Source organism: Virgibacillus sp. GM2-2 (genome assembly GCF_055329585.1).
Map to the genome: position 1 here is coordinate 1 of NZ_JBUZWC010000013.1, position 105,797 is coordinate 105,797.

The 105,797-nt window shown below is 37.5% G+C and carries 101 protein-coding genes, 2 tRNA genes, 1 rRNA gene and 3 riboswitches; of the genes, 21 read left to right on the plus strand and 83 right to left on the minus strand.

What is annotated here, in order from left to right:
- Positions 1-193 precede the first annotated feature (193 nt).
- The gene (locus ACY9Z2_RS14065; protein WP_463610287.1) at positions 194-1,288 is read right to left on the minus strand and encodes a threonine aldolase family protein; all 1,095 of its coding nucleotides are present in this window, start codon (positions 1,286-1,288) and stop codon (positions 194-196) included.
- A gap of 161 nt (positions 1,289-1,449) precedes the next feature.
- Here ACY9Z2_RS14065 and ACY9Z2_RS14070 point away from each other — a divergent pair, with 161 nt between their 5' ends.
- Positions 1,450-2,436 (plus strand): TIGR00341 family protein, encoded by a 987-nt coding sequence (locus ACY9Z2_RS14070; protein ID WP_463610288.1) that lies wholly within the window; start codon positions 1,450-1,452, stop codon positions 2,434-2,436.
- On the opposite strand, the gene ACY9Z2_RS14075 is transcribed toward ACY9Z2_RS14070, so the two are convergent.
- Entirely contained in the window at positions 2,433-3,017 is a 585-nt protein-coding gene (locus ACY9Z2_RS14075) for a vWA domain-containing protein (RefSeq protein ID WP_463610289.1), read from the minus strand. The genes ACY9Z2_RS14070 and ACY9Z2_RS14075 overlap by 4 nt on opposite strands.
- 97 nt (positions 3,018-3,114) lie before the next feature.
- Between ACY9Z2_RS14075 and ACY9Z2_RS14080 the strand changes: the two genes are divergently transcribed.
- On the plus strand, positions 3,115-3,606 hold the full coding sequence (locus ACY9Z2_RS14080; protein ID WP_463610290.1) for a hypothetical protein: 492 nt from the start codon (positions 3,115-3,117) through the stop codon (positions 3,604-3,606).
- A gap of 7 nt (positions 3,607-3,613) precedes the next feature.
- Here ACY9Z2_RS14080 and ACY9Z2_RS14085 read toward each other — a convergent pair whose 3' ends face one another.
- Both ACY9Z2_RS14085 and ACY9Z2_RS14090 read right to left on the minus strand, forming a co-directional pair.
- On the minus strand, positions 3,614-3,991 hold the full coding sequence (locus tag ACY9Z2_RS14085) for a hypothetical protein (protein WP_463610291.1): 378 nt from the start codon (positions 3,989-3,991) through the stop codon (positions 3,614-3,616).
- Entirely contained in the window at positions 3,970-4,524 is a 555-nt protein-coding gene (locus ACY9Z2_RS14090; protein ID WP_463610292.1) for a DUF6036 family nucleotidyltransferase, read from the minus strand. The genes ACY9Z2_RS14085 and ACY9Z2_RS14090 overlap by 22 nt, the downstream gene beginning before the upstream one ends.
- Positions 4,525-4,871: 347 nt before the next feature.
- Here ACY9Z2_RS14090 and ACY9Z2_RS14095 point away from each other — a divergent pair, with 347 nt between their 5' ends.
- A complete protein-coding gene (locus ACY9Z2_RS14095; protein WP_463610293.1) occupies positions 4,872-5,459 on the plus strand; it encodes a cell wall hydrolase in 588 nt (195 codons plus the stop codon).
- Between the two features lie 162 nt (positions 5,460-5,621).
- Here ACY9Z2_RS14095 and ACY9Z2_RS14100 read toward each other — a convergent pair whose 3' ends face one another.
- From ACY9Z2_RS14100 to ACY9Z2_RS14320, 45 genes are all read right to left on the minus strand, one after another.
- Positions 5,622-6,491, minus strand: coding sequence for a proline iminopeptidase-family hydrolase (locus ACY9Z2_RS14100; protein WP_463610294.1), 870 nt, complete (start codon positions 6,489-6,491; stop codon positions 5,622-5,624).
- 60 nt (positions 6,492-6,551) lie between these two features.
- Positions 6,552-7,118, minus strand: coding sequence for a histidine phosphatase family protein (locus ACY9Z2_RS14105; protein WP_463610295.1), 567 nt, complete (start codon positions 7,116-7,118; stop codon positions 6,552-6,554).
- 23 nt (positions 7,119-7,141) lie between these two features.
- Positions 7,142-7,648: a YehS family protein gene (locus ACY9Z2_RS14110; protein WP_463610296.1), complete on the minus strand. Its 507-nt coding sequence runs from the start codon at positions 7,646-7,648 to the stop codon at positions 7,142-7,144.
- A 34-nt stretch (positions 7,649-7,682) separates the two neighbouring features.
- Positions 7,683-8,636, minus strand: a complete 954-nt coding sequence (locus ACY9Z2_RS14115) for a tRNA dihydrouridine synthase (RefSeq protein WP_463610385.1) — start codon at positions 8,634-8,636, stop codon at positions 7,683-7,685.
- A 311-nt stretch (positions 8,637-8,947) separates the two neighbouring features.
- Complete coding sequence (locus tag ACY9Z2_RS14120; RefSeq protein ID WP_463610297.1) at positions 8,948-9,925, minus strand: ring-cleaving dioxygenase; 978 nt, start codon at positions 9,923-9,925, stop codon at positions 8,948-8,950.
- Between the two features lie 41 nt (positions 9,926-9,966).
- Complete coding sequence (locus tag ACY9Z2_RS14125) at positions 9,967-10,923, minus strand: ring-cleaving dioxygenase (RefSeq protein ID WP_463610298.1); 957 nt, start codon at positions 10,921-10,923, stop codon at positions 9,967-9,969.
- A gap of 74 nt (positions 10,924-10,997) precedes the next feature.
- Positions 10,998-11,432 (minus strand): MarR family winged helix-turn-helix transcriptional regulator, encoded by a 435-nt coding sequence (locus ACY9Z2_RS14130; protein ID WP_463610299.1) that lies wholly within the window; start codon positions 11,430-11,432, stop codon positions 10,998-11,000.
- A gap of 333 nt (positions 11,433-11,765) precedes the next feature.
- Positions 11,766-12,050, minus strand: coding sequence for a type II toxin-antitoxin system RelE/ParE family toxin (locus ACY9Z2_RS14135; protein WP_463610300.1), 285 nt, complete (start codon positions 12,048-12,050; stop codon positions 11,766-11,768).
- On the minus strand, positions 12,035-12,217 hold the full coding sequence (locus ACY9Z2_RS14140) for a hypothetical protein (RefSeq protein ID WP_463610301.1): 183 nt from the start codon (positions 12,215-12,217) through the stop codon (positions 12,035-12,037). Before ACY9Z2_RS14140 ends, ACY9Z2_RS14135 begins: the two co-directional genes overlap by 16 nt.
- A 267-nt stretch (positions 12,218-12,484) precedes the next feature.
- Entirely contained in the window at positions 12,485-13,060 is a 576-nt protein-coding gene (locus ACY9Z2_RS14145; RefSeq protein WP_463610302.1) for a hypothetical protein, read from the minus strand.
- Between the two features lie 445 nt (positions 13,061-13,505).
- The gene (rlmD, locus tag ACY9Z2_RS14150) at positions 13,506-14,882 is read right to left on the minus strand and encodes a 23S rRNA (uracil(1939)-C(5))-methyltransferase RlmD (RefSeq protein ID WP_463610303.1); all 1,377 of its coding nucleotides are present in this window, start codon (positions 14,880-14,882) and stop codon (positions 13,506-13,508) included.
- 94 nt (positions 14,883-14,976) lie between these two features.
- Positions 14,977-15,885 (minus strand): diacylglycerol kinase, encoded by a 909-nt coding sequence (locus ACY9Z2_RS14155; protein ID WP_463610304.1) that lies wholly within the window; start codon positions 15,883-15,885, stop codon positions 14,977-14,979.
- 241 nt (positions 15,886-16,126) lie between these two features.
- Entirely contained in the window at positions 16,127-17,557 is a 1,431-nt protein-coding gene (gatB, locus tag ACY9Z2_RS14160) for an Asp-tRNA(Asn)/Glu-tRNA(Gln) amidotransferase subunit GatB (protein WP_463610305.1), read from the minus strand.
- A complete protein-coding gene (gene gatA / locus ACY9Z2_RS14165) occupies positions 17,557-19,026 on the minus strand; it encodes an Asp-tRNA(Asn)/Glu-tRNA(Gln) amidotransferase subunit GatA (RefSeq protein WP_463610306.1) in 1,470 nt (489 codons plus the stop codon). Before gatA ends, gatB begins: the two co-directional genes overlap by 1 nt.
- Before the next feature lie 14 nt (positions 19,027-19,040).
- Positions 19,041-19,331, minus strand: coding sequence for an Asp-tRNA(Asn)/Glu-tRNA(Gln) amidotransferase subunit GatC (gene gatC / locus ACY9Z2_RS14170; RefSeq protein WP_463610307.1), 291 nt, complete (start codon positions 19,329-19,331; stop codon positions 19,041-19,043).
- 185 nt (positions 19,332-19,516) lie between these two features.
- A complete protein-coding gene (locus tag ACY9Z2_RS14175; protein ID WP_463610308.1) occupies positions 19,517-19,651 on the minus strand; it encodes a hypothetical protein in 135 nt (44 codons plus the stop codon).
- A 15-nt stretch (positions 19,652-19,666) separates the two neighbouring features.
- Complete coding sequence (locus tag ACY9Z2_RS14180) at positions 19,667-20,932, minus strand: helix-turn-helix domain-containing protein (RefSeq protein ID WP_463610309.1); 1,266 nt, start codon at positions 20,930-20,932, stop codon at positions 19,667-19,669.
- A gap of 385 nt (positions 20,933-21,317) precedes the next feature.
- A complete protein-coding gene (gene pruA / locus ACY9Z2_RS14185; protein WP_463610310.1) occupies positions 21,318-22,865 on the minus strand; it encodes an L-glutamate gamma-semialdehyde dehydrogenase in 1,548 nt (515 codons plus the stop codon).
- 826 nt (positions 22,866-23,691) lie between these two features.
- Positions 23,692-24,942, minus strand: a complete 1,251-nt coding sequence (locus tag ACY9Z2_RS14190) for a CamS family sex pheromone protein (RefSeq protein WP_463610311.1) — start codon at positions 24,940-24,942, stop codon at positions 23,692-23,694.
- Positions 24,943-24,954: 12 nt separating this feature from the next.
- On the minus strand, positions 24,955-26,958 hold the full coding sequence (ligA, locus tag ACY9Z2_RS14195) for an NAD-dependent DNA ligase LigA (protein ID WP_463610312.1): 2,004 nt from the start codon (positions 26,956-26,958) through the stop codon (positions 24,955-24,957).
- Between the two features lie 14 nt (positions 26,959-26,972).
- Complete coding sequence (gene pcrA / locus ACY9Z2_RS14200) at positions 26,973-29,180, minus strand: DNA helicase PcrA (RefSeq protein ID WP_463610386.1); 2,208 nt, start codon at positions 29,178-29,180, stop codon at positions 26,973-26,975.
- Between the two features lie 24 nt (positions 29,181-29,204).
- The gene (gene pcrB / locus ACY9Z2_RS14205; protein ID WP_463610313.1) at positions 29,205-29,906 is read right to left on the minus strand and encodes a heptaprenylglyceryl phosphate synthase; all 702 of its coding nucleotides are present in this window, start codon (positions 29,904-29,906) and stop codon (positions 29,205-29,207) included.
- Between the two features lie 448 nt (positions 29,907-30,354).
- The gene (locus ACY9Z2_RS14210; protein ID WP_463610314.1) at positions 30,355-31,005 is read right to left on the minus strand and encodes a hypothetical protein; all 651 of its coding nucleotides are present in this window, start codon (positions 31,003-31,005) and stop codon (positions 30,355-30,357) included.
- A complete protein-coding gene (locus ACY9Z2_RS14215) occupies positions 31,002-31,829 on the minus strand; it encodes an ImmA/IrrE family metallo-endopeptidase (RefSeq protein WP_463610315.1) in 828 nt (275 codons plus the stop codon). Before ACY9Z2_RS14215 ends, ACY9Z2_RS14210 begins: the two co-directional genes overlap by 4 nt.
- A gap of 4 nt (positions 31,830-31,833) precedes the next feature.
- On the minus strand, positions 31,834-32,190 hold the full coding sequence (locus ACY9Z2_RS14220; RefSeq protein ID WP_463610316.1) for a helix-turn-helix domain-containing protein: 357 nt from the start codon (positions 32,188-32,190) through the stop codon (positions 31,834-31,836).
- 387 nt (positions 32,191-32,577) lie between these two features.
- Positions 32,578-32,877: a YerC/YecD family TrpR-related protein gene (locus tag ACY9Z2_RS14225; protein ID WP_463610317.1), complete on the minus strand. Its 300-nt coding sequence runs from the start codon at positions 32,875-32,877 to the stop codon at positions 32,578-32,580.
- A gap of 15 nt (positions 32,878-32,892) precedes the next feature.
- The gene (locus ACY9Z2_RS14230) at positions 32,893-33,939 is read right to left on the minus strand and encodes a DUF3048 domain-containing protein (RefSeq protein WP_463610318.1); all 1,047 of its coding nucleotides are present in this window, start codon (positions 33,937-33,939) and stop codon (positions 32,893-32,895) included.
- Between the two features lie 435 nt (positions 33,940-34,374).
- Positions 34,375-36,117 (minus strand): adenine deaminase C-terminal domain-containing protein, encoded by a 1,743-nt coding sequence (locus ACY9Z2_RS14235; RefSeq protein ID WP_463610319.1) that lies wholly within the window; start codon positions 36,115-36,117, stop codon positions 34,375-34,377.
- Positions 36,118-36,274: 157 nt separating this feature from the next.
- The gene (purD, locus tag ACY9Z2_RS14240) at positions 36,275-37,519 is read right to left on the minus strand and encodes a phosphoribosylamine--glycine ligase (protein WP_463610320.1); all 1,245 of its coding nucleotides are present in this window, start codon (positions 37,517-37,519) and stop codon (positions 36,275-36,277) included.
- Between the two features lie 294 nt (positions 37,520-37,813).
- Positions 37,814-39,346 (minus strand): bifunctional phosphoribosylaminoimidazolecarboxamide formyltransferase/IMP cyclohydrolase, encoded by a 1,533-nt coding sequence (gene purH, locus ACY9Z2_RS14245; RefSeq protein ID WP_463610321.1) that lies wholly within the window; start codon positions 39,344-39,346, stop codon positions 37,814-37,816.
- 17 nt (positions 39,347-39,363) lie between these two features.
- The gene (gene purN / locus ACY9Z2_RS14250) at positions 39,364-39,936 is read right to left on the minus strand and encodes a phosphoribosylglycinamide formyltransferase (RefSeq protein ID WP_463610322.1); all 573 of its coding nucleotides are present in this window, start codon (positions 39,934-39,936) and stop codon (positions 39,364-39,366) included.
- The gene (gene purM, locus ACY9Z2_RS14255; RefSeq protein WP_463610323.1) at positions 39,929-40,951 is read right to left on the minus strand and encodes a phosphoribosylformylglycinamidine cyclo-ligase; all 1,023 of its coding nucleotides are present in this window, start codon (positions 40,949-40,951) and stop codon (positions 39,929-39,931) included. The genes purN and purM overlap by 8 nt, the downstream gene beginning before the upstream one ends.
- A 40-nt stretch (positions 40,952-40,991) precedes the next feature.
- Entirely contained in the window at positions 40,992-41,243 is a 252-nt protein-coding gene (locus ACY9Z2_RS14260; RefSeq protein WP_463610324.1) for a hypothetical protein, read from the minus strand.
- 14 nt (positions 41,244-41,257) lie between these two features.
- The gene (purF, locus tag ACY9Z2_RS14265; protein WP_463610325.1) at positions 41,258-42,667 is read right to left on the minus strand and encodes an amidophosphoribosyltransferase; all 1,410 of its coding nucleotides are present in this window, start codon (positions 42,665-42,667) and stop codon (positions 41,258-41,260) included.
- Positions 42,643-44,871, minus strand: coding sequence for a phosphoribosylformylglycinamidine synthase subunit PurL (gene purL / locus ACY9Z2_RS14270; RefSeq protein WP_463610326.1), 2,229 nt, complete (start codon positions 44,869-44,871; stop codon positions 42,643-42,645). The genes purF and purL overlap by 25 nt, the downstream gene beginning before the upstream one ends.
- Positions 44,855-45,538, minus strand: a complete 684-nt coding sequence (gene purQ / locus ACY9Z2_RS14275; protein ID WP_463610327.1) for a phosphoribosylformylglycinamidine synthase subunit PurQ — start codon at positions 45,536-45,538, stop codon at positions 44,855-44,857. Before purQ ends, purL begins: the two co-directional genes overlap by 17 nt.
- A complete protein-coding gene (gene purS / locus ACY9Z2_RS14280; protein WP_463610328.1) occupies positions 45,535-45,786 on the minus strand; it encodes a phosphoribosylformylglycinamidine synthase subunit PurS in 252 nt (83 codons plus the stop codon). The genes purQ and purS overlap by 4 nt, the downstream gene beginning before the upstream one ends.
- Complete coding sequence (gene purC / locus ACY9Z2_RS14285) at positions 45,783-46,496, minus strand: phosphoribosylaminoimidazolesuccinocarboxamide synthase (protein ID WP_463610329.1); 714 nt, start codon at positions 46,494-46,496, stop codon at positions 45,783-45,785. The genes purS and purC overlap by 4 nt, the downstream gene beginning before the upstream one ends.
- A gap of 10 nt (positions 46,497-46,506) precedes the next feature.
- The gene (purB, locus tag ACY9Z2_RS14290; protein WP_463610330.1) at positions 46,507-47,802 is read right to left on the minus strand and encodes an adenylosuccinate lyase; all 1,296 of its coding nucleotides are present in this window, start codon (positions 47,800-47,802) and stop codon (positions 46,507-46,509) included.
- Positions 47,799-48,929 carry a 5-(carboxyamino)imidazole ribonucleotide synthase gene (purK, locus tag ACY9Z2_RS14295; RefSeq protein ID WP_463610331.1) on the minus strand — a complete coding sequence of 377 codons (1,131 nt, stop codon included), beginning with the start codon at positions 48,927-48,929 and terminating at the stop codon, positions 47,799-47,801. The genes purB and purK overlap by 4 nt, the downstream gene beginning before the upstream one ends.
- Positions 48,916-49,407, minus strand: a complete 492-nt coding sequence (gene purE / locus ACY9Z2_RS14300) for a 5-(carboxyamino)imidazole ribonucleotide mutase (RefSeq protein WP_463610332.1) — start codon at positions 49,405-49,407, stop codon at positions 48,916-48,918. Before purE ends, purK begins: the two co-directional genes overlap by 14 nt.
- Before the next feature lie 526 nt (positions 49,408-49,933).
- Positions 49,934-50,033: riboswitch (purine riboswitch) on the minus strand.
- A 145-nt stretch (positions 50,034-50,178) separates the two neighbouring features.
- Entirely contained in the window at positions 50,179-51,054 is an 876-nt protein-coding gene (locus ACY9Z2_RS14305; protein WP_463610333.1) for an SDR family oxidoreductase, read from the minus strand.
- 82 nt (positions 51,055-51,136) lie between these two features.
- Positions 51,137-51,598, minus strand: a complete 462-nt coding sequence (locus ACY9Z2_RS14310) for a GNAT family N-acetyltransferase (RefSeq protein ID WP_463610334.1) — start codon at positions 51,596-51,598, stop codon at positions 51,137-51,139.
- Positions 51,599-51,801: 203 nt separating this feature from the next.
- On the minus strand, positions 51,802-52,377 hold the full coding sequence (locus tag ACY9Z2_RS14315; RefSeq protein WP_463610335.1) for a DUF2179 domain-containing protein: 576 nt from the start codon (positions 52,375-52,377) through the stop codon (positions 51,802-51,804).
- A gap of 73 nt (positions 52,378-52,450) precedes the next feature.
- Complete coding sequence (locus ACY9Z2_RS14320; protein WP_463610336.1) at positions 52,451-53,164, minus strand: MOSC domain-containing protein; 714 nt, start codon at positions 53,162-53,164, stop codon at positions 52,451-52,453.
- 93 nt (positions 53,165-53,257) lie between these two features.
- On the opposite strand from ACY9Z2_RS14320, the gene msrA reads away from it, so the two are divergent.
- Both msrA and ACY9Z2_RS14330 read left to right on the plus strand, forming a co-directional pair.
- On the plus strand, positions 53,258-53,791 hold the full coding sequence (gene msrA / locus ACY9Z2_RS14325) for a peptide-methionine (S)-S-oxide reductase MsrA (protein WP_463610337.1): 534 nt from the start codon (positions 53,258-53,260) through the stop codon (positions 53,789-53,791).
- A 99-nt stretch (positions 53,792-53,890) separates the two neighbouring features.
- Positions 53,891-55,060 (plus strand): MFS transporter, encoded by a 1,170-nt coding sequence (locus tag ACY9Z2_RS14330; RefSeq protein ID WP_463610338.1) that lies wholly within the window; start codon positions 53,891-53,893, stop codon positions 55,058-55,060.
- Positions 55,061-55,412: 352 nt separating this feature from the next.
- On the opposite strand, the gene ACY9Z2_RS14335 is transcribed toward ACY9Z2_RS14330, so the two are convergent.
- From ACY9Z2_RS14335 to ACY9Z2_RS14370, 8 genes are all read right to left on the minus strand, one after another.
- Positions 55,413-56,747: an NCS2 family permease gene (locus tag ACY9Z2_RS14335; protein ID WP_463610339.1), complete on the minus strand. Its 1,335-nt coding sequence runs from the start codon at positions 56,745-56,747 to the stop codon at positions 55,413-55,415.
- Positions 56,748-56,871: 124 nt separating this feature from the next.
- Positions 56,872-56,973, minus strand: a riboswitch (purine riboswitch).
- Positions 56,974-57,054: 81 nt separating this feature from the next.
- The gene (guaA, locus tag ACY9Z2_RS14340) at positions 57,055-58,590 is read right to left on the minus strand and encodes a glutamine-hydrolyzing GMP synthase (protein WP_463610340.1); all 1,536 of its coding nucleotides are present in this window, start codon (positions 58,588-58,590) and stop codon (positions 57,055-57,057) included.
- Positions 58,591-58,863: 273 nt separating this feature from the next.
- A riboswitch (purine riboswitch) is annotated at positions 58,864-58,965 on the minus strand.
- Between the two features lie 361 nt (positions 58,966-59,326).
- Positions 59,327-61,510 (minus strand): transglutaminase TgpA family protein, encoded by a 2,184-nt coding sequence (locus tag ACY9Z2_RS14345; RefSeq protein WP_463610341.1) that lies wholly within the window; start codon positions 61,508-61,510, stop codon positions 59,327-59,329.
- Positions 61,507-62,775 carry a DUF58 domain-containing protein gene (locus tag ACY9Z2_RS14350; RefSeq protein WP_463610342.1) on the minus strand — a complete coding sequence of 423 codons (1,269 nt, stop codon included), beginning with the start codon at positions 62,773-62,775 and terminating at the stop codon, positions 61,507-61,509. The genes ACY9Z2_RS14345 and ACY9Z2_RS14350 overlap by 4 nt, the downstream gene beginning before the upstream one ends.
- Positions 62,775-63,737: an AAA family ATPase gene (locus ACY9Z2_RS14355; RefSeq protein ID WP_463610343.1), complete on the minus strand. Its 963-nt coding sequence runs from the start codon at positions 63,735-63,737 to the stop codon at positions 62,775-62,777. Before ACY9Z2_RS14355 ends, ACY9Z2_RS14350 begins: the two co-directional genes overlap by 1 nt.
- Before the next feature lie 622 nt (positions 63,738-64,359).
- A complete protein-coding gene (locus ACY9Z2_RS14360) occupies positions 64,360-65,541 on the minus strand; it encodes a Ger(x)C family spore germination protein (RefSeq protein WP_463610344.1) in 1,182 nt (393 codons plus the stop codon).
- Positions 65,534-66,640, minus strand: a complete 1,107-nt coding sequence (locus tag ACY9Z2_RS14365) for a GerAB/ArcD/ProY family transporter (RefSeq protein WP_463610345.1) — start codon at positions 66,638-66,640, stop codon at positions 65,534-65,536. The genes ACY9Z2_RS14360 and ACY9Z2_RS14365 overlap by 8 nt, the downstream gene beginning before the upstream one ends.
- Before the next feature lie 5 nt (positions 66,641-66,645).
- Positions 66,646-68,166 (minus strand): spore germination protein, encoded by a 1,521-nt coding sequence (locus ACY9Z2_RS14370; protein ID WP_463610346.1) that lies wholly within the window; start codon positions 68,164-68,166, stop codon positions 66,646-66,648.
- Positions 68,167-68,316: 150 nt separating this feature from the next.
- On the opposite strand from ACY9Z2_RS14370, the gene ACY9Z2_RS14375 reads away from it, so the two are divergent.
- The 4 genes from ACY9Z2_RS14375 to ACY9Z2_RS14390 all read left to right on the plus strand — a co-directional run bounded on the left by ACY9Z2_RS14375 (position 68,317) and on the right by ACY9Z2_RS14390 (position 71,296).
- A complete protein-coding gene (locus ACY9Z2_RS14375) occupies positions 68,317-69,327 on the plus strand; it encodes a DUF3231 family protein (protein ID WP_463610347.1) in 1,011 nt (336 codons plus the stop codon).
- Positions 69,328-69,343: 16 nt separating this feature from the next.
- Positions 69,344-70,354: a DUF3231 family protein gene (locus ACY9Z2_RS14380; RefSeq protein WP_463610348.1), complete on the plus strand. Its 1,011-nt coding sequence runs from the start codon at positions 69,344-69,346 to the stop codon at positions 70,352-70,354.
- Positions 70,355-70,363: 9 nt separating this feature from the next.
- The gene (locus ACY9Z2_RS14385) at positions 70,364-70,861 is read left to right on the plus strand and encodes a hypothetical protein (RefSeq protein ID WP_463610349.1); all 498 of its coding nucleotides are present in this window, start codon (positions 70,364-70,366) and stop codon (positions 70,859-70,861) included.
- 168 nt (positions 70,862-71,029) lie between these two features.
- Positions 71,030-71,296, plus strand: a complete 267-nt coding sequence (locus tag ACY9Z2_RS14390; protein WP_463610350.1) for a YesK family protein — start codon at positions 71,030-71,032, stop codon at positions 71,294-71,296.
- A gap of 70 nt (positions 71,297-71,366) precedes the next feature.
- Here the strand turns inward: ACY9Z2_RS14390 and ACY9Z2_RS14395 are convergent, their stop codons facing one another.
- Positions 71,367-71,531, minus strand: coding sequence for a Spo0E family sporulation regulatory protein-aspartic acid phosphatase (locus ACY9Z2_RS14395; RefSeq protein WP_463610351.1), 165 nt, complete (start codon positions 71,529-71,531; stop codon positions 71,367-71,369).
- A gap of 319 nt (positions 71,532-71,850) precedes the next feature.
- On the opposite strand from ACY9Z2_RS14395, the gene ACY9Z2_RS14400 reads away from it, so the two are divergent.
- The 3 genes from ACY9Z2_RS14400 (at position 71,851) to ACY9Z2_RS14410 (ending at position 75,062) form a co-directional block, all read left to right on the plus strand.
- Entirely contained in the window at positions 71,851-72,156 is a 306-nt protein-coding gene (locus ACY9Z2_RS14400) for a hypothetical protein (protein WP_463610352.1), read from the plus strand.
- Positions 72,157-72,444: 288 nt separating this feature from the next.
- A complete protein-coding gene (locus ACY9Z2_RS14405) occupies positions 72,445-73,398 on the plus strand; it encodes a mechanosensitive ion channel family protein (protein WP_463610353.1) in 954 nt (317 codons plus the stop codon).
- 140 nt (positions 73,399-73,538) lie between these two features.
- Entirely contained in the window at positions 73,539-75,062 is a 1,524-nt protein-coding gene (locus ACY9Z2_RS14410) for a mechanosensitive ion channel (RefSeq protein ID WP_463610354.1), read from the plus strand.
- A gap of 199 nt (positions 75,063-75,261) precedes the next feature.
- On the opposite strand, the gene ACY9Z2_RS14415 is transcribed toward ACY9Z2_RS14410, so the two are convergent.
- The gene (locus ACY9Z2_RS14415) at positions 75,262-75,429 is read right to left on the minus strand and encodes an aspartyl-phosphate phosphatase Spo0E family protein (RefSeq protein ID WP_463610355.1); all 168 of its coding nucleotides are present in this window, start codon (positions 75,427-75,429) and stop codon (positions 75,262-75,264) included.
- Positions 75,430-75,619: 190 nt separating this feature from the next.
- Between ACY9Z2_RS14415 and ACY9Z2_RS14420 the strand changes: the two genes are divergently transcribed.
- Entirely contained in the window at positions 75,620-76,378 is a 759-nt protein-coding gene (locus ACY9Z2_RS14420; RefSeq protein ID WP_463610356.1) for a sporulation protein, read from the plus strand.
- 18 nt (positions 76,379-76,396) lie between these two features.
- On the plus strand, positions 76,397-76,828 hold the full coding sequence (locus ACY9Z2_RS14425; protein WP_463610357.1) for a hypothetical protein: 432 nt from the start codon (positions 76,397-76,399) through the stop codon (positions 76,826-76,828).
- A gap of 136 nt (positions 76,829-76,964) precedes the next feature.
- On the opposite strand, the gene ACY9Z2_RS14430 is transcribed toward ACY9Z2_RS14425, so the two are convergent.
- Both ACY9Z2_RS14430 and ACY9Z2_RS14435 read right to left on the minus strand, forming a co-directional pair.
- Complete coding sequence (locus ACY9Z2_RS14430; protein WP_463610358.1) at positions 76,965-77,207, minus strand: hypothetical protein; 243 nt, start codon at positions 77,205-77,207, stop codon at positions 76,965-76,967.
- A 128-nt stretch (positions 77,208-77,335) separates the two neighbouring features.
- A complete protein-coding gene (locus tag ACY9Z2_RS14435) occupies positions 77,336-78,196 on the minus strand; it encodes a glycerophosphodiester phosphodiesterase (RefSeq protein WP_463610359.1) in 861 nt (286 codons plus the stop codon).
- Positions 78,197-78,608: 412 nt separating this feature from the next.
- Here ACY9Z2_RS14435 and ACY9Z2_RS14440 point away from each other — a divergent pair, with 412 nt between their 5' ends.
- On the plus strand, positions 78,609-80,048 hold the full coding sequence (locus ACY9Z2_RS14440; RefSeq protein WP_463610360.1) for an SNIPE associated domain-containing protein: 1,440 nt from the start codon (positions 78,609-78,611) through the stop codon (positions 80,046-80,048).
- Positions 80,049-80,186: 138 nt separating this feature from the next.
- Here the strand turns inward: ACY9Z2_RS14440 and ACY9Z2_RS14445 are convergent, their stop codons facing one another.
- The 11 genes from ACY9Z2_RS14445 to groES all read right to left on the minus strand — a co-directional run bounded on the left by ACY9Z2_RS14445 (position 80,187) and on the right by groES (position 92,724).
- On the minus strand, positions 80,187-80,453 hold the full coding sequence (locus ACY9Z2_RS14445; protein WP_463610361.1) for an AbrB/MazE/SpoVT family DNA-binding domain-containing protein: 267 nt from the start codon (positions 80,451-80,453) through the stop codon (positions 80,187-80,189).
- A gap of 68 nt (positions 80,454-80,521) precedes the next feature.
- On the minus strand, positions 80,522-80,872 hold the full coding sequence (locus ACY9Z2_RS14450; RefSeq protein WP_463610362.1) for a hypothetical protein: 351 nt from the start codon (positions 80,870-80,872) through the stop codon (positions 80,522-80,524).
- A 171-nt stretch (positions 80,873-81,043) separates the two neighbouring features.
- Positions 81,044-81,754, minus strand: a complete 711-nt coding sequence (locus tag ACY9Z2_RS14455; protein WP_463610363.1) for a MerR family transcriptional regulator — start codon at positions 81,752-81,754, stop codon at positions 81,044-81,046.
- A 446-nt stretch (positions 81,755-82,200) separates the two neighbouring features.
- Positions 82,201-83,793 carry a type I restriction-modification system subunit M gene (locus ACY9Z2_RS14460; RefSeq protein WP_463610364.1) on the minus strand — a complete coding sequence of 531 codons (1,593 nt, stop codon included), beginning with the start codon at positions 83,791-83,793 and terminating at the stop codon, positions 82,201-82,203.
- Positions 83,794-83,825: 32 nt separating this feature from the next.
- Positions 83,826-84,974, minus strand: coding sequence for a restriction endonuclease subunit S (locus tag ACY9Z2_RS14465; RefSeq protein ID WP_463610365.1), 1,149 nt, complete (start codon positions 84,972-84,974; stop codon positions 83,826-83,828).
- The gene (rhuM, locus tag ACY9Z2_RS14470) at positions 84,971-85,972 is read right to left on the minus strand and encodes a RhuM family protein (RefSeq protein ID WP_463610366.1); all 1,002 of its coding nucleotides are present in this window, start codon (positions 85,970-85,972) and stop codon (positions 84,971-84,973) included. The genes ACY9Z2_RS14465 and rhuM overlap by 4 nt, the downstream gene beginning before the upstream one ends.
- A gap of 12 nt (positions 85,973-85,984) precedes the next feature.
- Positions 85,985-86,221 (minus strand): DUF2188 domain-containing protein, encoded by a 237-nt coding sequence (locus ACY9Z2_RS14475; protein ID WP_463610367.1) that lies wholly within the window; start codon positions 86,219-86,221, stop codon positions 85,985-85,987.
- A gap of 16 nt (positions 86,222-86,237) precedes the next feature.
- Positions 86,238-89,438, minus strand: coding sequence for a type I restriction endonuclease subunit R (locus tag ACY9Z2_RS14480; protein ID WP_463610368.1), 3,201 nt, complete (start codon positions 89,436-89,438; stop codon positions 86,238-86,240).
- The gene (locus ACY9Z2_RS14485) at positions 89,435-90,010 is read right to left on the minus strand and encodes a restriction endonuclease subunit S (RefSeq protein WP_463610369.1); all 576 of its coding nucleotides are present in this window, start codon (positions 90,008-90,010) and stop codon (positions 89,435-89,437) included. Before ACY9Z2_RS14485 ends, ACY9Z2_RS14480 begins: the two co-directional genes overlap by 4 nt.
- 755 nt (positions 90,011-90,765) lie before the next feature.
- Complete coding sequence (gene groL, locus ACY9Z2_RS14490; RefSeq protein ID WP_463610370.1) at positions 90,766-92,397, minus strand: chaperonin GroEL; 1,632 nt, start codon at positions 92,395-92,397, stop codon at positions 90,766-90,768.
- A 42-nt stretch (positions 92,398-92,439) separates the two neighbouring features.
- On the minus strand, positions 92,440-92,724 hold the full coding sequence (gene groES, locus ACY9Z2_RS14495; RefSeq protein WP_463610371.1) for a co-chaperone GroES: 285 nt from the start codon (positions 92,722-92,724) through the stop codon (positions 92,440-92,442).
- Positions 92,725-93,012: 288 nt separating this feature from the next.
- Between groES and ACY9Z2_RS14500 the strand changes: the two genes are divergently transcribed.
- The 4 genes from ACY9Z2_RS14500 (at position 93,013) to ACY9Z2_RS14515 (ending at position 95,508) form a co-directional block, all read left to right on the plus strand.
- Positions 93,013-93,726: a CPBP family intramembrane glutamic endopeptidase gene (locus ACY9Z2_RS14500; protein ID WP_463610372.1), complete on the plus strand. Its 714-nt coding sequence runs from the start codon at positions 93,013-93,015 to the stop codon at positions 93,724-93,726.
- Between the two features lie 7 nt (positions 93,727-93,733).
- Positions 93,734-93,931, plus strand: a complete 198-nt coding sequence (locus tag ACY9Z2_RS14505) for a YdiK family protein (RefSeq protein WP_463610373.1) — start codon at positions 93,734-93,736, stop codon at positions 93,929-93,931.
- A gap of 30 nt (positions 93,932-93,961) precedes the next feature.
- Positions 93,962-94,540, plus strand: coding sequence for a hypothetical protein (locus ACY9Z2_RS14510; protein ID WP_463610374.1), 579 nt, complete (start codon positions 93,962-93,964; stop codon positions 94,538-94,540).
- 128 nt (positions 94,541-94,668) lie between these two features.
- The gene (locus ACY9Z2_RS14515; protein ID WP_463610375.1) at positions 94,669-95,508 is read left to right on the plus strand and encodes a DUF2268 domain-containing putative Zn-dependent protease; all 840 of its coding nucleotides are present in this window, start codon (positions 94,669-94,671) and stop codon (positions 95,506-95,508) included.
- A 483-nt stretch (positions 95,509-95,991) separates the two neighbouring features.
- Here ACY9Z2_RS14515 and ACY9Z2_RS14520 read toward each other — a convergent pair whose 3' ends face one another.
- Positions 95,992-96,255, minus strand: coding sequence for a hypothetical protein (locus ACY9Z2_RS14520; RefSeq protein WP_463610376.1), 264 nt, complete (start codon positions 96,253-96,255; stop codon positions 95,992-95,994).
- Between the two features lie 209 nt (positions 96,256-96,464).
- On the opposite strand from ACY9Z2_RS14520, the gene ACY9Z2_RS14525 reads away from it, so the two are divergent.
- On the plus strand, positions 96,465-97,484 hold the full coding sequence (locus ACY9Z2_RS14525) for a DUF3231 family protein (RefSeq protein ID WP_463610377.1): 1,020 nt from the start codon (positions 96,465-96,467) through the stop codon (positions 97,482-97,484).
- A 46-nt stretch (positions 97,485-97,530) separates the two neighbouring features.
- Here the strand turns inward: ACY9Z2_RS14525 and ACY9Z2_RS14530 are convergent, their stop codons facing one another.
- Both ACY9Z2_RS14530 and moaC read right to left on the minus strand, forming a co-directional pair.
- Positions 97,531-98,169 carry a redox-sensing transcriptional repressor Rex gene (locus ACY9Z2_RS14530; RefSeq protein ID WP_463610378.1) on the minus strand — a complete coding sequence of 213 codons (639 nt, stop codon included), beginning with the start codon at positions 98,167-98,169 and terminating at the stop codon, positions 97,531-97,533.
- Positions 98,170-98,171: 2 nt separating this feature from the next.
- On the minus strand, positions 98,172-98,666 hold the full coding sequence (gene moaC / locus ACY9Z2_RS14535) for a cyclic pyranopterin monophosphate synthase MoaC (protein ID WP_463610379.1): 495 nt from the start codon (positions 98,664-98,666) through the stop codon (positions 98,172-98,174).
- Positions 98,667-98,796: 130 nt separating this feature from the next.
- On the opposite strand from moaC, the gene ACY9Z2_RS14540 reads away from it, so the two are divergent.
- The gene (locus ACY9Z2_RS14540) at positions 98,797-100,719 is read left to right on the plus strand and encodes an ABC-F family ATP-binding cassette domain-containing protein (protein WP_463610387.1); all 1,923 of its coding nucleotides are present in this window, start codon (positions 98,797-98,799) and stop codon (positions 100,717-100,719) included.
- Between the two features lie 280 nt (positions 100,720-100,999).
- Here ACY9Z2_RS14540 and tsaD read toward each other — a convergent pair whose 3' ends face one another.
- From tsaD to rrf, 8 genes are all read right to left on the minus strand, one after another.
- A complete protein-coding gene (gene tsaD / locus ACY9Z2_RS14545; protein WP_463610380.1) occupies positions 101,000-102,010 on the minus strand; it encodes a tRNA (adenosine(37)-N6)-threonylcarbamoyltransferase complex transferase subunit TsaD in 1,011 nt (336 codons plus the stop codon).
- Positions 102,007-102,456: a ribosomal protein S18-alanine N-acetyltransferase gene (gene rimI, locus ACY9Z2_RS14550; RefSeq protein ID WP_463610381.1), complete on the minus strand. Its 450-nt coding sequence runs from the start codon at positions 102,454-102,456 to the stop codon at positions 102,007-102,009. Before rimI ends, tsaD begins: the two co-directional genes overlap by 4 nt.
- Complete coding sequence (gene tsaB, locus ACY9Z2_RS14555; protein WP_463610382.1) at positions 102,449-103,156, minus strand: tRNA (adenosine(37)-N6)-threonylcarbamoyltransferase complex dimerization subunit type 1 TsaB; 708 nt, start codon at positions 103,154-103,156, stop codon at positions 102,449-102,451. The genes rimI and tsaB overlap by 8 nt, the downstream gene beginning before the upstream one ends.
- Positions 103,157-103,550: 394 nt before the next feature.
- Positions 103,551-104,006 (minus strand): tRNA (adenosine(37)-N6)-threonylcarbamoyltransferase complex ATPase subunit type 1 TsaE, encoded by a 456-nt coding sequence (gene tsaE / locus ACY9Z2_RS14560; protein ID WP_463610383.1) that lies wholly within the window; start codon positions 104,004-104,006, stop codon positions 103,551-103,553.
- Between the two features lie 9 nt (positions 104,007-104,015).
- A complete protein-coding gene (thiL, locus tag ACY9Z2_RS14565; protein WP_463610384.1) occupies positions 104,016-104,978 on the minus strand; it encodes a thiamine-phosphate kinase in 963 nt (320 codons plus the stop codon).
- A gap of 180 nt (positions 104,979-105,158) precedes the next feature.
- Positions 105,159-105,235 (minus strand) — tRNA-Asp (locus tag ACY9Z2_RS14570).
- A gap of 18 nt (positions 105,236-105,253) precedes the next feature.
- Positions 105,254-105,330 (minus strand) — tRNA-Met (locus ACY9Z2_RS14575).
- Positions 105,331-105,511: 181 nt separating this feature from the next.
- A 5S ribosomal RNA gene (rrf, locus tag ACY9Z2_RS14580) occupies positions 105,512-105,627 on the minus strand.
- Positions 105,628-105,797: the final 170 nt, after the last annotated feature.

Consider the following 105,797-nt stretch of genomic DNA (forward strand, 5'->3'; position numbering starts at 1 on the left):
TCGCCCGCGGAAAGCGCAGTATATTCAAAGATGCGATGGTAGATCCACATATTTTTTGTACTTCATTTAACTTTTTCAGTGCCCTTGTGCGAAAGCACGAGGAAGCTCACCAGCCACCCGCGGAAAGCGCAGTTTATTTCCGGAGTGGTTTTTTACACCATTTTATATTATTGTTCGTATTCTCTTTGATAAACTATTTTATACTTTTTAACTTTTCATTAAGAAGGTGGAATACTTTTTCCAATCTTTCTTTAGGTAAACTAGAGTAGTTATCCCCTACACTCACTTCAAAAAAACTTCCACCTTCAGTTTTATCCTGTATATTGCCAGTCAAACCAATCCCAGTCTCTTCATAAAGTGAAATCAATACGGATTCAAGCTTATCTTTCGGCACATCAACATAAACATGAAACATATTTGACACAGGAACTTTAGGTGTTGTTGATACAGCATGACATTGATTATAGAATTCAGCTAACTCTTTAGCATCAAGATAATACTGACTCATTTTACTTTTTCGTTGCTCGAAATAATGATCTGCACTAACTATATAGGGATAAAGGCTAATCAAATCCCCTCCATGTCGTCTTTTCCATATTTTAGACTCCTCTGTAAAGTCCTGATAACCTGCCAAAATTGCTCCAGCTACTCCTCCAATGCCTTTGTACACTGAAATATAGACACTATCAAAGAGTGCACATACTTCAGCAGCTGTCTTTTGGTAATAAGGAAGCACTTCTAGCAGACGCGCCCCATCCAAATGAATTTTAATATCATTTTCCCGACAATAAGAAGAAATAGCTTCAAGTGTTTGAAACGCTGGTAATTGTCCACCAATTTCTCGTTGTGGCAGTTCAAGCAATACACAAGCTACATTTTCTTTCATGTTCACAACATCTTCCAATTGAATAACACGCTCTTTATCCGCGAGTAAAATTGACTCAATATGATGCAATTCCTTTAAACCATCTTGTTCATGAATTTCAAGGTGACATAGCGGATGGTAAGCAACCTTTTTCACCTTTTTTTGATCACACCAGATTCTTAATGCAATTTGTTGTGCCATCGTTCCACTTGGAAAAAACACGGCAGATTTTTCACCTAAATAATTCGCCATTTTTGCTTGAAATTCTTCGATAATGTTACCACCACCATAAATATCACTTTCTTGTTGACCCTCAACATTCTCCAGTACATCTTTTAACACTTGAATATTTCTCGGACCATGCCCTGCCACTTGGTGATCAGTATGTTTATATGCGTTAAATAATGTGGATTTTTCATTCATTTTTTCTCCCCCATTTCCACTCAACTATAGGATAAGCTTAGCCTTTTTTCTTATTTTTCACAAATCTTTTTAGAACGCAAATATGTGTAAAGACTACATATATAAAAATTCGGCAAAAATAGGTATGGAATACATTACAAATTATATGAGGGATAATACTTATGGAACTACAATTGATTGAGGTATACGCACCCGAAAATTTTAATTATCAACATGACCTGTTAGAGGACTTCTCTTATACTTCGTATTGGGTGTCTAACGTAAACGATGAAGTACGTATTCGGATTTTGGTCGAGAAACAAGCTGCAGAAGAAATATTGAATTTCCTGGAGAAATTAGCGTCTGATGAGCATAGTCAATTCGATGCGTTACTATACACAGTTAAAGCGTATATTCCAAGCAAATATCATGAAAAAAATACACCTAAAGATGACAATGAGCAATTTGAAAGAGCAAGCAGGTTGGAACTGTATTCAGTTGTAGAAACTTCTAGTAAGATTGACAGTAGTTTTTCTTGGTTTACTGTGTTTGCTGCACTCGTTGCAGCTGTTGGTGTTATTCAAAATAATCCCGCTTTAGTTTTAGGAGCGAATATTATCGACCCATCCATTAGACCGATTACAGGCGTTTCCTTTTCTTCCGTCCTTGGTGAAAAGAAATTAATTCGGCAATCGATCATTACAGCTGTGTATGGTCTCTTCATTTCCATTACCATTGCGGCATTATTAGGCTATTTACTCCCCCTTCCTGTTAACAGCGAGGAATTTCAAGCGCAAACCGAAGTTCGTCTATTGGATATTGTCGTTGCTATTTCCGCTGGAGCAGCAGGGGCAATTTCTTTTGTAAAACGTTCACAAGGACAACTAGTAGGGGTAATGATCTCACTAGCTGTATTACCCCCAGCAATTGTTTTAGGTATGATGATTGGTGCTGCCCAATTGGAGTCTGCCATCCAACCGTTGTTATTACTTTTCATTAATATTAATTCGATTCTGTTGTCAGCTATCATTGTGTTTTGGTTTAGTGGCATCAAACCAGTTAATTGGAAAGACCTAAAAGAAGCTAGCACATCACGTGTTAATTCCCTACTGTTCACTGGTGCGATTTTTCTTATATTGATTGCTACTGTTATCTTTCTACAATTTTAGTTATGTCGTCTGGCAGATAATTCTTCATGGACCATAGAATACATTTTCTCAACACCAGCGCTTGACGCTTCGAAGCTATGGGCATTCTCTATACTAATCCCTACATTTCCAGCTTCAGCAATCGCATCCATATTCGCACCAATAAACATGAATTCCCAACCGTTTTCTTTTTCCTGACGTTGAATCATTTCTTTTATTTTTTGGTGCGAAAATTCGCGACTTGCATTTCCCAAACCATCAGTGGTGATCACAAATAATACCTTCCCTGCTTTTGTTTCATCACTAACATCGAAATGTCTTTTATTAACCTCTAAAATCGTTTTTCCTATTGCATCCAGCAATGCTGTCGTTCCTCTAACATAGTATTCTTTATCTGTTAATCTCACGCTACTTGCATCAACTCCACTCCAGAGCACTTCATAATGGTCATCAAAAAGCGCAGCTGTTAAAATCGTTTCTCCATCTAGTTTGCCTTGCTTTTCGATTAAAGCATTAAATCCACCTATCGTATCATTTTCTAGACCACTCATTGATCCACTTCGATCAAGTAAAAAGATAATTTCAGTGAGATTTTTATTCATTTTCAACATCCTCCTAAGTTTTACATCATGGTATAATAGTAGCTAACTTTATCTACCCTGTGGTCGCCTGAAAAGCGACAATTTAGGAGGCATCTTCATGCTTACAAAAAAACTGATCTTAGAGTTACAGGAATACATTGATATTCACATGGAGCAGTTTATTTCCTATAGCCAACCTCTCTTTGATGAAAGTGTTGTATACGATCATGCTATTGGAAATGAAATCGATAACTTTGTTAAACGTAAACGAAAGCCAGGTTTTCATGATGTACTATTCGATTTTATTGACCAAAATGGTGCTAGCGATTCTGATATATACAATAAAGCTGGAATTGATCGCCGACACTTTTCCAAAATTCGGTCCAATCCAAACTACCGTCCCAAGAAAAATACAATTCTTGCGCTTGCACTAGCACTTGAATTATCAAAAGAGGATATCGATACAATACTAACTTCAGCTGGATATTCATTTGCAAACAGTGAAACATCTGATTTGGTCCTTCAGTTCTGCTTAGAGAAAAAGATATATAATATTCATGATGTAAACGAAATGTTGGATTATTATAGCTTGAAGCCGTTAAATGGATAAACTATTCCTATATCGGCTTCAATGTTTCTTCTTCAAAAAATACATTACGTAACGCAAATTCCTTAGGAGCAGAAAAAATCCTTCTTATTCTAGCGATACTTTCATGCTCTACACCTGGAGTATATGGGAATTCTAGCCTTAGTTTATCGGAATAAATCCACCTATATAATTTTGCCTTTGACTGTCTGTTTCCGACATACTCAATAACAGCTGCAACCTTAGTGAGTCTTTCCAATTCTTCTTTACTTAAATTATCCACTTCATTCTCATCAAACCTTAACTCATCAAATTTCCTTTCATAGTCAGTTGAATAGAGGTCAATCAATAAATTGGTCAAAGCAAAGTTAAAATCATCCGATTTAATTATACCGAGAATTTTTTCCATGGCTTATTTAAATCCTTTCCAACATAATTTAAAAACATTTTTTGCCTATCTCCCAAATACTTTCTGCCTATAAATTTATCAAACACAGTCATAACATCCTCTAATGTGTCAATTTTCAGATGGCTAATTAATAATTCAGCATCATTAAAATCCCTGTACGGTTCTGGCCTGGCCGAAAGAATCTTCATTGCCAACATTTGTTCCGCACTCGGCGTGAGGATTTTTAGATTTTTATAATGATAAACTTCCTCCAATTTTTCATCTTTAACATACTTTAACGGTTCTTTTATATCTTGATTGATCCAGTCATTATTTAAACCATACGTTTCAGTAATATCAACTAATATATTTTCTATTTGCGAAGATGTATTGAATATAGCATCAATATCCTTTGTTGCTGGTCTGGCATCAAAACAGGCCATCATAACTGTCCCACCATAAATATTTAACGTCAGTTTCAATTTGTTTTCCCCAAGTTTTTCATCTAATATCTCCATTATTTCTAAAAAAAGCTCTTTCGTTATCTTTTCCAACCAGTTCACACCCTTTATGTTTTCATTGTGATTTTGACATCTCCATTCTATATATCCTAATTTTACCACAAATGAATCCACTGTAATCACAGTCTAGTGCTCATTTAATACCCAACTAACTGTTACAAACTTGAAATGTTCTGTTACATATCAACCTTTCTTTTCCACTACTCACAAAAAATGTATTTTTTCTCAGGTAGGCAAAAATTCCCACGCAACGACCTATTATAATAATGATAACGGTTGCGAAGTGTACTAGTTTAATAGGGATATTTTGGATAATGCGAAAGTATGTTACATTTAGTAGCCTTTTAATAGAGAACTAATCTACTAGGGGGTTACGAAAAATGAGCAAACTGAAAAAATTAATTCTCGCATCAAGTATATCTATTGGCGTATTGGCACTACCTGTAGCTGCTAGCGCTTCATCTTATACCGTAAAGGAAGGCGAGTCGTTCTGGTCGATTGCTAATAAGTTTGACATAAGTCTATCAAACCTACAAATCGCTAATCAACGTTCTGGAAGCCTTCTGTATGCAGGTGAAACAATTCGAATTCCAAATGATATTTCCTACGAGGATAAAAAACTAATGGCACAGCTTGTGCATGCTGAAGCGAAAGGTGAACCATATGCAGGAAAGGTTGGTGTCGCTACAGTTATTTTAAACCGTGTGGATCATGGAGAATTTCCAAACACAATTGAAGGTGTCATTTACGAACGTGAAGGTGGAAGCTACGCCTTTACACCAGTACAAAATGGAACCATCAACCAAGCCTATGATGCAGAAGCAATGCGAGCTGTGAATGAAGCAATCGCATTTAGAGGTCAAGGACAAGGGTCTTTATACTTCTATAATCCGCAAACTGCAACAAGTGACTGGATTCTAACACGTGATGTGACAGTTACTATTGGAGATCATCGATTTGCTAAGTAATGTTGTACACAACTATAAGTAGTTCAACTTAAGTTTTTATTCTTAAGTTGAACTACTTTTTATTATGCTATTTTAATCATATCCAAAGTTGTTAAATTGAAAGAGGAGTTGCACCAGAAATACTGCTGGTGACAACCCCTCGTCATTTTAAATGACAGTTTTTTAATCAACACTATTTAAAAAATCTTTCATTGTTCGCATAAATTCTTCTGTTTCTTCCATATAGGCCATATGCGCGCTTTTTTCGAAGACATGAAACTTGCTATTTGGTGTTAGTTCACTGAAGTAGTTAGTCGATTCTGGTGTCGCTTCATCATATCTACCGCACGTGTACAATGTTGGTACGTTTAACGTTTTAAGTTGTTCTGTACAATCAAAGTTTTTCAGATTACCTGTCACATGAAACTCAGAAGGTCCCCACATAATTTTGTAAATTTCACGGTTTTTATACTGTGCCCCTTGTTTAAAGAAATCTTCCATTCCATCTAATCTACAAATGAAGTATTTGCCAAATACTTTCGTTGCTTCTCTATATTCTTCGGAATCAGTGGTACCATTTTCTTCACATCTTTTCAACGTTTGTTGAACATCGACTGGTAATTTTTCACGGTTCCGTTCCTGATCCTTCGCCCACAATGGTGCACTTAAGCACGGACTCGAAAATATAATGCTCTTCACACCTTCAGGATGTGCTAAGTAGTATGCCGCAGCTAATGTTGTCCCCCATGAATGACCTAGAACGTGAAATTCCTTCAATTGAAGTCCTTCTTTTAGCTGGTGCAATTCTTCCACAAATCGATCGATATGCCACAACGATGTGTCGGAAGGTCGATCAGACTTACCGCATCCCAATTGATCATAAAAAATGACTGGACGATCTTCCGCTAGAGCTTTTAATCCTTGTAAAGAATAGCAAGACGATCCTGGTCCACCGTGTAAGATGATGACCGGTGTATTATTAATGTGAGCACCATGAATCTCATATGATACTTTCCCACCTGTTACTTCGATATAGCCTTGTTCCGTTGTCATGTATTTTCCTCCTACATGCAGTTATCTGTTTAATGTACAATTTCCGTTCAAATTCGTATATCATCGCATGAAAAAGGTGGTAGATTCCCAGTGTTTCGAACTCATTTTCCGGGTAGCTTCCCACCCAATTCTTTGAAGTTCTTTTGCAATTAACCTATTAAAAAATCCATGTCCCATTAACACAACATTACCGCGCTCATTTGCATAGTCGATTAATATTATGGATGCTTTCTTCGCCCTAACTTTAGCATCCTTTAACGACTCACAACCATTAGAATACCCACAAAACCAAAGCAACCTCAATATGACTGCCCAAACTGTTGGTTTTAATTTCAAACCGAATAAATCAATTTTAAGAACCGGTAGCTCTGTTTCGCAAAATAAAGCATCTGAAATAGTAGAAGGATTTGGATGTAAAAATTGAGCAGATACAATAGACCGCTTCAAATTACTGGTAATCACAACGTTTGCATTCGTCACTTTTTCAATAGTTTCAGAAGGATAAGCGTTTTCCTCAGAAACTCCGTTATTGTTATAGGTATCTACCCAACCTCTAAAATCTCTACATGTAATAGGCTTATCATCAATCCAAATTGATTTACCGTGCCTTACCAATGATATTTCCATAATAAGCTCCTAAATTGCACACATTATCCTCTATACTTAATAGCCAATCCTTTTAAAAAGTTCCTTGCGTATCGATCTCCACACTCTTTATAATTCTTGTGTCCTTCTTTTCGTAGTAGAGCACTTAATTCACCTTTGGTTATCGTGACGCCTGCTATTTGTAAGATATCTATTATATCTTCACTCGTTAATGTTAATGCTATTTTCACTTTTTTGAGCATAACATTATTAACACTTGAATTATTCTTTATCGATCGATCTAGTTTGATTGGCTGACCATCCTTTGATTTTTGTATTCCTCGTTTATAAATAATCAGTCCATTTAGAAACGACTCTAACATACTGTTTGTACACCGCATGTGCTCTTCAGATTCATCGACATCCATTAGATCCTGATCTGATTTTGTCAGTAACTTTATGACTTCTTCTATCGTTACTTCATCGCCACCATGTTTAACTATTTCTACTACTGTTTTATTTTTTAAATCCAGTGCATATCTCAATCTAATTAAAATATCGTTATTATCCATTTCTAGACCTCCAGTTAGGTTGAAAATTTAACCTTCACTCAAAGTTATCGAGCAACTCTCGCACTTCATCTGTTGTCTCTGTTTCCATCAGTTTATTTCTCAATTCACTTGCCCCTCGGAACCCTCTAACATATATCTTAAAAAAGCGACGAAGCGGCTTAAATGGTCGTGGTTCTAATTTTGAATATTTATCAAAGAGATCCAACTGCAACCGTAAAAGATCAAGGAGTTCCTCACTAGTATGATCTTTCGGCTCTTTTTCAAAGGCAAATGGATTTGTAAAAATACCGCGCCCAATCATAATCCCGTCAACACCGTATTGATCCACAAGTTTCATACCAGTTTGGCGGTCAGGGATATCACCGTTGATGGTCAAAAGTGTATCTGGTGCTACCTCGTCACGAAGTTTTTTAATTTCCGGGATTAGTTCCCAATGAGCATCTACTTGGCTCATTTCCTTTCTTGTACGTAAATGAATGGAAAGGTTAACAATGTCTTGCTTTAATAAGTGTGTTATCCAGTCTCGCCATTCGTCCACATACGTGTAACCAAGCCTTGTTTTCACGCTTACGGGCAATCCTCCTGCCTTTGCAGCTTGTATAAGTTCTGCTGAAACTTCAGGACGACGGATAAGGCCACTACCTTTTCCGTTCCCTGCCACATTCGCTACAGGACAGCCCATATTGATATCCAAACCTTTAAATCCAAGTTCCGCCATACCAATACTCATTTCTCGAAAGTACTCGGGCTTGTCCCCCCAAATATGGGCAACCATTGGTTGTTCATCTTCGGTAAAAGTCAAACGCCCACGCACACTCTGTTTCCCTTCTGGGTGACAATAACTCTCAGAGTTTGTAAACTCCGTAAAAAACACATCAGGTCTGGCAGCTTCCGTCACTACATGACGAAAAACAACATTCGTCACATCTTCCATTGGTGCCAGTATAAAAAACGGTCGTGGTAATTCACGCCAAAAATTATCTATCATAATCAAGCTCAAATCCTCTCATTATGGGATGCTATGTCAAACTCTTGTCCTTAGAAAACTAGGCTTATCACCAAGCTTTAATGACGAAGCCTTAGTTGCCCTTATACTGATATTCATAAAACTTACATTTTCCTATCAGTACAAAAATAAAAAGCAGAGATGTCCCTGCTTCTTTTATACTTATACCATGTTTAAGCACTTTTTAGCAAATTGATTGGGTTTTATGGATTGGACACAAAGGACCCCGATTCCGCAAATGATTATTTTCACGAAATCAGGGCTGAAATGGCAAATAACTATACATTTTCCTTTTATTCTTTAACGAATTCCTTCGTGCTTCTCACTGTATCAATGGAGCGAACTGATTGTTCTATTTCTGCACGTTTGGGTTCTAAGAATGGAGGTAACGATAATTTCTCTCCAAGCGTTTCATACGGTTCATCTCCCATAAAACCAGGACCATCCGTAGCAAACTCAAATAAGATTTGTGGTGCAACTCTTGCGTATAAAGACTCAAAAAAGTGACGATTTACATACCCAGATGTGGAAAATCCAAAATTACTCATTCGCTCGGTCCATTCATCTAATACGGAGCGATCCTCTACTCGGAACGCCGTATGGTGTACCGTACCATAACCTTGTCGTGCTTCAGGAAGGATCGCATTATATTCTACAATTACTGAGGCACCATTACCGCCTTCCCCTACTTCAAATAACTGGAATGATCCTTCTTTAGCAGTCTCTTTAAATAATAAGACTTTTTCCAGCATTTCTTTAAAATAATCGACGTTCGCAATACGAATAAAGACAGGGCCTAAACCAGTAATTGCATATTCCAGTGGAATTGGACCTTTTTGCCAAGGTGTACCTGATTCTACCCCTTTATTGAATTCATCTGAAATCAATTGATACTGTTGGTCATCAAAATCAACGAAAGAGAGCGTTTTCTTCCCAAATTGTTCGTTAATTCCAGTATGTTTTACCTCTAACCGGTCAAAACGTTTTACCCAATAGTCCAAAGCTGCATCACTTGGCACCCTGAATGACGTCTTTGAAATCTCATTCGTGCCGTGTACCCCTTTCGGAATGCCTGGAAAGTCAAAGAATGTCATATCTGTTCCGGCGCTGCCTTTATCATCTGCAAAAAATAAATGGTAGGTTTGTATATCATCTTGATTAACCGTCTTTTTAACTAAACGCATTCCTAAAACATACGTAAAAAATTCATAGTTCTTTTCTGCACTACTTGTAATAGCCGTTACATGGTGTATTCCTTTTATTTGGTTCATGTTAATTCCTCCAATAATATTTTTAATTTATTTAATGGCTGTTATCCTTTTTGGCCACTCTCTTCAATAGGAGATAATTTTGCTTCAATCTCCGCTCGTCTTTCCTCCAAAAATGGGGGTAAATCAAGTTCTTCACCTAAATGTTCCACTTCTCCATCAATTGTAAATCCTGGTCCATCTGTTGCAATTTCAAAGAGAATCCCGTTTGATTCACGGAAATACAAACTCTTAAAATAAAAGCGGTCAACAATCCCTGAGGAATGGAAACCTCTTTCTTTTACTTGTTCTTCCCAGTAGGCAAGCTCTGAATCATTTTTTACACGAATCGCCAAATGATGAATACTACCCCGACCTGGTTTTTCGGAAGGACCGTCCAATAATTTCACTATGATTTCGCCAAATACCTCTCCTTTGATTGATTGAAAAATCGCTTCGGTATCTGTACGGCTTATCTCTGTGTAGCCAAACATGTCTGTAAGCGTGTTTGCTAATTTATCGAGTCTACGTACTGTCATTTCCACTGGACCCATACCTTGAATTTGATGTTCAGCAGGTATCGTGGATTTTTCCCATGTTTCCCAGTGCTTCATTTTTTCTCCGTTTGAAACAATTAACACCATACGCAGTCCTTCAGAGTCTTCAAACTTTAAGGCAGGATGATTGGCATACGTTGTGATGTCACCGTGTTGCACACCATATTCCTCAAATCGTACTTTCCAGTATTTTAGACTGTCCTCTGAAGGGACCAGTAATCCGATTCTAGTAATTGCATTGGTACCACGATAGGTGTTTCCTACTAGCGGAATTTCAAAAAATGATAATTCAGTTCCCGGGCTTCCTGTTTTATCTCCGTAAAATAAGTGATACATTGACGGATCATCTTGATTAACCGTCATTTTCACACGACGTAAACCAAGCACATGCTTGTAAAAGTAATTATTTTGATTTGCGTTTTTTGTAATCATGGAAATGTGGTGATGTCCAGGAATTTTATACATATAAAAAGCCTCCCTTTTTTCGGTTTACTAGTCAAGTGATAGTCAAAAAAATTAGTAGCATAGCATCATACCACTTATTTTAATTTACTTTCGGTATTTTTTTGCAATTTAGTCATGAGCTCATATAATGTTTCCTGCTCTTCCTCTGTCAAACAATCATCGACAAGGGACGTCTGGAAAGAAAGTTGGTGTTCAAAAACCTCTTGCATTTTATCTTCCCCTTTTGGAGTAAGGGTAATCCATTTGGTTTTCCAGTCCTGCTTACGCTGTAAATATCCTTCTTGCTCAAGTCGAGAAAGCATGCGTGAAATCCCGCCCTCAGACACCGTTACTTTTACAGCCAGCTCACTTTGTGTGATTGGCTGATAAGTTGATACCTGATTTAATACATCAAACTGTGCAACCGTAATACCAAACTGTTTTAAGAATTCATTCGATAATAAATTACTTTGATGTGTAAAACGAGTAATACGTACCCAGATTAGTGAACCAAGTGTATTTTTTCTCATTAAACTCATTTCCTTTCGTCACTATCACTTTACATGTTAACTGATAAAAAATCAAGAGAAATATCTCGAAGTGAGGATATTTTTTATAACTCTCTTATTAACTGTTCTTCAGTTGATTTTCGATCAGATCAGTAAATAAATGAGCGTAAAAAACTTGTGTGACAATCAAGAATATAAAATAAAACCCGTATCATAACAAAATTTTATGATACAGGTTTTAAAACTTTTAAAGCTATTTAAAAATAAAGTGAAACTTCATTCAAGGGGTTACTCCCCGTCAAACTTCGATAAACTTCTAAGCTCTTCACAACTACTGCTCTTTAATTATCTTGCCTACGTTATATCCCTTGCACCATGGATTATGGTAATAACAATAACACTCGTTTCTGTAACCTTATATATTAATCTGTAACTATGGATAAATATTTCTCTAACATCTTGATCCCTTATTTCAGGAACAACTCGCCCTCGATATGGAAGTTCAATTAACGATTGTGCCTTATCCATCGTGTTCTCATAAAAAGATTTTGCATAATACGGTGAGTCATCTGCTATATATTCAACAATACGATGTAAATCCTTATAAGCTGATATTGACCAAATTATTTTTCGAACCATTTATCCATACTTTCTCTTACCTCGGAATGGGACATAATATTACCTTCACTAATATCCTGTAATCCTTTATTAAACTTTGAGTGAACGTAAAGTGAATACTGGATATCCTCCATCGAACAATTATCAGGTAATTTGTCAATCAACTTTTTTACTTCATCTTTCAACATTGCTCTCACCTCAATTTTATTATAATCATAAGCATATTGTTATGGCAATTAAATAATTTATTGCTACACACTCCAAGTGAATTGAGAAGATAGAATTGATGTCTTTAGGCATATTTGCACCTTACGTTAGTGGATGTGAACATGTGTATGATTTTACTCTTGAGGGAACATATCAATTTAAGATTTACCCGTTCATTAACTTTTGTAACACCAATTTCGTTATTTATTATATTATTCCACAAGATATGTTCTTAATAATAATCAATATTATCTTCTTTTCATATCTTCTTCATAGACATCTAATATTCCCTCATACTCTTTAGGATTATCATTTTCACAATCTAGCTGAATTACCCGATCAACAAAACCTTCAAAAGCATCTGGGTTATACCAAGGTTCCTTAATGGTCAGAAATATCACCTTTTTAGTTCTTTGCCGTTCTGTTATTTCTCTAAGCATTTGAATCTCTTCTTCATTTTTTGTGACACTTTGAATTGGCCAAATAATTATAAAGTCAAACTCACGATGATCATACTTTCCTACATAATTATTAGTGGTTAGATTATCGAAGTAAATTGTTAAATTAGATAATCGCATAGCTTCTCCATATTTTTTAGGAACTTTAACTTTATGTAGTTCTGCCCATCTAAAGAAGTTTTTCATTCCATCACTAGCTGTATGAATTAGAAAAATCAATCCTTTTAAATTTCCTTGTTTATTAAGTGCTTTTAGTAGTACTTGATGTTTTTCGGTATCTGCAATCCCCCGTAATAATAGTGATTTTTCATTATCATTATTAATGAAATTTACTATTTGATTATAAGCGTTTTTTACATCGCTCATTTGAAACCACCCCTTCAGCATCATTGTATTACCGTGGAAATTTTCAGTCAAATAAAGTTAGACAAGCTGCTAGAATTATTTTTTCCTTCCTTTCATCCTTAACTTCATTTTATATCGCGGAAATATTCCGTCAATTCGGAAACAAATAAGCTCATGATTTCCTACCGAACCAACAATTTGAAGGAACTTTGGTACAAAAATGAACGTTTTTTGGACTATTTTCCATTAATTTTTCATTGTTTTTGTAGAGTTGAAATAAATATTTCCGAAAAACTATAGGGAAAAAATAAAGAAAGAAGCGGATTACATATTGGGGTGTTTTTGGAATCGTATTGGATTAGGCATAACAAAAATCCCGGGTTCATATTGGAATAAACCCGAGATTCTACCGAAGCGGTTCCAGAAATCGGAAATGTTTATTTTCACTGATAAATGTTTATATTAGTTAGACAAATTTATTTTCAAGTATTGCTACATTCTCCACATGCCCAGTTTGAGGGAACATATCCACCGGCTGCACTTCTTTTGTCTCATATTCGCCATCTTCCAACACACGTAAGTCGCGTGCCAATGTCGATGGATTACATGAAACGTATACAATCCGTTTCGGTTTCATAGCAATCATTGCCTTCAATAATTCTTCGTCACAACCTTTGCGCGGAGGATCGACAACAATTACGTCAGGCTGTAATCCTTGAGATGTCCACCATGGCATCACTTTTTCCGCTTCTCCTACAAAAAATTCCGCGTTAGTAATCCCGTTTAACTTGGCGTTTTTCTTCGCATCACTGATGGCTTCAGGAACAATTTCAACACCGTACACCTTCTTTGCTTTTTGTGCCAAAAACAACGATATCGTTCCAATACCGCAATATGCATCAATGACAATATCCTCACTATCAATATTTGCATACTCTAATGCTTTATCATAAAGAACTTTCGTCTGTGTTGGATTTACTTGATAAAACGATTTAGCCGATATGGCAAAGGTAATATCACCAATTTTATCATGAATATATGCATCGCCCCATAGTACTGTTGTCTTTTTACCTAGAATGACATTTGTCAGCTTCGGATTTACATTATGAACAATTGATTTCAAGTTCGGATATGCTTTCGTCAACCCTTGAATCAATTCATCTTTGTGCGGCAATTTATCCGTTCGAGTTACTAGTACCACCATAATGTCTTTTGTTACTTCACCTGTCCGAACCATAATGTGACGCAATACTCCTGTGTGCTTTTCTTCATTATAGGCTTTGATACCGAGAAGATTTGCGGTGTCTCGTACTGTTTTCACAACATCATTAATGACCTCATTATGTGTCGAACACGTTTCGGTATTTTCAATGATTCGGTGGCTGCGCTTTTGATAAAAACCTGTAATTAACTCACCGTTCTTCTCACCTACAGGAATCTGCACCTTGTTTCGATAATGCAGTGGATCATCCATTCCGATGATTGGATGTACGGGAACATGCTCCAAGTGGGCGATTTTCTTCATTGCACTCTTCACTTGGTTCATTTTCATCTCTAGCTGCAGACGATAGCTCATGTGCTGGAGCCCGCAGCCATTACAATGGACGTCACACACTGGTTCAATTCGCTCAGGGCTTGTTTTCATAAACTCAAGGACTTTTCCGAACCCAAAGTTTTTGTTAACCTTTATTACTTTTACGACCGCTTCCTCGTTAGGTAAAGCGTTTGGTACAAATAATGGATACCCATTAACCTTCCCCACACCACTACCTTCGTGTGTTAGATCTTCAAATGTTAGGTTAATTGTATCGTTCTTTTTTACTGGTGCTTGTTGTTTTGCCATGAATACCTTCCTTTACGTACTTCTACAGTTGTCTTTTATTTTACCACAAAAACATTTTGTATTTTTGTGATAAAAATAGAAAAGACTGCTATTACTAGCAGCCATGTTTCTCCAAAAATTTATCGGATACAAAGAATTCAATGTGTTTCGTTAGGTTGGTAAATTCTCCTGGTAACAAACCACCGAACTCTCCATCAATATTTAATTGCATTTTTTCCTCAGGGATGACTTTGACGTGCTTTGCCTGCGTGTAAATGACATGCTTGTCTTCCAAATGTGCACCACGCAGTGCTAGGCTAGCAATTCGAATAAATTCAGCCAAATTTGCTTTTCGTAAGATGATTAAGTCAAAATATCCATCATCAAATCGTGCTGAAGGTGCGAGCTTTTCAAAGCCACCAACAGAGTTTGTATTGGAAACGAGGAATAACATAATATCTTCTTCTAGAACCTGTCCATCATACTCAATCCTTACCTTGGTTGGCTTAAGTGATGGTAGCATTTCGATGCCTTTCATATAGTACGCTAGTTGACCAAGCATGGTTTTCAATCGACTTGGAACCTCATATGTTAGTTCGGTTAATTTTCCACCACCAGCGATATTCATGAAATAGCGATCGTTTACTCGGCCGATATCTAAAAACATCGATTGCTCTTGTAAAATAACATCAACTGCTTTATTGATATCGCGTGGAATACAAAGTGCACGTGCGAAATCATTTGTTGTTCCTACTGGGATGATGCCAAGTTTCGGACGGTACTCTTGTTCAGCTAATCCATTAATCACTTCATTTATCGTTCCATCTCCACCGCAAGCAACTACTAGGTCATAACGACGCTCAACTGCAGTTTGTGCAGCTTTAACAGCATCACCTTCACACGTTGTTGCATGGGCTGATGTTTCGTATCCTGCTATTTCAAACCGTTCTAAAACGGTTGGTAATTCTCGTTTAAATGCCTCACGGCCAGACGTAGGATTGTAAATAATTCGGGCCCGTTTCATAAGGTCCCCTCCCTCTATTGCATGTAAAGATTTTGTAAATTTATTATCACATACAAACACTATCATAGTCCTTTTGAAGTAATTTGAAAAGGTTTAACTAAAATTTTTTTCACTGATAGGAAAATTTTCGTTTTAAGGAAATCGGTATAATGGCAACTATGGCTTTTGCAATGAAAGCTTGGCGATTTATATGTTATTTTACATAGAAATGACCACCCAATTGTAGGGTAGCCATTTCCTTCTATCGCTTATTCATTTCCTCTAACAATAGCTTATTCACCATTGGAGGGTTTGCTTGACCTTTTGTTTGCTTCATGACTTGCCCTACTAAGAAGCCTAACGCGCGATCTTTACCATTTTTAAAATCAATGATCGATTGTTCATTGTCATCTAAAATTTTCGTAATAATCTCGCGTAATTGACCTTCATCAGAGATCTGAACAAGTCCTTTATCTTTAACGATTTGCTCTGGATCTCCACCCTTTTCAACTAACTCAGCAAAAACTTTTTTTGCAATTTTAGATGATATCGTTCCATCTTCAATTAACGTAATCATTTTTCCAAGCCCTTCTGGAGTTAACGCTAAATCATGAAGTTCTTTTTGATGTTTATTCATGTATTCAAACACTGCACCCATAAGCCAGTTTGATGCTTGTTTTGTATCGGCACCATGCGTAATAGTTTCCTCTAGAAAGTCAGCCATTTCCTTTGAGTTTGTAATAATTGCGGCATCATATTCCGGTAGTTCTAATTCCATCATAAAACGTTCTTTCCGAGCATCTGGTAGTTCAGGAATCTGCTGACGAATTCGATCCATCCATTCGCCATCAATAGATAAATGTACTAGGTCAGGTTCAGGGAAATAACGGTAATCATCTGAGCCTTCTTTAACCCGCATCAGAATAGTTTCTTTTGTTTTTTCATCGTAACGACGAGTTTCTTGTAAAATCTCTCCACCTGAAAGAAGTTCTTTTTCTTGGCGTTTTTCCTCAAACTCTAATCCTTTTTGAACGAATGTGAAAGAATTTAAGTTTTTCAATTCCGTTTTTACACCGAATTCTTCTCGCCCAATTGGTCGGATGGATAGGTTTGCATCACAACGAAGCGAACCTTCTTCCATTTTACAATCGGAAACACCCGTATATTGAATAATGTTTTTCAATTTTTCCAGGTAAGCATATGCTTCCTCAGGAGAACGCATATCCGGTTCAGATACAATCTCAATTAGTGGAGTACCTTGACGGTTAAAGTCCACTAACGAGTAGCCATCATCACCATGTGTAAGCTTTCCAGCATCTTCTTCCATATGCAAGCGCGTGATTCCAATACGCTTTTTCTTTCCATTCACTTCAATCTCAATCCAGCCGTTTTCACCGATTGGTTTATCAAACTGCGAAATCTGATATGCCTTCGGGTTGTCCGGATAAAAATAGTTTTTACGGTCAAACTTTGTATCCGTTGCAATTTCACAGTTCAGTGCCATTGCAGCTTTCATTGCAAAGTTTACTGCTTCTTCGTTCACAACTGGTAGTACTCCAGGGTACCCTAAATCGATCGGATTCACATTCGTATTTGGTTCAGCGCCAAAGTGGTTGGGGCTTGGGCTAAACATTTTTGATTGTGTTTTTAATTCAACGTGTACTTCAAGTCCAATAACTGTTTCGAAATTCATTACTTTGCACCTCCAAGCTGAGGTCGTTTTGTATGGTGATCCGTTGCTTGCTCATATGCATGCGCAGCACGGAAAATTGTTTCTTCGTCAAAATGTTTTCCAATTACCTGTAAGCCAATCGGCAATCCATTCTCTGAAAATCCACAAGGAATGGAAATGCCAGGGATACCAGCTAAATTGACTGGGATTGTTAAAATATCGTTTGTGTACATTGTCAATGGATCATCTGTTTTTTCTCCAACTTTAAAAGCTGGCGTTGGGGTTGTTGGCCCAATAACGACATCATAACTTTCAAATACTGCTGCAAAATCATTGTTAATAAGCTTACGTACCTTTTGAGCTTTCTTGTAGTACGCATCATAATAACCAGATGATAATGCATACGTTCCAAGCATGATACGGCGTTTTACTTCATCACCGAATCCTTCACTACGAGACATTTTAAACATATCTAACATATTAGTTGCATTTTGTGAACGTACTCCATATCGAACCCCATCAAAGCGAGCAAGGTTAGCAGACGCTTCTGAAGACGCTAGTAAGTAATACGTCGCAACAGCATATTTTGTATGTGGTAAGGAAACTTCTTCCCATTCTGCACCAAGGGATTCATAGACCTTTAATGCTTCTAGAACAGAGTCCTTTACTTCTTTAGAAACACCTTCACCTAGATACTCTTTTGGTACTGCAATTTTTAGACCTTTTACATCACCTGATAGAGCATCAGTAAATTTCGGAACTTCTGTATTTCTACTAGTAGAATCCATTTCATCATGTCCTGCAATTACTTCCAATACACGCGCACTATCCTCGACGGTGCGTGTTAGTGGACCAATTTGATCAAGTGATGATGCAAATGCAACAAGTCCGAATCTAGATACACGGCCATATGTAGGCTTTAACCCAACAACGCCACAAAATGCTGCTGGTTGACGAATCGAACCACCGGTATCCGAACCTAGTGAAAATAATACTTCGCCAGCAGCTACTGCAGCAGCAGAACCACCACTTGAGCCACCGGGAACGTAATCTAAGTTCCACGGATTACGCGTTGCCGCATAGCTTGAATTTTCATTGGATGACCCCATTGCGAATTCATCCATATTTAATTTTCCAATATTAACTGCCTTAGCATCGTTCAATTTTTGAACAACAGTCGCATCATAAAGTGGATCGTCAAAGTTGTCCAAGAATTGACTAGCACATGTAGTACGAAGGTTTTTCGTTACAATATTGTCCTTAATTCCAACTGGCATCCCAAATAATAATGCAGCCGCATCTGGATTTTCTGCATCCAACTGCTTCGCTTTTTCAAGTGCTCGCTCTTTATCCAGCGTCAAAAAAGCTTGTACATCTTGATCAACATCTTCTATCCGCTTGTATGATTCATTTACAAGATCTGTAACGGTAATCTCTTTGTTATGTAATTTCTGTTCCAAATCTTTTATCGTGTGATCAAATAATGACATGTTTTATAACCCCCTTAATCCATAACAGATGGCACACGAAATTGCCCGTCTTTTTTATCTGGAGCATTCTTTAGTGCTTCTTCCTGTGTAATCCATTGTCTTGGCTCATCTTTTCTAAGTACATTCTTAGAATCCAGTACGTGTGTAGTTGGTTCTATATTGTCTGTATCCAATTCATTTAGCTGTTCAGCATAATCAATAATTTTACTCAACTGTTTCGTGAATTTATCCGCCTCATCATCCGTAATCGCAAGTCGAGCCAAATGCGCAACATGCTTCACATTTTCCTTCGTAATATCCGCCAATTAAAGCACCTCCATAAAAACTCTTACAATACTATTGATAATAGCAGAGTTAGCAGTGTATAAGCAACTAATGGGGAATTACCCCACCAAAAACAAAAAAAGGCCTGAATAGCTTTCCACACTATTCAGGCAAGTCATCATATAGTAATAGGGTAAAAAAAATTGATTAGTAACTCAATTTTTACTTAAAAATATGAGTTACTAATTGAGTAAACACTTGGTTCTCTATCATGTGCTAGATCCGTTGATTTATCAGAGGTAATGAAGAATCCAGCTACTAATAGAGCTCCTAAAGCTGCACTCGCAATTAGCTTTTTCATAGTTATCGCCTCCTTTTAAATAATCGTTATTTGCTCATATGCGTAATTAGCGAGCTTGTAAAACTTTATTGATTCTTTGTATTTATACAACCTCTCATAATGACTACCAAGCATGTTGGAATATATGATAAGGTTTGCATAATCCTTGTGTTGTTTTAGATAAGGGATGTATTCATCTATGACAGTCTTCTCAAATTCTTCATGTTCTTCCTTTATCGCATGATCGAAAGTTTTGATCACATAGTAAAACTGTCTACAGTCCTCGAAATTCTTAAACTTTTTAATTAATTCATATCCCTGCTTAACCATCTCTTTTGCCTTTTCAAAATTATAAATAGTATAATTTTCTCTCACCAAGGATGATACAGCAGCTAGTCTTTCAATTAAAAAAACTTCTTCAGAATTTATTATTTCCGTAAAAAATTTAATTGCTTCTTTAGACTCTCCTTTAGAAGAATATAATGCACCTAGGTTTTGATTAGTTAATTGAATAAGTTGTTTATTTTTAGTGAGTTTTCCAAGGTGTAATGCTAGGTTGAAATTTTTGATTGCCTTTTCATAAACTCTTATTCTTCTATGAGAGATTCCAAGAAGGATATGGCATTGGGCACATCTATAGAAATTATATTTTATCCTGAAGATTTCAATAGCTTTATTAGCATATTCAATACATTCTAAAGTATTTCTTAACTTACTATGTGTTACAGCAATGGTATATTGTAAATCTGCTACATATTCCTCATCTAGATTTAGTTGATTTAGTTTTTCTTCCGCCAGTTTATACATTCTCATTGCTTGATTGAATTCACCTTTGGAAGTACTATAGTTACCTTTAAATTTATACCAGTAAAATTGATGTAAACTGTCAAAGGTGTTAGAGATCTCATTGAGTCTATTAATTTGTTCAAGAGCCTTATCCATATCTTTTGTCACTAAATAATATCTAACCCTATGAATCTCAAAAAGTATTAAATTGTCAGAATGAATATGGCTAAGTAAATTCTCCAATTCTTGATACTTTTCTTCTATTACTTTTTTATCGTTCGTCTCAAACAACAAATCATACCATTCTTGGCATTTCTCCTTGATCGTAACCTCTTTATCATCGTCTCGCTGAACTCCAAGACGTGTACACAATAAGCTGATTACTTCTGGGCTTGGCTCCGTTTTCTGATTCTCAATCTTAGACAAGTATGACATGGAAACGATACCCTCTGCTAATTCCTCTTGTGTCATTCCTTGCTTGATACGTTGTAATTTAATAAAGGGTCCTGTCTCCATCTATATACCCACCTTCTTGATATATCGGGATGAATTACCTTGTGAAATTGGTATATTTATATGATACCATAATTTCAGATAATTCATATTGGGAAAGTTGAGGGGGTAAAACCCTGTTTAAACCACCAAAAACTTTCCTACTTTCCTAAATGTACGAAAAAAAACCTCTTTTTGCAATAAAATATGCAAAAAAAGGTCATTTTTCGTACTAGGTCTTTCCTACTGCCAAGATTCGACAAAGTATTTACTCTCACTTATTTTTGTCTAGCTACAGCTCCTAGCGTCTAGCAAATAGTTAGTCATGATGAACGTAGGGAAAGTACACCCTACTTTTCATATGCCTATCTATTTGTACGAAGCTTTGCAGTCGCTTTCGCCTTTCAATTTAAAACATTTCTGAAGTAGTTTTACCTTGCATGTGATGGATTAGATAGTCTGGTCCACCAGCTTTTGAGTCTGTACCTGACATGTTGAATCCACCAAATGGTTGATATCCAACGATTGCTGCTGTACAGCCACGGTTGAAGTATAGGTTACCAACATGGAAGTCTTGACGAGCTTTTTCTTGATGATCGCGGTTATTTGTAATAACTGCTCCAGTTAGACCGTACTCTGTATTGTTTGCAATTTCGATTGCATGATTGAAATCTTTCGCTTTTGTCAATGCAACAACAGGTCCGAAGATTTCTTCTTGCATGATACGAGCTTCTGGATCAACGTCAGCAAATACAGTAGGGTTTACGAACCAACCTTTGCTGTCATCTCCGTCTCCACCAACAAGTAGTTTACCTTCATCTTTTCCAATCTTGATGTAGTCCATAATTTTATCGTAAGCACCTTGATCGATAACTGGTCCCATGAAATGAGAATTATCAGATGGATCTCCAGCACTTAATTCTTTTGTTAATTCTGCTACACGGTCTTTCACTTGATCATAAACATCTTCATGAATCACTGCGCGTGAACATGCTGAACATTTTTGACCAGAGAACCCGAATGCAGATTGTACAATTGATTGAGCAGCTAATTCAAGATCTGATTCATTGTCCACAACAATCGTATCTTTACCACCCATTTCGATAATTGTACGTTTTAGCCATTTTTGACCTTCATGTACTTTTGCCGCGCGTTCAAAGATTCGAGTACCAACATCTCTTGAACCAGTGAAGCTTACAAAACGTGTACGAGGATGATCAACTAAGTAGTCTCCAACTTCTTTACCTGATCCAGGTACGTAGTTGATTACGCCAGCTGGAAGTCCAGCTTCTTCAAGTACTTCCATCAATTTATATGCAATTACTGGAGTTGAACTTGCAGGTTTTAGTAGGACAGTGTTACCTGTAACCATTGCTGCAACTGTTGTACCCGCCATAATTGCGAATAAGAAGTTCCAAGGTGAAATAACGACACCAACACCTAATGGAATATAGTTATATTGGTTATATTCAATCGGACGACTTTCAATTTTTACGCCATCCTTGAATTTAAGCATTTGACGGCCATAATACTCTAGGAAGTCGATTGCTTCTGCAGTATCTGCATCCGCTTCTTTCCATGGTTTTCCGCCTTCTTTTACAAGATGTGCTGTAAATTCAAATTTACGACGTCGCACAATTGCCGCTGCACGGAATAGAATATCAGCACGCATTTTAGGGTCTGACTTTCTCCACGTTTCAAACTTACTATCCGCAACTTTCATTGCTTGTTCAGCTAGCTCTTTATTAGCTTTTGAAACGTACCCAATTACTTCATCTTTGTTAGCAGGGTTAACAGAAACGATTTTATCTTCTGTTGTAATGCGTTCCCCACCTATAATAAGTGGATATTCTCCACCAAGATCAGCTTCTACCTTTTTAATTGCTTCTAGCATAAGCTTTTTATTTTCTTCTACTGTGAAGTCTGTAAAAGGCTCGTGTTTGTACGGTACTACCATGAAAAAAAACCTCCTTGATAATTAAGCAATTTACTCCATGATTGCGTTTTCATAGCACAAAAGCGTAAGTGCCCGTTTATTGGCGTATGACCTGCACCCACACAATGTGGGTAGTTCAATGTTGCCTCGCAAAGTGGCGGTTTTAATCGAACTTCCTCCATATGAGATAAAGGAAACATGCCCCTGCAAAAGGGGTATGCCGACGTTGGGCGGCAAGCCCGTATTTAGTCGGCAGTCCTTTGATAAGAGAATCGATGTTGACTTATCGTAAGGAGGTGCCGGAAGGGCAATAGCCAATGGGCACTGAAGCTGGACGTGGCTATTCACGGTACTTCAGTATACAACGCTATTATAAATACTATTCTAACAACTAGCATGATGGAGTATCTCCACCCATCATTTTAACCTAATAAGTTCAACAGTTCAATGAATCTACCCAAATTTAGAAAAGTGGGATTATCTTCTAGTAAATCAAGTTCTCACTCACTTCCATTAAGAAGTAATTCTTCTAAATCATAGAGACAGATACATCCCTGAAATGGACACAGGATACCTTATTTTCACTTTTCATACCTGTTTTATGGGTTAATCGGACACAGGATACCTTATTAGGCAAAAACACATTGAAATCTCCATTTTCCCCTTATATAACGAATCCTGAGTCCGCTAACTTGCACATTTGACCTATTTTGGTATGAATAACGGCTCTGGTGTCCGCTAAATCTCCATTCTTTTATTACTAGCTTTGCGACGTGTTAAATAAGTGAACATAATAAAAAGTCTAAGGCTTTCACCAGCGAAACCTGATGAAAAACCTTAGAATATTCTAATGAAAAATATGAACAGTTGGATCCTCAACTCCAGCGCTTCGGTAGATTAAACTTTCCATTTTCGCGCTTGAGGATACTTTAATTTCAAGGTCAAAGTAATTCGGGAACATTTCTTTTACCAATCCATAGGCATACTGTGTAAAACCTATTACTTCTCCTTTACCGTAAAACTCAATCGGTACTTCTAATGTTAACTTTTTCAGTTCACCGTCAATGTAAAATCCTTCTCCGATTACACCAACATAATTCGGGAAAAATTGTGCCACTTCATTAGTGAAATTGGAAACCAACTGTGAGTCATCGTAATATTTTTCTTCCGCTTGGTCTGATGGAAATAAAATATACTCTTCCTCAATCTTCTCCCAATCACCAATTGACATGTCTCCGCCTTTTACATATGTGTTAGCAACAAAGTTTCCTGGGATAGGTGAACCTTGAGATTCCTCTCTGTACAAAGCAAACATAATTGGTATATTTTGGAGCCCTTCCATTTTGCGTATGCGTTCTAAAATTGTTTGGGCCATTTGTTTTCCTTGCTTCAACATTTCTTCTTTACTAATTTGCTCATATAAATATGGGCCGTCTTTTATAGCTTGAAACCGGTATTCTGACTTCAAGGCGAGAGCTATCGAAATACCTGCCAATTGCACAGTGTTATCCTTTTTCTTTATCAAAAAGTTTTGTTCTAAAATATGGGAAAGATACTTCGGATTTTCACGGTAAGCTTTTTCTGGTGCTCCCCCTTCACTGGCAGCACCTGGTAAAGCAGGATTCAATGCCACACTAGATTCTTCTTTAATGTTCTTCCTTATTTCCGCACGTCTTTCTTCACTTACCTCATCATCAATACTATTAACTTTTTCTTCTACCGCTTGATCCAGTTGTTTTTCTGTCAAATCACGCACAAGCCAACTCAATATGACATCCTCTGACAACTGTTGACCTGCCTGAAAATAAAGCTTACTTGGATCAAAGTATTCTTTCGAATGCCTCCGTAACCCCTCTTCCATTTCATCAATATCTAATCGGTTACCAACCTGATTAACGATTAGCCCGCGTGCTGCACTAGGTTTATATGGAAGAACCATTTTATAATTTTCTTCTGAAAGCTGGTAGCTAGGAACGATCGATTTTTCTTGATTGGCTGTCTCGTCTTCCTTTTTCACCACTTCTTCTTCATTTATATTTGGTGAACAGCTTGTCATGAATAGAAGTGCACCTGTTAACCAAATAGCTATTTTTTTCACTTTCCCCACTCCTTACTCACCTAAGGCTTCTCTAAGCTGTTGTTCGTTCCAAATGGTAATGCCAAGTTTTTCAGCTTTTTCTAGCTTGGAACCGGCATCCTCTCCTGCAATGACAAAATCTGTCTTCTTACTTACACTTCCTGTGACCGCTCCACCTAATTGCTCGATGGCTGCTTTTGCTTCTGGACGTGTAAATGATTCCATTTTTCCAGTTAATACAACCGTTTTCCCAGAAAAAATTGTATCTTGTTCAATATTTTGTTTTTTTGGACCTTTATATGTCATGTTAACATGTAGATCACTTAATTCGTTAATTAAATCTATTACTTCTTCTTCTGAAAAATATTGTGCGATCGAATCGGCCATTTTGTCCCCGATTTCGTCAATCTCAATTAAGTCTTCATACATTGCATTCATTAGTTTTTCCATCGTATCAAAATGAGCTGCTAACGTTTTAGCGGCTTTTGAACCAACAAAACGGATACCTAGTCCGAAAAGTAGCTTTTCCAGAGAATTTTCCTTTGACGTTTCAATGGCCTTCAACAGATTATCTACTGATTTTTCTCCCATTCGTTCCAGCTGTAACAAGTCGTCCCGTTGCAGGCGATATAGATCAGCAATCGTGTGAATGAGTTTTTCTTGGAAAAGTTGAATAATCACTTTTTCGCCTAGCCCATCAATATTCATTGCATTCCGAGAAACGAAATGAATTAGTCCTTCCTTCAGTTGGGCAGGACAGTTAGGATTGATACAACGTAATGCTACCTCTTCCTCTAATCGGACAAGCTCACTATCACAGGCTGGACAATTCTCAGGCATATGAAAGTCCTTTTCTGATCCAGTCCGCTTCTCTTCCACAACCCGTACAACCTCGGGAATGATATCTCCGGCTTTTTTAATTACAACGGTATCACCTAATTTTATATCCTTGGCACGAATTAAATCTTCATTATGTAATGAAGCTCGTTTGACGGTTGTACCCGCTACTTTAACAGGTTCCAGAATAGCTGTTGGCGTAATAACTCCTGTTCTACCAACGCTTAGTTCAATATCATGAAGCGTTGTAATGACTTCTTCAGCTGGAAATTTGTATGCAATCGCCCACCGTGGACTTTTTGCGGTAAATCCTAATTCTTCCTGCTGATCTAAACTATCCACTTTAATGACGATTCCATCAATTTCGTAGCTTAGATTTGGACGATTTTCTTCCCAATACGTTACAAATTCGATTACTTCTTCGATTGTGTTGCATTTTTTCCACTCAGGATTTGTTTTAAATCCTAATTCTTTCATATAGTTTAGTCGTTCACTATGCGAGGACAGGGATCCTGCTTCCCATTCTCCCACTCCATATAAAAATATATCAAGATTACGCTTTGCAGCAATTTTCGGATCTAATTGTCGGAGCGACCCAGCTGCTGCATTGCGTGGATTAGCGAATGGCTCTTCTTCTTTTTCTTCACGTTTCTGGTTTAGTGCCAAAAATGATTTATGTGGCATAAACGCTTCCCCACGTACTTCGATTGTACTTGTTTCTTTTATCGTTAATGGGATGCTTTTAATGGTTCGCAGATTACTCGTAATATCTTCACCAGTTGTACCATCACCACGAGTTGCCCCACGTACAAACTTACCATTTTCATAGGTCAGGGATACAGCAAGTCCATCAATTTTCAATTCACATACGAAAGTTAATTCCTCATCAGTGCCGCCAGCAGCTCGCCGAGCAAAATCACGTAAATCTCCTTCGTTAAATGCGTTCCCTAGACTTAACATGGGAACGTTATGCTGAACTTTTTGGAATGCGTCAAGTGGCTCACCGCCCACGCGTTGTGTAGGCGACTCCGGTGTTATGAATTCCGGAAAATCTTCCTCTAAGTTTCTGAGCTCTTGCATCTTCTGGTCATATTCAGAGTCTGGCACACTTGGTTTATCTAACACATGGTATTCGTAATTATACTGGTTAAGTAATTCACTTAACGCGGCGATTTTTTCTTGTGCTTGCTGTTTGTCCATTGCTGTGGCACCTCCTATTGTTTCGTAATTGGAGCAAATTTTGCTAATACACGTTTGATTCCTGTTGGTGCAGGAAAAGCAATATCAAGCTCCATCCCATCACCTTCACCTTGAACCTTAACAACTGTCCCGACACCCCACTTTTTATGTGATGCCTTGTCGCCAGATTTCCATGTCTCATTCTCTGCACCTGTTGTCGTTTGCATGCGTTGTGCTTTTCGTTTAATTGGTGTTGGTTCATCCTGAACATTGCGTCGGCCACCGAACATTGCAGCACGCGCCTCTTCCATTCCATCAATCAGTTCACTTGGAATCTCACTAATAAAACGACTAATTGGATTCATATTCGTTCTACCAAATAGTGTGCGCATTTTTGCATGGGTCAAATATAATTCTTTTTCAGCTCGTGTAATACCTACATAGGCTAGTCTGCGCTCTTCTTCCATTTCGTCGTTATCAAACATGGAGCGACTATGTGGAAATACGTTTTCTTCCATTCCAATTAAGAAAACGACTGGAAACTCCAATCCTTTCGCAGCATGAAGCGTCATCAAGGTAATCTTTTCATCTGATACCTCTTCATCATCTTCGACCCGATCAATATCAGCGATCAATGCTAGGTCGGTTAAGAAGGTAACCAGTGTTTTATCTTCTTCGCTTGTTTCCTCAAAGTCCTGTGTAACAGTCATGAATTCCTCTAAGTTTTCCAACCGACTCTGAGATTCAATCGTATTTTCACGCTGGAGCGATTCTTCATAGCCTGTCCGCTTTAATACAGCTTCAACCATATCCGTAGCTGTTAAAAATTCCTGTTGCTGTGATAGTGATCCAATTAATGAACCGAATTCAGCTAGTGCCTGGGCAGCTTTTTTTGATACTCCAGTAAAATCAATTTCCTTCACAGTTTCATAAAAAGAAATTCCATGTTCAGCTGCATAAGCGCGAATTCGGTCAACAGATGTTTTTCCAATACCACGCTTTGGCACATTCACGACACGTTCAAAACTTAAGTCGTCATCTGGATTCGTAATTAGACGCAAATAGGCAACCATATCCTTGATTTCTTTTCGCTCATAGAATTTCGTTCCCCCAACCATCTGATATGGAATAGTTGATTTCATTAACGTATCCTCTATGGCACGGGATTGGGCATTGGTACGATATAAAATTGCGATATCCTTTGGTGAGTATCCTTGCTCTTGTGATAGTTGTTGAATCTTATTCGTAACGAAAAACGCTTCTTCGTGCTCCGTTCCGCCTTGGTAATAATAGATATTGTTTCCGTCTTCATTATCCGTCCATAAATTCTTCGGTTTGCGACCAGGGTTGTTCTGAATCACTTTGTTTGCTGCTTCTAAAATAGCCTTTGTCGAGCGATAGTTTTGCTCCAAGAAAACAGTTTTTGCAGCGGGATAATCGTTTTCAAACGATAAAATATTTGTAATATCTGCTCCACGCCAACGATAAATGGATTGGTCAGAATCCCCTACTACACAAAGGTTTTGAAAACGTGATGCAAGCTGTTTTACTAAATAATATTGTGCATGGTTCGTATCCTGATACTCATCAACATGAATATACTGGAATCGTCGTTGATAATATTCTAAAACCTCTGGTACACGTTTAAACAGGTGAATGGTCTGCATAATCAGGTCATCAAAATCGAGGGATTGATTTTTTTGTAGTGTTTTTTGATACGACACATAGATATCGGCGATTTGACGATCATAAAAATTACCGACATTTTTACTAAATTCCTCTGGTGTCACCAGCTCATTTTTAGCATTACTAATTGCTCCGAGCATTGCCCGTGGCTCGAATTTTTTTGGGTCAATGTTAAGATTTTTTTGGATTTGTTTAATCACTGATAGCTGATCACCACTATCTAAAATAGTGAAATTTCGATTATAACCAATCCGATCAATATCTCGTCGTAAAATCCGGACACACATGGAGTGGAACGTTGACACCCAAATTTGTTCGCTTTCCGGTCCTACTAATTTACGCACGCGCGCCTTCATTTCGCGAGCCGCTTTATTCGTAAACGTTATCGCTAAAATACTTCTTGGGGAAACCTCTTTTTCTCCAAGCAAGTAAGCAATACGATGTGTTAACACACGTGTCTTCCCACTTCCAGCACCCGCCATTATTAATAGTGGTCCTTCTGTATGTTTCACAGCCTGTTGCTGCTCGTTATTTAATCCTTTTAGTAAGTCGCCCATCGTTTGACTCACAACGACACCACCTTAATTATCTTTTTCTATATCTTTCACGGCTTTAACCGTTTTCAGTGCTTTTTTTAGATTCGTATAAATGCTGTTTCCAACAATTATTACATCAGCATATTGTTTCATTTCAGCTGCTTGAAAGCTGTTTTCAATTCCACCACCGTAAAAAAGGGTTGTGTTATCAAGCTGCTCCTTCACCTGTTTAACCAGAGTTGGATCACCGTATGTACCACTATATTCCATATAGAATATCGGCAAGTGGAAAACGTGTTCAGCCATGTACGCATATGCCGTAACATCTTCATCACTTGGAAGTTGGCTGTTTGTATGAGTAAAGGCTTTTGCATTTTCATTCAAAATACAATACCCTTCCACAAAAATATCATCCCAATCCATGATATCTTTATATTCCTTAATCGCTTGATGTTGGATATCCATCATCCATTTTTTATCCTGGCTATTCATCACCATTGGGATAAAGTAGTGATCGAATCCTGGTGTTATAGCTTCTAAATTAGAAACTTCTAAAATGCATGGCACGGAGTGTCGGCGTATTCTTGATAACAAATCTAATACCCCATCTAATGTTACATTGTCTGTTCCACCAACCATAACTGCATCCGTACCAGATTCACAAACCTTATCTAGGTCTTCATCCGAAATTTCCTTTGCTGGATCAAGCTTAAATATATGATTAAAATTATTCAATGCGTTTTGCAAAATAAAAATCCTCCATCATTATATTCCATTATTTCATTATAGCAAAAATCTGTAGTTGAAATTAGGTGGTGGGGTGATATTTTGATGAAAAAGTTTAGTTATATTATAAAGGTTGTATGAAAGAGGATTTTTAGGGATGCCTTTTGTAATAGATTTATTTATCCAACAATTGTGAGTACACTACTGACGAAAGATCGAAAACCAGCTTCTAATTTTTGCTTATTAACTGAATGAATTTCGTAATTGCAATATATTACACCTGCTCCACTATCGAATATACGTTCTTTTTTATAGTTTGACAAGTATTTCTTCATTTGTCTTCGATTATACTTTTTATCATTAAATCATTTAATATTCGATTTTGAATGGGACGTCTGATTAGGAATGTTAAAAAGGTTATTAAAAATTTTGGGATACAAATCTGCATTTAGACTTGTATCCCTAGAAGTTATTTAAGGTATTCAATTAATCTATCCTTTAACGTGTTTAACTTTTTATCTAATTTTTCTTTAGTATCATTACTATGACATACCTTAAAAAACTTTATAACATCACTAGGTTTTGCTACACTATCTTGTACGCAAAAAACACAAAAGTCTTCTATGGTATCTTGTTCTATGGGGATTTCTTTATTAAGATCTGCTGAATAAACTTGAATGTTTTCATCCGAAATTACTTCACGTATCTCAAAATCATTACTACTAATTATGTTCGCTGATATTAACTGAGCCAAAGCTAAGGAATGAATTTCACCTATATTACTGCTTGTTTTCGGCACCATTCCTTTTTCTTGTTTTTTTGCCTTTAAATTTTCAAATCCTTCCTTTACCTCATTTACATATTTCCGATACAGTAGTTTATGCTCATCTGGCAAACAACTTTCTTCGTTGTGGTCAAATAAACTCCAATCTCTTCTTTTAATCTCATCAAGGATTAAATTCCTCTCAGACTCAACCTTAAATTCATTCACTACCTCAATATGGATATTAATATTTTCATATACGTTGTCTACCCAATCAAAGACATCACATTTTCTAAAGTCTATCGCCTGCATTAGTAAATTTGTATCGACAATTACTTTCCCCCTGCGTACTGTCATTTTACTGAACCCTTTGTTCTATATAGTTCATCGAGAAAATCATCGTCATCATCATTTTCTATCTCTTGTAGAACCTTTTTAGATTTAGCTGAACGTTTTTCAGCATAATCAACTGATTTTTCAGGGGAAACATTTGCTAATCTTTTGGAAGCTTCTAGATAATCCAAATATCCTTTTTGAACTTCTTCTGAAATTCGTTCCTCATAATCCGTGAATCGATTAATAAACAACGGCTTATCCAACGGGCTTTCTACAACGTTTAGTTCATCACGCATTGTTATCCAGTCAATTTCTGAGAAATCCGCTAGTTTTTTATTATTTGTTAAATTTAACTCAACTAATCTTTTTGCAACAGCTACATAAGGGGCTGATGATATATCTGCTATACGTATAACAACTCTTTTTTCTGCAGTTTCTTTGTTAGTATCCTCTTGTAATGATCGAACTAAAGAACGAACCAATGATTCTGGCAACATCAAAGCTGCGGCAAACCTCTCAGCCGCCCTTTCATGGTCTATATCATCCTTTACCATTGCATTTATGTCTAATACGTGCCACAGCTCATGAGAAGCTGTAAAGTACCTTAGCCTTAATGATTTACACGAATTTAACAATACATATTTTTCACTACCACGCTTAATTGTAATTGTAGCTCCAAAAAATTCAGGATCCTCTATTTCTTTATAAACCACTGAAGCGAATTCTTCAATTTTTGTTTCAATACTGGACCCGATGAATATTTCCGCACCAAAATGTTCACTTATTACTTGAAGAGCAAAAGCTTCACCTACCCGATCAGCCTTGGTCGTCTGTTGGTATCCCATCACATTAAACCTTTAATCCCGTTTTACTAATCTCATTTGCATACTTAATTTCGTCATCTTTTAAACAGGAAAAAATAACGTTTTGCAAAGCACTTTCTCCTGCTCTGGTGGTTATATTCCCTCTTAGTTGAACAGTATATACCTTAGCTTCTTCCTTCTCATGTATCAGTTCATCCACAGATACACCAAGTATTTCCGCCACCTGAATAATACGTTCAGACGTAAAAATTCTATTGCCGTTAATCATATGTTGAACTAGAGATTTACTAACTCCTAATTCGTCTGCTAACCACTGATATGATTTTTTATGCAACTTTAACCAGTTACTTACATAGCCTGCAACTACTGAACTAATATTCATGTTATTCACCTCTGATTTATAATTTATCCAAATCAATATGTTTTATTATTTTCTTCACTTCTTACTTATTAGTATACAACATTTTTGTTATTTTGTGTATACGTATACACATTATGTATAAATTTTTTTGCACTTTAAGAAAATCCCTTATAAGATTGCAAAGTTATCAACTTACATCTGACTCATTTTTTTATTCCTCATAATTCTTTGTAATTGTTGGAAATCACGGTTATTATATCTTTCCGAATAATAAATTTGAAAGGTACTTCTGACTAAGTTAACTGTAGGGATTAATGAAGTATCTAAATGAATTTAATAATTGTTCTTATAAGTGAAATAGAATATTGCCACAGACCCAAGTTCGCAACTCAGGCCATGACACCAGTCTTATTTATCTTCCTCAGCCAGTCGATCCAATACCATTTTGTAACCATCACTTCCGTAATTGATACATCGTCTAACTCTAGAAATAGTGGCGGTTGATGCTTTTGTTTCTTTTTCAATGGAACTATACGTAAGCCCTTCCGACAGCATTTTTGCAACCTGTAACCGTTGGGCTATCGAATGTATTTCACTCATTGTAGCTATATCATCGAAAAATTGATAGCATTCTTCACGATTTTTTAAGGATAGTATGCCATCAAATAATTGGTCCAGCTGCTTTCCTCGTAGTTTATCAATTTGCACGTTTTCCCCTCCCGTTTATTCTGTGACCTTTACTGGTGTATTTAACGGAACGATATTGATCCACGTTTTGCCTGGAACTAGTCCCACAGGTTCGCCATCCTTTACAGGAATGATTCGACCATCTTGATTTTTCCATTCTACTTGTTGAATCTTTCCTTTTTGAATCAAAAATCCGTCGCCTCCAGATGTTAGGTCGATTGCACGGCGGCCAGCGTCATCAATTACTTTGTGATCAGTTTTAACAATGAAAATATTATCTAGCAGTATTGGTTCCTCAGAATTCAATTCTACCGTTTGTTCTTGGTCGCTCGTGCGTGTATATTTCTCTGAATCGGCATTATATTGATAGCCAACAATCTCCATCGGTTGATCGGAATAAACAATTCGCACATGTGATGCAGGGTCTCCGCTAATTTCATCTAACTCAGCTTCTGTTAAAAATGGTAACGGTTGTTTATTCGATTCTACCGAATACCCTTTTGATTTTGCCACTTCATAGATTGCTCCAACCTGAACGTAGGAATTATGCGGTGCTTTGCGAAAGCTTTCTCGCTTAAAAAGATGTCCATCATTATCGTGCAATGAGCCATTCAAGTGGTCAATACCCCGCTCCTTGATCATGTCATTTACAAAGTTTGCTGCACCGTGGTAAACATACAGGGCATCATAACCATTCGCTAATTCAAAGAAATATTCTCGAGCACTTCGAACTGGCCCTACAACATCAGGAAGTTCACTTTGAAAGATTGCTAAAAAGCGCGTAATTTGACCCTCTGCCAGGATCTCAAACACAATATCAGCCTTCGATAGTCCAGTTTGAGGGCGAGCCTTCGTATGGTTGTTTACCATGATGCCAATTGGTCGGTTCGTCACTTGATTTTCTGCAGCCGTTCCAGTTAACGGATAAACGTATTCGGTTGAAGTATTTGAATCTGGTGTATTTGCTTTTTGTTCCACTGCATTTTGTTTTTCGCCGTTATTTGAAGCTTCACTTTCTTCTTTTGTACACCCAACAAGCAGTACCAATAATACTACTAGTAAATAAAAGAATAGTTTATTCATAATCCCCCACGCCCTTTTTATTTATGCCCTTTTCTTAAGTTTTGTTGCTTTTTTTGGAACTACCGTTCCGGAAATACACTTCGCTTTCCGCGGGCTTGCGCTGAGCCTCCTCGTTCGCAAAGAACGCTCACTGTGGGGTCTCATCACTTCGCTTTCCCGCAGGAGTCTTCGTGTATTTCCTGCACTTGTGTACCGCCTCATTTTTATTGTATCTTTATTTAATTCAATGACTATCATTCGATAGTTGGTTGGAGCAGAGGGCAGTCGACTCCTGCAGGAAAAGCATTCCTTATCTGCGAGGCGGCTGAAGCGTTGCCTGCGGAAAGCGACTGCCCACAGCGGAAACCAACTTGCTGGTGCGAATTTTTATTTATTACTACAGAGTTTTGTTTTAAAACAACAATTTTTTAGAAAACTACCTTTATTTATTATACGCTACCGCATAATTGCTGGAAAGAGCACTTCTTTTTTCTTAACATCAATTATCCCTCGCTGTGTAATCCGAATAAACGGTAAGTGAATGGATGATAAAAACAAGATCGCATAGACAGGGTCACCATACGTATATCCAAATTCTTTCAGGAGACCTTTCAGTTCTTTTTCTTTTTCTATTAGGTCTTCCATTTTTCCGTCGTACATAATTCCAGATAGCGGTAATGGAAGTTCGAAAATAACCTTCTCATCATGAACTACAACAATTCCACCACCAAGCTCTTTAAGCCTTTTCGAAGCAAGAAGAATGTCTTGTTTACTTTTACCAATATATACAACATCACCTGTAGTGGAATACGAGCTGCAAATTGCTCCGAGTTTTTTCGTAAATCCACGAATTGTCGTATTTACTCGCCATTTTCCATTCCGATCCATCAGTAATAGGAAAGCATCATCATTATGTTCTGGTAGCTTACTCAATGTGACATCTGTTTCTATCGCATATGGCTTCATGATGACATCGTTAACCATATCTAACCCAATTGGAATGGAAAACTGTAAATCACTTTCGGTAAGTTCCCAATCAAATGCTAATGGGCCAACCCCATGTTTTTCCCAATCCATTTGAAAATCAAGTGATTGTTCAGCCTTATCTAGTTTCAACCATTTTCCACTAGCTAATACGCTGACTGGATGCGGATTATCTTTATTATCTAGTATATTGATATGTGCAATTTTTCCTGGAGCAATACCACCGAGCTCATCATCCAGCCCGAAATGTTTTGCAACATTATACGTTGCCATCCGGTATGCGTCCTCAAGTGGAACGCCTTTTTCAATGGCAATTTCAATACATACATTCATTAAACCTCTTTCATAAAAGGCAGGTGTAGAACCATCTGTATTCATTGTTACATTATCATAGGTTTTAATACCTTCAGCCAGCAGGCCTTCTAGAATTTCAGGTAAATCCGGTCTTATGGAGGAATAACGCAACCCAACATTGTATCCTAATCGTAGGCGTCGCATTGCCTCTTCGGCTGTCATCGCTTCATGATCAGCTGTCACACCAAGTAGCTTCATACGTGTAAGCGTTAGTTCAGAGGCACCTGGCAAATGACCTTCAATTGGCTTACCTAAGCGCTTTGCCTCTTGCATCCAGTAAAGAATTCTCTCGTCACCTCTTAATAGACGTGGCCAAGCTGTTAACTCTCCACCTTGCACAACAGATTGATTATCTAACCAAGAAAGTATCGATTCGCTATTGAAGATCGCTTCCTCATCCTGTAATGCCGTCTGTGAATCTAATCTGGACCACCAATAAATAGAGATTGGTAGCTTGGTAAACTCATTGATGATAGAAAACGCTTTCTTTTTAGATAATAAAAATAACCACATTAAATTGTCATTTACAAGTGTGGTTGTACCGAACTTAGCAGCATGTGTTGCTAGAGATTCCGGGTTGTATAACTGAAATGGATGTGCATGTGGTTCCATGTAACCTGGCACCAAGTATTGACCTTCACAATCTATCATTTCAACGTTTGTTGTATTTTCAGGTAATAGCTCACCTACGTAGACGATTCGATCTTTTAGCACCCATATATTTGCCTTTAGCCATTGTTTTGTATATACATTTAAGTAGATTCCATTCGTAAAAACCTTTGTTGGCGCAACCTTTCCATCGATGACAGCTACATGCTCACGTAGCTCACGATTCCGCCAAAGGTATCCGTTCTCGCCCATAAAAACAACTCTCCAATAATATATTTTCTATAATTTTATCACGATTTTACACTTTTGCACACTAAAGATATAAAGTAAAACTACTTTTTCTAGTCTTATTTTATTGAATAAAGTAAACCAAGCACTTTTTCCACATTATTGGAAAAAGTGCTTGCGTTTAGATATCCGTGCGGTAGAAAAAACCATTTGTGTTCTCAAACGATTGTTCTAATGTCTGGTAAACTTCTTTTGCTGCTAGTTCTTTTCTAGATTCTACTGCCCCTACTAATAGCACGCGTCCCCCGTCTGAAACTAACTGGTTACCTACTATCTTGGTTCCAGCATGAACAATGTACGCACTTTTTGAAGCTGTTACATCTGGTAATGGAACTTCTTTACTGTAAGAGCCTGGATATCCATTTGATGCTACAACTACGCCTACAGCGGATAAATCCTCATGCCACTTCAATTTTGGATCCTTTCCGTCTAGCACATCTTGGAAGACTTGCAACAAATCGTTCTCAAGTAATGGAAGTACAACCTGGGTTTCCGGATCACCGAATCGGGTGTTAAATTCAATTACTTTTGGACCATCCTCTGTTTGCATAAGTCCAGCATATAAAATTCCGGTAAAAGGTCTACCCTCATTCATCATACCGTTAGCAGCCTTTTGTAAGATTTCGTTTTTGGCATAATTGGCAATATCCGAAGAAATATCAGCAACCGGCGCAAATGCACCCATACCACCAGTATTTGGTCCTTCATCATTATTAAACGCGCGCTTATGATCACGAGCGGGAATCATTGGATAAACGTTTTTTTCATGAACAAATGCCATTAAAGAAAACTCTTTACCTATTAAACATTCTTCAATAACAATTGTATTACCTGCCTCGGCAAACGCCTTATTAATAAGCATGTCATCGACAGCTTCGAGCGCAACCTCAACTGTTTCAGCTACGACAACGCCTTTACCAGCAGCTAGTCCATCTGCTTTGATAACAATTGGCGCACCTTGTTCTTGGATGTATTCTTTAGCAGCTTTTGCATCGGTGAAAGAGGCATATTTTGCTGTAGGAATGTCATATTTTTGCATGAACTCTTTGGCGAAACGTTTACTACCTTCTAATAGTGCTGCTTCCTTGGTAGGAGCAAATACGCGAAGCCCTTCTGCTTGAAAGCGGTCTGCTATGCCATCTAAAAGTGGATTCTCTGGGCCTACTACGGTTAAGTCGATCTGATTTTCTTTTGCAAAACTTATTAATTGATCGATCTCTGTTTCGTTTATCCCTATACATGAGGCATGTTCCGCAATACCGCCGTTACCAGGTGCAGCGTAAAGTTGATTAATACGGTCATTTTCTGCTAGCTTCATAATGATACTATGCTCACGTCCACCTTTTCCGATAACAAGTACGTTCATTTGCTCACTCCTTTGAATCTTTTCATTTTCACTTGATGGAATTAACGGCTGGCTTGTATTTTAGTGAAATCGGCTTGTATTTTTTTAATTCCGCTTGTATTTCGCAAATCTCGCCAGTATTTTCTCGAACTCGGCTTGTATTTTCGGAATCAGGACAGTATTTCCCTCAAATTCGTGTGAAAATCACGCAGTAGGTAGATAATCCCGCGCGATAATCAGTACATTCGCGCAATAACTAGGTTAACGCGCGTTTCATCAGTATTGTGGCGCGATTTCCTGCTCCACATATATAAATTAATGTTTAAAGTGTCGCATTCCTGTGTAAACCATAGCAATGCCGTGTTGATCACATACATCAATCGAATCTTGATCACGCTTCGATCCACCAGGTTGAATAATCGCAGTAACTCCAGCCTTCACTGCTGCTTCCACTGTATCTGGCATAGGGAAAAATGCATCTGATGCCAACACTGCCCCATCAGCTTTTCCTTCAGCCTGTTCGATAGCGATCGTTGCAGCGCCAATGCGATTCATTTGTCCAGCTCCGATTCCAACAGTTTGGTTATCTTTTGCCAACACAATGGCGTTTGATTTCACATGCTTAACCGCTCGCCAAGCGAACAACAAATCAGCCACTTCTCTTTCCGTTGGTTTACGATCGGTCGGATACGTCCAATCACGTTGTTCGGTTGCACCATTGTCCTGTTCCTGCACAAGCATACCGCCATTGACACTTGTTATTTTTTTCGAAGGTGTGTCACTCGATTTCATGGACACTTCCAATAGACGTATATTTTTCTTTTTTGTCAAAACATCTAAAGCTTCCTGTGTAAATGCTGGTGCTAAAACAATTTCTAGGAAAATTTCACTTAAAAGCTTTGCTGTTTCGACATCAACCGGACGATTACAAGCAACAATCCCTCCAAAGATCGATATGGAATCAGCTTCATATGCTTTTTCAAACGCATTTTTAATGGACTCACTAACTCCTATACCACAAGGATTCATATGCTTTACTGCAACCGCTGTAGGTTCTGTATACTCAGCGATAATTTCCAACGCTGCGTTCGCATCTTGAATATTGTTGTAGGATAGTTCCTTACCGTGTAATTGATTGGCATTTGCTAAACTAAATGAAGAAGCTTTATGACTCTTGTAAAATGCTGCTTGTTGATGAGGATTTTCTCCGTAACGTAATGATTGAACTTTTTCATACGTAACGGAATATGTATCAGGAAACTCGTCACCGATTTGTTCATTAAAATAGCCTGCAATTAATGCATCATAATTCGCTGTATGACGAAAAACTTTCGCAGCAAGCTCACGACGCTTATTTTCGTCCAACTGATCATTTTCTAGAGCAATTAACACATCATCGTAATCTGCAGGATCAACAACTACTGTAACATTTGAGAAATTTTTTGCAGCTGCACGTAGCATGGTCGGACCACCAATGTCGATGTTTTCGATTTTATCTCGATCAGTAGTGTTTTCGTTAGCTAATGTTTCTTTAAAGGGATATAAGTTTACAACAACCAAATCGATTGGGGTAATGCTGTGATTATCCAATTGATCTTGGTGTTTGTCATTAATTCGATCAGCTAGTAATCCACCATGAATATATGGATGGAGGGTTTTCACACGACCATCTAGAATTTCTGGAAATCCAGTAACATCCTCGACAGCACTCGCTTCAATTCCAGCTTCCCGTATTGTTTTCAACGTTCCACCAGTTGAGATTATTTCGTAGTCAAGCTCTGCTAATTTTTTCGCAAAGTCTTGAATATTTTCTTTGTTAGAAACACTAATTAGAGCACGCTTCGCCATGAAAAAACTCCTCACTTTTATCGATTTAGTACATGCTTAATAACTTTTGGATATAAACGGTGTTCAATTTCTTGAATTCGTTGCTTTAATGTCTCTTCCGTATCGTTTGGTAGCACTTCTAAAGCTTCCTGGTCAATGATCGGTCCAGTATCAACGCCTTCATCGATATAATGTATCGTTACCCCTGTAGTGTGAACCTTCGCTCGAAAAGCTTGACCAATTGCGTCTAACCCCGGAAAAGCTGGAAGTAATGAAGGGTGAATGTTAATAATCGACCCCTCATATGCCTTTAGCAGTGTTGGACCAATTATTCGCATGTAGCCAGCTAAAAAGATCCACTCAATACCCGAATCACGCAATGCAGAGACAATTTCTTGTTCATATGCTTCCTTTGATGAGAAAGCTTTCGGATTGATGACACATGTTTGTACATGATAATGTGCGGCTTTTTCAATCACTTTTGCCCCAGGTTTGTCGCAGACGAGTAAAACAATCTCACAGCCCAGTTCATTTTGTTTGTTCGCTTCCATGATTGCTTGAAAGTTGCTGCCGGCTCCTGATGCGAAGACAGCTGCTTTTACCTTAGTCATTTATAAAACGAACTCCTTCTTGATCTGTTACAGTACCAATAACAACTGCAGCTTCACCATTATCTTGTAAAATATCGATCGCTAGATCAACTTTTTCTTTTTCGATAACTACTGCCATGCCAATCCCCATATTAAACACACCGAACATGTCCTGATCTGAAATATTTCCATGCTTTTGCAGGAATGTGAAAATCGCAGGTGCATTCCAGCTTGATCTGTTAATCTCTACACCTAATCCCTCTGGTAGCATGCGTGGAATGTTTTCATAAAAACCTCCACCAGTTATGTGTGAAACACCTTTTATTTCTATTGATTGAGTTAGTTTTTGGATTGGCTTTGCATATATTTTGGTTGGCTCAAGTAATGTATCACCGAGTGAGTGTGATAGACTTTCGTACTTATCGTTTAGATCAAGTTCTGCCACAATTTTACGTACGAGCGAGTAGCCATTAGAATGAATACCACTTGAAGGCAGTCCAATCACAACATCACCAGCTTTAATATGTTCACCAGTAATCAGCTTGGATTTTTCGACAATCCCTACTGCAAAGCCAGCCACATCGTACTCGTTATCCTGATACATACCAGGCATTTCAGCTGTCTCGCCACCAATCAAAGCGGCACCAGCATCAACACAGCCATTTGCAACTCCAGCAACAATTTGCTCAATCATTTCAGGGTTATTTTTCCCACATGCAATATAATCAAGGAAAAATAATGGCTGTGCACCTTGTGCAACGATGTCATTCACACACATTGCCACTAAGTCTTTTCCAATCGTGTCATGCTTATTAAGCTGGAACGCTAGCTTTAATTTCGTACCAACACCGTCAGTTCCTGAAACAAGTACCGGTTCCTTGTAGCTAAATCCAGTTAAATCAAATAAACCAGCGAACCCGCCAACACCGCCAAGCACTTCTTTTCTATTTGTTTTGGCAATATGCTTTTTCATTAAGTCGACCGCTTGATAGCCTTTTTCTACGTCGACCCCCGCTTCTCTATATGCATCTGACATGTTGGACCCACCCTTTTATTTGATAAAATTTTTGTTTGGCTCATAAAATTTTAATTTGGATCGTATTTACTACGATTCGGATCGTAATTCTGAAATCTGGATCATAAACCCAATTTTGCAACCCAAGCCGCCAACGCATCAAAATCGGTTGAACGTTACCGCCGGCCAGTATTTTCGTGAATTCGGCTTGTATTTTATTAAAATCCGCTTTTATTTTACATATCTCGCCAGTAATTTGCGGATCTGGCTTGTATGCGCACCAACCTGGCCAGTATTTCCATCTATTTGCCAATTTCGAGCCACAAATTACAGCTTTGTATACAAAATTTCCTCTTGTCCCTTTTCTTTCACTGGATATTTCCCAGTAAAACACGCGGTACAAATGCCCTGACCAGGCAATTCTTCTCGGACAATCGCGCGCTTAAGTCCTTCTTCCGATAAATACGCTATACTATCTGCACCGATAATTTCTGCGATTTCATCCAAGGTATTATTTGCCGCGATTAATTCGTCACGCGTGGACATATCAATCCCGTAATAGCATGGATGCTGAAGTGAAGGTGAAGCAATTCGTACATGTACTTCGGCAGCACCCGCTTCCTTCAACATACGCACGATACGGCGACTAGTCGTTCCCCGGACAATGGAATCGTCAATCATGACTACCCGTTTTCCTTCGACAATTCCACGGACAGGTGATAGCTTCATTTTTACACCTTGTTCGCGCAACTCTTGAGAAGGCTGGATAAACGTGCGTCCTACGTATCTATTTTTAATAATTCCCATTTCATATGGAAGACCAGTTTCCTCTGCATATCCAATCGCAGCCGAAATACTAGAATCTGGTACTCCAGTAACGACGTCCGCATCGACAGCTGCTTCGCGCGCTAGCTCGACTCCCATTTTTTTACGGGACGCATGCACATTAACGCGATTTATATCACTGTCTGGTCTTGAAAGATAAACATATTCCATCGCACACATCGTGCGTGGCTCTTCTTCATGAAATTTTCTAGAGCGAATACCATCGTTATTAATGATAACAAGTTCGCCGGGCTCCACTTCACGCTCAAACGTTGCACCGACCAAGTCAAACGCACATGTTTCTGATGCTGCAACATAGCTTTCTCCCAATCTACCAATTGATAGTGGACGTAATCCGCGGGGATCTGCTGCTAGATACATCGTGTCTTCTTCTAGAATGACATATGCGTACGCACCTACTAAACTTTGAAAAGCATCAATCATGGCGTCTTCAAAATTTTCTTTCTTGCTACGCTTGATTAAATGTGCCAAAACTTCCGTATCAGAAGAAGTTTGCAAAATACTACCTTCCTGCTCAAGTTCTCCTCGCAGTCTGTGTGCGTTCATGATGTTTCCGTTATGAGCAAGCGCAAGACTTCCCTTTTGCGAACGGAATAACAATGGCTGCACATTCGCAATACCACCATCACCTTGGGTTGCATAACGGACATGACCGATTGCTGCATGTCCTTGAAGCTCAGCAAAATCGGCATTTTTAAACACATCGTTGACAAGTCCTAATTCTTTATGCAATTTAAGCTTATTTCCATCACTCGTTACCACACCTGCACCATCTTGACCGCGGTGCTGTAATGCGTGCAATCCGTAATACGTGATTTCTGCTGCTTTTTCATGACCCCATATTCCAAAAACGCCACACTCTTCGTTTATGCCTTTGATTTCAGCAAGCATGGAATAGCTCCTTTCCATAGTGAATGAAGTGATTCTACTTGTTCATCCATAACCTGTTCACCATTTGACTTTACAACCAACCGGCCATTGTCAGTTACTACACCAATTTGCTTTGCATCTTTTACAAAATCTTCAAATCTAGCTTTGTTCTCTGGATTCACGGAAACGATAAATCTAGATTGTGTCTCGCTAAACAGTGCAATGGTAGCATCACCTTCAATCGAAACATCAGCGCCAAACGCTTGATCAGAAAACACGCTTTCAGCAAGTCCTACACCAAGTCCACCCTCTGCTACGTCATGAGCAGATACAACTAATCCTGCACGGATCGCTGCTAACAATTGATTTTGGCGTGCTTTTTCCACTTTCAAATCAATGCTTGGTGCTTTACCTGAGTACTTCCCATCGACCACATTTTGCAATTCGCTTCCACCAAACTCTGCTCTTGTTTCACCGATCACATAAATCAAGTCACCTTCGTTTTGGAAATAGCTTGGTGTCAGGTGATCAAGTGACTCAACTAGACCAACCATGCCAACAATCGGTGTTGGAAAAATTGCTTTACCTTTTGATTGGTTATATAGTGAAACGTTTCCACTAATAACTGGTGTTTCGAGCAATTCACATGCACTGCTCATGCCTTCTACACTCTTTTCCATTTGCCAAAAAACTTCCGGATTTGTTGGGTTACCAAAATTCAAACCATCCGTTAAACCAAGTGGACGCGCCCCTGAACAAATGATGTTACGTGCAGCTTCTGCTACCGCAATCTTTCCTCCAGTTTCTGGATCTAAATAAATGTAACGGGAATTACAATCGGTTGTAATCGCTAACGCCTTGTTTGTGCCTTTCACACGGACAACTGCTGCATCTGAACCAGGCGCTACAACCGTATTGGTTTGCACCATGGAATCGTATTGATCATAGACATATTCTTTGCTAGCAATTGTTGGTTGTTGCAGTAGTCGTTTTAACATATCCGCATGATCTGTCACGGTTGGAACAACATCAGCCTGCTTTTGAAAATCTTGAAAATAAACCGCTTCTTTCGATGGCATGTTGTAAACAGGCGCTTCCTCAGCCAACGCATCAACTGGAATATCTGCTACCATTTGCCCATGCTGCTTCAAGCGGAATGTTTTCTCCTCGATTACTTCCCCAACTGCAACAGCCTTCAGTCCATATTTTTCAAAAATATCAATGATTTCTTGTTCCTGTCCTTTTTTAGCAACCAACAACATACGCTCTTGTGATTCCGAAAGCATTAACTCATATGCGTTCATGTTTTGTTCACGTTGCGGTACAAGATCTAGGTTCATTTCCATACCTGTTCCAGCTTTACTTGCCATTTCACTTGCGGACGATGTAAGTCCTGCGGCACCCATATCCTGGATACCAACAAGTGCGTCACATTGAATGACTTCTAAACACGCTTCAATTAATAGTTTTTCCATAAACGGATCACCAACTTGAACAGCTGGACGGTCTTTATTTGAATCCTCAGCCAAATCATCTGAGGCAAATGTTGCACCATGAATTCCGTCACGGCCAGTTGCTGCACCAGCATAAATGACGGTGTTTCCTACACCTGCAGCGATACCTTTTTGAATATCCTTATGATCGATTAATCCGACACACATTGCGTTGACTAGTGGGTTGCCTTCATAGCTATCATCGAATTGAACCTCGCCACCAACCGTTGGAACACCTACGCAGTTTCCGTATCCAGCAATTCCGTGAACAACCTCTTTAAAAAGATACTTCACACGCTCTGAAGTTAAATTTCCAAAACGAAGCGAGTTCATCATCGCGATCGGACGAGCACCCATGGAGAACACATCACGAATGATTCCGCCAACGCCAGTTGCTGCACCTTGGTATGGTTCAACAGCTGAAGGATGGTTATGACTTTCAATCTTGAATACTACCGCCTGCTCATCGCCGATATCGATGATTCCAGCACCTTCCCCTGGTCCTTGTAGCACATGCGGAGCTTTTGTCGGAAACTTACGTAATAACGGCTTCGATGTTTTGTAGCTACAATGCTCTGACCACATTACTGAAAAAATTCCCGTTTCCGTGAAATTTGGACGGCGATTAAGTATCTTCTTGATCATGCCATATTCGTCATCACTTAATCCCATGTCTTGATACATTTTGTCTGTTTCAATTTGCTCTGGGTTGATTTCATGCGTTAACAACATGTGTTTCCCTCCAATTTTTCACGATCGATTGAAAAAGCTTTACTCCGTCATCACTTCCAAGAAGCGATTCCACTGCGCGCTCTGGATGTGGCATCATACCAAGAACGCTTCCTTCTTTATTCATAATTCCTGCAATATCTGCCACAGAGCCATTCGGATTATTTTCGTATGTGAAAACAATTTGATTGTTAGCCTGTAATTCTTTTAATGTATCTTCATCGCAAAAATAATTTCCTTCGCCATGTGCAATCGGGTAACGAACAACAGCGTCATTCTCATATTGATTGGTAAACATTGTATTATTGTTCATCACACGTAAAGGTTCCTGATGACACATAAATGCTAGATTTTTGTTTCGTAGAATCGCACCTGGTAGAAGTCCTGCTTCCAATAAAATTTGGAATCCGTTACAAACACCTAAAACTGGCTTTCCTTTTGCTGCATGTTCTTTGATTTGTTGCATAATAGAAGACGTTGCAGCGACTGATCCTGAGCGTAAGTAATCGCCATACGAGAATCCACCAGGCAATAGAATTGCATCATAGTTTTCTAGATTACTATTTTCATACCAAACGAGATCTGTATCTTCCCCGACAACTTCTTTTACTGCGTGATACATATCACGATCACAGTTCGAACCTGGAAAAACGATTACGGCAAACTTCACGATTGAACAGCCTCCTCCACATCAAAACGAAAATCTTCAATTACTGGATTAGCAAGTAGTTGATCACACATTGCCTTGATTCGTGCATCCAGATCTTCTTTATCATCAACCTGTAATTCAATAAATTTACCAACACGAGCCTCTTGTACTTCTTCATAGCCTAATGAATGTAGGGAATTTTGAATCGCTTTCCCTTGAGGATCAAGTACACCTTGTTTTAATGTGATATAAACGGTTACCTTTTTCATGATCTTGCCTCCAGTCGATGTAATATTTCTTTATAAACGTGAAGTAAATCGCCTAAATCCTGACGAAAAACATCTTTATCCATTTTTTCCTGCGTTTCACGATCCCAGAGTCTACAGGTATCTGGTGAAATTTCATCCGATAGTACAATTCTGCCATCCTTCAAGCGCCCAAACTCAAGTTTGAAATCTACGAGTGTTAAGTTAATTTCGTTGAATAGCTTTTGCAAAACGGTATTAATCGTTAAAGCCATTTCTTTAATTTCGTCCAGCTCCAAACGAGTTGCATCGGATAGAATTAATGCATGTTCATCATTAATAAGTGGATCGCCTAAGGCATCATCCTTATAAAAAAGTTCAACAAGTGGTGGGGTGATAGGCGTTTTTTCCTTAATCCCCAAACGCTTCGTAATACTCCCCGCAGCGATATTTCGTACAACCACTTCCAGTGGGATAATCGTAGTCTCGTTAACTAGTTGTTCGGTATCATTTAACTTCTCGATAAAATGGGACTCCATGTTTTGTTCGGAAAGGTAATGAAAAATATACGAGGAAATTTCGTTGTTTAATCGGCCTTTCCCCTCAAAGCTATCTTTTTTTACTCCGTTAAATGCTGTTGCATCGTTTTTGTACGATAGAACGAGCTGATCTTGCTTATCTTTTACACGAAAAACCTTTTTTGCTTTTCCTTCATACATCAATTCAGCCTTCATTAACTTCACCTCACGAAAGTCCAATTCGTTCAAAAATTTGATCTACATTTTTCAAATGGTACGTATAGTCAAAGCAATCATCTATCTCTTCCTTCGATAGCATGCTTGTAAATCGTTCGTCATTTTCGATTAGTTCTCTAAAGTGTGTTTCCGTTTCCCACGCCTTCATAGCAGTTGGCTGAACAATATCGTACGCTTCCTCGCGCGCCATGCCTTTTGTAATCAATGAAAGCAATACACGTTGTGAGAAAATAACGCCATGTGTACGGTCGATATTACGTTTCATGTTTTCTGGGAATACCGTTAAGTTTTTCACGATGTTTGAAAAACGGTTTAACATATAATTCAATGCGATTGTTGCATCTGGTAAAATAACGCGTTCAGCTGATGAATGTGAAATATCGCGCTCATGCCATAACGCTACGTTTTCGTAAGACGTCATCATGTAACCACGAAGGACACGTGCCATTCCTGTCATATTTTCTGAACCAATTGGGTTGCGTTTATGCGGCATTGCTGACGATCCCTTTTGACCTTTTGCAAAAAATTCTTCAACCTCGCGTGTTTCAGTCTTTTGTAAACCACGAATTTCTGTTGCAAACTTTTCAATTGATGTACCAATTAGCGCTAGTGTAGACACATAGTCTGCATGACGGTCACGCTGCAATGTTTGTGTAGAAACAGGAGCAGGTGAAAGACCAAGTTTTTCACATACATATTTCTCAACGAACGGATCAATGTTTGCATACGTTCCAACCGCACCGGATAATTTCCCAAATTCAATACCTTTTGCTGCACTCTCAAAGCGCTCAAGGTTACGTTTCATTTCCTCGTACCACAATGCAAGCTTCAATCCAAAAGTAGTTGGCTCTGCATGAACACCGTGCGTACGTCCCATCATAACCGTATGTTTATGTTCGATTGCCTTGTCTTTTAATATTTCCACAAACCTTGTTAGGTCAGTGCGAATAATTTCATTCGCCTGTTTGATTAAATAAGAAAGTGCTGTATCCACAACATCTGTTGACGTTAATCCGTAATGCACCCATTTCCGTTCATCACCTAACGTTTCAGAAACTGCACGGGTGAAGGCTATCACATCGTGTCGTGTTTCTTGTTCAATTTCGTAAATACGATTAATATCGAAAGAAGCATTCTCGCGTAGTTTCTTCACGTCTTCCGCAGGGATAATACCTAGCTCGCTCCATGCCTCACATGCTAATATCTCAACTTCAAGCCATGCTTTAAACTTATTTTCCTCCGTCCAAATACTACCCATTTCTTCTCTTGTGTAACGTTCAATCATGATTGTTCCCCCTCATAGGATTTCACTTGTTGTTTTACGTCTTCGATTGTTTCTGCGATAAATGTTATATGTCCCATTTTACGTTTTTCTTTTACTGCATCTTTTCCATATAGGTGAATAAATCCATCAGTTGACGTTGCCATATGTTGAAGCGCCTGCTCCATATTCTCGCCTAAAATATTGACCATAACCGTCGGTTGGAGCAATTCCACCTTTGTTAATGGAAGCCCACATATAGCCCGGATGTGCTGTCCAAATTGCGAAATGTTACACGCTTCAATCGTATAATGACCCGAGTTGTGCGGCCGTGGTGCCATTTCATTTAAGTAAATCTCCTCACCATGTACAAACATCTCAATCGCAAATGTTCCAACGATATTCATTTTTTCTGCCAGTTTAATTGTGGCATCGATTGCTTTCTGATTAACAACATTGCTAATTGTTGCCGGCACAGTCGTTTGATAGAGAATATGATGCTTATGATCATTTTCACCGATTGGGAAAAATTCTATTTCACCGTTTTGTGCTCGTGTGAATACAACCGAAATTTCCTTGTCAAAAGCTACCCACTCTTCGATAATGCAATGTTTATTTTTCTCGGCAAACGCGATTGCTTCCTCTGCATCGGCTTCATTTGATAGTTTAATCTGACCCTTGCCATCGTATCCGCCTCGACACGTTTTAATTACCGCCGGATAAGTTACTTTTTCCAGGGCATCCCTGCATTCTTCACCATTCTTCACGATGAAAAATTCCGGAACTGGAAGATCAGCCTCACGCATCATCGTTTTTTCTTTTTCACGGTTTTGTGTTACCTCTAACGCTAGTGCGCCTTGTGGTAATTTGCCTTTTTTTTCAATGTACGTCGCCGCTTCCAAATCAACATTTTCAAATTCGTACGTGATGACGTCACTTTGTTGCGTCAATTTTTCAATCGCGGCCATGTCGTCATATGCTGCAGTAATATGGAAATCCGCAACCTGAGCAGTTGGACAATTTGGTGTTGGATCAAGAACAGCAACCTGATAGCCCATATATTTTGCCGCAATAGCCATCATTCTTCCTAACTGTCCTCCGCCGATAATTCCGATTGTTTTTGGTGGTAAGATGATGTTATTTTTTTGCAAGATCAACCCTCATTTCTTCAACACTAGCTAGCATATTTTCACGATACGTTGTTAAGCGATCTGCTATCTTATGGTCAAAAGCTCCAATCATTTGTGCGGAAAGCAGACCAGCATTTTTTGCACCTGATTTTCCGATCGCAACCGTAGCAGTAGGAACACCGCCAGGCATTTGAACGATTGACAATAAAGAATCTAAGCCATTTAAAGCCTTGCTTTGAACAGGAACACCAATCACAGGAAGTGTTGTCTGTGAAGCTACCATTCCCGGTAAGTGCGCTGCACCTCCAGCTCCAGCAATAATTACTTTCAATCCACGTTCACGCGCACTTTTTGCATAATTGAACATTTCATCTGGTGTACGGTGCGCCGAAATAACATCCTTTTCGTAAGGGATTTCTAATTCATCTAGTACATCACACGTATGTTTCATCGTTTCCCAGTCAGAAATACTCCCCATAATAACTCCAACCAATGTCATAAAATCCCTCTTTCTATTAATTGAATTATAGTTTTTTACCTTGATATTTGAAATAAAGTGCGAACGTGTGAAAATTTAGGCTTATAATAACAGCAACGTTGATTTCCGCTGCAGGCAAGGCTAATGAAGTAACATTTTCGACCTTACTGGAAAGATTGCATGCATGATGTCAGCTAGCGGACACACGATTCCTTATTTGTGAAAAATAAGGGTAAATGCGGTTGTTATCGGACTCAGGATTCCTTATTTGGGTAAAAACAGTTGAAAATCATGTTTTTTAGCTGAATAAGGAATCGTGTGTCCGTTAATCCTCAAAATAAAGGTAAAAAAGGTAAATAAGGCATCCTCAGTCCGATACCAAGCAGTCACTAGCCCCCCCTGCTTAGTTCGCAGTTTACGGATTTTGTTTTATATCCACCATTTCTTTGATGCATAACAAAATTAAAAAAGTCTATGCATCTCCCTCGAAATGAGAGAAGATGAATAGACTTATCTTTAGCACATTAAACGGACCATTGCACAGGCGCAACGATTCATCCTCCCTCATAGTCCAGCATTTACGGTGCTGGGTAGAAACTTCTGAGCCATATTCTCAGCGATATATGAGGAACCGTATTCATTTGTTAGCTTAAGGATATCAAAGTTGAGGTGGTTATGTCAACAAAATAACGAATGTTTTATACTATATTATATTTAATGTTCGGTTTTTACTTAACTACTAACTAAATTCCTCCTGAATCAAATCATATTCACTACCGTTATTTTGGCACCCTAAGAACTTACCATCGCCCCACCATTCACATGTATTACCTGCCCTGTAACATAGGATGAGTCATGAGATGCAAGATAAACATATGCTGGTGCTAATTCAAATGGTTGCCCTGGTCGTTTCATTGGTACGTCTAAACCAAATTCAGTACCAATAAACTCTGCGGAAAAACTCGATGGAATAAGTGGTGTCCAAATCGGACCCGGTGCAACAGCGTTTACACGGATTCCTTGATCAACAATATTTTGTGATAATGACCTTGTAAAACCAACAATTGCACCTTTTGTGGCCGTATAGTCAATTAACTTTTTATTCCCTTCATAGGCAACAATCGATGCCGTGTTGACAATCGCACTACCTGATTTCAAATATGGTAGGGCAGCTTTTGTCATATAGAAAAAAGCATAAATATTCGTAACAAAAGTCGCATCCCACTGCTCATCGGTAATATCTAATAAACTATCTTGAGGGAACTGCACACCATGATTATTCACTAATATATCTAATTTCCCAAAATGTTGGATGGTTTGTTCAACAACATACCAACAGTGCTGTTGATCACGCAAATCACCGACAATCAGCATACATTTCCTACCTAACTCCTCGATTCTCTGCTTTGTACGAAAAGCATCGACGTCTTCATATGGGTAGTAATAGGGGATAACAACATCTGCACCCTCCTTGGCAAAAGCAATCGCGGTTGCAGCACCTATCCCGCTATCTCCACCTGTGATAATAGCAACCTTGTCTTGTAGTTTTCCTGAACCATGATAATTTGGATTTTCAATTATTGGATCCGGTACCATCGGCGGTTCAATACCAGGCTGTTGATCTTGGTGTTGAGGCGGAAATGGCGCATCATAATAATCGTAAAACATACAATTCTCCTCCTAAGAAATAAGTATTCTTAGGTAATGTATTCGTACTAGGCAAAAGGCGTTCAGCTAGAAAAATAGCTGATTATAGTTGTTTATAAACAAGTTCACGATATTTTACAAAGTTTTGCTTTTTATAAAATTCTTCAGCAGCCTGATTATCCATCCAATAATCTAATTCGATTGTATCAATTCCTTTTTCACTTGCTAATTCGTAAATATATTCCATTAAACTTGTGCCATAGCCTTTATTTCGGCTCGACTCTGTGACGCTAATCTGGTGTATATAAATTGTTTTACGCGCTTTTTTAAAAGCATCGGGTGGTAAATCGATTATTTCAATCCATGCGTAACCAACGGCTTCATTATTGTCTTGTAAAAGGAGAAAGATGAAATTATCAATCTCTACAAGTGTCTGAAAAGTAGCTTTTATATTTTCGTAATTATATTCCTGAAAATACATTGGATATAGGGAATAATGCAAATCATGAACGGACTTGTTTAGTTTTGCAATTAGCTCAAAATCCTTTGTTCGGGATATTTCCATAGTAACCTCCAACTTAGTTTTATATTAGTATATCCGTGAACTCATTGAAGTGTTATTTATATTGGTGTAGTGCTCTATACTATAATTTTATTGTTAGTTGATTATGCACTTATAATGATATCCTTAAAACCTATAATACAGTGTTAAAAATCAAAAATGACTTCCCAATCGGGAAGTCATTTTGTAATAGTGGAATACATTCTCTATTCCTTTGGTATAAAGTTATCTGGATTATTTTTCTTGCCTAATCTTCCTTTACGTACCTGTTTCACCCAGAATCCGCCAACGATTTGCTTCGGTTCATAAGATATTGTAAACGCTTTTGGATCAATGGTTTTAATTGTTTCATAAAGCTTCAATTCATATTTTCTAGGTGTTAAAATTTGCATGGCTAACCGGTCTCCATCCATTCCATAAGCAAACCAGCTTGTTACGCCGTAACCTTTTTCACGTAGTTTGCGCGTAAATTCAATGTTTGGGTCAGACGAAATGACGTTAACCGTGATGTAGCCTAACGCCAACTTTTCTTCAATTTTAGAGCCAACGATAATACCTAATCCGAAACCAAGTGCGTACGCAATAATGTTTTGTATTTCATCTAGATTATCAAGCACGAGCCCTAACCCAATTACATACACGACGACTTCAAACATACTAATAAAAGCTGAGATGTATTGCCGACCTTTAAGTGTTAAAATCATGCGTAGCGTATAAAGTGATACGTATACTACATTAATTAATAGAATGATGGCTACCATGATATATGCGTTTTCAAGCAAAATGAACCCTCCTGTTACAATTTACCACTATTAACTATCTTATGAATGCAAGCTAACTAACATGCAAGCTATTCTAATCTTGCTTATTTGGCCCAAATACACGCTTTCCTACAGATGATTTGTGTCCGCGCAGTCGCTTATGTAATGTGCGTTTCCAGTTTGGCGCTAATAAACTACACGAGGCAAGTTCATCTGCTTGACGTAAATCGTCTTTGTATACATGCATCACTTCATTACATGCAGCTATTGTCCACTGTGGATACGTTCGTTCGACGAGTTTTAGTTCGCTACCACTATAAACATTTCCTTCTTTTAACACACGAAAATACCAGCCAGTACGACCGCTCTTTTGAATTTGCAAAGCGAGGTCCATTACTCGAAACCTCCTCGCTGGCTTCCAGCAAGGCTGTCGTGGTTGAGCAACTTGAATAAGTGCATCGCCAACCTCAAATGTATCACCAATACAAATGGAAAATTCATCGGAATCAAGCAGTGAAAAGTTCTCACCCATTGCACCAATCCCCATTCCGTCTACATCTAGCTTTCTATTCCAATATGCATAATGACTCGATGGATAAGCAAAGACAGCTTTTTCAGGACCACCATGATTTTTCGTGTCAGCTACCTCATCGTTTTCAAGACCTGTTTTACTTAGCCAACAATTCCCGTCCACTTCTTTTTTAAACATACCACTTTCCCATGGTTTATCCATTCGATCACTAGCTTCAGCATTCCCCAACTGCTTGACTTTTCCCGTTAATATTTTATCTAAATATGGAGCTTTCATCGTGTCACCTCCCCATTTTTTATGATATAGTTGATAAACTTAGATTAAATTATAATTGTCTTTAATTAATTATACAAATAGGGGATGTTTTTTATGGAAAAAGCAACATTTGCCGGCGGCTGCTTTTGGTGTATGGTGAAGCCTTTTGATCAATGGGATGGTGTCCATCGTGTAGTTTCTGGATATACTGGTGGCCATGTTGATCATCCAACCTATGAAGCTGTTAAAGCTGGAAAAACAGGACATTATGAAGCTGTCGAAATTACATTTGACCCTTCTATTATTGCTTATGAAACAATTTTGACCATTTATTGGCAACAAATTGATCCGACAGACGATGGCGGACAATTTCAGGATCGCGGCGACTCCTACCGTACAGCCATTTTTTATCATAATGATAAACAAAGAGAACTAGCCCAAGCTTCCAAGAATGCATTAGAACAAAGTGGGAAGTTTAAAAAACCAATTGTAACCGAAATATTGTCAGCAACAACGTTTTATCCTGCTGAAGTCTACCATCAGGATTTTTATAGAACAAATGAAAAGGAATATAAAGAAGATCGTGCCATGTCTGGACGAGACGAATTTATAGACAAGGTTTGGAAAAACGACAAGCCTTCCCTGTAATCCCATGGGAAGGTTTACATATGTTTCCGGGGATTTAATCTACACCTTACTCAGCGAAACAGTGAATTCAGTATCTCTATAGGTTAGGAGGCTACCACTTTGACAAACAGCGAATCTTTATTGCCGCTCAAAATGCTACTGTTTAGTTTCCATGCATCTAATACAATCATCATTAGCTTTCTGCCATTATACTTACAATTTAAAGGATTAGACGGAACCGAAATTGGTTGGGTTTTAGCTGTCGGCCCCTTTGCATCAATATTTGCTCAGCCGTTTTGGGGTTATATGAGTGACAAATATAAGACCGTCAAATGGATTCTACTAATCTGCATTATAGGATTATTGCTTAGTAGTGTACTATTTTTTCAAATGAATGGACTGGTAGCAATTATATTAGCAGGGGCGGTCTTCTACTTTTTCACTTCACCGATTGGTGCTTTAGGGGATAGTCTTGCACAACGTCGTTCAGATGATTTAAACGTATCCTTTGGAAGCATTCGAACGTGGGGGTCTATTGGTTTTGCGACTTCTTCATTAATTGTAGGAGAGGTTCTTTCTTCGGTTGGTATTCAATACATGATCCTGCCCTATTTATTTTTCGGCATAGCTGCTTTATTAGTCGTTTTTCGATTAACAGATGTAAAAGTAGAATCCGATCCCGTCCAATTAAAGGATGTACGCCAAATAATCACGAACAAGCCTTTTGTTTTATTTCTTTTCATGATCATGTTTGTTGCAGTATCGCACCGCGCAAACGATACATATATCGGATTATACATAGACCAGCTTGGGGGCAGTGAAGGGCTTATAGGATTAGCCTGGTTTGTCGGCGTAGCGAGTGAAGCAATTGTGTTTGCCTTTGCCGGTAAGTGGTTTCGCAAGTTTCATACACTACTATTTATTATATTTGCTGGAGCAGTCTTTACTGCCAGATGGTTTATTTACTCCATAATAGATGATCCAATCTACATTATTTCACTTCAGTTTTTACATGGAATAACATTTGGGGTATTTTACCTTGCTGCATTCAATTATATTACTAGATTAATTCCAAAGCTTCTTCAATCAACAGGACATCTCGTATTTTTCGCCGTATTTTTTGGTGTATCAGGAATCATTGGTTCACTTCTAGGAGGCGCGCTGATTGATTCATTCGGGGGAGGCACATTGTATGCTGTGTTGGGCTATTTCGCATTAACCGGAACTGTTCTCCTAACTCTTTATCATATACTGCCATATGGAAAAAGAATCAAGATAAGAAAAACCTAACTGTGACTGGTTCTTTTGAAGGATCAAGCTGCGACGCTGTTCATACGGAATTGTCATCTCGAAGCTGAAACGGCTTTTTAGCGGACACAGGATTCCTTATTTTTACTTATCGGCTATGTTTTACGGGTTAGACGGACAGAGGATACCCTATTTAGGTAAAAACACATTAAAATTACTACTTTTTGACTGAATAACGCATCCTGAGTCCGCTAACAGTCACATTTACCCCAATTATGCATGAATAAGGAATCTGGTGTCCGCATTTAGTTATCACTAGCCACCTAGACAATCTCATACATTCTAATCTTGGACAAAATAAAAAAGCTGGCAACGACCAGCTTTTTTATTTGTTTTAACTTAGAAAGATAAAGTACAAAACAAATATGACAAACAATAAATACATAATCGGATTTACTTCTTTAATACGCCCCTTCATAAGCATAGTGATTGGATAAAAAATAAATCCAAGTGCAATACCTGTTGCAATACTGTACGTAAGCGGCATCGCAACAATCGTCAAGAACGCTGGAACAGCAATTTCGAATTGATCCCAGTCAATATTTTTCAGTGACGTTGCCATTAGTACACCAACAATTATTAGAGCTGGAGCTGTAACTTCTGCAGTGATTACACCCAACAATGGAGAGAAAAACAATGCAAGTATAAAAAAGCAACCAGTTACTACAGCCGTAAAGCCAGAACGCCCACCAGCGCCGACTCCTGCAGACGATTCAATATACGAAGTAGTGGTAGACGTTCCAACAATCGCACCAGCAACTGTAGCAGTTGAATCAGCGAATAGTGCCCGTCCAGCACGTGGTAGTTTATTATCTTTCATCAATCCTGCTTGAGTAGCCACAGCTACTAATGTTCCAGCAGTATCAAAAAAGTCAACAAATAAAAACGTAAGAATAACCACTAACATATCCATTGTAAAAATTTCTCCAAAGTGGCTAAACGCTTCCCCAAAAGTTGGTGCCAGGCTTGGAACCTCACCAATTACACCACTTATACCAGAAGGTGGTGCAATCAATCCAGTTATCATACCAACAATAGATGTTAGAAGCATTCCGTAAAAAATACCGGCTTTAACATTCAATGCTAATAACATAACAGAAACAACTATCCCAAAGATCGCAAGCATTACTTTAGGTGACGTTAAATCGCCTAAAGCAACCAAAGTTGCATCACTTCCAACAATGATACCGGCGTTCTGAAATCCAATAAAAGCTATGAAAAACCCGATTCCAACACCAACAGCTAATTTTAAATTTGCGGGAATCGAATTAATTATTTTTTCCCGAAGTCCAGTTAAGGTCAATACAACAAAAATAAGTCCTGATACTAAAACACCTGATAAAGCCGTTTGCCATGGAATACCATATCCAAGCACTACCGTATAGGCAAAAAATGCACTTAAACCTATTCCTGGAGCAAGCGCAATTGGGTACTTAGCAATAATTCCCATAAATAAAGAACCAATTGCTCCGGCTATTGCAGTAGCTGTGAACACAGCACCTTGATCAATCCTTGTTACACCTTCCGGTAAATCCTCTACACCAACCAAAGCAAGGGTATTTGGATTTACAAATAAAATATATGCCATCGCTAAAAATGTTGTTAAGCCTGCAACAAACTCTGTACGATAATTTGTACCAAGTTCATCAAAACGAAAATACTTTTTCATTGCTTTTTCCTCCTCCGATATACAAAAAGCACACTTGGCATGTGACCAAGAGTGCTACCGTACGGACTACAGAAAAAGCAATCAGAATAAAATAGGATGCAAAAAAATATAAAATGCATGATACATTGATTTACTTTATCTGCGTAGTCAAACTGTTTACGGTAGTTTGGTAGAAACTCTTGGGCCATATCCCCATAATTATACGCATGCTATTTAATTTAGTTAGATTGTACTACTTCAGAAGATTTACGTCAACTAAAAAACGAACATTAAATAATAAACATTACTTAATGTTCGTTTTTGTATATTATTCCCACTCAATCGTAGCTGGTGGTTTACTTGTTACATCATAAACTACACGATTAATATGCTCTACTTCATTGACAATTCGGTTCGATATTTTTTCCATTACATCCCATGGGATACGAGCCCAATCCGATGTCATACCGTCAATAGAAGTCACCGCGCGAATACCGATTGTATAATCATACGTACGTGCATCACCCATTACCCCTACACTACGGATATCCGGTAATACTGTAAAGTACTGCCAAATTTCACGGTCAAGTCCTTCTTCTGCAATTACCTCACGCAATACTGCGTCTGATTCACGAACGATAGCCAATTTTTCTTCAGTAACTTCACCTAGTACTCGAATAGCTAGTCCAGGACCAGGGAATGGTTGACGCCAGACAATTGTTTCAGGAAGTCCCAGTTGCAATCCTAATTCACGAACCTCATCTTTAAATAATGTATTTAACGGCTCGATTAGTTCAAATTGCATGTTTTCAGGCAATCCGCCCACATTATGATGTGATTTAATCGTTTGTGCAGTTTCTGTACCACTTTCAATAATGTCTGTATACAACGTTCCTTGAGCAAGAAAGTCCATATTGGTTAATTTAGTCGCCTCATCATCAAATACATAAACGAACTCATTTCCAATAATTTTTCGCTTCTGTTCCGGGTCATCCACACCTTTTAGCTTCGATAAAAAGCGTTCTTGTGCATCAATTTTAATAACATTCATGTGGAAGTCGCCACCGAACGTTTGCATCACTTCATCTGCTTCATTTTTACGCAGCAATCCATGATCTACAAAAATACAGGTCAATTGATCGCCAATTGCTTTATGAATCAATGCAGCAACAACAGAGGAATCAACTCCACCGCTTAATGCACAAAGTACATTTTTTGTACCAACCTTTTCTCTAATCTTATCTACTTCCATGTCAATAAAATTCTCGATTGTCCAATTTCCTTCACATTGACATACGTCAAAAACAAATTGTTTTAACAAATGGTTTCCATATTCAGAATGACGAACCTCAGGGTGAAATTGAACACCATACAGTTTATCGTCTGGTTTACTCATCGCTGCAATCGGGGTAGACGGGCTAGTAGCGTCTGTTTGAAAACCTTCTGGAACTTCTAGTACTTTGTCTCCATGACTCATCCAAACTGTTTGATTTTTCGGGCTGTTTTTAAATAATACCGGATCGTCACTTAAATCAATTAGAGCTTTTCCGTACTCCCGATTTTTTGCTTTCGTAACATTCCCACCAAAATGTAGAGTCATTAATTGCATACCATAGCAAATACCAAGAATTGGAATGTCTAAGTCAAATATCTCTTTATCACAACGGAAGCTATTTTCATCATAAACACTGTGCGGACCACCAGAAAGAATGATACCTTTTGGATTCATTCGTTTGATTGCTTTAGCAGTTAATTTATGTGAATGCAGCTCACTATACACACCAAATTCACGTATTCTTCTTGTAATCAACTGGTTGTATTGACTACCGAAATCAAGTACCAAAATCATTTCATTTGTTTCCATAATATCGCTCCTTACTATTAGAAAAACCCGAATTATCGCCAAGCTTTAATGGTGAAAGCTTTCGTTATCTTTACTAATAAAACTTATACTTTCCTAATCGTTATTAGAAATACTCGGTATTCGCCTCGTTTTAATAGCGAATGCCGAAGTTTTTCTTATAAGGTCTACCATAACTTATACTTTCTGACGTTATTAAAAAAACCTAGATTTCTCCTCACGCAATTAGATAACATTGCATAAAGGCAGAAATCTAGGTCCTTAATTGTCTTAACCAGAAACAGATTTCGCCTTCATAGTCAGCGCATTTACGGTGCACCGGTAGAAACTTTCGAACCATATTATCGAGGATATACGAACGGCTATTATTTATGCGACATCAGTCGCCTTCGCTTTTCTTGTCTAGCTACATGGGCTAGCGACTCGAGACGTAAGCAATAGACACTTGAGCACAAACCCGTTGCTCTACGGTCTCTTGCTTACGCTTGTCGTCGCTTGCAAGCCCATTTCGCTTTTCTTGTCTAGCTACGGCTCCTAGAAGCTGCCGTCATAAGCAATGAACACTACAACGCTATGCCCAACAGGATGTTGGGTAGTTCGACGTTGCCACAGGACGTGGCGACCTTAGTCGAACTTCATTAATTGCGTTTACGGTTCTTTGCTTATGCGTCCGCTTCTGATCAGTCGCTTTCGCTTTTCTATTAATATTATCCTATTCTACTAACAGGAATATCGTTGGTCAAGACCTTATTCGTTTGATTAAATTTTTCCACAATTGAATTAGTTTATCAATCTCCATACTATCACTAGAATTCGTATAGATAATTTGTTCATAGGAGTTGGTCAACTGGCGCATTGTTTTCGTTTCAAATCGCAAATCAATTCGTTTAGCATATTCACGTAAGGTTTGATCTGTTTCTTTTGGCAAACCTTTATGCGCTAACTGTTTTAATAAGAAATGATAGGCATCTTGGTATGCAATTTCATTTTTATTAGATTTTAATCGCATTCCAATTAAATGAAATTGAATACGAAAGCGCATTCGGTAAACAACCCAAGCTAGTATTCCTATAACTAGCGCACCTAATCCAACGTACCACCAATTCCATTCAAAACTTTCACCGTTTCCACTTGCATTATCCTCAGCTTTGGCCTGTTGATTTTCAGGTTTTGGCTTTTCTGGTTGATCTTGCATTACTGGAGTTGATTCATTTTCTTCCGTTTCAAGCTCTACATCGATTTGGAAATCCGCTAAGTTAGAGAATCCTTGCGTCGGTTCAAATGGCACCCAACCTTTACCTGGAAAATACACCTCAACCCATGAGTGTGCATTTGCATTCGTAACTTCGTACACATCTTGTCCCTCAACAAGACTATCCTCAATCACTTCGCCACTTGTAAATCCTTTCACCCATCGTGCTGGTATATCTAACGTGCGTAGCATAACAACCATCGAGGTAGAAAAGTTATCACAGTAACCAGTCTTCGTCTCGAATAAAAATTGACCTACGTAATCTTGGTTTTCATCCGGTACAGCAACATTCGTCGTACTATAGGAAAAACCATTTTGACTGAAATACGATTCAACTGCTTTAGCCTTATCATAGCGATTACCAGCTTCCGCAGTTACTTCCCTTGCTAGATCACCCACTCGCTCTGGTAATGTATTCGGTAATTGCGTATATTGTTCGTTTAAATCTACTGGATCCATTGTGCTAGCGTTTCGTAATGAATTTATTTCAAACGAAGGGTTTTGATACTCCATTCGATAAGATTCGGGTGAAACTTCGTTGTTATTAAATCGTGTGACAATTTCTTCTGAGTTTTCGTCTAATAACAATTCAAATGGATTCCTTGTATCGATTTGATCTAATCCATATGGATAAATAATTTTAGGTATCTCCACTTGACCAGTAAACTCTATCATTGCGGTCATTTCTTCGGTTTCTACACTGTCATCGAAGGTTTCAAGCGTTATATTATCTGGCGTTTGTGGGATATAATTCGGCTCACTTGAATTTTCCCAGCCTTTACCGGTATATACATCCTTCGTTTCAATTCGCCAGTAATGTTCATCTTGTGTCGTTGCACGAAAAACAGGTGTTTGATCTTGAATAAATGAACCACCAAGTCTGGAATCATCTTCACCATAACCAACCTTACGTATAACTCCTCCGCCATTCATTCCGCCTGCTCCCTCAGCCGCACTCTTAATGAATGGAACTGGATCTGGCCATTGCGGTTCTAGTTTTGGCGCCGCGTATCCAACTAGTGATGAAAATAGTACAACACCTATTAATGGGAACATCCAAACAGTAGCCTTTTTCATCCACATAATACGAATGGATTCCCGATCCATTTCTCGTAAGAAACTTGCCACCCCTAAAGCTATAAAAGAGATAATAAATATCCGTACAATAGCAGCATCTGCATCAAATACTGTGAATGTATCCAATACTGCAATGTATATAAATGTCAGAACAACAAATAGAAATATCCGGTTCATTGCAACAAACCAGTAGTATATTAAGTAACTCATTAGCCAAATCAACAGTAAAAACAAGAGTGTTCGAAACATTGGGGTTAAATTGTACCAATCCTGTGTTATTAACGCTGAAATGTTCATTGAAAATTCTGCATAGACATGGCTATACCAAGGTCTAGAAAAAAGAAACTCTTGAAAATATAAACCATTTACAACAAATAGCAACCCAGCACATTTAATGACAAAGGACAGCCACCATTTTATTTGTGTTAACGTAATGAAAAAACAAAAAGCGGCATAGAGAATAAATATAGTTAAATTACTAGTATCTGTAATTTGTTTTACTGGATATAACCATTCTAAGAACAAAATGAACCCAGCTACATACATGATCGTAGTATAAACAAATGGTTTTTTCAGATCTGAAACTACACTCATACTACACTCACCTCGATCCTATTCTGAACCAACTGCTTCTCGGTTATAACATTAATTACAATCCCTTGATATTGTAGCTGTTGGATGAGCTGATTTTGCTTTTTCGTAATCAAATTACTAGATTCTATAAAACAGACGATTATACGTTTTGTCCGCTGTTTCATTTTTTGAATGGTATCTTTAAATGCTTCATCGAGATTGGTTGTAACAATGATGACAATTGCCCCTGAAGTTAATCGCTTTGATTCCTCTTTCAGGATGACAGGAAAAGCATGTTCTCCGTCAGGTTGTATCTGCGTTAAATGCTGTCTGATAAATTCCTTTTTAGATGGATCATGATGTAATGGAATAAAGACATTCTTTTTTCCAATAGAAAGAAATCCAACCTGAGAGGACTGCTTACGAATTGATTCCATTAACGATAGGGTCATTTCTATTGCCGCTTCGAATGCTAACACATTTTGATTTTCATGCTGGCAACCATCTAAGATTACCATCGTATCCGTACTTTTTTCCTGCTCAAATTCCTTTGTCATAACATTGTTTTTCCTCGCTGTTTGCTTCCAATCTATCCATGAAAACTTATCACCAGGCATGTACTCACGAATTCCCGAAGCAACATTTGTATTTTTCAACGTATGATTCTGTGCGGCTATCGAACCTTGTTCATAACTATTAATTCGTTCGGTGACATGGATATCCCGTACATTTGGATAAGCTGTTAGCTTGTCAAACACCTTAAAAACATGTTCTTTTTTTACAAATCCAAAAAGGTCCCCCGTGCGAAAACGAATCGCAAATAATTGATGCTCACCTCGAGGAATTTCAGCAATTTGGTAGGATAACGTCAGGTTTTTCTTAAATCCTGCAAAAACAACCTTTTTAATCTTTCGCGTGACACTAAGTTCTGAAGGGTCCATCATATGTTTGTATTTATCTGCATGATTGTCTACCTTATGAAGTGAATCTGGAAATATCTCTTCGCAAATGCAATAATACAAGGGAAATGGAAATGAGCGCTTAATTACGATATCAACCATTAGATTATCGCCTGCTCTAACTACATGGTGGGAAAGTTTTCGGCTAATAGATAATTTTTTAATTGGATAAAATAGAATGCCAATTAGGTAGATAAATATCGGCAGGAATCCGTAGAATAAAAACCAGCTTACAAATCCTCCTTGAAACATCGCATAGGAAAATAACAGTAAAAATATGAACACGATAAACGCTAGTTTCCCAATGAATTGTACCGTACTCTTCATTAATTGAAGTCCTTTCGAATCGGAATATACGTGTTTTGAACAACAGATGTAACGACGTTTTCGCTAGTCAGCCCTTCATATTTCGCTTCTGAAGTCAAAATTATTCGGTGGGAAAGCACATATGGTGCAAGATATTTCACATCATCAGGAAGAACATAATCACGACCATAAATATAAGCGAGTGCTTTAGCGGCACGCATAAGAGCAATCGATCCACGTGGACTAACTCCTAGATAAATAGATGTGTGATCCCGTGTAGCTGTCACTAGATTGATAATATACTTTTGTACATTTTTATCGATGTACACTTCCTTTACCGCCTCTTGTACTTCTATTAACTCTGCTTTGTTCATCACGGAAGAAATACTTTCAATCGGATGATCCATTGAAGTACGTTCTAGCATTTCAAGTTCGTTATCATAGGACGGATAGCCCATTTTTAGCTTCAATAAAAAACGGTCAAGTTGTGCCTCTGGTAATGGGTACGTCCCTTCATATTCAATTGGATTCTGTGTCGCCATTACAAAAAATGGTTGTGGCAATTTGATCGTTTCTCCATCAACCGTTATATTTTTCTCTTCCATCCCCTCTAATAAAGCAGATTGCGTTTTCGGTGATGTACGATTGATCTCATCGGCTAATACAACGTTTCCAAGAATTGGACCAGCACGAAACTCAAATTCTAGTTCTTTTGGATTATAAATGGAAATTCCCGTAACGTCAGAAGGCAGTAGATCTGGGGTGAATTGAATTCTTCTAAAATCACAATCTAGTGACTTTGCTAATGTACGAACAAGCATCGTTTTTCCTACTCCAGGAACATCTTCAAGCAATACATGCCCTTGAGCAAGAAGTGCAACTAAACTAAGTCTTGCTACATCCTCTTTGCCAATCATCACTTTATTAATATTTGATAAGACATTTTCGATATTTTTATTATAAATTGTCGTATCCTGTTTCATTATTGTCGCCCCTCCATAAGGTATAAATTTCTCTTAGAAAAACCAGACATACGCCTTCAATACTGCGTGTGCCGAAGTTCTCTTGTACTATAATCCTTAAAAATTTTATACTTTCCTCCAATGAAAAAGTACTTACATTAACTATACTAAAAAAGACTCAGTAAGTAAAAGCAGAAAAATAGGAAATTTTGCATAAAATGAAATTTTATTCAGTGAAGGTTTGTTTCATTCCTCCGACTGAATGTTAGTTGAATGAATCGGACATTTACAGACAGTTAAACCACAAAGGTACCATTAATAAATTCTATTTACCTCAATCATGAGGTTGTGCGTACTGCCCGTTAATGTGGGATAAAAAAATTAAATCTATCAGCATTATTTACAAATGAAATAGAAAATAAACAAATCCTCGTGCCACATTTAGCACGAGGTTATTTTTTCTGATTCCTTTTTTTCCGTTTATGTTGCGCGGTATCATCTTCTTTTTTCCAAGAGGGGTCGCCGTATTTGTGTAGCCTTTGATTAATCTTATATACAATATACGGTACCAAGAAAGCTGCTATTGTACAAATTATTACTAAGTTCTCAGGCATCCTTCCCAACAGGTTTTCCCACATATAAGTCACTCACTTCCGTAATTCTTCGTTTTGTCAGCGGCTCCTGTTGAACGAATAACAGACTTTGCTTCTACTTTAATTTTGCTATTTGCAAATATATTTTCGCCTTTTTCCCAGTCCTTTTTTATTTTTTGCCAAAGATCATAATTCCGCTGTTTTATCATCGCCCCGAAGCCGAAAATGTCAACATTCAATTCCTTTTGCGCTTTTTCGATTGTGTTATATGCTAACTCTTCTATTTTTTTATTAATTTGCTTTTCAATTTCAGCAAACCTTTTAGGTGTTAATAATGTTTTACTGCCAAACATCTCACCAATAATTCCTTCAGCCTGAATAGTAACGGAAATGGAAATATTATTTTTATCTTTTGCATCAATCTTAACAATAGGATTCGAATGTTGAAACTCGTATAACATTAGATTTCCATCAACTTTAAATTGAATGGTCCCACCTTTCTTTTTATTCTTAATTAAATTTAACCCTTTCGTTTCTTTCCCATTTAAAACTCCTACCATTTTGTCACTGTATCCTTGAAATACAGCCACTCCGTTAGTCTTCACCCGGTTATCAACCCTATATACTTTAGGTAGAACGTAGCTGCTCTGGTCTAGAAGAAAACCATGGATATCACCAGTTTTGATTGGGTCGATCACCTCTAATGAGCTTGGTGCATTTTCCAAAACCGAATTTATATATATTGCTGGAAGACTTTCTTCCTCGGGTTCTACTTCAATTATTTGTTTTGCTTCATCCTCAGCAATCACCACTTTAATGGATCTACGCATTTGTTGTTCTCGGATAAACACATCCATCATACTTGCAAACAATTGAGGCTCTTTTGCAATTTCCTCGGAAAAAATAATGACTTTTAAATGCTCATAATATGGTACTCTACTTGTTTTAGTTGCTATTTTCCTGGAGATCATAAATAAACTCTGACCACTACTTGAAATATTCGTATACGCTTTTTGTTTACCTCCACCTGTTCCTGGAGTCCCTAATCCAGTAGGTACAACAAATTGCTTTGTCATGCCAATGGTATAATTACCATTTTCATCCTCTTCCGCAAGATCAGCAGAAAGGCCGATCACAAATCCCCTTTCCTCTATCGGGATTTGATCCCAACAGCCTGCAAGGAATAGGATAAGCATGCTAGAAAAAAGTAAAGCTATTTTCTTCCTAACCATTTTGTTTCACCCCACGCATTTTGGCGATTATTAGTAGCAGAATTGTAATAAAGACACCAAATGTCAGTGCAGTATTAGCGATAAACGATCCAAAAGCTGAAACTTCTAGTATATTTTGTGGGAACATACTTACTAAATAGATAATTGGAGCTAGGATAAAAACAATTATTCGTTTTGACGCCTTTTTGAAAATGGAATGGATATTAATTACTACTATATCTAATGCCATCGTCGTTGTGTTAAAAATAGCCATGATCCAAATCACAAAAAATACCGATTCAAATCGCTCAAAAAAACCACCAGGTATTTCTACACTTTTAGCTAGCTCGATGGTTGGATAGAGTAAATTGGATGTTACAGCACGCCCGAATACACCGATGCATAATAAAAATAAAAGCAAATATAGTACTATCGGAATACACATTCCTATTACTGCTTTTTTTGGTACCTTTTTCGGTTTGTCCACTAAACTTGTATAAAAAAGAACAATGGAAAAACCTACATATGAAACTACTCCCGTATGAATTCCCTTAATGTAGCTATTCGGATCAGATTGAAACATTGGTAGTAAATTTGTTGATTCAAACCAACCTAAGTTGAAGATAAATACAACAAGAGCTATAAATATAATAATTGGTAAGAACATCATGTTTAAACGAAATAAGCCTACTCTCGATCCTGATACCGCATATACAACGACAAATAAAAATGATAGTGCTATTACCTCTACAGGTGTACGATCAAACAAATATTGCTTGGATACATCCGAAATCCGTCTAACCTCAAAGGCTGTTACCCCCAACCAAATAACACTGAAGATAATGGAAAGAGCTATTGCGATTGGTCTTGAAACAATTCTGCTGGCGTACATTAAAAATGTTTCATTCGGAAATTTAATTGCAAGCTTTACAAACAGCCAGGTAAAAACAACAGCAATAGCACCACCCGCTAATATAGAAATCCACCCATCGCTTGCAACGGTAGAAGCAGCCAAATCTCTAGGTAGTGATAGAATACCTACACCAATTACCATAGAAGGGAGTGCAATCATCAATTCACCATCGCTTATTTTTTCATCCCCATATTCAAAGTTTTTCATTACACTTATCCCCCTTTATCGGCAGATTTGCTATCATTTGGCTTTAGATATTCTGGTCGCTTTGTTAACCAAGGTATCGGAGCTCTAAATACGAGATCAAACCAATCCCGGAAAAATGTTGGGGCGAATGGTGTGGAGTAAGGTATTCCCATGCTTTTCAAGTTAACAATATGCACGTTAATCATGATATAAACAAGGATAATTCCATAAAGGCCCAAAAGTGCAGCAGCAAACATAAAGATAAAACGTACCAAACGAAACGAAATGGCAACACTATAGGCAGGTAGTGAAAACGAAGCAATTGCAGTTAACGCTACCACTATAACCATTACTGGACTAACAACCCCTGCCTGTACTGCAGCTTCTCCAATAACTAAACCACCGACAATCCCAATTGTTTGCCCAATTGTTCTTGGTAACCTAGCACCTGCTTCCCGTAACATTTCCATCGTTACTGCCATTAAAATTGCTTCGACAAATGGTGGAAATGGCACTCCATCCCTTGTAGCTGCAATGGAAAAAGCCAACTTGGAAGGTATCATCCCTTGGTGATAAGAAATTAATGCTATATATAATGCAGGCACAAACATTGCAATGAACGCGGCCAAGTAACGTAATGCTCGAACTAATGTGCCAATTGTCCAACGTTCATAATAATCTTCGGGAGAATGAAAGGCATTTCCAATAGTTGATGGTGCAATTAACACAAACGGTGTTCCATCTAAAATAATGATTACCTTACCCTGGAGGACAGCCGCTGATGCTTTATCGGGTCTTTCCGTGTTAAATAATTGTGGAAAAGGGGATAAATAACTGTCCTCAATCCACTGTTCGATGTAACCAGATTCTGGAGCGTCATCCATATCAATTGATTCTAATCTGCGGTTAATTTCTTTAAGAATATCCGGATGAACCACTCCATCCAGATAGGAAACTACTAACATTTTCTTTGACCGCCGGCCTATATAATGGGTTTTAAATCGTAAATTTGGATCATGAATATTACGTCGAATTAACATCATGTTTGTGCGGATATTTTCTGTAAACCCTGTACGTGGACCTCGAATTAAAGATTCAGAAACGGGTTCTTCAATCGAACGGGTCTCCCAGCCTTTTGTATCCATAATTAACACTTGGTCAATTCCATCTAAATAAAAAACCGAGCTACCATTTAACAATGCGTTTGTAACTTTATCCAACGTATTCTCTTTTTCAATATCACTTGCTGAAATAATTTCGTTATATATCTCATCAAATAATTCTTTCTCACTATCAGGCAAGCCTTTACGTTCGTTTACAACCTGTACATTGTTCAGAATGTTTGTATGTACAACAACTTTATCCGCTAATCCATCAATATAGACCACAGCACACTTATGTCTACTACCCCGGACGGTAAACTCTCGGACCACTAGATCATTTGGCTTATCTAACATCTTTTTAAGATTATCAAGGTTCTTATCGAGTTCTTTTACTAATTCAAGAGAAAAATTCTCATCTTTTTGTTGTTTACTTTTCCGTCTCATCAAATCACCACCTTAACCGAGCACATATCACACCTATTCTTTTGCCCATTCTATTGCTTTTTTATTCGAGGCACAGTTTTGTATATTAATGGGGCTTTTCGCCAAACTAAGGAAAAATAGTACGCGTTTTGCCCAAGGAGGAAATGATTAATGGAAATGGAACAACATATCGAATTGACATCTGCAGAAATATCCCAATTATGGGGTGCATATATGAATGCTAGTCTAACTTCGAAGGTTTTACAGTATTTTATTGCAAAAGTAGAGGATGAGGAAATTCGCCCTGTGATAAAAGATGCGTTAGCCCTGATGGACGAGCAACAACAGGAAATCAAAATAGTATTTGAAAAAGAAAACAAACCAATACCGATTGGGTACACACATCAGGACGTAAACACCGATGCACCTCGATTATTTTCTGATAATTACATGCTTCAGTACGTCTACCAGCTTAGTTCATTAGGTATGTTTACGTTTTCTGGTTCAGTCCCTGTTTCCACTCGTGAAGATGTATATGTATTTTTCTCAAATGGACTACGCGACTTTAATACATTACATCAAAAAGCTATGCTGCTTTCGTTAACAAAGGGGATCTACATGCGGCCACCTACCATCCCAACACCGACAGAGGTAGATTTTGTACAGAAACAAAGTTTTCTAACCGGATGGTTTGGTGAGCGCAGACCATTGATGGCTATCGAAATCACAAATTTATTTTCAAATTTACAACGGAATTCATTAGGTATTGCTACACTTACTGGTTTCAGTCAAGTTGCACAGTCAAAAGAGGTTCGTGACTACATTGTGCGGGGGGTCGAAATTGCAAAAAAACATGTTAATGTTTTTGGCAAAATACTAAAAGACAGTAATGTTCCTGCTCCAGCTGGATCGGATTCAATGGTGACTGACAGTAATAAAATCGCACCATTTTCCGACCGACTCATGCTCGCACATGTTACAGGTATGATTACAATTGGGATTGGATTTTATGGAGTTAGTATCTCAACGAATACGAGAAGAGATATTTCTGCCCAGTATACACGACTTAGTGGAGAAATCATGTTGTATTCAGAGGATGGTGCAAACTTAATGATTGATAAGGAGTGGCTGGAAGAACCTCCTCGTATGGTAAATCGTGATGAATTAACCAAATCAAAATAATGAAAGGATTCTATGTATGGAAAACAATGATTATAAACATGTTGAACTAACCGCATCCGAAATATCTAGTTTATGGGGATCCTATCAGGCTGACACCATGATGATTTGTGGAATAAATTATTTTCTTGCAAATATTAATGATGAACAAATTAAAGCATTACTTGAAAATACATTGGAATTAATTAAAGGGCGAAATAACGAACTGGTTCAAATTTTCAAGAAGGAAGACTATCCGGTTCCGCAAGGCTTTACAAAAGAGGACGTAAATCTGGATGTCCCTCGCCTATTTAGCGATAAACTATACCTTGAATTCCTTGTAACGATGTCAAGTTACTCTTTGGCTGCTTTTGGTCTATCGTTATCCCTTTCAGAACGATCAGACATGATCGATTATTACACGAATGCATTAAATGATATAGAAACTTTACACAAGAAATCGAAGGAGCTTGCAAAGGAAAAAGGGATCTATATACGTGCTCCTCACATCCCAAAAATGAAGCAAGTGAGCTTTGTTCACGACAAAAGCTTTTTGGCTGGCTGGTTTCATGAACGAAGACCCCTACTTGGTATTGAAATTTCACACCTTGTTTTTAACGCAAAACGAAACGCATTAGGGCAAGCAATTATTACAGGATTTAGTCAAGTAGCACAATCAAAAGATGTAAGAAAGTATTTTGAACGAGGGCGTGACATTTCAGGTAAACATCTAACCATTTTTACAACTATTTTAAATGATAACTACCTCTCAAATGGATCTCTACTGTCGACGTCTGAAGTAACAAATTCGAAGGAAGCTCCTTTTTCTGACAGGTTGATGATGTTTCTAATAACAACATTAATTGCTTCCAGCATGGGAGAGTATGGTTTATCGATGGCTGCCAGCCCAAGACACGATTTAGGTACAAAATATACCCGTTTAATAGCAGAAATAGCTAAGTTTTCTAATGAAGGTGCGAAGATCATGATTAAAAACGGTTGGTTAGAACAGCCGCCAATAGCTGCGGATAGGAAGGAATTGGCCAAATAAGGCCTTCACATGAAAAATGTAAAAGGGATTCATCATGATAAATTAGAAAAACTGCTATGGAGTGTCGCATTACCTGGGTTTGGCCAACTTTTAAATAAGAAATATGTGAAAGGTATTGTATTAATTATCTTGGAATTTGCCATAAATGTTATGGCAAACTTTAACATGGCCATTATCTTAAGTTTCCATGGAAAAATTCAAGAAGCAATTGATCAAACGAATTTTCTATGGCTTATGTTTTATCCCTGTCTGTACTTTTTTGCAATATGGGATGCATATAAAGATGCAGAGGGTGAAAATAAACCATTAGCGTTCTTGCCATTTGTCTTCTCTGCCTACTTTGTAACAGTTGGACTAATTCTTTCTCCAACATTTACGGTCATGGGGCAATTAATTGGTCCTATTTGGTTGCCTATTTTATTCGTACCAATTGGAGTAGGCGTTGGCTGGATTATAAAAGGAATACTACTTAAGATACGCACTAATTATTCGGAAAATAATTCATAATATATTGCGATTTGGTTGTATATGCTTTGCTGAATGAATATCATTTTGCAAAGCATTATTTTTTGCCCAAAAGTGTGTTTTTGTAATTTGATGTTTTTCTTCGTACAATTAAGGTAACTATTATGTAATAGGATTGTAATATTTTAATGAGTAGTTGGAGTGATAATAATGGATTTACTTATTTTTATTGGTGGATGTTTGGCAGTGATTGCAATTGTATTGGTTTTTCTCTTAAATATTTCTTTTCCAAATAAGAAATATGTAAAATATATCCCTTCCATCCTTTTTATTTTAGCAGGTATCATTTTAGTACCCCTGAGCTTACTATCAGGATTTTGGACGGGGTTTGGAGTCGGTATCGTTGGCCTGCTGGCTTTTATTGCTGGTGTAGTAATTTTATTGATTGCTGTAATTATAGATACTGCAACAACATAAGAATAGATAATAATACAGCAGACTAACTTTTTTTGGATGTCTGCTGTATTATTTCAACTCTATTAACTATTCATTTCTTGATTGAGCCTTTTTGCGTTTGATAAGCGTTTATCTTTTCATCTAAAACTTTACTTAAATACACTATTTGAGGATGCGTCATCTTCTTGTATATAGTGTAAAGGTTGTATAACTCTTGCCTGAGACTCTCAACTTCTAATCTTAGTTGTTCTTTCAACGAATTTTCTCCCCCTTAATAACTTGCCTTCATACCTGCTGAGCGAAGACCTCTTTGGAGTGAAGCCAATTGGGTACATTCTCATTTGAGAACAAGTACATACAAAATTCATTCATCTTTTTCTTTTACAATTAGGATAATCCCTTTTTTGAATTACCTTTAAAAATATTAGTATATTACTAAGCTAACGAAATAAATGAACAAGTGGATCACCTTTTTAACAAAATAATCATAATTTTTGTCTGGAATGTTTATTATACCTAAGATTAAAAACTGCATATTTAGAAGAGTTTGGACATATGTATAAACGACTAACTTTATGGAGGGGATTACTATCGCACGCGAAGACAACAAGAAAAGTGAAAATATTCTAAAGAACACTTCCAGTCAGGCTAATGATCTTGTACACAAAACAACGGATACTGCTAATAAAATTGTTAAAGGGGTTTCAGGAGAGGGCGGTTTAATTGGAAAAGCTGCAGATACTTCATCAAATGTGATTAAAAATACTTCTAACTTTGGTAATGATGTGATTGGAAAAACAGCCGATACTTCATCAAAAGCTGTGAGAGGTGCAACCAATAAAGTGTTTGGAAGAAAAAATAAAGATAAGAAAGATGACTAAACTTGAGAAGGCCCGAACGTGGGTCTTTTTCTTTAACCCTAGCTTGACCATTTTATTATTAAACAAAATATCGTTATAATGAGAAAAACAAATATACAATATAAGGTGATTTTAAAAATGATACTTACCGTACCAACAAATAACATCTTTAAAAATTTGAGTGAATCGTTCCAACAGATTGCATGGGCGGATATATACATGTTCTGTTTTTATGTCTTGCTTATATTTTTGGTTAGATGGGCTATTCTTTCTCTGACAAAGAATTTTAATAATAGTTCTCGAAGCTCAATGGTTAATTTACATGCACTTTTCCGTATCTTCTTAAACTGGGCAACAACATATGGGATCTTAGTTTTCATGTTGTATTATTTCTCTGATTCCGGTTGGTTAGTTAGTGAATTTGTTTCAATTGGTAAAGTAAAAATCACGGTGTTCTTAATCATTGTTGCGATATTAATTATTTCACTCGCGAACCGCATCTCCAAGGTAATGACACGGTACTTATTACCTAATGTTTATAAGCGTTATCAATTAGATCGTGGAGTACAATTTACCTTTGACCGAATTTTCCACTATACGATTATGGTAATGGCAATCATGATTAGTTTAACGACAGTTGGAGTTAACCTCAGTGCCTTAACCGTGTTTGCAGGAATTGTTGGTGTAGGGATTGGTTTTGGCTTACAGAATATTGCTTCAAACTTTATTTCTGGAATCATCTTATTATTTGAGCGCCCAATTAAAGTTGGTGATCGCGTTATTGTAGATGATGTAATAGGCGATGTAGAGAAAATAAATATGCGCGCAACTATTATTAAGACGATTGATAATGAACATATCATCGTACCTAACTCACATTTCCTAGAGGAAAAAGTTGTGAACCGTTCCTTTAGTGATCCGAGGCTTCGCTTAGTCCTTCCTATCGGTGTTGCGTATGGTACGGATGTAGAAAAAGTAAGAGAACTTTTAATTCAGGTGGCAGAGGATGAAGAAAAGGTATCTGAAACAGTTATCCTTAATCCTGAGCCATTTGTGAATTTCGTCGGTTTTGGTAACTCCTCATTGGACTTTGAACTTTTTGTTTGGATAACCAATCCTAACGAAGTAATCCGAATTAAGAGTAACATCAATTTTAGAATCAATAAGATACTTGAAGATCATGATATAGAAATTCCTTTTCCACAACAAGACTTGCATATTCGAAGTATTGATCAAGACCCCATTGAAAAGCTGAAGAATTAACGTAAACGAATAAACATCCCATTCTTAAAACGACATATCTCCTAACATAATTTGCATTATTCGACAAAAAACGGTAACATTAAAGTACAGAATGTTACAAAATAGTGACATTCTAAAATAATTTTAAGGAGATGATTGTTATGGATTATAACGGATTATGGAGTGACTGGGATATTTACCTGGCTAAATTACCGGACCTTATACTAGCACTAATTGTATTATTTATTGGTTGGTTGATTGCCAAGGGAATTGGTAACGCAACTGAGAAAATAGTACGGAAAACGAGAATCGATCAACGCTTCATTCCGGAAGACAACCAGAAAAAACATAATGCAGCAAGAATTATTGGTAGGATAGTGTACTACATATTACTAGTCTTTGTACTTATACTATTCTTTAACATTCTAAACCTAAGCATTATTGCAGCACCTCTAGTAAGCATGTTATCAGGAATTACCGCTGCTATTCCGAGCATATTGAAAGCAGCATTAATTCTCCTCCTAGGATGGGTAATCGCCTCTTTTCTCAAAATGTTTATCCAAAAACTTGGTAATACATCTAAGATTGATAAAACACTTCAGAAGTTAAATGTAACAACCGGTACTGAAGATTCAAACAAACTTATTGAAAATGCATCTAAAATTGCTTTTTATTTGGTACTACTTATCTTTTTGCCAGGAGTACTTTCTGCACTGGAAATTACAGGAGTATCTGAACCATTTGCGGGTATGATAGATAGCCTTCTAGCATTTATACCTAAGCTATTTGCAGCAGCATTAATCCTTTTAGTTGGATGGGTAATCGCACGAATTGTTCGGGATGTTATTACAAATTTTCTTCAATCCATAGGAACCGAAAAATTAACACAGAAGTTAGGATTATCTAAGCTATTCGAAGGCACTAGTTTTTCACGGGTAATCGGAACAATTGCGTTCGTATTAATCCTAATTCCAACCGTTATTACAGCATTGGACAGACTGGACCTTAGAGGTATCTCTGAACCTGCAATTTCAATGTTGAATGATATTTTAACCATGTTACCAAATATCGCGGTTGCGATAACACTAATTTTGGTTGGTCTATGGGTTGGAAAATGGGTTGGAGGTATTGTTACTAACCTACTTTCAGGTTTAAGCTTTGATTCCATTCTTAAGAAAATGGGTATCGGTAATTTTGATCCAAGTCAATCAAAACTAAGCCTATCACAAGTAGTTGGATATATTGTTCAAGTAGTAATTGTACTATTATTTGTAGTTGAAGCACTAGAACTTGTCGAGTTAAATTTCCTTGTCACTTTAGCTACTGGAGTTATTGCTTACCTACCAAGTCTTTTTGCAGCAATTCTCATTCTTGGAGTTGGCCTATACCTTGGAAACCTTGTGAAAAATTTATTGAACAATATCCTTACTGGAAACGGATCTAAATTACTTGGTTCGTTTGCAAAATATACAATCATCGCCTTGTCATTCTTTATGGCACTAGATCAATTAGGTGTAGCTGCATCCATCGTGAACGCAGCGTTCATCCTAATTCTGGGTGGGTTCACATTAGCATTTGGTCTTGCTTTTGGACTAGGTGGAAAAGAATTTGCATCTAAATATCTACAAAAGTTTGATAAAAAAATAGAAGATGTGAATGTAAATAATAATACGGATAAACAGTAAATTCTGTAATTAAGGGAGGCCGTCACTAAAAGATAAGACTTTTAGTGACGGCTATTTATTGCTCTTTTTCCCTTTAACTTTATTGGTTACTTAAATTGACTACTTTCAGCTTTGTATCTCGTTTATCTAAAGTCATTTTTGCAATGGAATGAGATTTCCTTCATTTAGTTATCAGGTAGGTAGTATTAAGATGTTTACTCTACTGCATTTTTCTTTGTGAAAACCCACTCTGATATGCACTTATTTTATTATCCAGTCGTTCGCTCAATTCAACCACTTTAGGGTGTGTCATTGTTTGATGCATTTCGTATAGCTTATAAAGTTCTTGTCTTAGATTTTCGATCTCAAGTTGTAATTGTTTGTTCAATCTTTTTCCTCCTTTAATATACTTAAGTCTAGCAAAATTACCCAAATAGGAACATTTGTTCTATTGTAGCATAGTAATCCAAATGTTGCTATTTTTAAAAGTTACCATCAACTAGTTGAAACCTTTTCAAATAGCTTCCGTATAATCTATTATTAAAAGAAAATTCATTCAAATATTTAGGAGGAATAACATGTTAAAAAAATGGCTAGCAAGTGTAGGAATCGGAAACGCGAAGGTAGACACACAATTGGAAAATACAGATCTTGTACCTGGTGAAGAAGTTCGTGGAAAGGTTGTTATCCAAGGTGGCAATGCAGATCAAGAAATAACACGCATTAATTTATTCGTGATGACAGAAGCTTTACGCGAGGTAAATGATAGTAAAGTATACGAAAAAGTACAGATGGGATCCTTTACAGTAGGTAACTCTTTTACGATTAAAGAAGGAGAAAGAAAGGAACTTGATTTTCAATTTGTCTTACCTATACATACTCCACCATCATTAGGTAAAACAAAAGTATGGATTCAAACCGGTTTAGATGTACCAAATGCTATTGATCCAAATGACCGCGATTATATAACGGTGAAGCCACATAAAAATATGCTTACTGTTTTGAACGCACTAACGGACGAACTTGGTTTCCGATTGCGCAAGGTAGAAATGGAGTATTCCAAGCGATATAGCTATGTTCAGGAATTTGAATTTTTACCTGGAAATGAATTTCGAGCTGACTTAGATGAACTAGAGGCTATGTTTTTCTTAAATCAAAACCATGTGGAGTTGATCCTTCAAGTGGATCGCCGTGCTAAAGGGCTAGGTGGGTTGTTTGCGGAAGCTTTAGATATGGATGAGAATTTCGTTCGCGTAACACTTACAAATGATGAAATTGGAGCAGGAACCGCTTCAGTGGCTAGTAAACTAAGAAATACGATTCGTCAGTTCAGCTAAACTTGAGGTGTTGCCGTGATGTGGAATTTATTGATCATCCCACTTTATGCCGTAATTCTAGTAGGAGGCGCTGTAGCCATAGCAAAAATAGTAGAATTCATGGAAGTAAAATACCTTCACAGTGTTAAAGGAATGAATCGCTTTGTACTATTTTTTTCATGTACGTTTACTGTTCTGATTGGGTTAACGTTAATTGTTCAATATAAAACAAGCTGGATGTACTGGGAAGCACATTTTACACTCGGCCTCCTGGCGGTGGTGTTTGTATTCATGATGCAATATAATCGGCACATTGGAGAACGAGCCGCAAACGTTGATAATCGTTATTTTGGTAGCGGATCCAATATTTATAAGCATGATATATTTCATTTAACCCTTGACCCTGTGTTTTTAGCAACTTCTGTGTTTGCTGTTGTTGGTGTGGTTGTTTCGTTGGTTATTTATTTGTAGAATCCGAAAATGATGACTGAGTGTTATTTCCAACATAAAATTCATTATCGTGAACCGAACTAATAAAGCTCGTTGATTATGGGCTTTGTTAGTTCGTATAACGGGAGCGTGCTTTGATAATATTCTTTCGCTGCGGTTACTTTTTCTTTGGCGTTCGTTCATTACCTCGTTTAAAATTTCCAGTAATCTTAGCCATAATAAGCTGTTCTTCTTTTTCATCTACAGCTTGATTGATTTTGCTCAAAAACTTTTCCGCTTCCTTACCTTTCAAAATTTTAACCTGTTTGCCCTGCCAATCAATGAATACTGTATTATTTTTCGAAACCCGATAACTGAAGGGTTTTTCATCCAACCGATTACGTTTATCTATAGAATCCATTTAATTCACGCCCTTTCTTAATTGATTTAATATTAATGTAAATCAAGTTGAGTTAAAAGAATTTTTTTCCACCAAAAAAGAACTTTCTTACGTATACACTGTAAGAAAGTTCTTTACCCAATTTTTAATTACTTTTTCATTTCTGCTGGATGTTGATCCACATATTCAGGAAAATCGGTAATAATGCCATCAACCTTTAATTCAAATAGCCGGTTCGCCTGTTCCTGTGTACGCACCGTATACGGATACATCTCCATTTCATAATTATGAACAAGATTCACTAATTCAGGGGTTACGATGTTCATATTTGGGTTAAAGAAATCTGCATATGTTCCAAATTCTGCAAGCTTTTCATCAGTAACATCTTCCCATGACATCCCTGCAAGAACACCATGTGGAATGTTCGGCAATAGCGTTTTAGAGTATTGCATTGACTCATGATCGAACGATTGGATAATTATTTTTCCGTTGTTTGGTTTATGCATGTTTCGTTCTTTTAAAGCTGCAGCTACTTTTTCTTCAATTCCTGGATATAACCCGGGAGACTTTAGCTCAATTAGGATTCCAACCTTGCCACGAAACGTGTCAATCACTTCTTCAAAGGTCGGTATCTTTTCACCAGCATATTCTTCACTGAACCAACTTCCAGCATCTAATTTTCGAAGCTCTTCAAGTGTTAAATCACCAACAGCACCAGTTCCATTCGTTGTACGATCAACGGTTGTATCGTGAATAATGACAAGCTTACCATCCTTGCTCATTTGCACATCAATTTCAATATAATCTGCTTTCACTTCAACTGCTTTTCGAAATGCAGCCATTGTATTTTCAGGAGCATGACCCGATGCACCACGATGTGCAACATTGACCATTTGTTGTTGCTGTTTAGTTGGGATGGTCTCCCCGCTTGCAGCAAATACAGGTACCATAAATAAAAATACAAAAATCATTGCCAGTAACAAAGCTGAAACCATACGAAATACCTTCATTTCATCTCTCCTTTACTAGTATTTAAGTTTAGTATATAGAGAGATTGTTAACTGACTATGAAATGGCTATAAAGAAGTGTAAATTAATTTGGGAGAATGGTATGAGGTTCAATGGTCGTTCGTTTCAGAAATGCTTTGATAAAAAATAACAATATTTTTAAAAAGCTATAGGAATCTCGCTTTTTACTGTCGAAGAATAATATAATACGAAAACCTAATTATTAAGACGATAGCTATTATAAAGAATTAAGCGGTTTACATAAAATTGTACACCTTATTTTTTATAATATTATAGTATCATTTGCTTTTCTATTATTCTTAAAAGGGGTGATGCCAGTATAGGTAAGATCATTTAAAATTATTTATTGCTCAGAATTAGCCGTTACAACTTCAAATACTAGGAGGAATGGAATTGTATAAAGAAAAATGGTATCACTCACCTTGGATCATAGGCTTGTTATTTGCATTTTGGTTTATTGTCATCCCTGTGCCATTAGCTATTTTCCTTATTATTCAACGAAACAAAGAAATAAAACAAGCACAACAATATTGGGATGAAAACGACTTTTCTACAATAGTAGATACAAAAGAAGAAATTACAAGATTAACAGAAGAGAAACAGCAATTAATTAAGAATAAAGAAACAGTCCAAGCTGAACTTGACGAATATAAACCATTTATAGATCTAATTGAGGCAAAAGCAAAAATCAGTGATGCAGTTAAAAGCTTGGAATTGGAACAAATTAATCTTCGAGAAAAAGTAGAAAAATCAAGGGAAAATCTCATAGAATTAAACGAGGAAGTTCTTAGTCAATCATTTGGATTCTATGATCCAAAATATGGATTAGAAACATCTGAATTATATAAGAATAAGCTAGATTCGGTTCGAAGCAAACAAAAGCAATTAGTCAAAGAAAAAGCTGCCACTAATCACAGATTAGATTGGGAAATTGGTGGAGACAAAAAAAGAGGAAAAGAATTTATTTTAGATACTATAAAGTTATCCATTAGAGCATTTAATAACGAGTGTGAAAATGTGATCTCTAAGGTTAAATACAATAATATTGAAGCCAGTGAAAAACGCATTAATAAACTATTCACAGATCTTAACAAACTAACAGATATGCAGATGGTCTCAATTACACGTGAATATCTTAATTTGAAGATTGAAGAACTTTATTTGAAGTATGAGTATGAACAGAAAAAGCAAGAAGAAAAAGAAGAGCAGTTAGCAATTAAGGAACAAATGCGTGAAGAGGCAAAAGCATTAAAAGAACTCGAGAAAGCAAAAGAAAAAGTTGAAAAAGAGGAAAATCACTTTGAACAGGCTATTGGCAAATTAAAGTTGCAACTAGCAGAAACAAACGAAAATAAACAAGCAAAATTACTAGATAGGCTAAAAGAATTAGAAGCACAACTTGAAGAAACCAAAAGAAATAAAGAAGATGTTCTTTATCGTGTTCAAAACACTCGGGCTGGATATGTGTACATCATCTCAAATATAGGTTCATTTGGAGAAAACGTCTACAAAATTGGAATGACTAGACGGTTAGAACCTATGGATCGAGTTAAAGAATTAGGAGATGCATCAGTTCCATTTCGTTTCGATGTTCATGGAATGATTTTTAGCGATGATGCTCCAGGGCTTGAGAATGCGTTACATAAAGCATTTTCAGATAAAAAGATAAACAAGGTAAATGATCGAAAAGAATTTTTTAAGGTCAATTTAAAAGAGATTGAAGAAGTTGTTAAAAATAACCACAACAAAGTTGTTGAATTTACTAAATTAGCTGAGGCTGAGGAATATAGAAAGTCACTGCAAATGGATAAGAATTTCCAAGTTGTATCTTAATAAGCAAGAATCAAAATACAGGATGGGTCGCTTACAACATCCACCCATCCTTAGTATTCATTATTTTTTTAAAAAGGTTTTCTATAACTGAGGGGTACTGTTCTTCACCAGGTAAATAAAACATTCCGATTACCTACCCTATCTATCCTTTAAATTTCGAAGTGTTCGGTCGTATTTTGTAACAGCTTTATTCATTGCCCTTAACACTTCTGGGCGAATACCACTCGGAATAGATCGATTTACTTTTTTCAGTACAATCTCCTCGCTTTCTTCGTTGAAGTTAATTTCCATTTCATCGCCTTTTTCTAAATCTAATGCTTTTGTTAAATCCTTTGGAATATTAATAGATAAACTATTTCCTACCTGATTGACACGGCGAGTATAGCGCTTATCCTTTTTTTCCATAAAATCCACACTCATTTCATTATAATCTCAACGGAAAGGGAACTTGTATTATATTAATTCAATAAATTCTATAGGATCAATACGAATAATGGAACCTCAGGAAAACGTTTGGTATTTCTGGTGATTATGTCATTACACTTCGTTTCAATTGCTGTTGCCCAAACATGAAAATCGAAAATGTCAAATTTTTCTAAAGAGAGCTGCATACCATGTTGCTGAGCAATTGCCTGTGCTTGTTCATCCGAACAGGCTACAATCTCAAGAAGAGCTTCTCCTATTGAGATAGATGCATTTTTTGTAAGCTTTTTGATAATGTCATAACTACTACGGGAAACAATGCTATTTGTAACATCCTTTCCTTGTAAGGCTGGGAAGACGAAAAGATTCAAAAACGAATCAATCGTCTCCCAATCAAACACTTTTTTGTTATTTTTACTTCCCAGTCCCTTAGATGCATTTCGAACAAATTCCAATAAACAACATTGGAGATTATAGGTTGATATACACCTAGGCGAGCCACGTTAAGCAACCGGCGATTTACTCCATCCGTGAGAAGAGCACCGCACAATACAGTTGTATCAATCATTGCTTTAGGAGTAATCAAGGTCGATGTCGAATTCATCAATATCGTCTCCTAGTTGCTTACGAGTGCGTTCATCTACTAGCTTCATTAAAGCATCAGCATTTCTCGCTTCTTGCAACGACATTTTAAAATACTTTTTAGGAATCCTCCAATGGCCACCATCCGTTTTAAACGCTTCTGGAAATTTTCCTTTTTCACACCATCGCCGAATTGTTTGATCAGAAACTCCTCCTATTTCTGCTGCCTCACTTGAAGTAACGTAGTCTCCTTTTTCAGAATCGCTTGTAGCAATCATGTATTCACTAGGTGTTTCAAAAGTTTTTATCTCCATCCTTGATGAATCAGCAATATTAGAAACTATAAATCCTTTGATTATTTCTTTATACAAGCAATTCGCTTCAACCTCGGTTTCCGACAATAGATATACGAAACGATCCAAATATTCCGTAGTCAGTTCAGCTAGTTTATCGTTTTTTCCTTGCCCCACTAATTGGGCGATTTCTTTAGACAACGATTGCATATAAAGTATTTCTTTTTCCTCTAGTCGCTTTTGTGGTGTAGGAAAAGCACAAAAGGAAATGTTTCCCCCAGTAGATTGAACTGTTTGTACAGCGATAGCTTTCACCACTTCAAAGACATCCCGATAATGTTGACCTCTAACCAAGGTCAAAGCACTTTGCCACAATCCCTGATTAGTTTGCCATCTTGTTAAAAACATGTTCATCCCTCCGTGTTGTTCTTATGTTTAGTATACCACATAACTCAACAAATAAATCAACAAATCCAACATAACTGTCAATTACTTATTTAACAAATTCTCCTGAATGCAATAGTTATTAACTCTAGCTTACAGACTTCTTGTTTAAACTCTATTCTCTTTATCTTTTTTCAAATATAGGTATGCTTTTCACCAGCTGAATTTATTAGATATATTTCTGCATTTCTATTTCGATCACTATAACCGCGACTTCATTCTTCTTGGGTAATCAAAAATTTAGCGAGATGGCTTTATGCACAAATTGAAGAAGGCAGAATGAGCAGAATAAATCCGCTCATTCTGCCTTCTTTTACGCAAAACTTCCGATTGTCTCCTAAAAGAACCGTCCCCGCGCTTCTTCAAACGAAAATGGGAAAGCGAAAATTCACTTCCCCACTATCAAATGCCTAACTTTGCACACCTAAAACTTTCAACTGTTCATTAATCTTAGCTTCAAGTTCAGCAATTTCTTGATTATCTTGTTCTAGTTGTTTAATCACTACACTTAAATCAATCGGCTCTTCTTCTTCAAACGTATCAACGTAACGAGGAATGTTTAAGTTAAAACCATTCTCCTTGATTTCTTCAATAGAAGCAACGTGGGCGTATTTATCGACATCTTTACGTTCTTTAAATGTCGTAATGATTTTTTCGATATTCGCATCACTTAAATTATTTTTATTTTTACCTTTTACAAACTCATTACTAGCATCAATAAACAGAATATCTTTTGTTTGACGATTTTTCTTAAGGACTAAAATAGTAGTTGGAATGCTTGTCCCGAAAAATAAATTAGCAGGTAATCCGATAATTGTATCAAGATAATTTTTCTCTATCAATGTTTGACGAATTTTCCCCTCCGCTGCACCGCGGAATAATACTCCATGTGGCAAGACAATCGCCATTGTCCCCGTATTATTCAAATGATAAATGCTGTGCAAAATAAAAGCATAATCCGCTTTTGAAGCTGGTGCTAATTTTCCGTAATCGCTGAAACGAGGATCTTTTAATTTCGTTACGTCGTTATCCCATTTTGCTGAATATGGAGGGTTTGCAACCACAGCGTCAAATGAACGTGGATGATCAATCCCTTTTGCATCTGGTCCGTCTGGCCAGTCGATTTCTAAGGTATCTGCATTACTTAACGTCATATTATTATAGGAAACATCGTGCATCATAAGATTCATACGAGCCAAGTTATACGTTGTCGTATTTAATTCCTGACCGAAGTATTTCATCGGTGTTCCATCGGGTAATTCTTGTCCAACTGTAAGAAGTAATGAACCTGATCCCATTGTTGGGTCATATACATTGAAAAACTTATCGGTTTGTTCAACCCCGTTAGCGACAACTTTAGCCAAAATCTTGCTAACTTGATGAGGTGTATAGAATTCGCCACCTTTTTTACCAGCGCTTGCCGCGAATTGACCAATTAAGTATTCATAGATTTCTCCTAGTATATCTTTACCACCATCACCTTTGTATGTTGTAATTCCAGCAACCAATTTCACAATATTATTCAAGGATTTGGCGCGTTCGTTGGTCGAGCTTCCAAGACGAGAATCCCCCAAGTTGATATCGTTAAACACTCCCCGGAAGTCTTGCACTGCTTCTTTGTTTAGCTCCGCGTTTTTATTAAAGTTATCAAAAATCGTTTGATAGTCACTTGGAATAACTTGTGCGTCGTTAATTTTGTTAATTAAAGATTCCCATGTATCGTTTGGCGCAATCGCGTAACCTAGACTTGATGAAATATCTTCTAAATAGTCGGCTAAATCCTCTCCAACAGCTTGTTCAAGATACGCCTCGTTAATTGATTGGTCACTTGCCACATCAATAACGTTATTTTTAACTAAATAGTTTTCTTGGTTCTCGGACAAATAGCGATAAAACATAAATGCCAAAATATAGTTCTTGTATTCAGATGCATCCATTGTGCCACGTAATTCATTTGCCATCGCCCAAAGTCTGCTTGTGATTGTTTGGAGATTATTACTCATTATTGTCATTTCCTTTCGTGATTCAAATTGTTTTATACAAACATCTGCTGAAGTAATGATTTCTTCTGTTCTTGTAAGTGATTTAGCTTACGTTGATGAAGGGTGATAGTATTGTCAAGATCATTAAATAAGTCCACAATCTTTTTTTGTTCCTGTTCATTTGGAAATTTAATATCCATATCAGCAATCATTTCCATACGCACAGAATCAACAGATGTTTTGGCAGTCATTGCCATAATCCTTCGATAAAAGTTTTTAGAAAAGTAATAGTAAAAGTATTTTACTAAGACAGTACTACTGAAATCGTACATCCTATACACTCTTTGATGTAAATTGTATTTTCCATTTACATAGTGAAATACTTTTCCTGTTCCAACTCCATCTCCAACTGTCAATACGGCTTCTTGATCATAAAGAAAATCATTGCTTCTCTCAATAGTTGCCGAACGAACGTAAAATGGATATTTACCATATTCAACCTTATCCTGCGTATTTCCCTTTCCAGTAGAAATTGTGCATAATTCTTTAGCCTTACGCTGCTCCCAAGCGTAAGTGAATTCTGGGAAACGAATTTCAGGGAAATCTGCTCCATTTTTCGGGAACATTTTTTGAAGCAAACTTTTCTTCTGCTTTTGTAAGTGATCTAACTTACGCTGATGAAGGGTAATGAGGGTGTCTTGTTGGTTGAAAAGCTGCCCAATTTTCTCTTGTTCTTCCTTATCTTTAGGCACAGAAAATTCAGTTTGTGATACAACATTCCAGTCTGAACGTGGCATTTTTGTGCCAGTTGATAGATTGGCTACAGTTTGATATTTATTACTTTGAATTAAACTATAAATGAATTTGTTATCCAATTCCTTAGGACGTAAAATCCACCAATCACCTACAGCAATGCCCCTAAAATCAGCTAATAGCCAATTTTGAAGATACGGACGCAACTTTCCAAATAATGTATCTCCAACTTCGAATTCAATACCTTTTTTATCGCTTTCTTTGGCAAAAATATCTTTATTGAGTTCACCTTGACCTGAAACAATATCCTCATATTCAACTCGTGGCAATTCATCTACTTCACTAGATTTTGATACACGAGTAACTAATTCAGTGAAAGTTTTCTGTTCCCAACCATCACTGAATCCAGGAAATCTTATTTTTGGTACATTTGTGTTTGTTTCACTCATTTCTGCTCACCTTGTATCTTTCTAATCTCTCGATCAAAATCAGAGATGACTTTTTGATGTTTATTGAAATCTTTGTATTCACCAATCGCTTTTTGCTTAGCTACATCATGCGTAATTTGTCCGTACCCTTCCAAAACTTCATAACGATTAAATTTTAGGAACTCATCAATACTTGTTGCAAAATCTTTCATACCCAGCAGGTTTTCATCTTCAAGCAAACGCTCAACGTAGTCAAAGTAAGCAGAAACATTACGCTCAAGACTACGGATCTCCTTTTCGGATAGATAGTTTTTCGCGACTACCACATCTGATTGTAGAATACGGCCATTAGGTGAATTTTTCCATGAAGTAAGTCCCATATGTTCTTTATTCTTATCTACGCTTTCATAAACAATTTCCGCCGCTGTTTTGCCAGTTATTGCATAATGAAACTTGTTTTGCACCGTTGCATAAAACTTCTTGGTAATATCCGAGTTTTTATCATAGTCATAAGAGATCTCTGCAAACACATCGGTGATTTGCTGCCAAACTCTACGTTCACTTGCTCGAATAGATCGAACCGTTTCAAGCAACTCACGGAAGTAATCTTTACCAAAGACATTCTCACCTTGTTTCATGCGCTCAACATCAATCTTGAATCCTTTTTGAATATACGCTTTCAACACATCCGTTGCCCAAATACGAAATTTAGTAGCCTTCTGAGAATTTACACGATACCCAACAGATATAATGGCGTCTAAGTTGTAAAATTTCACATCTTTAGATTGCGTTTTTCCTTCTATAGCACCGTGCTGAGTGGTATTTTCCAAAATGGAAACAACCACTTCCTCATCCAACTCACCAGATTCAAAAATGTTTTTCAGATGCTTGCTAATTGCTGGCACACCAACATCAAACAGCCCAGCTATAGCTTTCTGAGTTGCCCAGATAGTTTCATCTTTCACAATGACTTCAATCTTTTCTTTGGATCCATACATTAAAAATTGTATTTCGTTCATTGCGACCTCTCCTTAACCCTTTGGTGGGAAATTATCTTTCATTGGTGAAATGGTATTCTTTTCTCGAATTTTACCATCTTTACCATGAACAGATATTTCACCACCTGATTCTTTTGCAAAAGAATCACGTTGTTTGTCGTATGCTTCTTTTTGTGTATCAGTCACGAATGATGCTTTTTCGTTGCCTTGAACTTTCGATTGCCACTTGCCATAACGTCTCTGTGTAATATTGGCTTTTTTATTTGCCATAATAATTCTCTCCCTCTTAGTTATCAACTAACTCATCTGCCAACTCGTAAATTGCTTCACGTAGGCTATTACGGTATTTGATTTTTGAAAGCAATTGTATTTCTTTATCGTGTGCCAATGTCTTATAATCGCTACTTGCTTGAGCGATAATATCGCGAATTTGTCCAGTATCATCCAAGTCCTGCAAACCATAACGATGATGACTGAATAGTTCACGCATCCCGGCGCTTGTGATAATATCTGTAATTCCCCATTTCACACGGAAATCTAGGAACATTCTATCAAGGCTTACGTTATTAGCTGCCTGAATGATTTGTTCACTCTCAGATAGTTTCGCAGGGTATTTGAAGTTTGAACCTTCTGGCGGGAAATACCCTTTGATGATTGCGGTTGCAGCATTCATAATCTTAGTCGCATAATTCCGATCGTCCAATCCATTTGCAAATTGATTAATTTTCTCTTGCGTTTCTTCGGCCTCTGTTGTTTGACCGTTATGCACTTGATTCAATAATTGCTCAACTAATTCTGTTAAATAGTCGTAGTCGATTTTTACATCCTTGACATGTGTCATTCTTAATTCAATTTGATACAGTGGAATTTTCTTCTCCTTTGAAATGTGTTGTTTTAATTCATTTTTTAAAACAGTGGTCAACATCACTTCTTGTTCTGTGGTCATTCCTAGTTTTTCAACCAACTCATCCGGATTGTCATAGTCAAAACCTACTGCATTCCCATCGATTTCCTCTGGGTCATATTGCTTTAACTTTGCCATGCCAACGTTATATTCACGCAATAAATCAAGCATGTTTTCTTTTTGTTTTTCAGACGGTGGTAGCTGTTGAAATTCACTAGTTAAACTTTCCAATTTTCCAACCACCTTTTTTACCTCATGGAACACATCTTCAAACGGTTTAGCAATAATACCATCCTTTTGGTTAGATTCACGTTTTTCATCCTCTGAAAGTATGGCCGAATTTTTATTAGCATATATCGCTAAAGCTTTATTCATCAATTTTTCGTTTTGTGCTGGCCAACGATAATTCACAATGCGTCCCCAAGGTTTTTCTTGCATATCTGCTATACGATTTGTTCTTGAATAAGCTTGAATAAGTCCAGCACCCTTTAGCGTTCTATCTATATATAATGTATTAAGTTCAGGCGCGTCAAAACCAGTTAAGAGCTGGTCCACTACAATCACAAGGTCAAGATAATTCTTATCCGTTGCGGACTTGTTCAAACGGCTTGTCACGTCTTGCGTGTACCCTGCTACGTCATCCATACCAAAGCTTGTCCCAAATTCTTTGTTGTAGGTCATAATTGCATCATATAACCCTTGATTAGTCGCAAGCATACTATCATTATTAGATGAATTTTGACTGAAGGTTACGGCAACTTTTAATGTTTGTCCGTCTTTTAATTTGTTTTCTGCATTAACACGTTGAAATTCATTAAAGTACATCATTGCCATTGGAGTACTAGCTTTCCCACCACCGACGTGAGTGGTAAACAAAGCGTTATACTTACCTTCATTTGAACGATTGCGCCAATTCTTGAAGATGTCCTCTACCACCAATTTGATATGGTCTGGATTTTCATCATAGAAACTTGGTTCGACAGCGTCATCCATATCTTCTTGTGAGAGGTTGTTAATCTTCTCTTGAATTCGCTCTTCGGTCCACTTCGGATAGCGTTCACGATAAAATTTCGGCAAGTAGTCGCTTTTCATTTGTTCTTCGTCAATCGTCGTTTCAAAATCGACTTTGAACCCTAGAACGTTTCTATCCGCTATCGCCTCTCGAATCGTATAGGCGTGTAACAATGGACCAAAAATATCTTCCGTGCGCAAACCAGTTGTTGTTTCGTCAAACATAGGCGTACCAGTATAACCCACCCAGGCAGAAGTCTTGAAAGCTTTTTGAATGGTTGCGAAACTTTCTCCACCAGTTGAACGGTGTGCCTCATCAACAATAAAGACGATATTCTTATCAGGAGCTTTAAAAGTCTTACGTTTAACTAAGGTATCTAGCTTTTGCACAGATGTAACGATAATGCTATTATCTTTACTTTTGAGTTTCCTACTCAAGTCATTAGTGTTGTCGGTGTTTTGAACACTTCCGAGCATGTCATCACTTGCGTCTGGATCATAGGCTTTATAGTGTTCATTTGTTTGCTTTGTAAGGGCAATTCTATCAACCACAAAAACTACTTTATCAATTTTGGGCATACGACTAGCAAGCCATGCAGTCTTGAAACTTGTAATTGTCTTTCCTGAACCAGTCGTGTGCCAGATATACCCGACTTTATTGGTTCCAAGTTCAAAATCAGCCCGCTTCAAATTCTCGATAACGTTTTGCGTAGCATAAACTTGATAAGGACGCATCACTTTCAGCATTTGCTTATTTTTTGTACCGTCCAAGATCATGTAGTTTGTCGCCATTTGATGCGCCATAGGTATGGATAGCATAGAATCAGCGAACTCTTTCCAGTTACGCACAATTGAATTATCGCTTTTACGTTGCCAATTAAAGGCAAAGTCTTTATTAAACTTATCAGGTGTGGTATTCGCCATATATTTCACATTATTCGGTGTTATCGCAATCAAAATTTGCAAAGTAGAGAATATATCACGATACTGATTTTCATCGGCATATTGCTGCATTTGATTTAAAGCTTCATTAACATCAAGCGTATCACGTTTTTCTTCTATTTGGATAATGGGTAAACCGTTAATAAGAAGTGTCGTATCAAAACGTCGATTTTGTTTCCCAGTGATAACAGCCGGACGTTCAATTTGATTCACTACTTGGTATACCGTATCACCAGCGCCAATATGTTTTTGATCGAAAACCGTCAAAAATACATGACGACCATCATCTAAATCAATTTCAATTTGCGATACTCCGTTTAAACCGTATAAGAACTGCCCTGCCTTATATGGTGTTTGAATATCTGAAATAATCTTTTTCACTTGATTGAACTCAACTGTACTTAGCGGATGGTCAAGCGTGTTTTGATTGTGTTGTTCTAGAATCAATTTAAAGTTATCCCAAAGCTGATCAGTTGTTTTGATGTTTGGTTCATATTCCCAAAGTTTCGTTTTCACAACATAATCCAATGGTTTCTCTTTTGCTATAATACCTTCAAGGTGTTCTGGTTTCGTAATGGTTCCGCTTGTGATGTATTGAATTAGTTCTGTTTCAAATTGATTCTCGTTCATTTACCGCTTGCCTCCTCCAATTTAGCTAAAAGTATTGTGGTCTCAGAATTTGCTACCCGATTTCGTAAAGCTTGAAGTCGCAACTGATTAAAGTATATTTCACCAATAATTTGTTGTTTTTGAGTTGAAGGTAATTCAGGTAATTCTAACTCTTTTACTTGTTTGAGTGTGTATTTCAAAACTTGCGAACCTTGCAGTCCCATTAAAAATTGCTTTTTAATTGACTTATCCTCATTAAGTAGATAGACCAAATATCTTGAATCAGTATTTTCTTTAGGTATCAGTTTAAGGTAGTTCTGTGTGTATAGATAACCCTCGTGCACTTTTCTTACAATCGTTGAACTCCCGGATACTAGACTAAATACGACATCTCCCTTATACAGCGTATTGACTTTATCATGCGTTCTCACTTGCTTGTTATCCACATTTGATGAAACCATATCAACCAAGTCATCACCTATATCAAGTTGACCATAATATGTATAAAGTGGGGCATTCACATCAAATGCTTCCGTAATTCTAAATTGGGGTGACCCGCTTATAAATTCAACCACATCACTTAGCTTCACCATAAAAATCGTGCCTTTCTAAAATTAAATTTTATTTATTGATTTAATCATATCAAGAATCATTTTAAAAGCAAGTAATAAATATTTAATTTCATGAAATTACAAAATATGATTTACTTCATTCCTACACACCCGACCTAAAAACCAAAACCGCAAAATTAATCCCACTATCTTAACCCGTTAACATTCGGGTCCCTTCAAAAAACAACAACTAAAACAAAAAATTCGCCAAACACGCAACCCACACGCATTTGACGAAAATAAATTATCAAAATTATATCTTGGTCAACCGCCACGAGCGATAAACCGCCTAATCATGCCTAGTTACCGTAAGAAACCCTACGCACTTCACATAGGAGATGCTTACTTACAACCAAGATTTTACTTTCACCATGCGCAACGGCAATACGGCTATCCCATCGTGATTAAAACGTGCGAGACCGAATGAAAAGGCTGCTTAGAAAAGCCAGTCTAAAATGAAGGTTTGACTTCAGATAGTATAAGACACACTCATACATCGCATCTTGCCGAAGCACGTGTTTCGCTTTGAACAAATTATGGATCGACTTGGTCATACCGATGATCAAATCACTAAAAATATTTACCTTCATGTCACGCAAGAAATGAAAAAAGAAGCTTCCCAGAAGTTCAGTGAACTTATGAGAAGCCTCCGTTAAAAACCTCAATGTTAGCAAAATGTTAACTTTACACTCTCATCTTACATAAAACCCTTATATATCAAGGGATGGAGGCACCTATTACATCATGCCGCCCATTCCGCCCATGCCACCCATATCTGGCATTTGAGCGCTACCTTCTTCTTCTGGAAGGTCAGCTACAACCGCTTCTGTAGTTAGGAACATAGCCGCTACAGATGCTGCGTTTTGTAGTGCAGAACGTGTAACTTTTGTTGGGTCAACGATTCCTGCGTCAACCATGTTTACCCATTCGCCTGTTGCAGCGTCGAAACCAACGCCTACTGCTTCGCCTTTTAGGCGTTCTACAATGATTGATCCTTCAAGACCAGCATTGTGTGCGATTTGGCGAACTGGTTCTTCTAGTGCACGAAGTACGATGCTAGATCCAGTTGCTTCGTCACCGTCAAGTGATAGTCCTTCAACTTTTTTGTATACGTTAACTAGTGCAGTTCCACCACCAGATACGATACCTTCTTCAACTGCAGCGCGAGTTGAGTTTAACGCGTCTTCAATGCGAAGCTTGCGTTCTTTCAATTCTGTTTCTGTTGCAGCACCAACTTTAATTACTGCTACACCACCTGCTAATTTAGCAAGGCGTTCTTGTAATTTTTCTTTATCGAATTCAGAAGTAGTTTCTTCTGCTTGTGCACGGATTTGTGCTACACGTGAAGAAATTGCTTCTGGGTTACCAGATCCTTCGACGATTGTTGTATGTTCTTTTGTAACAACAACTTTAGAAGCGCGACCTAATTGCTCGATTGTAGTTCCTTTAAGATCAAGACCAAGGTCTTCTGTAATTACTTCACCACCAGATAGTGTAGCGATGTCTTCTAGCATTGCTTTACGACGATCACCGAATCCTGGAGCTTTTACAGCTACTGCGTTGAATGTACCACGAAGTTTGTTTACAACTAGTGTTGCAAGTGCTTCACCTTCTACATCTTCCGCTACTAAAAGAAGTGGTTTACCTTGTTGAACAACTTGTTCAAGTACTGGTAATACTTCTTGGATGTTTCCGATTTTCTTATCTGTAATTAAAATATATGGATCTTCTAATACAGCTTCCATTTTATCTTGGTCAGTAACCATGTATGGAGAAGCGTATCCGCGGTCAAATTGCATACCTTCAACAACTTCTAGTTCTGTATTGAAGCCTTTTGATTCTTCAATAGTGATAACACCGTCGTTACCTACACGTTCCATCGCTTCAGCAATAAGGTTACCTACTTCTTTATCTCCAGAAGAAATAGCAGCAACCTGTGCAATTGATTCTTTACCTTCGATTGGCTTAGAGATTGCTTTTAATTCGTTAACAGCAACTTCTACTGCTTGCTCAATTCCACGACGTACGCCAACTGGATTTGCACCAGATGCAACGTTTTTCAATCCTTCACGAATCATTGCTTGTGCAAGTACCGTTGCGGTTGTAGTACCGTCACCAGCTACATCATTTGTTTTTGAAGCAACTTCAGATACAAGCTGAGCACCCATATTTTCAAAGTGATCTTCTAATTCGATTTCTTTAGCAATAGTCACACCATCATTTGTAATAAGTGGTGAACCGTATTTTTTATCTAAAACTACGTTGCGACCTTTTGGCCCAAGCGTTACTTTAACTGCATTTGCTAATGTATCTACTCCGCGAAGCATTGCGCGACGAGCTTCTTCACTAAATTTAATTTCTTTAGCCATTTTGAAATGCCCTCCTTAAAATTATCTATAAGTATGTTGCTATTAGCCTACAATAGCTAAAATGTCATTTTCACGAAGAATTAAGTATTCTGTACCATCATATTTCACTTCAGTTCCAGCAAATTTTGAGAAAATAATGCGATCTCCTTCTGAAACTTCAAGCGCAATCTTCTCACCATTATCTGTTACGCGACCAGAACCTACTGCAACTACCTTACCTTCTTGTGGCTTTTCCTTTGCAGAGTCTGGAAGGACAATACCGCTTGCAGTCTTTTCTTCTTGTTCAACAAGCTCGATGACAACACGATCTCCTAGTGGTTTAATCATGTAGACAACCTCCTTAATTCATTTGCTTTTAGTTTTATTATTAGCACTCTATAACTGTGAGTGCTAATTCCAATTATTATCATAAATAATACCTGATAAAATTGCAAGTAATGAAAGTTATATTTTTAGTAAATTTTTTTTAACTTACACACCTAAACCATTCTATTATAAGCACGTATATAATTATGATAAAATAAATACAAGTAATCAAAAACATCATTAATAGCACAATATAATTTTGCATAGACTAGTAAACATATATTTAACTATTAAAGGAGTCGTTTCATTTTGACCAAGCGTTATTGGTATGTCATTTTAACTTACATAATTATGCAGTTTTCCGGTTTGTTGTTTGCACCAATTTTGTACGCTACTTTACCAATAAGTGAGTATCAAGCCATCATTTATTGGACAATCTTTAGCTTTGTTGCTGGGTTGTTCGTTATCTTATTCATTATGAAACCATACATGCAAATGCCCGCTACACGTGATGCTGCGTCATCAGGATCTATTGTATTATGGTCCATTGCCGGTGTATTTATGGCTTATTTTGCACAGTACATTGCAGTTATTATTGAAACGCAATTGTTGGGAATTGAGCAAGGATCGGCAAATACCGAAATGATTATGGAAATTACTCGGACAACGCCTATTTTTATGATTATCCCTGCTTTAGTAGCACCGATTGTGGAAGAGATTATTTTCCGGAAGATTATTTTTGGTTCTCTATACAAAAAAATGAACTTCTTTTTAGCAGCAGTTATTTCCGCATTGGTGTTTGGTATTATTCACGGGGAACCTGAGCATATCCTTATTTATAGTGCAATGGGGTTTGTGTTTGCTTTCTTATATGTAAAAACGAAACGAATATTGGTTCCGATCATCGTCCATATGGTGTTAAACTCTATTTCCGTAATCGTGCAATATTCATTATCACCAGAAGACATCGAAAAAATGCAAAAACAGCTTGAACAGATGCAAATGATTTTAATTGGGGGCTAATCGGTTTATGAGGACATCGTCAAAAAGTATGGCCATCGTATACTTAATTATGGGGTTTTTGTTTATATTTATGGCAATTAATAGTACACAAGAAGGTGGATGGGGTACCATTACCGTGCTACTAGCAGTATTTGCAGCACTAGATTTTTATGTTGCATTACGACTTTTACGAAACCATCTTCGAAATAAAATAAACAAGGAGTAGTCATTCCAAGTGACTGCTCCTTGTTTTTTTATGAATGTAGATGAATCGAAATCATATAATGAACTATCTGGACAAGTTGGAGGAAATCTTATGACTATAACCTTATTCGTTACCTTTCTAGTAATGGCATTGTTATCTTTAATTCTTATTTCCATGACAGTTTATTATCGGAATGATATCCCAGCTATGACCGGGATGCTAATCTCCATGTCTCTCGGTATGATTGGAGGATTAACAATAGGCGTTATACTAGGGATACTTTTTACAGGCAATTTATACTACGCTACGATTGTTAGTAGTCTAATAGGTATTACAATTGGATTTTTAATTGGACTCCCGATTGGTTTATTTGCCGTCCTTGATGGTACACTTTCTGGTCTCATGGGCGGAATGATGGGAGCAATGCTCGGAATTATGATTGCACCAGAATATCAGGATTCCATTATACGTATTATGTTTTTATTATTTATTTCTATCAGTATTCTTCTCCTACAAGTAATAAAGCAGGACTTCATGAATAAAAATTCAAATCAACCATTTATCATCTTATGTTTATTTGGATTCATTCTATTTATCATTATTTACAATCAACTTGGACCAATTGTTTAATCTATCCTTTTATGTTTATTAACGTAATGCAGTAGCGCAATTTCTTTAACAAAATTGCTAACGAGACATTTTGTGAACAGCCCTTTTCTTCCTATCATAAGATACTTTAATCGAAGGATTGAAAAGGATTGATTCATACGATGGCGTTAATCGATACGAAAGATTGGTTAAATCAATACTTAATTGGACGCACTGGACTGACGGAATATGATAAAGGCTTGCAACGGAACATTTTTTGCCATTATCTTTCTCCATATTTTCAGAACGTTTCAGAAGATTTACTGTATCAGCATTTACTTCAAAATGGATTTTTTGTTCCACAACCTACCGACAACAAAACAATCGAAAAGATTTGTACAAGTAATTTTTGGGAGGTCGCGGAAAACGAATTAAAAAAATTAAGCCTTGATTGGAATGGACCTGACATACCCGTATTTATTTTTCCATTAAATACAACCCACGACCAGCTACTAGTTGATTTAGGTGGCAAGTCTGGTTTGGCTCATTATGATAAGATTTTTTTATTTGTAAGTGGTGACACAACAGAAAAGGAATTACAGGCACTGATCACACACGAATATAATCACGTATGTCGGTTGAATTATTTAGATAAAAAAGAAAATAATATAACCCTGCTAGACGGAATAGTGATGGAGGGGCTTGCCGAAATAGCAGTGCTTTCAAAATTAGGTGAAGCTTATATGGCTAAATGGGCAACGCTATATCCCATTGAAGTTGCGTTAGAGCACTGGAAAAATGACTATATTTCCAATTTAACTGTCAAAAGAAACGATAGCTTATACAACGAATTGATGTTAGGTGGCAAGAAACAGCCAAAGTGGATGGGCTACAACATTGGGTATCATATTGTCTCATCTTTCTTTCACGAGGATGATAAAAGCATAAATGAAATACTCTACCACCCAACAACTAATATTCTACGTAATACGGCGTTCTGGTCTGAATGATAGAAAAACCTGATTTTCACTATTTAAATTGCGAACTAAACATGGTGCCAGGCCCTGCTCGGTAGAGGACACAGAAGCCCTTATTTTTACTTTTCATGCCTCTTTTATGGCTTAAAAGGACTCAGAATTCCTTATTTAGGTAAAACCAGGTTGAAATCAGACTTTTTGTACTGAATAAGGTCTCCTGTGTCCGCGAACAACACATTTACCCTAATTTTATGCAAATAAGGTATCTGGTGTCCGCTTATTTAATTATATAATCGATTCAGAGTAATTAAGAAGAAATACTTATCGCCAATCTTTAATGGCGAAAGCCTTAGTTGCCCTTATAGTGATATACATAAAACTAATACATTCCTATTAGTGCAAAAAAAATAGAGCCTACATTAAAAAGGCTCTATCCGTCATTTAGTTGGACTCTATTTTACAAGAACATGCCTTTTAGTTTTTACGAACTTAAAATCGTGTACATACGCTTTACTATTACCAGAAAAACAATAACGAAAGTGCTGCAATTGCTGCTAGTGACACGGCATAACCGCCACCATAGCCGTAACCACCGAAGCCACCCCAGCCCCAGCCGTAACCAAAGCCTCCAAGGTTTTGATTACCCATTGGTCTTAAAAAAACATGTGTGTTGTTGACGTTCGTAACAATTCCACGATGAACTCTTCCGTCTCTGGTTCGAATACCGACTGGGCGTCCCATATATTTTCTACATTGATCATAATAAGGATTACATGACATGCTAGTTTATTACTCCTTTCATGTTTTATGCAATGGAAAGTAATACTTTTGTCCATCCATTGTGTTAATAACATATGTATATGAAGAGTGCCCTGATTGGACAAAAACCCTGTAGTAGTTACTCTAAGTGCCATAATGGAATACGAACGAATAATTGTGGTGTTTTTCCAGATAATACATTTAGAAAATTATTTTGGAGGTAACTAGGAATGAGTGAAAATAGCCACAAACCATTAACTGCTTCTGAGATGGGAAACCTTTGGTCGTGCTATATGTCAAATAGTATGACGAAGTGTTTTGTTACATATGGTCTTCATGTTAATGATGATCCGGATATACAAGCCCATCTTCAATCTGCTTATGATCAAACAGTCCAGGCAATAAATATTATGGAAGATATTTTTCGTAACGAAAACTTCCCAATACCTATCGGCTTTACAGATCAAGACGTCAATCTAGAGGGGAAGCGCCTTTTCAAGGATACATTCTTTTTGGATTATCTAAACAAAATGGGAAAGTTAGGAACACCACAATACGGTAGATATCTGGCAACATCAACCCGTGAAGACGTAAGAGCTACACTCCAAACTTGTCTAACTAACGCTGTCAATCTGTACAATCAAACTACAGAAACAATGCTAGCCAAAGGTTTATTAATTCGAGCTCCTCATATTTCAAATCCAAAGAGGGTTAATTTTATCAAGAAAAAGTCATACATGGATGGATTTTCACTATTTAATGAAAAACGTCCGCTCAATGCAATTGAAATCTCGCATTTATCCACTAACTTGGAAACGAGTACGCTCGGTTTTATGATGTGTACTGCATTTGGACAAACTGCAAATGCAAAATCAGTAAGGCAATATATGCTTCGAGGAAAGGACATAACGAAGAAACACATTCGGATTTTTAGTGATAAATTAATCGATAATGATATACAAGCTCCCATGACGTGGGATGCTGATATTACTGATTCCACTGAACCTGTTTTCTCGGATAAGGTAATGATGTACCATAATGTGTTATTAAGTGCGGCAGGAATTGCTAACTATGGTGTAGGTTCTGCTGAAAGTATGCGTAAAGATCTTCCATTGACGTATATACGTTTGGCAGCTGAGACCGGACAATATGCCAACGATGGTAGTGATATTATGATTGAAAATGGTTGGATGGAAGAACCTCCTCAGGCTGACAATCGTAATAAATTGATCAATCAAAAACGTGAATAGAAGATAAAATCGATAAACAAAACCCAGAGGAATAGCTCCTCTGGGTTTAATTTAACTCATTTAATGGATAATGCTTTAAGAAATACACTAGTGCCTGTAACTCTACTGCTAGATCAATATGATGTACGCGTATATGATCAGGCACGGTAATTCTGGCAGGTGTGAAATTCAATATACCTGAAACTCCGGTCTGTACAAGCCGTTCTGTGATGGTATCCGCTTCACTTGATGGAACCGTTAATATTGCTACATGAACATTGTCCATTCTCTCTTCTAATTGATCTATGTGGTACACCGGTATGCCACCGATATCCTCCCCTACCTTACTTGGTTCTGCATCAAAAGCCATAACGATTTTTGTATTATTGTTTTTCATGAAATTATAGTGTAGGAACGCTGTGCCAAGGTTTCCTACGCCAATTAGTGCAACCTCTGTAACTTCGTCCTGATCCAAGGTTTCTCGAAAAAACTTTAACAGGTACTCGACATTATAGCCATAGCCTTTTTTGCCCAACGCACCAAAGTAAGAAAAATCCCTTCGAATGGTTGCTGAATCAACCTTAACGGCTTCACTTAACTCTTTTGAAGAAACTCTTGCCTTCCCTTGATGATGTAAATTATTTATAAATCGATAATATAATGGCAGTCGCTTGGCAGTAGCCTGCGGAATTTTATGTTGTGCCAAACTTACTCCTCCTTGTCATTTCGCAAGTAGTCTCCTGACTTACCGCCTTTTTTTTCAACTAAGTATGTCTTACCTATAACCATTCCTTTATCAAGCGCTTTACACATATCATAAATGGTTAATGCTGTAGCCGACGCTCCAGTAAGTGCCTCCATCTCTACACCTGTACTACCTTTCGTCTTAACAAACACCTCTATGGTTAATTCAAACATTTCATCTGCTACTTCCCAGTCAAATGAAATATCAATACTTTTCAATTGTAAAGGATGGCACATCGGAATCCAATCTGACGTTTTTTTTGCTGCCATAATTCCAGCAACTTGGGCAACCGCCAAAACATCACCCTTTTTCATCGTTTGATCATTAATTCCCCTATATATATCTTCCGTAACAAAAATGCTGGATCGCGCGATTGCTGTCCGTTCCGTTTCTTTTTTCTCACTAATATCCACCATTTTCGCTCTACCCTGTTGGTTAAAGTGAGTAAAATCTGTCATATGCTCATCTCCAAATATAACGTTATAGTACATTTTAGCAGAAAAAGGCTAATAAGTCGTGAATATATTCACAAAAATATTGCCTGGAAATTGGGTTGTACGATACACTGTTGTTACTGAGGTGAACGCAATGATTATTATGCAAGTCAATGATATTAGTAAGTCATTTGGCGCTGAGAAAATTCTATCAAATATTAAACTCGAAATAAAAGATCAGGATCGAATTGCGATTGTTGGTCGTAATGGTGCTGGGAAATCTACTTTACTTAAAATAATGGCTGGAGAATTTTCTTATGACGAAGGAATGATCCATAAACCTAAGGACCTTACGATTGGATATCTATCTCAACATACAGGACTTGAATCAACAAAAACAATTTGGGATGAAATGCTAGAAGTATTTGACTCTCTCCTTCAAAAAGAACAAGAGTTACGCAAGCTTGAAAAGAGTATGGAGAATTCATCTAGCCTTTCTGATGAGAAATATGAACAGCTTTTAAAAGATTACGATACAAAACAACAGGCATTTATAACAGAAGGTGGATACCAGTATGAAGCATCCATCAAATCTGTATTAAACGGGCTTCATTTTTTTGAGTCGGATTATCAAACGGAAATTAGCACATTAAGTGGTGGGCAAAAAACTCGTTTAGCGTTAGGAAAGCTACTATTACAGAAACCCGTTTTGCTTATTTTGGATGAACCGACTAACCATCTAGATATTGACACACTTGGATGGCTTGAAAATTACTTATCTAATTATCCTGGAGCAGTCACAATTGTATCCCATGATCGGTACTTCCTAGATAAGACAGTATCAATTGTCTATGAAATTTCCCGTAATAAGATGAAGAAATATCTCGGAACCTATAGCAACTATTTAGATCAACGTGCTCTCGATTACGAACAGGAGCTTAAAGAATACGAAAAACAACAAACGGAAATTAAACAACTAGAGGAATTTGTACAGAAGAATATTGTACGTGCCTCAACTACCAAACGGGCACAGAGCAGAAGAAAAAAGTTAGAGAAAATGGACAAACTAGACAAGCCTAAGGGTGATGAATCATCTGCTAAATTTTCCTTTACTACGTCAAAACGTTCGGGTAATGATGTCTTAAAAATTAATGACTTAGCATTTAAGTATGAAGATGGCAGTGACTATCTATTTAAAGGTATGAAATTGAACGTAAACCGAGGTGACAGCATAGCGCTTGTTGGACCAAACGGAATAGGCAAAACGACGTTGTTAAAAATGATTACTGGTCAATTTAAGCCAACTACTGGTTCCATTCAAATTGGAACAAACGTTGAAGTTGGTTATTATGATCAAGAGCAAACCAACTTATCCCCAAACAAAACTGTCTTGCATGAACTCTGGGATCATTATCCTAACGATAAAGAAAAAGACATTCGAACGGTTTTAGGCAATTTTTTATTTTCGGGTGATGATGTTTTAAAACCTGTAAACGCGCTTAGTGGTGGCGAGAAAGCCAGGTTATCATTAGCAAAATTAATGAAATTAAATGCTAATCTTCTTATATTGGATGAACCAACAAACCATTTAGATATTGATAGTAAAGAGGTGCTCGAATCAGCATTAATGGATTTTGAAGGTACAATTATTTTCGTATCGCATGACCGTTATTTTATTAATAAAATTGCCGAACAGGTTGTTGAGATTCAAAAAAACCAAGTAACGGAGTACCTTGGTGACTACGATTATTACATGGAAAAAAAGGAAGAAATGGAAGAGCGTAAACGTCTAAATGAGAGCCATCAAAACGTGCCACAGGCAGACACAAAGAAATTAAGCTTTAAAGAAGGAAAAGAAAAACAACGGGAAGAGCGAAAAATAAAGCGTCGCATAGAAGAGTTAGAAAAGCTAATTGAGGAGCAGGAAAATGAGCTTGCTGAACTGGAGCAAGAAATGACCAAACCGGAAATTTTCCAAGATCACGAAAAAACATTAGCGCTAACAAAAGAAACGGGCGAAATTAAACAAACGCTTGAACAATTGATGGAAGAATGGGCGGAACTTCAAGATAAATAAAGCAGAAGTATTAGCAAGGAGACCGTAGCCTATATAAAATTTTCATTAAAAATGCTGATTCGGTGTTACACATTGTACACTCGAATCAGCATTTTTTATCTGATAGTTATTCAGGTAATCCACAGACATATACACAGTAGTGTTGCTTAAAAACAGCTATTTAAAATAGTTATGCACATTTTCCACAACTAACCACAGGATTATCCACATTTTTTACCCACAGAAAGGGTATTGTAGGATAAGCTTTTTTGAAATATATCCACAGGTTTGTTGATAAGTTCTATTTAAGGGTTAACGAGGGATTAGCATTCATATCCCAGCCTGCCCTTCTTCCTTGCTCAAATGCAATCGTTCCTGCTGCTGCAATCATAGCAGCATTATCTGTGCATAAATGAATAGGTGGTATTAATAACGGGACATCCGATTCTGCAAATCGCTCTGCTAGTGCATTTCGCAGTCCTCTGTTAGCAGCAACACCACCGGCTATGATCACTTGTTTAACTTCGTGATTAATTGCAGCCTTGTATGTTTTTTCTGTTAACACTTCCACAACACTTGCTTGGAAACTAGCAGCAATATCTGCTGGACTTAACGTTTCACCACGTTGTTCTGCGTTGTGGATAGTGTTGATAACTGCGGATTTTAATCCACTAAAGCTAAAATTCATGCTACCGTCTTCCAACCAAGCTCGTGGAAATTGAATGGATTCTTCACCCTCCATTGCTAATTTATCAATTTGTGGTCCACCTGGATATGGTAGTTTGAGCATACGAGCGACCTTATCATATGCTTCTCCTGCAGCATCATCAAGCGTTTCACCGATGACCTCAAAATCTCCATGATCACGCATCAGAACAAGCTCTGTATGACCGCCGGATACAACCAAGGAAAGCAACGGAAACTCAAACTCTTGTTCCAGTCGATTTGCATAAATATGACCCGCAATATGATGAACTCCCACCAAAGGTTTTTGTTTCGCAAAAGCTAATGCCTTAGCGGTATTTACCCCTACAAGTAATGCACCGACTAACCCTGGTCCCTCTGTTACTGTAATTGCGTCTATCTCATTCCACGTCACTTCTGCTTGATTAAATGCTTCCTCTAGTACAATGGTCATTTGTTCCACATGATGTCTGGAAGCAATTTCAGGCACAACACCCCCAAATCGTTTGTGACTCTCGATTTGTGATGCAACTATATTTGACAGCACTTCCGTTCCATTCTTTACAATAGCCACTGCTGTTTCATCACAGCTAGTTTCAATTCCAACAATATATGTATCTTTTTTCATGATAAATTCACCCACATAACAACCGCATCCTCTTGATTATCAGTATAATAATTTTTTCGTAAACCACCAGGTAGAAGCCCAAACTTACGGTACATACGTTGTGCAATAATGTTTGATACACGGACCTCTAACGATAGCCGATTACTTCCTAACCGAATTGCTTGCTCCATCGTAAATTGAAATAGCTTTTCCCCAAGCTTATGTCCTCGATAGCTTGGTGTAATGGCTATATTTGTGATTTGTGCGTCATCGACTACTACCCATAACCCAGCATAACCAACAATTATTTCATCAACTTCTATTATAAAATAATGAGCAAATTGATTTTCCACAACCTCTTGGTAAAAGATATCCTCAGACCATGGTGTATGAAAAGAAGCTTTTTCTACTTCCACAACAGAATCAATATCAGTAATTTCCATTTTCCTAATTACTAAATCAGCCATTTTGTCTCGAATCCTTCTGAGCTTTTAACCAATTTGCCTCTGCTTCCACCAATCGCAAATAATTTGGAGTTAAACTGTGTGTATCATCTGGCACTTTACTCTTACCTGCTAATGCTAAATGAGAGGGCTTCGCTATATGAAAGTTTGGATCTGGAATAATAGCTAATTCCCCTAACTTTTCTGTAATCATATCACTATATAATTCAATGTCCTGGCTTAAGAAGAGAACGGGTTCATTTCTATCCAGTAAAAGGTTCAACCAGTCTTCCATTAGCATATTCACTTCCTCAGAGACTAACTTCATTCGATTATCTTTCCACTGATATAACCCTGTATAAACCATCCCGCGACGTGCGTCAAAAAAAGGACAAACATAAAAGTTGTAAAAGCTTCCTTGATAAGCTAACGTCTCTAGACTCGAAACGCCTTTTATTGGAATTTTTAGCGACCAAGCCATGGTCTTTGCAATGGATAGCCCAATTCGTATCCCAGTGAACGAACCTGGACCTTTTGCAACAATAATTTCATCCAAATCATTTGGTTTCATCGATAAATCACTCATCAGTTGATTGATAGCTGGCATGAGCCTTACGGAATGATTTTTCGTTAAATTGGTAACTACTTCTCCAATTACAATATTATCTTTTATAATAGCAACTCCCATAATTTGATTGGAAGTATCAATTGCCAGTACATTCATTTACCATGACTCCTCACTCTTCTATTGAAGGGCACTGAAAAAGTTAAATGTAGTATAAAAAATATGTGGATCTACCATCGCATCTTAGAATATACTGCGCTTTCCGCGGGCGAGTGTCGAGCCTCCTCGGACTTGTCTAGTTGCGGCTCCTAGCGCCTAGCAAATAGTTAGTCAGGATGAACGTAGGGGAAAATCACCCTACTTTTCACCTGCCTATCTATTTGTACGCCGCTAAACAGTCGCCTTCACATTTCATAATCGTCCTGCGGGATCTCGCCGGTCTCTTACTTCCCGCAGGAGTCTCCGTATATTCAAGATGCTAAGTTAAGGTAAAAGGTAATAATTTTAAAATCCACTACTTTTTCAATGGCCTCCTTCTATTGAAGTATGTCCACTATCCAATTAAAGAAGAAACGATCCAGTGAAAATGTCCTCCATGTGGATAAAATTCAATTACACGCTTATTGTCATCGACATACTTAATGTTGATATCTAATCGATCTTCAGGTAAATATTCCTGAATAAAATGAGCCCATTCTACAACGGAGATCCCTTCTCCTTCAAAGTATTCCGAAAAGCCAACATCCTCTTCTGAATCCTCTAATCGATATACATCCATATGATACAAAGGTAGCTCACCTTCATATTCTTTTATAATTGTATAGGTTGGGCTATTTACAACACGCTTTACCCCTAACCCAGTTGCAATTCCTTTTGTAAACGTCGTTTTTCCAGCACCTAAGTCACCTTCAAGCGTAATTACATCTCCCGGTTTAAGTAAATTTGCTAATCTCGTTGCTATTCTTTTTGTCTCATCCTCTGAATGCGTTTCAATTCGATGTTCACTCATTCCATCCACCTACTTCAAATGGGTATACCCCTCTTTTTTTAAAGCTACTCGTTGACCTTTATCAATAAGATAAACATAATTATTACTATATCTACCAACATAACCGACTTCAGTAATCCGAATTCCTGTTTCCATAGCCGCTTTTTGCACTAGTGGCCAGTTATTTTTTGATACCGTACCGACTAATTCGAAGTCCTCTCCACCAAAAAGCTTCCATTTCCGTTGAAGATCCGGTGAAAACTGTTCAAAGGATTCTGATGTTGGAAGTTTCTCATTATGAAGATATAACGATACATTTGAAGCTTCCGCAATTTCTGCCGCCTCATTACCTATCCCATCACTGATGTCATTTAATGCAACACGATTAATCTCCTTTAGTCGCATAGCAAATTCAACCTGTGGTAATGGTTTTTGATGTTTTTCAATGTAATACTGTTCTTTTCTATAGTTACCAGTATTCGTTAACATATAAAATCCAGCCTGCGAATCTCCCAACGTACCTGTAACAAAAACGATATCGTCCTCTTTTGCATTTCCACGATATCTAGCTTTGTTCTTCATTACGTATCCAATTACAGTAACAGAAATAGACATTTCTTGCCCACTTACGGTGTCTCCCCCAATAAGATCCATGCTATATCTATCTGCGAGTGACCGCATTCCAGTAAATACCTCATTTTGCTCCGTGATGGAAAAATGCTTAGGTATCACAATGGAGACTAAATAAAACGCTGGTTTAGCACCCATTGCAGCAATATCACTAATATTTGCGGCTAGTATCCTGTGCCCGACATGAAACGGCTTCATTGTCTCCTTTGAAAAGTGAATATTTTCTACAAATGTATCCACCGAGATCACAATGTCTTCAGCAGTTTGACGAAATACCGCAGCATCATCACCCACACCTTTTATTAAAGAGGATTGTTTATAGGTTTGCTGTTTAATTGATTGTATAAATGAGAATTCATCCAATTTTATGTACACCAACCTTATTAGCCTTAACTTAATACATAGTATCATGATAGCAAAAACAATCTTAAAAGGAAAAACATACTGTAAAACTTATATCAGATAAAAACTTTGAGAGAATTTTACAAAATAAAAACACATGTTTTCAGCAACTGAAAACATGTGTGGAAATTGTTAAAGTAGTGGCGGTCCGGACGGGACTCGAACCCGCGACCTCCTGCGTGACAGGCAGGCATTCTAACCAACTGAACTACCGGACCACTTTTATTAAAATAATTTGGTTGCGGGGGCAGGATTTGAACCTGCGACCTTTGGGTTATGAGCCCAACGAGCTACCAGACTGCTCCACCCCGCGATATGAGAAAGTATTAAATTTAACATGCATATTAATTTGTGTATCAACGGACTGTTCGTCGTGTTGTAAGTGATCTCTTAGAAGTATACACTCCTCACAAAACCTACTTTGAAGTTATTCAAAGATGTTTACGGTTTTGCTCCACCCCGCGATATGAGAAAGTAATAATAAATCATGCAAAGCCTGGCGGCGTCCTACTCTTGCAGGGACAAAGTCCCAACTACCATCGGCGCTGGAGAGCTTAACTACTGTGTTCGGCATGGGAACAGGTGTGTCCTCTCCGCTATTACTACCAGACCGTGCTGAATTTTTAAGGACAAGAACTATTATAGGCACTTTTTGATCAAAATGCAAGTGCTTTTTTATCTTTTACCTTCAAAACTAAATAAGAGCGTGGTAGACAAGTCATCATAATAGTAGTTAAGTCCTCGATCGATTAGTATTCGTCAGCTCCACGTGTCACCACG

Bases quoted from the DNA above. Each gene is read 5' to 3' on its own strand.
- ACY9Z2_RS14065 (WP_463610287.1), bottom strand. From the start codon at position 1,288: ATGAATGAAAAATCCACATTATTTAACGCATATAAACATACTGATCAC.
- ACY9Z2_RS14070 (WP_463610288.1), top strand. From the start codon at position 1,450: ATGGAACTACAATTGATTGAGGTATACGCACCCGAAAATTTTAATTAT.
- ACY9Z2_RS14075 (WP_463610289.1), bottom strand. From the start codon at position 3,017: ATGAATAAAAATCTCACTGAAATTATCTTTTTACTTGATCGAAGTGGA.
- ACY9Z2_RS14080 (WP_463610290.1), top strand. From the start codon at position 3,115: ATGCTTACAAAAAAACTGATCTTAGAGTTACAGGAATACATTGATATT.
- ACY9Z2_RS14085 (WP_463610291.1), bottom strand. From the start codon at position 3,991: ATGGAAAAAATTCTCGGTATAATTAAATCGGATGATTTTAACTTTGCT.
- ACY9Z2_RS14095 (WP_463610293.1), top strand. From the start codon at position 4,872: ATGAGCAAACTGAAAAAATTAATTCTCGCATCAAGTATATCTATTGGC.
- ACY9Z2_RS14100 (WP_463610294.1), bottom strand. From the start codon at position 6,491: ATGACAACGGAACAAGGCTATATCGAAGTAACAGGTGGGAAAGTATCA.
- ACY9Z2_RS14105 (WP_463610295.1), bottom strand. From the start codon at position 7,118: ATGGAAATATCATTGGTAAGGCACGGTAAATCAATTTGGATTGATGAT.
- ACY9Z2_RS14110 (WP_463610296.1), bottom strand. From the start codon at position 7,648: ATGGATAATAACGATATTTTAATTAGATTGAGATATGCACTGGATTTA.
- ACY9Z2_RS14115 (WP_463610385.1), bottom strand. From the start codon at position 8,636: ATGATAGATAATTTTTGGCGTGAATTACCACGACCGTTTTTTATACTG.
- ACY9Z2_RS14120 (WP_463610297.1), bottom strand. From the start codon at position 9,925: ATGAACCAAATAAAAGGAATACACCATGTAACGGCTATTACAAGTAGT.
- ACY9Z2_RS14125 (WP_463610298.1), bottom strand. From the start codon at position 10,923: ATGTATAAAATTCCTGGACATCACCACATTTCCATGATTACAAAAAAC.
- ACY9Z2_RS14130 (WP_463610299.1), bottom strand. From the start codon at position 11,432: ATGAGAAAAAATACACTTGGTTCACTAATCTGGGTACGTATTACTCGT.
- ACY9Z2_RS14135 (WP_463610300.1), bottom strand. From the start codon at position 12,050: ATGGTTCGAAAAATAATTTGGTCAATATCAGCTTATAAGGATTTACAT.
- ACY9Z2_RS14140 (WP_463610301.1), bottom strand. From the start codon at position 12,217: ATGTTGAAAGATGAAGTAAAAAAGTTGATTGACAAATTACCTGATAAT.
- ACY9Z2_RS14145 (WP_463610302.1), bottom strand. From the start codon at position 13,060: ATGAGCGATGTAAAAAACGCTTATAATCAAATAGTAAATTTCATTAAT.
- rlmD (WP_463610303.1), bottom strand. From the start codon at position 14,882: ATGGCAAAACAACAAGCACCAGTAAAAAAGAACGATACAATTAACCTA.
- ACY9Z2_RS14155 (WP_463610304.1), bottom strand. From the start codon at position 15,885: ATGAAACGGGCCCGAATTATTTACAATCCTACGTCTGGCCGTGAGGCA.
- gatB (WP_463610305.1), bottom strand. From the start codon at position 17,557: ATGAATTTCGAAACAGTTATTGGACTTGAAGTACACGTTGAATTAAAA.
- gatA (WP_463610306.1), bottom strand. From the start codon at position 19,026: ATGTCATTATTTGATCACACGATAAAAGATTTGGAACAGAAATTACAT.
- ACY9Z2_RS14175 (WP_463610308.1), bottom strand. From the start codon at position 19,651: ATGAAAAAGCTAATTGCGAGTGCAGCTTTAGGAGCTCTATTAGTAGCT.
- ACY9Z2_RS14180 (WP_463610309.1), bottom strand. From the start codon at position 20,932: ATGGAGACAGGACCCTTTATTAAATTACAACGTATCAAGCAAGGAATG.
- pruA (WP_463610310.1), bottom strand. From the start codon at position 22,865: ATGGTAGTACCGTACAAACACGAGCCTTTTACAGACTTCACAGTAGAA.
- ligA (WP_463610312.1), bottom strand. From the start codon at position 26,958: ATGGACAAACAGCAAGCACAAGAAAAAATCGCCGCGTTAAGTGAATTA.
- pcrA (WP_463610386.1), bottom strand. From the start codon at position 29,180: ATGGGCGACTTACTAAAAGGATTAAATAACGAGCAGCAACAGGCTGTG.
- ACY9Z2_RS14210 (WP_463610314.1), bottom strand. From the start codon at position 31,005: ATGACAGTACGCAGGGGGAAAGTAATTGTCGATACAAATTTACTAATG.
- ACY9Z2_RS14215 (WP_463610315.1), bottom strand. From the start codon at position 31,829: ATGGGATACCAACAGACGACCAAGGCTGATCGGGTAGGTGAAGCTTTT.
- ACY9Z2_RS14220 (WP_463610316.1), bottom strand. From the start codon at position 32,190: ATGAATATTAGTTCAGTAGTTGCAGGCTATGTAAGTAACTGGTTAAAG.
- ACY9Z2_RS14230 (WP_463610318.1), bottom strand. From the start codon at position 33,939: ATGAATAAACTATTCTTTTATTTACTAGTAGTATTATTGGTACTGCTT.
- ACY9Z2_RS14235 (WP_463610319.1), bottom strand. From the start codon at position 36,117: ATGGGCGAGAACGGATACCTTTGGCGGAATCGTGAGCTACGTGAGCAT.
- purD (WP_463610320.1), bottom strand. From the start codon at position 37,519: ATGAACGTACTTGTTATCGGAAAAGGTGGACGTGAGCATAGTATCATT.
- purH (WP_463610321.1), bottom strand. From the start codon at position 39,346: ATGGCGAAGCGTGCTCTAATTAGTGTTTCTAACAAAGAAAATATTCAA.
- purN (WP_463610322.1), bottom strand. From the start codon at position 39,936: ATGACTAAGGTAAAAGCAGCTGTCTTCGCATCAGGAGCCGGCAGCAAC.
- purM (WP_463610323.1), bottom strand. From the start codon at position 40,951: ATGTCAGATGCATATAGAGAAGCGGGGGTCGACGTAGAAAAAGGCTAT.
- purF (WP_463610325.1), bottom strand. From the start codon at position 42,667: ATGCTTGCTGAAATCAAAGGCATAAACGAAGAGTGTGGCGTTTTTGGA.
- purL (WP_463610326.1), bottom strand. From the start codon at position 44,871: ATGTTGTTAACGCATGAAATCAACCCAGAGCAAATTGAAACAGACAAA.
- purS (WP_463610328.1), bottom strand. From the start codon at position 45,786: ATGAAAAAGGTAACCGTTTATATCACATTAAAACAAGGTGTACTTGAT.
- purC (WP_463610329.1), bottom strand. From the start codon at position 46,496: ATGAAGGCTGAATTGATGTATGAAGGAAAAGCAAAAAAGGTTTTTCGT.
- purB (WP_463610330.1), bottom strand. From the start codon at position 47,802: ATGATTGAACGTTACACAAGAGAAGAAATGGGTAGTATTTGGACGGAG.
- purE (WP_463610332.1), bottom strand. From the start codon at position 49,407: ATGACATTGGTTGGAGTTATTATGGGGAGTATTTCTGACTGGGAAACG.
- ACY9Z2_RS14305 (WP_463610333.1), bottom strand. From the start codon at position 51,054: ATGTTTTACGATTATTATGATGCGCCATTTCCGCCTCAACACCAAGAT.
- ACY9Z2_RS14310 (WP_463610334.1), bottom strand. From the start codon at position 51,598: ATGGAAATATCCCGAACAAAGGATTTTGAGCTAATTGCAAAACTAAAC.
- ACY9Z2_RS14320 (WP_463610336.1), bottom strand. From the start codon at position 53,164: ATGAAAGCTCCATATTTAGATAAAATATTAACGGGAAAAGTCAAGCAG.
- msrA (WP_463610337.1), top strand. From the start codon at position 53,258: ATGGAAAAAGCAACATTTGCCGGCGGCTGCTTTTGGTGTATGGTGAAG.
- ACY9Z2_RS14335 (WP_463610339.1), bottom strand. From the start codon at position 56,747: ATGAAAAAGTATTTTCGTTTTGATGAACTTGGTACAAATTATCGTACA.
- guaA (WP_463610340.1), bottom strand. From the start codon at position 58,590: ATGGAAACAAATGAAATGATTTTGGTACTTGATTTCGGTAGTCAATAC.
- ACY9Z2_RS14345 (WP_463610341.1), bottom strand. From the start codon at position 61,510: ATGAGTGTAGTTTCAGATCTGAAAAAACCATTTGTTTATACTACGATC.
- ACY9Z2_RS14350 (WP_463610342.1), bottom strand. From the start codon at position 62,775: ATGAAGAGTACGGTACAATTCATTGGGAAACTAGCGTTTATCGTGTTC.
- ACY9Z2_RS14355 (WP_463610343.1), bottom strand. From the start codon at position 63,737: ATGAAACAGGATACGACAATTTATAATAAAAATATCGAAAATGTCTTA.
- ACY9Z2_RS14360 (WP_463610344.1), bottom strand. From the start codon at position 65,541: ATGGTTAGGAAGAAAATAGCTTTACTTTTTTCTAGCATGCTTATCCTA.
- ACY9Z2_RS14365 (WP_463610345.1), bottom strand. From the start codon at position 66,640: ATGAAAAACTTTGAATATGGGGATGAAAAAATAAGCGATGGTGAATTG.
- ACY9Z2_RS14370 (WP_463610346.1), bottom strand. From the start codon at position 68,166: ATGAGACGGAAAAGTAAACAACAAAAAGATGAGAATTTTTCTCTTGAA.
- ACY9Z2_RS14375 (WP_463610347.1), top strand. From the start codon at position 68,317: ATGGAAATGGAACAACATATCGAATTGACATCTGCAGAAATATCCCAA.
- ACY9Z2_RS14380 (WP_463610348.1), top strand. From the start codon at position 69,344: ATGGAAAACAATGATTATAAACATGTTGAACTAACCGCATCCGAAATA.
- ACY9Z2_RS14385 (WP_463610349.1), top strand. From the start codon at position 70,364: ATGAAAAATGTAAAAGGGATTCATCATGATAAATTAGAAAAACTGCTA.
- ACY9Z2_RS14390 (WP_463610350.1), top strand. From the start codon at position 71,030: ATGGATTTACTTATTTTTATTGGTGGATGTTTGGCAGTGATTGCAATT.
- ACY9Z2_RS14400 (WP_463610352.1), top strand. From the start codon at position 71,851: ATGGAGGGGATTACTATCGCACGCGAAGACAACAAGAAAAGTGAAAAT.
- ACY9Z2_RS14405 (WP_463610353.1), top strand. From the start codon at position 72,445: ATGGTTAATTTACATGCACTTTTCCGTATCTTCTTAAACTGGGCAACA.
- ACY9Z2_RS14410 (WP_463610354.1), top strand. From the start codon at position 73,539: ATGGATTATAACGGATTATGGAGTGACTGGGATATTTACCTGGCTAAA.
- ACY9Z2_RS14420 (WP_463610356.1), top strand. From the start codon at position 75,620: ATGTTAAAAAAATGGCTAGCAAGTGTAGGAATCGGAAACGCGAAGGTA.
- ACY9Z2_RS14425 (WP_463610357.1), top strand. From the start codon at position 76,397: ATGTGGAATTTATTGATCATCCCACTTTATGCCGTAATTCTAGTAGGA.
- ACY9Z2_RS14430 (WP_463610358.1), bottom strand. From the start codon at position 77,207: ATGGATTCTATAGATAAACGTAATCGGTTGGATGAAAAACCCTTCAGT.
- ACY9Z2_RS14435 (WP_463610359.1), bottom strand. From the start codon at position 78,196: ATGAAGGTATTTCGTATGGTTTCAGCTTTGTTACTGGCAATGATTTTT.
- ACY9Z2_RS14445 (WP_463610361.1), bottom strand. From the start codon at position 80,453: ATGGAAAAAAAGGATAAGCGCTATACTCGCCGTGTCAATCAGGTAGGA.
- ACY9Z2_RS14455 (WP_463610363.1), bottom strand. From the start codon at position 81,754: ATGTTTTTAACAAGATGGCAAACTAATCAGGGATTGTGGCAAAGTGCT.
- ACY9Z2_RS14460 (WP_463610364.1), bottom strand. From the start codon at position 83,793: ATGAGTAATAATCTCCAAACAATCACAAGCAGACTTTGGGCGATGGCA.
- ACY9Z2_RS14465 (WP_463610365.1), bottom strand. From the start codon at position 84,974: ATGAGTGAAACAAACACAAATGTACCAAAAATAAGATTTCCTGGATTC.
- rhuM (WP_463610366.1), bottom strand. From the start codon at position 85,972: ATGAACGAAATACAATTTTTAATGTATGGATCCAAAGAAAAGATTGAA.
- ACY9Z2_RS14475 (WP_463610367.1), bottom strand. From the start codon at position 86,221: ATGGCAAATAAAAAAGCCAATATTACACAGAGACGTTATGGCAAGTGG.
- ACY9Z2_RS14480 (WP_463610368.1), bottom strand. From the start codon at position 89,438: ATGAACGAGAATCAATTTGAAACAGAACTAATTCAATACATCACAAGC.
- ACY9Z2_RS14485 (WP_463610369.1), bottom strand. From the start codon at position 90,010: ATGGTGAAGCTAAGTGATGTGGTTGAATTTATAAGCGGGTCACCCCAA.
- groL (WP_463610370.1), bottom strand. From the start codon at position 92,397: ATGGCTAAAGAAATTAAATTTAGTGAAGAAGCTCGTCGCGCAATGCTT.
- groES (WP_463610371.1), bottom strand. From the start codon at position 92,724: ATGATTAAACCACTAGGAGATCGTGTTGTCATCGAGCTTGTTGAACAA.
- ACY9Z2_RS14505 (WP_463610373.1), top strand. From the start codon at position 93,734: ATGAGGACATCGTCAAAAAGTATGGCCATCGTATACTTAATTATGGGG.
- ACY9Z2_RS14510 (WP_463610374.1), top strand. From the start codon at position 93,962: ATGAATGTAGATGAATCGAAATCATATAATGAACTATCTGGACAAGTT.
- ACY9Z2_RS14520 (WP_463610376.1), bottom strand. From the start codon at position 96,255: ATGTCATGTAATCCTTATTATGATCAATGTAGAAAATATATGGGACGC.
- ACY9Z2_RS14525 (WP_463610377.1), top strand. From the start codon at position 96,465: ATGAGTGAAAATAGCCACAAACCATTAACTGCTTCTGAGATGGGAAAC.
- moaC (WP_463610379.1), bottom strand. From the start codon at position 98,666: ATGACAGATTTTACTCACTTTAACCAACAGGGTAGAGCGAAAATGGTG.
- ACY9Z2_RS14540 (WP_463610387.1), top strand. From the start codon at position 98,797: ATGATTATTATGCAAGTCAATGATATTAGTAAGTCATTTGGCGCTGAG.
- tsaD (WP_463610380.1), bottom strand. From the start codon at position 102,010: ATGAAAAAAGATACATATATTGTTGGAATTGAAACTAGCTGTGATGAA.
- rimI (WP_463610381.1), bottom strand. From the start codon at position 102,456: ATGGCTGATTTAGTAATTAGGAAAATGGAAATTACTGATATTGATTCT.
- tsaB (WP_463610382.1), bottom strand. From the start codon at position 103,156: ATGAATGTACTGGCAATTGATACTTCCAATCAAATTATGGGAGTTGCT.
- tsaE (WP_463610383.1), bottom strand. From the start codon at position 104,006: ATGAGTGAACATCGAATTGAAACGCATTCAGAGGATGAGACAAAAAGA.